This is a genomic window from Massilia psychrophila (assembly GCF_002760665.1).
Taxonomy (GTDB): domain Bacteria; phylum Pseudomonadota; class Gammaproteobacteria; order Burkholderiales; family Burkholderiaceae_D; genus JAFCUW01.
The window spans coordinates 1-101329 of record NZ_PDOB01000016.1 but is presented as its reverse complement, the minus strand read 5'-3'; the positions used below and the strand labels follow the sequence as shown (position 1 = coordinate 101329).

At 63.6% G+C, this 101329-nt stretch carries 92 protein-coding genes, 1 tRNA gene and 2 riboswitches; of the genes, 34 read left to right on the top strand and 59 right to left on the bottom strand.

Features of this window, described 5'->3' with window-relative positions; all coding sequences use genetic code 11:
- Positions 1 to 148 precede the first annotated feature (148 nt).
- Positions 149 to 1513, top strand: coding sequence for a putative bifunctional diguanylate cyclase/phosphodiesterase (locus tag CR103_RS12065; protein ID WP_099916223.1), 1365 nt, complete (start codon positions 149 to 151; stop codon positions 1511 to 1513).
- A 176-nt stretch (positions 1514 to 1689) separates the two neighbouring features.
- Here CR103_RS12065 and guaA read toward each other — a convergent pair whose 3' ends face one another.
- The gene (guaA, locus tag CR103_RS12060; RefSeq protein ID WP_099916222.1) at positions 1690 to 3300 is read right to left on the bottom strand and encodes a glutamine-hydrolyzing GMP synthase; all 1611 of its coding nucleotides are present in this window, start codon (positions 3298 to 3300) and stop codon (positions 1690 to 1692) included.
- A gap of 89 nt (positions 3301 to 3389) precedes the next feature.
- Positions 3390 to 4850 (bottom strand): IMP dehydrogenase, encoded by a 1461-nt coding sequence (gene guaB / locus CR103_RS12055; RefSeq protein ID WP_099916221.1) that lies wholly within the window; start codon positions 4848 to 4850, stop codon positions 3390 to 3392.
- A gap of 165 nt (positions 4851 to 5015) precedes the next feature.
- Between guaB and CR103_RS12050 the strand changes: the two genes are divergently transcribed.
- Entirely contained in the window at positions 5016 to 5546 is a 531-nt protein-coding gene (locus CR103_RS12050) for a DUF4124 domain-containing protein (protein WP_099916220.1), read from the top strand.
- Between the two features lies 1 nt (position 5547).
- Here the strand turns inward: CR103_RS12050 and CR103_RS12045 are convergent, their stop codons facing one another.
- Positions 5548 to 5838: an RnfH family protein gene (locus CR103_RS12045; protein WP_099916219.1), complete on the bottom strand. Its 291-nt coding sequence runs from the start codon at positions 5836 to 5838 to the stop codon at positions 5548 to 5550.
- Positions 5828 to 6262: a type II toxin-antitoxin system RatA family toxin gene (locus CR103_RS12040; protein ID WP_099916218.1), complete on the bottom strand. Its 435-nt coding sequence runs from the start codon at positions 6260 to 6262 to the stop codon at positions 5828 to 5830. Before CR103_RS12040 ends, CR103_RS12045 begins: the two co-directional genes overlap by 11 nt.
- A 98-nt stretch (positions 6263 to 6360) precedes the next feature.
- On the opposite strand from CR103_RS12040, the gene smpB reads away from it, so the two are divergent.
- On the top strand, positions 6361 to 6810 hold the full coding sequence (smpB, locus tag CR103_RS12035; RefSeq protein WP_099916217.1) for an SsrA-binding protein SmpB: 450 nt from the start codon (positions 6361 to 6363) through the stop codon (positions 6808 to 6810).
- Between the two features lie 31 nt (positions 6811 to 6841).
- Here smpB and CR103_RS12030 read toward each other — a convergent pair whose 3' ends face one another.
- Positions 6842 to 8050 (bottom strand): multidrug effflux MFS transporter, encoded by a 1209-nt coding sequence (locus CR103_RS12030; protein WP_099916216.1) that lies wholly within the window; start codon positions 8048 to 8050, stop codon positions 6842 to 6844.
- Positions 8051 to 8302: 252 nt separating this feature from the next.
- On the opposite strand from CR103_RS12030, the gene CR103_RS12025 reads away from it, so the two are divergent.
- The gene (locus tag CR103_RS12025) at positions 8303 to 9475 is read left to right on the top strand and encodes a TIGR03118 family protein (protein ID WP_099916215.1); all 1173 of its coding nucleotides are present in this window, start codon (positions 8303 to 8305) and stop codon (positions 9473 to 9475) included.
- 104 nt (positions 9476 to 9579) lie between these two features.
- Here the strand turns inward: CR103_RS12025 and CR103_RS22065 are convergent, their stop codons facing one another.
- The 5 genes from CR103_RS22065 to CR103_RS12010 form a co-directional block, all read right to left on the bottom strand.
- Positions 9580 to 9843 (bottom strand): hypothetical protein, encoded by a 264-nt coding sequence (locus CR103_RS22065; RefSeq protein WP_143752584.1) that lies wholly within the window; start codon positions 9841 to 9843, stop codon positions 9580 to 9582.
- A complete protein-coding gene (locus tag CR103_RS12020) occupies positions 9840 to 10760 on the bottom strand; it encodes an SPFH domain-containing protein (protein ID WP_099916214.1) in 921 nt (306 codons plus the stop codon). The genes CR103_RS22065 and CR103_RS12020 overlap by 4 nt, the downstream gene beginning before the upstream one ends.
- Positions 10761 to 10796: 36 nt before the next feature.
- Positions 10797 to 11219 (bottom strand): NfeD family protein, encoded by a 423-nt coding sequence (locus CR103_RS12015; RefSeq protein ID WP_099916213.1) that lies wholly within the window; start codon positions 11217 to 11219, stop codon positions 10797 to 10799.
- A 160-nt stretch (positions 11220 to 11379) separates the two neighbouring features.
- Positions 11380 to 11550, bottom strand: coding sequence for a hypothetical protein (locus tag CR103_RS22670; RefSeq protein ID WP_180279362.1), 171 nt, complete (start codon positions 11548 to 11550; stop codon positions 11380 to 11382).
- Complete coding sequence (locus CR103_RS12010; RefSeq protein WP_099916239.1) at positions 11547 to 12680, bottom strand: PepSY-associated TM helix domain-containing protein; 1134 nt, start codon at positions 12678 to 12680, stop codon at positions 11547 to 11549. Before CR103_RS12010 ends, CR103_RS22670 begins: the two co-directional genes overlap by 4 nt.
- Before the next feature lie 104 nt (positions 12681 to 12784).
- Between CR103_RS12010 and CR103_RS12005 the strand changes: the two genes are divergently transcribed.
- Positions 12785 to 14962, top strand: coding sequence for a TonB-dependent receptor (locus CR103_RS12005; protein ID WP_099916212.1), 2178 nt, complete (start codon positions 12785 to 12787; stop codon positions 14960 to 14962).
- A 105-nt stretch (positions 14963 to 15067) separates the two neighbouring features.
- Here the strand turns inward: CR103_RS12005 and ppsA are convergent, their stop codons facing one another.
- Positions 15068 to 17494, bottom strand: a complete 2427-nt coding sequence (ppsA, locus tag CR103_RS12000; RefSeq protein ID WP_099916211.1) for a phosphoenolpyruvate synthase — start codon at positions 17492 to 17494, stop codon at positions 15068 to 15070.
- A gap of 209 nt (positions 17495 to 17703) precedes the next feature.
- On the opposite strand from ppsA, the gene ppsR reads away from it, so the two are divergent.
- From ppsR to CR103_RS11985, 3 genes are all read left to right on the top strand, one after another.
- A complete protein-coding gene (gene ppsR / locus CR103_RS11995; RefSeq protein ID WP_099916210.1) occupies positions 17704 to 18552 on the top strand; it encodes a posphoenolpyruvate synthetase regulatory kinase/phosphorylase PpsR in 849 nt (282 codons plus the stop codon).
- A gap of 521 nt (positions 18553 to 19073) precedes the next feature.
- Positions 19074 to 20246 (top strand): MFS transporter, encoded by a 1173-nt coding sequence (locus CR103_RS11990; protein WP_099916209.1) that lies wholly within the window; start codon positions 19074 to 19076, stop codon positions 20244 to 20246.
- A 54-nt stretch (positions 20247 to 20300) separates the two neighbouring features.
- Complete coding sequence (locus CR103_RS11985; RefSeq protein WP_099916208.1) at positions 20301 to 21134, top strand: metallophosphoesterase; 834 nt, start codon at positions 20301 to 20303, stop codon at positions 21132 to 21134.
- Positions 21135 to 21296: 162 nt separating this feature from the next.
- On the opposite strand, the gene CR103_RS11980 is transcribed toward CR103_RS11985, so the two are convergent.
- The 19 genes from CR103_RS11980 to rpsB form a co-directional block, all read right to left on the bottom strand.
- Positions 21297 to 22229, bottom strand: coding sequence for a cupin-like domain-containing protein (locus CR103_RS11980; protein ID WP_370659437.1), 933 nt, complete (start codon positions 22227 to 22229; stop codon positions 21297 to 21299).
- A 23-nt stretch (positions 22230 to 22252) separates the two neighbouring features.
- Positions 22253 to 23452 (bottom strand): EAL domain-containing response regulator, encoded by a 1200-nt coding sequence (locus CR103_RS11975; RefSeq protein ID WP_099916237.1) that lies wholly within the window; start codon positions 23450 to 23452, stop codon positions 22253 to 22255.
- A gap of 53 nt (positions 23453 to 23505) precedes the next feature.
- Complete coding sequence (locus tag CR103_RS11970) at positions 23506 to 24291, bottom strand: TrmH family RNA methyltransferase (RefSeq protein ID WP_099916207.1); 786 nt, start codon at positions 24289 to 24291, stop codon at positions 23506 to 23508.
- Complete coding sequence (gene rnhB, locus CR103_RS11965; RefSeq protein ID WP_099916206.1) at positions 24288 to 24968, bottom strand: ribonuclease HII; 681 nt, start codon at positions 24966 to 24968, stop codon at positions 24288 to 24290. Before rnhB ends, CR103_RS11970 begins: the two co-directional genes overlap by 4 nt.
- Positions 24965 to 26167, bottom strand: coding sequence for a lipid-A-disaccharide synthase (gene lpxB / locus CR103_RS11960; protein ID WP_267873992.1), 1203 nt, complete (start codon positions 26165 to 26167; stop codon positions 24965 to 24967). Before lpxB ends, rnhB begins: the two co-directional genes overlap by 4 nt.
- Positions 26151 to 26948 (bottom strand): acyl-ACP--UDP-N-acetylglucosamine O-acyltransferase, encoded by a 798-nt coding sequence (gene lpxA, locus CR103_RS11955; protein ID WP_099916204.1) that lies wholly within the window; start codon positions 26946 to 26948, stop codon positions 26151 to 26153. The genes lpxB and lpxA overlap by 17 nt, the downstream gene beginning before the upstream one ends.
- 1 nt (position 26949) lies before the next feature.
- On the bottom strand, positions 26950 to 27435 hold the full coding sequence (fabZ, locus tag CR103_RS11950) for a 3-hydroxyacyl-ACP dehydratase FabZ (protein ID WP_099916203.1): 486 nt from the start codon (positions 27433 to 27435) through the stop codon (positions 26950 to 26952).
- Positions 27432 to 28499, bottom strand: a complete 1068-nt coding sequence (lpxD, locus tag CR103_RS11945; RefSeq protein WP_099916202.1) for a UDP-3-O-(3-hydroxymyristoyl)glucosamine N-acyltransferase — start codon at positions 28497 to 28499, stop codon at positions 27432 to 27434. The genes fabZ and lpxD overlap by 4 nt, the downstream gene beginning before the upstream one ends.
- A 28-nt stretch (positions 28500 to 28527) precedes the next feature.
- Positions 28528 to 28992 carry an OmpH/Skp family outer membrane protein gene (locus CR103_RS11940; protein WP_229443025.1) on the bottom strand — a complete coding sequence of 155 codons (465 nt, stop codon included), beginning with the start codon at positions 28990 to 28992 and terminating at the stop codon, positions 28528 to 28530.
- Positions 28993 to 29089: 97 nt separating this feature from the next.
- A complete protein-coding gene (locus CR103_RS11935; RefSeq protein ID WP_099916201.1) occupies positions 29090 to 29626 on the bottom strand; it encodes an OmpH/Skp family outer membrane protein in 537 nt (178 codons plus the stop codon).
- Between the two features lie 38 nt (positions 29627 to 29664).
- Positions 29665 to 32001: an outer membrane protein assembly factor BamA gene (bamA, locus tag CR103_RS11930; protein ID WP_099916200.1), complete on the bottom strand. Its 2337-nt coding sequence runs from the start codon at positions 31999 to 32001 to the stop codon at positions 29665 to 29667.
- Positions 32002 to 32051: 50 nt separating this feature from the next.
- Positions 32052 to 33398 carry an RIP metalloprotease RseP gene (gene rseP, locus CR103_RS11925; protein WP_099916199.1) on the bottom strand — a complete coding sequence of 449 codons (1347 nt, stop codon included), beginning with the start codon at positions 33396 to 33398 and terminating at the stop codon, positions 32052 to 32054.
- A complete protein-coding gene (gene ispC / locus CR103_RS11920) occupies positions 33395 to 34576 on the bottom strand; it encodes a 1-deoxy-D-xylulose-5-phosphate reductoisomerase (RefSeq protein WP_099916198.1) in 1182 nt (393 codons plus the stop codon). The genes rseP and ispC overlap by 4 nt, the downstream gene beginning before the upstream one ends.
- Before the next feature lie 10 nt (positions 34577 to 34586).
- A complete protein-coding gene (locus tag CR103_RS11915; protein WP_099916197.1) occupies positions 34587 to 35414 on the bottom strand; it encodes a phosphatidate cytidylyltransferase in 828 nt (275 codons plus the stop codon).
- Complete coding sequence (gene uppS / locus CR103_RS11910) at positions 35414 to 36163, bottom strand: polyprenyl diphosphate synthase (RefSeq protein WP_099916196.1); 750 nt, start codon at positions 36161 to 36163, stop codon at positions 35414 to 35416. The genes CR103_RS11915 and uppS overlap by 1 nt, the downstream gene beginning before the upstream one ends.
- 23 nt (positions 36164 to 36186) lie before the next feature.
- Positions 36187 to 36747 (bottom strand): ribosome recycling factor, encoded by a 561-nt coding sequence (gene frr, locus CR103_RS11905; protein ID WP_099916195.1) that lies wholly within the window; start codon positions 36745 to 36747, stop codon positions 36187 to 36189.
- 79 nt (positions 36748 to 36826) lie between these two features.
- The gene (pyrH, locus tag CR103_RS11900) at positions 36827 to 37543 is read right to left on the bottom strand and encodes a UMP kinase (RefSeq protein ID WP_099916194.1); all 717 of its coding nucleotides are present in this window, start codon (positions 37541 to 37543) and stop codon (positions 36827 to 36829) included.
- 155 nt (positions 37544 to 37698) lie between these two features.
- Positions 37699 to 38607: a translation elongation factor Ts gene (gene tsf / locus CR103_RS11895; RefSeq protein ID WP_099916193.1), complete on the bottom strand. Its 909-nt coding sequence runs from the start codon at positions 38605 to 38607 to the stop codon at positions 37699 to 37701.
- A 149-nt stretch (positions 38608 to 38756) separates the two neighbouring features.
- Positions 38757 to 39509, bottom strand: a complete 753-nt coding sequence (gene rpsB / locus CR103_RS11890) for a 30S ribosomal protein S2 (RefSeq protein ID WP_099916192.1) — start codon at positions 39507 to 39509, stop codon at positions 38757 to 38759.
- Positions 39510 to 39909: 400 nt separating this feature from the next.
- On the opposite strand from rpsB, the gene CR103_RS11885 reads away from it, so the two are divergent.
- From CR103_RS11885 to CR103_RS11860, 6 genes are all read left to right on the top strand, one after another.
- Complete coding sequence (locus tag CR103_RS11885; protein WP_099916191.1) at positions 39910 to 40596, top strand: Bax inhibitor-1 family protein; 687 nt, start codon at positions 39910 to 39912, stop codon at positions 40594 to 40596.
- Positions 40597 to 40723: 127 nt separating this feature from the next.
- Positions 40724 to 41344 carry an exopolysaccharide biosynthesis protein gene (locus CR103_RS11880; protein WP_099916190.1) on the top strand — a complete coding sequence of 207 codons (621 nt, stop codon included), beginning with the start codon at positions 40724 to 40726 and terminating at the stop codon, positions 41342 to 41344.
- Between the two features lie 117 nt (positions 41345 to 41461).
- Entirely contained in the window at positions 41462 to 42304 is an 843-nt protein-coding gene (gene map / locus CR103_RS11875) for a type I methionyl aminopeptidase (RefSeq protein ID WP_099916189.1), read from the top strand.
- Position 42305: 1 nt separating this feature from the next.
- A complete protein-coding gene (locus CR103_RS11870) occupies positions 42306 to 44900 on the top strand; it encodes a [protein-PII] uridylyltransferase (protein WP_099916188.1) in 2595 nt (864 codons plus the stop codon).
- Between the two features lie 45 nt (positions 44901 to 44945).
- A complete protein-coding gene (locus tag CR103_RS11865) occupies positions 44946 to 45692 on the top strand; it encodes a pseudouridine synthase (RefSeq protein ID WP_180279361.1) in 747 nt (248 codons plus the stop codon).
- 64 nt (positions 45693 to 45756) lie between these two features.
- A complete protein-coding gene (locus CR103_RS11860; RefSeq protein ID WP_099916235.1) occupies positions 45757 to 47382 on the top strand; it encodes a M28 family peptidase in 1626 nt (541 codons plus the stop codon).
- Positions 47383 to 47480: 98 nt separating this feature from the next.
- Here CR103_RS11860 and CR103_RS11855 read toward each other — a convergent pair whose 3' ends face one another.
- Genes CR103_RS11855 through smc form a run of 6 tightly spaced genes read right to left on the bottom strand, consistent with a single transcriptional unit; the run spans position 47481 to position 56182 of the window.
- Complete coding sequence (locus tag CR103_RS11855) at positions 47481 to 47954, bottom strand: hypothetical protein (RefSeq protein ID WP_099916234.1); 474 nt, start codon at positions 47952 to 47954, stop codon at positions 47481 to 47483.
- 8 nt (positions 47955 to 47962) lie between these two features.
- Positions 47963 to 48499, bottom strand: coding sequence for a peptide deformylase (def, locus tag CR103_RS11850; RefSeq protein WP_099916186.1), 537 nt, complete (start codon positions 48497 to 48499; stop codon positions 47963 to 47965).
- On the bottom strand, positions 48486 to 49388 hold the full coding sequence (gene galU / locus CR103_RS11845) for a UTP--glucose-1-phosphate uridylyltransferase GalU (RefSeq protein ID WP_099916185.1): 903 nt from the start codon (positions 49386 to 49388) through the stop codon (positions 48486 to 48488). The genes def and galU overlap by 14 nt, the downstream gene beginning before the upstream one ends.
- The gene (gene ligA, locus CR103_RS11840; RefSeq protein ID WP_502510775.1) at positions 49385 to 51481 is read right to left on the bottom strand and encodes an NAD-dependent DNA ligase LigA; all 2097 of its coding nucleotides are present in this window, start codon (positions 51479 to 51481) and stop codon (positions 49385 to 49387) included. The genes galU and ligA overlap by 4 nt, the downstream gene beginning before the upstream one ends.
- Positions 51482 to 51530: 49 nt before the next feature.
- Entirely contained in the window at positions 51531 to 52652 is a 1122-nt protein-coding gene (locus CR103_RS11835; protein ID WP_099916184.1) for a cell division protein ZipA C-terminal FtsZ-binding domain-containing protein, read from the bottom strand.
- On the bottom strand, positions 52649 to 56182 hold the full coding sequence (gene smc, locus CR103_RS11830) for a chromosome segregation protein SMC (RefSeq protein ID WP_099916183.1): 3534 nt from the start codon (positions 56180 to 56182) through the stop codon (positions 52649 to 52651). The genes CR103_RS11835 and smc overlap by 4 nt, the downstream gene beginning before the upstream one ends.
- A gap of 369 nt (positions 56183 to 56551) precedes the next feature.
- Here smc and CR103_RS11825 point away from each other — a divergent pair, with 369 nt between their 5' ends.
- The 5 genes from CR103_RS11825 (at position 56552) to CR103_RS11805 (ending at position 61106) form a co-directional block, all read left to right on the top strand.
- Positions 56552 to 56965, top strand: coding sequence for a DUF2141 domain-containing protein (locus CR103_RS11825; protein ID WP_099916182.1), 414 nt, complete (start codon positions 56552 to 56554; stop codon positions 56963 to 56965).
- A 143-nt stretch (positions 56966 to 57108) separates the two neighbouring features.
- The gene (locus CR103_RS11820) at positions 57109 to 58266 is read left to right on the top strand and encodes a sensor histidine kinase (protein WP_099916181.1); all 1158 of its coding nucleotides are present in this window, start codon (positions 57109 to 57111) and stop codon (positions 58264 to 58266) included.
- Entirely contained in the window at positions 58239 to 59036 is a 798-nt protein-coding gene (locus tag CR103_RS11815; RefSeq protein WP_099916180.1) for a LytR/AlgR family response regulator transcription factor, read from the top strand. The genes CR103_RS11820 and CR103_RS11815 overlap by 28 nt, the downstream gene beginning before the upstream one ends.
- Positions 59037 to 59254: 218 nt before the next feature.
- Positions 59255 to 60595 carry a methyl-accepting chemotaxis protein gene (locus CR103_RS11810; protein ID WP_099916179.1) on the top strand — a complete coding sequence of 447 codons (1341 nt, stop codon included), beginning with the start codon at positions 59255 to 59257 and terminating at the stop codon, positions 60593 to 60595.
- A gap of 190 nt (positions 60596 to 60785) precedes the next feature.
- Positions 60786 to 61106 carry a hypothetical protein gene (locus CR103_RS11805; protein WP_099916178.1) on the top strand — a complete coding sequence of 107 codons (321 nt, stop codon included), beginning with the start codon at positions 60786 to 60788 and terminating at the stop codon, positions 61104 to 61106.
- A gap of 55 nt (positions 61107 to 61161) precedes the next feature.
- Here CR103_RS11805 and CR103_RS11800 read toward each other — a convergent pair whose 3' ends face one another.
- Complete coding sequence (locus tag CR103_RS11800) at positions 61162 to 61722, bottom strand: ATP-dependent Clp protease proteolytic subunit (RefSeq protein WP_099916177.1); 561 nt, start codon at positions 61720 to 61722, stop codon at positions 61162 to 61164.
- A gap of 163 nt (positions 61723 to 61885) precedes the next feature.
- Positions 61886 to 61972: riboswitch (glycine riboswitch) on the top strand.
- A 16-nt stretch (positions 61973 to 61988) separates the two neighbouring features.
- A riboswitch (glycine riboswitch) is annotated at positions 61989 to 62094 on the top strand.
- Positions 62095 to 62189: 95 nt separating this feature from the next.
- Here CR103_RS11800 and gcvT point away from each other — a divergent pair.
- The 3 genes from gcvT to gcvP all read left to right on the top strand — a co-directional run bounded on the left by gcvT (position 62190) and on the right by gcvP (position 66698).
- Entirely contained in the window at positions 62190 to 63308 is a 1119-nt protein-coding gene (gcvT, locus tag CR103_RS11795; protein ID WP_099916176.1) for a glycine cleavage system aminomethyltransferase GcvT, read from the top strand.
- Positions 63309 to 63354: 46 nt separating this feature from the next.
- Complete coding sequence (gcvH, locus tag CR103_RS11790; protein ID WP_099916175.1) at positions 63355 to 63735, top strand: glycine cleavage system protein GcvH; 381 nt, start codon at positions 63355 to 63357, stop codon at positions 63733 to 63735.
- 77 nt (positions 63736 to 63812) lie between these two features.
- The gene (gcvP, locus tag CR103_RS11785) at positions 63813 to 66698 is read left to right on the top strand and encodes an aminomethyl-transferring glycine dehydrogenase (RefSeq protein WP_099916174.1); all 2886 of its coding nucleotides are present in this window, start codon (positions 63813 to 63815) and stop codon (positions 66696 to 66698) included.
- A gap of 13 nt (positions 66699 to 66711) precedes the next feature.
- Here the strand turns inward: gcvP and CR103_RS11780 are convergent, their stop codons facing one another.
- Entirely contained in the window at positions 66712 to 68439 is a 1728-nt protein-coding gene (locus tag CR103_RS11780; RefSeq protein ID WP_229443023.1) for a methyl-accepting chemotaxis protein, read from the bottom strand.
- Positions 68440 to 68628: 189 nt separating this feature from the next.
- Between CR103_RS11780 and CR103_RS11775 the strand changes: the two genes are divergently transcribed.
- Positions 68629 to 68952 (top strand): DUF6677 family protein, encoded by a 324-nt coding sequence (locus CR103_RS11775; RefSeq protein ID WP_099916173.1) that lies wholly within the window; start codon positions 68629 to 68631, stop codon positions 68950 to 68952.
- 5 nt (positions 68953 to 68957) lie between these two features.
- Here CR103_RS11775 and CR103_RS11770 read toward each other — a convergent pair whose 3' ends face one another.
- Positions 68958 to 70631 carry a peptide chain release factor 3 gene (locus CR103_RS11770; protein WP_099916172.1) on the bottom strand — a complete coding sequence of 558 codons (1674 nt, stop codon included), beginning with the start codon at positions 70629 to 70631 and terminating at the stop codon, positions 68958 to 68960.
- A 220-nt stretch (positions 70632 to 70851) separates the two neighbouring features.
- Here CR103_RS11770 and CR103_RS23380 point away from each other — a divergent pair, with 220 nt between their 5' ends.
- Genes CR103_RS23380 through CR103_RS11740 form a run of 6 tightly spaced genes read left to right on the top strand, consistent with a single transcriptional unit; the run spans position 70852 to position 77971 of the window.
- Positions 70852 to 71268, top strand: coding sequence for a type IV pilin protein (locus CR103_RS23380; protein ID WP_307719702.1), 417 nt, complete (start codon positions 70852 to 70854; stop codon positions 71266 to 71268).
- On the top strand, positions 71262 to 71729 hold the full coding sequence (locus tag CR103_RS11760; RefSeq protein ID WP_099916171.1) for a GspH/FimT family pseudopilin: 468 nt from the start codon (positions 71262 to 71264) through the stop codon (positions 71727 to 71729). The genes CR103_RS23380 and CR103_RS11760 overlap by 7 nt, the downstream gene beginning before the upstream one ends.
- Entirely contained in the window at positions 71726 to 72301 is a 576-nt protein-coding gene (locus tag CR103_RS11755; RefSeq protein ID WP_099916230.1) for a type IV pilus modification PilV family protein, read from the top strand. The genes CR103_RS11760 and CR103_RS11755 overlap by 4 nt, the downstream gene beginning before the upstream one ends.
- 15 nt (positions 72302 to 72316) lie before the next feature.
- A complete protein-coding gene (locus CR103_RS11750) occupies positions 72317 to 73354 on the top strand; it encodes a PilW family protein (RefSeq protein ID WP_099916170.1) in 1038 nt (345 codons plus the stop codon).
- Complete coding sequence (locus CR103_RS11745; RefSeq protein WP_099916169.1) at positions 73351 to 73914, top strand: PilX N-terminal domain-containing pilus assembly protein; 564 nt, start codon at positions 73351 to 73353, stop codon at positions 73912 to 73914. Before CR103_RS11750 ends, CR103_RS11745 begins: the two co-directional genes overlap by 4 nt.
- 34 nt (positions 73915 to 73948) lie before the next feature.
- The gene (locus tag CR103_RS11740; RefSeq protein WP_143752583.1) at positions 73949 to 77971 is read left to right on the top strand and encodes a PilC/PilY family type IV pilus protein; all 4023 of its coding nucleotides are present in this window, start codon (positions 73949 to 73951) and stop codon (positions 77969 to 77971) included.
- A gap of 104 nt (positions 77972 to 78075) precedes the next feature.
- Here the strand turns inward: CR103_RS11740 and CR103_RS11735 are convergent, their stop codons facing one another.
- Positions 78076 to 79428, bottom strand: a complete 1353-nt coding sequence (locus CR103_RS11735; RefSeq protein ID WP_099916167.1) for a sensor histidine kinase — start codon at positions 79426 to 79428, stop codon at positions 78076 to 78078.
- 18 nt (positions 79429 to 79446) lie between these two features.
- A complete protein-coding gene (locus CR103_RS11730; protein ID WP_099916229.1) occupies positions 79447 to 80112 on the bottom strand; it encodes a response regulator transcription factor in 666 nt (221 codons plus the stop codon).
- 253 nt (positions 80113 to 80365) lie between these two features.
- Here CR103_RS11730 and CR103_RS11725 point away from each other — a divergent pair, with 253 nt between their 5' ends.
- Positions 80366 to 81172, top strand: a complete 807-nt coding sequence (locus CR103_RS11725) for a Crp/Fnr family transcriptional regulator (protein WP_099916166.1) — start codon at positions 80366 to 80368, stop codon at positions 81170 to 81172.
- Positions 81173 to 81339: 167 nt separating this feature from the next.
- Here CR103_RS11725 and CR103_RS11720 read toward each other — a convergent pair whose 3' ends face one another.
- The 10 genes from CR103_RS11720 to CR103_RS11675 form a co-directional block, all read right to left on the bottom strand.
- Complete coding sequence (locus CR103_RS11720; RefSeq protein ID WP_099787743.1) at positions 81340 to 81975, bottom strand: response regulator; 636 nt, start codon at positions 81973 to 81975, stop codon at positions 81340 to 81342.
- A gap of 177 nt (positions 81976 to 82152) precedes the next feature.
- The gene (locus tag CR103_RS11715) at positions 82153 to 82578 is read right to left on the bottom strand and encodes a MerR family transcriptional regulator (protein WP_099916165.1); all 426 of its coding nucleotides are present in this window, start codon (positions 82576 to 82578) and stop codon (positions 82153 to 82155) included.
- Positions 82579 to 82586: 8 nt separating this feature from the next.
- Positions 82587 to 82934 (bottom strand): integration host factor subunit alpha, encoded by a 348-nt coding sequence (locus CR103_RS11710; protein ID WP_099916228.1) that lies wholly within the window; start codon positions 82932 to 82934, stop codon positions 82587 to 82589.
- Positions 82935 to 83041: 107 nt separating this feature from the next.
- Positions 83042 to 85468: a phenylalanine--tRNA ligase subunit beta gene (gene pheT / locus CR103_RS11705; RefSeq protein ID WP_099916164.1), complete on the bottom strand. Its 2427-nt coding sequence runs from the start codon at positions 85466 to 85468 to the stop codon at positions 83042 to 83044.
- Positions 85469 to 85502: 34 nt separating this feature from the next.
- Positions 85503 to 86519 (bottom strand): phenylalanine--tRNA ligase subunit alpha, encoded by a 1017-nt coding sequence (gene pheS, locus CR103_RS11700; protein ID WP_099916163.1) that lies wholly within the window; start codon positions 86517 to 86519, stop codon positions 85503 to 85505.
- A gap of 127 nt (positions 86520 to 86646) precedes the next feature.
- Positions 86647 to 87006, bottom strand: a complete 360-nt coding sequence (rplT, locus tag CR103_RS11695) for a 50S ribosomal protein L20 (protein WP_038493023.1) — start codon at positions 87004 to 87006, stop codon at positions 86647 to 86649.
- A 27-nt stretch (positions 87007 to 87033) separates the two neighbouring features.
- Entirely contained in the window at positions 87034 to 87231 is a 198-nt protein-coding gene (gene rpmI / locus CR103_RS11690) for a 50S ribosomal protein L35 (RefSeq protein WP_099916162.1), read from the bottom strand.
- Positions 87232 to 87518: 287 nt separating this feature from the next.
- Entirely contained in the window at positions 87519 to 88043 is a 525-nt protein-coding gene (infC, locus tag CR103_RS11685; RefSeq protein WP_099916161.1) for a translation initiation factor IF-3, read from the bottom strand.
- Between the two features lie 37 nt (positions 88044 to 88080).
- On the bottom strand, positions 88081 to 89988 hold the full coding sequence (thrS, locus tag CR103_RS11680) for a threonine--tRNA ligase (RefSeq protein ID WP_099916227.1): 1908 nt from the start codon (positions 89986 to 89988) through the stop codon (positions 88081 to 88083).
- Between the two features lie 233 nt (positions 89989 to 90221).
- Positions 90222 to 90298 (bottom strand) — tRNA-Val (locus tag CR103_RS11675).
- A gap of 133 nt (positions 90299 to 90431) precedes the next feature.
- On the opposite strand from CR103_RS11675, the gene CR103_RS11670 reads away from it, so the two are divergent.
- Positions 90432 to 91373, top strand: a complete 942-nt coding sequence (locus CR103_RS11670; RefSeq protein WP_099916160.1) for a cation diffusion facilitator family transporter — start codon at positions 90432 to 90434, stop codon at positions 91371 to 91373.
- A 123-nt stretch (positions 91374 to 91496) separates the two neighbouring features.
- On the opposite strand, the gene CR103_RS11665 is transcribed toward CR103_RS11670, so the two are convergent.
- The 7 genes from CR103_RS11665 to CR103_RS11635 all read right to left on the bottom strand — a co-directional run bounded on the left by CR103_RS11665 (position 91497) and on the right by CR103_RS11635 (position 98107).
- Entirely contained in the window at positions 91497 to 91859 is a 363-nt protein-coding gene (locus CR103_RS11665) for a translation initiation factor Sui1 (RefSeq protein ID WP_099916226.1), read from the bottom strand.
- Between the two features lie 166 nt (positions 91860 to 92025).
- Positions 92026 to 92661 (bottom strand): hypothetical protein, encoded by a 636-nt coding sequence (locus CR103_RS11660; protein ID WP_099916159.1) that lies wholly within the window; start codon positions 92659 to 92661, stop codon positions 92026 to 92028.
- Positions 92658 to 93623, bottom strand: coding sequence for an MlaD family protein (locus CR103_RS11655; protein WP_229443021.1), 966 nt, complete (start codon positions 93621 to 93623; stop codon positions 92658 to 92660). Before CR103_RS11655 ends, CR103_RS11660 begins: the two co-directional genes overlap by 4 nt.
- Positions 93624 to 93636: 13 nt before the next feature.
- Positions 93637 to 94428: an MlaE family ABC transporter permease gene (locus CR103_RS11650; protein WP_229443020.1), complete on the bottom strand. Its 792-nt coding sequence runs from the start codon at positions 94426 to 94428 to the stop codon at positions 93637 to 93639.
- 155 nt (positions 94429 to 94583) lie between these two features.
- On the bottom strand, positions 94584 to 96833 hold the full coding sequence (locus CR103_RS11645) for a RelA/SpoT family protein (protein ID WP_099916158.1): 2250 nt from the start codon (positions 96831 to 96833) through the stop codon (positions 94584 to 94586).
- Between the two features lie 6 nt (positions 96834 to 96839).
- Positions 96840 to 97190: a RidA family protein gene (locus CR103_RS11640; protein WP_099916157.1), complete on the bottom strand. Its 351-nt coding sequence runs from the start codon at positions 97188 to 97190 to the stop codon at positions 96840 to 96842.
- A gap of 38 nt (positions 97191 to 97228) precedes the next feature.
- Entirely contained in the window at positions 97229 to 98107 is an 879-nt protein-coding gene (locus tag CR103_RS11635; RefSeq protein WP_099916156.1) for an alpha/beta fold hydrolase, read from the bottom strand.
- 149 nt (positions 98108 to 98256) lie between these two features.
- Between CR103_RS11635 and CR103_RS11630 the strand changes: the two genes are divergently transcribed.
- The 3 genes from CR103_RS11630 to CR103_RS11625 all read left to right on the top strand — a co-directional run bounded on the left by CR103_RS11630 (position 98257) and on the right by CR103_RS11625 (position 100012).
- On the top strand, positions 98257 to 99051 hold the full coding sequence (locus tag CR103_RS11630; RefSeq protein WP_099916155.1) for a 3-hydroxybutyrate dehydrogenase: 795 nt from the start codon (positions 98257 to 98259) through the stop codon (positions 99049 to 99051).
- Positions 99052 to 99269: 218 nt separating this feature from the next.
- Entirely contained in the window at positions 99270 to 99440 is a 171-nt protein-coding gene (locus tag CR103_RS22665; RefSeq protein WP_180279360.1) for a hypothetical protein, read from the top strand.
- Positions 99437 to 100012, top strand: coding sequence for an amidohydrolase family protein (locus tag CR103_RS11625; protein ID WP_099916154.1), 576 nt, complete (start codon positions 99437 to 99439; stop codon positions 100010 to 100012). Before CR103_RS22665 ends, CR103_RS11625 begins: the two co-directional genes overlap by 4 nt.
- A 299-nt stretch (positions 100013 to 100311) precedes the next feature.
- Here the strand turns inward: CR103_RS11625 and CR103_RS22660 are convergent.
- The coding region (locus CR103_RS22660) for a hypothetical protein (RefSeq protein ID WP_099916153.1) at positions 100312 to 101329 on the bottom strand (1018 nt) is incomplete at its 5' end.

Here is a 101329-nt window from a genome sequence, read left to right as displayed (position 1 = left end):
CGCACGCTTGATGGCGCCGAGTATTTCTGCGTCATTCGCTCCTGCCTCGACACCCTGCGCAAGCAAGGCCACAACATGCTTGCCGTGCTGCAGCAGGCCTTCGCCGGCACTCCTATTCAGTCAGCTGTATAGCGGCTGAATAGTTACGTTGGATTTAAGTATCGTTTTCGAGCACTCTATTGAAGGTATTATTGCATTTAGAAAGAATGGGATTATCCTGAACTGCAACCCGGCTGGCGCACAAATTTTCGGTGAGCCAGCGCAGGCAATTATCGGTCGCAATCTGGCAGACCTTGTCGCTTTCGCTGAAGGCCGCAATTCAGAGGTTCCATTTGCGATTGGTTTGTGGGAAACGCAAGCATTGCGCAATAACGGAACTGACTCTGCCGTCGAAATCACGGTGAGCGAGACGCGCTTGACGGGCGAAATGCAAATGATCGCAATTATCCGCGACATCACCGAGCGCAAGGAGACGCAGGACCGGCTGGCTTTCCTCGCCAACTACGACAGCCTGACAGGATTGCCCAACCGCGTTCTTTTCCGCGACCGCCTGGTACGGGCGATGGAACGCGCGCGGCGCGGCAATCAAGGAATGAGCTTGATGTTTCTCGACCTTGATCGATTCAAAGTCGTTAATGACAGCCTCGGCCATGAAGTCGGCGACCTGTTGCTGATCCATGTGGCAAAGCTTCTCACGTCCACACTGAGGAAGGTCGATACAGTCGCCCGCAGTGACGGTGAAGCATCCACGGTGTCGCGATTGGGCGGTGACGAGTTCACCATTATCGTCGAAGGGCTTAAACATGCGAGCGCGGCAGCCGAAATCGCCGAGCGAATTCTTAAGGAACTGGCGGAGCCCTTCGTTCATGCGGGTCAGGAAATTTACATCTCCACCAGCATTGGCATATCGCTTTACCCGGCAGACGACACCGACCTCGATGGCCTCATTCGCCATACTGACATGGCGATGTATCGCTCGAAGGACTTGGGCCGCAACACGTACAACTTTTACAGCGATGATATGAATGCCACCGTCGCGGCCCGACTTGCGCTCGAAGCCGACTTGCGGCATGCGCTCGAACGCGGCGAATTTGCCCTGCACTACCAACCCAAGATCAACATTCGAACAGGCGCTGTTTCCGGTGTTGAAGCGTTGATCCGGTGGAGCCGCCCAGGGATGGGCACGGTTGCACCGGGGTTTTTCATATCTGCATTGGAAGATACCGGAATGATCGTGCCGGTCGGCGCGTGGGTGATTCAGGCAGCGTGTGCTGAAATTGCATACTGGGACCAACTTGGTTTGCTCCCTCTATCCCTTGCTGTGAACCTGTCAGCGCGGCAATTCCGGCAACATGATCTGGCAGAGATGATTGGGGAAACATTGCGCTCGACGGGCCTACCTGCTAATCGACTTGAGCTTGAACTGACGGAAAGCCTCCGCGCGGGGCGTTTGATCTGCCGGATCAACGAGGCAGCGGCCGCTGGACCTCGTTCTTGCCAGCAGTTGCGCTAAGTACTCGTCGAGAAATAAATGTGAGGTTTTGGCAAACAGAACCGGATGCGATGCAAGGCGGTCGGTGAGCCGCAGTGCGAGCACTGCAAGCAGCGGCCAACACAGCAGCGCGGCGGTTATGGACGCCAAAATGCACATTTATTTTTTTGCGGGTACTTAGCTTGCCAGCGCGGACCTCACTCCCACTCGATCGTCGCCGGCGGCTTCCCCGAAATGTCGTACACCACCCGGTTGATCCCCCGCACCTCATTGATGATCCGGTTCGACACCTTGCCCAGCAACGCGTGCGGCAAATGGGCCCATTGCGCCGTCATGAAGTCGAGCGTCTGCACCGCGCGCAGCGCCACCACGTATTCGTAGGTGCGCCCGTCGCCCATCACGCCGACCGATTTCACCGGCAAAAACACGGCGAAGGCCTGGCTGGTAGCTTCGTACCAGTTGCGCGGCGGCTCGCCCGAATCGATGCCTTCGATCGGCGCGGCCTCGAACACGGTGTTGCGCAGCTCTTCAATGAAAATCGCATCGGCGCGCCGCAGCAGATCGGCAAAGTCCTTTTTGACTTCGCCGAGGATGCGCACGCCAAGGCCCGGGCCTGGGAACGGGTGGCGATACACCATGTCGTGCGGCAGGCCAAGGGCGACGCCGAGTTTGCGCACTTCGTCCTTGAACAGTTCGCGCAAGGGTTCCAGCAGTTTCAGGTTCAACGTTTCGGGCAGGCCACCGACGTTGTGGTGACTCTTGATGGTCTGGCCCTTCTTGCCCTTGCCCGCGCTTTCGATCACGTCCGGGTAGATCGTGCCTTGCGCCAGCCAGCGCGCGTTGGGCAGCTTGTCCGCTTCGACCTGGAAGACCTCGACGAATTCGCGGCCGATGATCTTGCGCTTCGCTTCCGGATCCGATACGCCGGCCAGGTGGCCGAGGAACTGCGCTTCGGCGTCGACCCGGATGACTTTGACGCCGAGGTTCTTGGCGAACATGTCCATCACCATCTTGCCTTCGTCCAGGCGCAGCAGGCCGTGGTCGACGAACACGCACGTCAGCTGGTTGCCGATGGCGCGGTGGATCAGCGCCGCGGCGACGCTCGAATCGACGCCGCCCGACAGGCCGAGAATCACTTCGTCGCTGCCGACCTGCTCGCGGATCTTGTCGATTGCTTCCGTAATGTAATCGGGCATGTTCCAGTCCGACTTGCAGCCGCAGATCTCGTGCACGAAGCGGCCCAGCATCGCCTTGCCCTGCACCGTGTGCGTCACTTCCGGGTGAAATTGCATGCCGTAGAAATGGCGCTCTTCGTCGGCCATGGCGGCGATCGGGCAGCTTGGCGTGTTGCCCATCAGCTTGAAGCCGGGCGGCATCTCCAGCACCTTGTCGCCGTGACTCATCCATACCCTCAGCATGCCGTGGCCTTCGTCGGTGACGAAGTCGTTGATGCCGTTCAGCAGAGCCGTATGACTGCGCGCGCGCACTTCGGCGTAGCCGAACTCGCGCACCATGCCGTTTTCGACCTTGCCGCCCAGCTGGGCGGCCATGGTCTGCATGCCGTAGCAGATGCCCAGCACCGGCACGCCCAGTTCAAACACCGCCTGCGGCGCGCGCGGCGATTCGCCCTCCAGGGTGGAGCTGTGGCTACCCGACAGAATCACCCCGGCGGCGCCGTAGTTGCGCACGAATTCGTCGCTGACGTCGTACGGGAACACTTCGGAAAACACACCGGAATCGCGCACGCGGCGGGCGATCAGCTGGGTGACCTGGGAACCGAAATCGAGAATGAGGATTTTTGAATGCATTGGGAGGAGATAGGTAATGACAAATGTAAGACTGAGGAGGCTGACAATGCAAACGCGGCGAACAAGTCGCCGCGTCGTCGCTGGATTTTTTACTCGGAACGGTAGTTCGGAGCTTCCTTCGTGATCTGCACGTCGTGGACGTGCGATTCGCGCATGCCGGCCGAGGTGATCTCGACAAACTCGGCTTTCTCGCGCAGTTCGTCGATCGTCGAGCAGCCGCAATAGCCCATCGACTGGCGCACGCCGCCGACCATCTGGTAGATGATCGCCAGCACGCTGCCCTTGTAGGCGACCCGCCCTTCGATACCTTCCGGTACGAATTTTTCGGCTTTGGCGTTGGCGTCCTGGAAGTAGCGGTCGGCCGAGCCGTCGGCCATCGCGCCCAAGCTGCCCATGCCGCGGTACGACTTGTAGCTGCGGCCCTGGTACAGGATCACTTCGCCCGGCGCCTCTTCAGTGCCGGCGAACATCGAGCCCATCATGACGGTCGATGCGCCCGCCGCCAGCGCCTTCGAGATGTCGCCCGAAAAGCGAATGCCGCCATCGGCAATGCACGGCACGCCAGAACCCTTGAGTGCATCGGCGACATTCGAAATCGCGGTTACTTGCGGCACGCCGACACCGGCGACGATGCGGGTGGTGCAGATCGAGCCGGGACCGATGCCGACCTTGACGGCGTCAGCGCCGTATTCGACCAGCGCCAATGCCGCCGCCGCAGTGGCGATGTTGCCGCCGATGACGTCGACCTGCGGATACTTGGTCTTGATCCAGCGCACCCGGTCGAGGATGCCCTGGGAGTGGCCGTGGGCGGTGTCGACCACGAGCACGTCGACACCGGCCGCAACCAGCAGGTCGATGCGCTCTTCGTCGCGTTCGCTGACACCCACCGCGGCGCCCACCAGCAGTTTTCCTTGCGCGTCTTTCGACGCGAACGGGTGCTCGTGCGACTTCTGGATGTCTTTTACCGTGATCAGGCCGCGCAGCTCGAACTCGTCGTTGACGACCAGCACGCGCTCGAGGCGGTGCTTGTTCATCAAGCGCTTCGCCTCGGTGGTGTCGGCCTGTTCGTTGACATACACCAGCTTTTCGCGCGGGGTCATCTTGGCGCGCGCCTCGGCATCGAGCTCTTCCTCGAAACGCAGGTCGCGGTTGGTGATGATGCCGACCACGGTCTTGCCTTCGACTACAGGAAAGCCGCTGATGCCGTACTGTTCGGTCAGCTTGATGACGTCGCGGATTTTCATGTCCGGCGGGATCGTGATCGGGTCGCGCAGCACGCCTGCCTCAAACCGCTTCACGCGCACCACTTCGCGCGCCTGCTCTTTCGGCGTCAGGTTCTTGTGGATGATGCCGATGCCGCCCTCTTGCGCCATTGCAATCGCCAGCCGTGCTTCCGTGACGGTATCCATCGCGGCCGACAGCAAGGGAATATTCAAGGAGATATTGCGGGTCAGGCGAGTCTTGAGGGAGGTGTCGGCGGGAAGAACGTTTGAGTAAGCCGGGACGAGCAGCACATCATCGAACGTGAGTGCTTTTTGAAGTAGACGCATAGCATTTTCCTATTGGCGCAAAAGTGAATTATACAGAAACTTCGCCCCCTCGTCCCAGCCGTGGCGCAAAATTGACCGGCAGCCGGGCCTTTGCGCGGCGGTGTGGATTGACAGCGGGCGAAAATCGTGGCGTAGTGACGTACGGCAACTGACCTGGAACCAGCAATGAACCGATTTCTTCGCGCGCGCCTGCTGGCCGCCGGCGCTTTGCTCGTGCTCTCGACGCTGGCACAGGGGCAATACATGTGGATCGACGAAAAAGGCATCAAACAATTTTCCGACCGCGCCCCGCCGGCCTCGGTGCCGCTGAAAAACATCCTGAAAGCGCCCCGCGGCGTGGCGAGCGCGGCAATGGGCCTGGCAACCGCGCCGGCCGGAACTATGGCGTCCGATGGCGGCGATGCGCCCGCGGACGCCAAGCCGAAGCAGGCAGCGCCGACCGTGGCCGAGCGCAACGCCGACTACCGCAAACGCGCCAGGGACAAGCGCGAAAGCGAACAAAAGGAAAGTGACGAGCGCATCGCCAAGGCCGGGCAGCTTGAAAATTGCGAACGGGCACGCTCGGCGAAACAGTCGATCGACTCGGGCGCGCGCATCGGCATCCGGGACAAGAGCGGCGAGCGCGGTTTCATGACGGATGAACAGCGGGTGGTGGAATCGACAATGATCGACACGCTGCTGGCCGGCTGCAAATAATTCAGCCGCCCTTTTTTACCGCGCGGCGGCGCCGGCTGTCCTTCGGGTCGGCCACCAGCGGGCGGTACAGCTCGATCCGGTCGTGTTCGCGCAGTACCGTGTCGAGCGGCCTTTGTTTGCCGAATATGCCGACCGGATGCGCCGCCAGGTCGAGCTGCGGCAACCCGGGCAGCGCACCCAAGGCGGCGATTGCCTGGCCGATCGTGGTGCCGGGCGGGACTGACAATTCGCGCAGGATTTCGATGTCCGGCGTGGCGTAGCACAAGCTGACGTGCACCAGGTCAGTTTCCATACACCGTCTCCGCCCGCTTGCAGAAAGAATCGACCATACTGTTGGCGATCATGCCGAACACCGGGCCGATCAGCTGCTCGAGGAACATGTTGGAAAACTCGTAGTGCAGGTCGAATTCGACCTTGCAGGCGTCGGCCCGGAGTGCCTTGAAAGTCCAGATGCCGTCCATCACCTTGAACGGGCCGTCCACCAGCTTCATCGTCATCCGGGTCGGACGGGTGTTGACGTTGGATGTCGTAAAGCTCTGCTTGACGCCATGGAAATTGATGCCCAGGCAGGCGACCAGCTTATCGCCGGCGTGTTCGAGTACCTTGACGCCGCCGCACCAGGGCAAAAATTTGGGATAATCATCGACCTTAACGACCAGATCGAACATCTGTTCAGCGCTGTAGCCGAGAAATACTGTCTTGTGCACTACTGCCATGAGTCTGCCATTTGCTATGATGTTGGATATGTTGCATCTGTACCGCGTGTCGCCCAGCGCGACACCCTAGTTTAACCGACCCGCGCATTTTATAATTCATGAGCATTGTAGACAACAGAAAAGCCTTTCACGACTATTTTATCGAGGACCGGTACGAAGCCGGCATCGTTCTCGAGGGATGGGAAGTGAAGGCAATCCGCGATTCGCGCGTGCAGATCAAGGAAGCTTACGTGGTCGTGCGCGGCGACGAGCTGTTCCTGTTCGGCGCCCACATCAGCGCGCTGTCCACCGCCTCGTCGTTTAGCCATCCCGACGCGGTGCGCACGCGCAAGTTGCTGCTGCACCGCGCCGAAGTGGACAAGCTGATCGGCAAAATCGAGCGTTCCGGCTTCACCCTGGTGCCGCTGAACCTGCACTTCAAGGGCGGCCGGGTGAAATGCGAGATCGGCCTGGCCAAGGGCAAGAAACAGCACGACAAGCGCGCTACCGAAAAAGAGCGCGACGGCAAGCGCGAAGTGGCCGCTGCCATGAAGACCCACACGCGCTAACGGCAGGTCGCCTTCGCTCGCGAGGACGACCTCAATTGCTCGCCGAAGTTGCCAACTCAACCGGCGCCGAGAACCGTTCCAGCGCACTCAGGCGCCAGCAGATAAAACTGAGCACCAGGCCGGCCAGCATGCCGCAGGCCAGCTTCAATGCGCTGCCGAACAGCATGGGCGCCACCAGGCCCGAGACGATCGCAAAACAGATCATTTGCACGAACGACATCATCGACGACGACAGCCCGCGGTTGTCTGGAAACAGCGCAAACGCGCTCAGCTGGACGGCGGGAATCGCCGCCGCCAGGCCAAACGTGAACACCATCAGCGGCAACACCGCCCACGGCACCGCGGCGGCGAACAGCGCGTTGTAGCCGACGCCAAGCCCGGCCCCGAGCGCCATGATGCCAAAGCCGATCCATTTCATCTTCTTCGGTGCGAGGCTTCCGGCAACCTTGCCGCCCCATGCCGAGCCGAGCACCATGCCGCTGATGAGCGGGATGAACAACCAGCCGAACGCCGTTTCCGGCAGTTGCAGGATTTCCATCACGAAGTTGGCGGCCGAGCCGATATACAGCGACAGGCCGCCGAAGGCCATGCCGACCGTCAATGACAGCAACACGAAGCGCGGGTTGCGCATCACCTTCAGATAATTGGCGGCGATCGCGACCGGATGGAAGGGGTGGCGGTCGGCCTTGGCCAGGCTTTCCGGCAAGGCACGCCAGGCCAGCAAAAACATCAGCGCGCCGAAGGCCGCGAGAAAATAGAACGTCGAGCGCCAACCGAAATGGACGTGCAGCCAGCCGCCCACCACCGGGGCAATGGCCGGCGCCAGGCCGAACACCATCATGATGTGCGACATCATCTTCTGCGCCTGCGCGCCGGAAAAGCGGTCCTGCACAATGGCCGCGCCGATCACCGAGCCGGAGCCTGCCGCCAGGCCTTGCAGCGCGCGAAACACCAGCAACCAGCCAAAGCTCGGCGCGAATGCAGCGCCCAGCGACGCCAGCGTATAGACGGCCAGCGCCACCATGATGACCGGGCGGCGCCCGAAGGAATCGGACAAGGTGCCGTAAAACAGCATCATGAAGGCAAACGCAAACAGGAAGACGCTCAGGGTCTGCTGGACCGCCAGCGGGCCGACGTTGAATTCGCGGCCGATCGCCGGAATCGACGGCAGGTAAGTGTCGATCGCCAGCGCGCCCACCATGCCGAGACAGGCGAGTATTACGGTCAACATTCGCTGCATGTTCAAGTGCCTTGTAAAAATAGTGGCGCCGCACAGTGCGAAACACCGGGCCGAATTCTACCGTCAATCGACGTTTGTTACTTCCTCCAAATATATCTTCACGCGGTCACCTAATTTCATGGCCGAGTCCGGTTTGTTTGGCCGTCCTCAAGGTCCGCCGCCCGGCAGCAGGCACGATTTGTGGTGATGTATTTGTCAATATTTTCGTTTTTTCCTTTCGCTTTTCCCTTTTTTATTGTGAGGATAATCGCCATGAACACGTTTCGCCATCATCACGCCGCCCGCCTCGCCTGCACGCTGGCGCTCGCCGCCACCGCCGCCACTACACCGGCATTGGCCGACACCGCCCGCTACCAGCAGCGCAACCTGGTCGCCAACACGGTTGTGCTGGATGCCCGGACGAGGGCAGAAAACGTCGACCCCAACCTGGTCGACCCATGGGGCCTCGCCTTCAATCCCTTCGGCTTCGCCTGGCTGTCGGAGCGCCATACCGGTGCATCGACCCAGTACAACGGCGACGGCCATCCGCAAGCCTTGGTGGTCACCATCCCGCCCGCCGTGGGGAGTACGGCCGCCAGCGGCAAGCCGACCGGCATCGTCTGGAACGGCGGCCCGGGATTCGTCGTGCGCCAGGGCAAGCAGTCGGCGCCAAGCCAGTTCATCTTCGCCTGCGCAGACGGCAGCATTGCCGCGTGGGCGCCGACGGTGGACGCAACACATGCCGTGCGCGTGTTCCCGCGGTTTTACTCGAGCAACGCGCTCTACACGGGCCTGGCGATCGGCGCCGACGGCGCCCGCCAACTGCTGTTCGCCGCCGACTTCCGTAACAACAGGGTCGATGTATTCGACACCAACTTCGCCTGGATCGTCCTGCCCGGCAGGCCCTTCGTCGACCCGCAACAGGCGCCCGGCTACGCGCCGTTCGGCATCCAGGCGATCAATGGCAACGTTTACGTGACGTACGCGAAACAGGAGGCCTTGGGCGATGGCCGCGTTGGCCCGGCTTCAGGCGGCGGCTTCGTCAGCGTGTTCGCGCCGGATGGCCGCTTCCTGCGCCGCCTCGTCTCGAACGGTCCGCTCGACAAGCCGTGGGGACTGGCGCTGGCACCGGCCGGCTTCGGGCGTTTCGGCAACCGCCTGCTGGTGGCCAATGCCGGCAACGGCGCCATCAATGCGTTTGACTCAGGCAGCGGCAAATTCGCCGGCCGCCTGCGCGGCGCCAACGGTCAGCCAATCGCCATCGACGGCCTGAAGGCCATTGGCTTCGGCCATGGCCTGACCAGACATCCGGTCGGCACGCTGTATTTCAGCGCCGGACCGGGCAACGGCAGGTACGGCTTGTACGGCCGGCTCGACGCCATGGCTTCCAAAGTGCACGAGCACGATGTCGACGTCGACGTCGACGCCGACGCCGACATCAAGTAGGCTGCATCTCGACCAAAAGCGAGACGGTTGACGAACACCACGTCGCCCTCGAACAGGTTGGGACGCATAAGATTCCGAACAGGACCAGGAACAACAGCAAGCTTTTATTGGCACGCCAGACGTTTTTCATTATTCGCGGCCGGCTGCGCCACAGGTAATACGGGACAGTAAGCATCGTGGCGACGATCATGCCGATGTTGAGCCAGCGCGAACGGATGCACGGCCATGAACAGCAGGGCGAACAGCGCCGGCCTGGTCGGTCGCGTTTGCAAGTGAATAAAATTAATTGGATTTAACATCGCAGGTAGCAGCCGGCCTTGCCCTTGAAGGTCATTACCGCAGCCAGCCTGCGCACCGTCTGAATTCACTTTTGTGCTTTCACGATCTGCATCGCGCTGGCGATCAGCCCGCTCATTTCGCCCAGGTTGGCCGGCACGATGATCGAGTTGTTGGTCTTGGCCAGGTTGGCAAAGGCATCGACGTATTTTTCGGCGACCCGCAGGTTGACCGCATCCTGGCCGCCCGGCTCGTTGATGGCGCTGCCGATCTGGCGCAGCGCGGTGGCGCTGGCCTCGGCCAGCGCGACGATCGCCGAGGCCTGGCCCTGGGCGCGGTTGATCTGGGCCTGCTTCTCGCCTTCCGAGCGGGCGATTGCCGCCGCCCGTTCGCCGTCGGCGATGTTGATCTGCTCCTGCTTACGCCCTTCGGAGGCGGCGATCAGGGCGCGCTTTTCGCGCTCGGCGGTGATCTGCGCCTGCATCGCGTGCAGGATTTCTTTTGGCGGCGTCAGGTCTTTGATCTCGTAGCGCAGCACCTTCACGCCCCAGTTGGCGGCCGACTCGTCGATCGCGTTGACGATCGTCGTGTTGATGTGGTCGCGCTCTTCGAACGTCTTGTCGAGCTCCATCTTGCCGATCACCGAACGCAGCGTGGTCTGCGCCAGCTGCGAAATGGCGGCGATATAGTTCGACGAACCGTACGAGGCGCGCATCGCATCGGTGACCTGGAAATAGAGGATGCCGTCGACCTGCAGCTGCGTGTTGTCCTTGGTGATGCAGACCTGCGGCGGCACGTCGAGCGGGATCTCCTTGAGGATGTGCTTGTAGGCGATGCGGTCGATGAACGGCACCACGATGTTCAGGCCCGGCGCCAAGGTCGCATGGTATTTGCCGAGCCGCTCGACCACCCACGCATGCTGCTGCGGCACCACGTTGATCGTCTTGAACACGAATACCATCGCCACCACGAACACCACCAGCGCCACCGTTCCGAAATTGAATTCCATTGTTTTCCTTTTTTTGGATTTTTTGATTTTCTTACATCAGGCGCCGGTGACGATCAGCCGGCTGCCCTGCACTTCGACGATCTTGAAAACGCCTGCCTGCGGCTGCGCGCCCTGCCCCAGTTCGACGTCCCACAAGGCGCCGCGGTACATCACCCGGGCCTGGCCACCCTGCCATTGTTCGACCCGCAGGTGCTGGCCGATGTCGAGGTTGACGTTCGGGTCGCGCGCCGGATTGCCGCGCGCCGGCCGGCCGAAGCGGCTGCGGTGCAAGAGGCCCGTGGCAAGCACGCCGACCAGCGCGGCGGCGACGGTTTGCGCCGCCCCGCTCAAGCCGGCCAAAGCGGCGAGCGCGCCGAAGCCGAGCCCGATCGCGATCATCAACAGGTAAAAAGTGCCGATGAACAGTTCGAGCGCCACCAGCACGCCGGCCGCCACCAGCCAATTGATCCAGTCCGCCATGTCAGTTCCCTTCGATTGAAATCGTGGCCGGTAATTCAGAAGACAAAAACCCCCGTGACCGGCAAGAGGCGACGAGGGTTCTTGTTGCAGTGTGAAGAGTTTCGATGGCTATTTTTTCCAATATTCCAATAGCTTCAGTCTAGCCTGTTTTGCCAGGGAGTCAATCTTTCGTTCCGGAAAGCCGTCGCAGCGCGTGCCATGCGCCCACCGCGACCGGTACCGCCAGCGCCAGCGCGGCGAGGTCGTCCCACCCGCCCTCGCCGACCAGGGCACCGGCCAGGCCGGCCGCGGTCAGCAGCCCCAGCAGGATTGGCATGCCCCATAGCTTCATGCCGCCTCCAGGCTGGCGCCGGCCTGCGCCGCGGCCTTGGCAGCCCTGGCGCGCCTGGCCCACAGGTACAAGCCGCTGCCCAGCATGATCATGGTGGCGACATCGAACAGCGCCCACAGAAACTGCATCGGGGCGCCGCCGTAGTCGCCAAAATGCAGCGGCTGCGACATCAGCAGCGCCACCAGATACCATGGCAGACTGCGGCGATCGGTCACCTGTCCGCTCTGGGCGTCGACCAGCACCGGTTTGTACAGGCGCGCGGTCAGCGCTGTGTCGCCGCGCATGAAGACGCCGTAATGGTGGGTGCTGCTGAACGGCGTGCCGGGAAAGGCGACGAACGCGACCTTCATGCCCGGCTCGGCCGCTTCGGCGCGCGCCACCGCCAGCTGGACCGACGCGGTGGCCGGCGCCGGCGCCATGCCCTGGTACGGCCGCAGCATCTCTGCCACCTCGGTGGTTTGCCAAACGTTCAGCAGCAGCTCGGCCCAGGTGTTGATCATGCCGGTCGCCCCCACCACCAGCGCCCACACCAGGGTGACGATGCCGAGCAGGTTATGCAGGTCGAGCCACTTCAGGCGCCTGGTGCGGTCGCGGCGCACGGTGCCGAAATCGAGCTTGCGCATGAACGGCGCATACAGCACCACACCGGAGACGATGGCCACCAGCAGCAGCAGGCCCATCAGCCCGAGAAACAGCTTGCCCGGCACGCCCGCGTACAGGTCCACATGCAGGTGAAACATCAGCGACATGAAGGCGCCGCCCTCGAAGGCCGGCTCGGCCAGCACGCGGGCGCTGCGCGCATCCACCGCGATCGGCTTGTAGTTCGGATCGGTCGGATTATCGCCCAGGGTCAGGTTCCATATGTCGGGTTCGTCCACTTCCTGCGACATGTACATCATGATCTTGTCGGGATACATCGCCCGGCCGGCGGCAATCACCTCGTCGACGCCGGCCCGCGGCGTACCGGGCGCCATGCGCGGCGCGGCGGCATCGTTGCCGAGCAGGTGCACGATGTCGTGGTGGTAGATCAGCGGCAACCCGGTGATGCAAAGCAGCAGCATGAACAGGGTGCATACCAGGCTGCTCCATTTATGGATCCAGGCCCAGCGGCGCACGGTGGAAGAAGTCATCGGGATTGGCGGCGTGAAGGAATGTAAATAATAATCGTTCTCATTTACAAACACAAGCGTGGTGGGCATAATGAGAACAATTATCATTCACAGGATGGCACGCCATGCATACGCCGCACTTTCCGCTTTCCCCAATAGCGCTCGCCGCCCTGTTGCTCGCCGGCGCCGGCGCGCACGCCCAGCCCCCCGTCGATGCTGAAGCGCTGCCCACGGTCATCATCAGCGCCTCGGCCGACGCTTCGGCACAGGGTTTGCCGCGTGCCTACGCTGGCGGCCAGGTGGCCCGCGGCGGGCGCCTGGGCTTGCTTGGCAACGTCGACATGATGGATACGCCTTTTAACACGACCAATTACACCCAGGCGCTGATCCAGGACCAGCAGGCGCGCAGCGTCGCCGACGTATTGCAGAACGATCCATCGGTGCGGGTCGCGCGCGGCTTCGGCAACTATCAGGAGCTGTACGTGATCCGCGGCTTTGCCGTCAACTCGGACGACCTTGCCTACAACGGACTGTACGGCCTGCTGCCGCGCCAGTTCGTCGCCTCCGAATTGCTCGAACGGGTCGAAGTGCTGCGCGGCGCCAGCAGCTTTCTGAACGGCGCCGCGCCGGGCGGCGGCGGCGTCGGCGGCGCCATCAACCTGCTGCCCAAGCGCGCCGCCAATACGCCGCTGACCCAGCTCACCGTCGGCGTCGACGGCGCCGGCCAGGCCTACGCCGCCGTTGATGTCGGCCGCCGCTTCGGCCCTGGCAACAGCAGCGGGCTGCGCGTCAACGCGGTGCGCCGCAGCGGCGACACCCCGGTGGCGCGCGAGGGGCGCGACCTGAGTGTGCTGGCGTTCGGGTTCGACCACCGGGGCCGCAACTTGCGCGTCTCGGCCGACATCGGCTACCAGGACCACCAGCTCGAGGCGCCGCGTCCCAGCGTGACCGTCGGCGCCGGCCTCGACGTCTTGGCCGCACCAGGCGCGCGCAGCAACTGGGCGCAGCGCTGGACCCGCTCAAGCGAGCGCGACACCTTCGCCACCCTGCGCGGCGAAGTCGACCTGGCCAAGGATGCGGTGGCCTGGGCCGCGCTGGGCGCGCGCTCCGGCGACGAGGCGAACATCCTGGCCGCGCCGACCATCACGCGCGCCAACGGCGACGCGTTCATGGTCCGCTTCGACAACGCGCGCTTTGACAAGGTGCGCACCGGCGAAGTGGGCGTGCGCGCCAGTTTCGCCACCGGCCAGGTCAAGCATACGGTCAGCGCCACGCTTTCCGACTTCGCGCAAAAATCGCGCAACGCCTATGCGATGAGCGATTTTTTCAGCGGCTTCGCCACCAACCTGTACCGCCCGGTCGACGTCGCCGCCCCAGCCGCCGACTTCTACACCGGCGGCAGCCTGGCCAATCCGCTGCTTACCCACAAGAGTATTTTGTCGAGCTACGCGCTGGCCGACACGCTCTCGTTCGCCGCCGGCAAGCTGCGCGTCACCGTGGGCGCGCGCCATCAGCGCATCAAGGACTTCGGCTACGACTACACCAGCGGCGCCGAAAACGCGCGCTACGACCAGAGCGCGCTCACCCCGGTTCTTGGCGTGGTGGTCAAACCGGCCCCTGGCGTGTCGCTCTACGCGAACTACATCGAAGCCCTGCAGCAAGGCCCGGTCGCCGCCGGCACCAACATCGACAACGCCGGCGCGACGTTCGCGCCGTTCACGTCGCGCCAGAAGGAAATCGGCGTCAAATACGACGCCGGCAAACTGGGCATGAGCGCCGCCCTGTTTGCCACCGCGCAGCCGTCCGCTTACATAGTGAACCGCCATTTCGGCGTCTTCGGCGAGCAGCGCAACCGCGGCCTGGAACTGTCCGCCTTCGGCTCGCCGCTGCGCGGCGTGCGCGTGCTAGGCGGCCTGACCTTGCTCGACGCCGAGCAGCGCGTCACCGCCGGCGCCGTCAACCAGGGCAACGATGCCATCGGCGTACCCCGCACCCAGTTCAATGTCGGCGCCGAGTGGGACCCGGCCGGCGTTCCCGGCCTGACCCTGAATGCGCGCACCGTCTACACATCAAGCCAGTTCGCCGACGGCGCCAACCTGCAGAAGCTGCCGTCCTGGGGGCGCCTCGACCTCGGCGCCAGCTACGCCACCCGCTTCGCCGATCGCGCAGTGACGTTGCGCGCGCGGATCGACAACGCCACCGGCAAGGACCACTGGGCCTCGGCCGGCGGTTACCCGGGCGCCGGCTACCTGGTGCTGGGCGCACCGCGCAGCGTGGTGCTGTCGGCGTCGATCGACTTGTAGAGAAAATGGGGTCCTTGCGAAGGCGCGGACCCCATTTCGCTTTAACGTAAAAAAACCCCGCTGCCAGTGAAGGCAACGGGGTTTTTATTTATTCCGCTGTGCCGATTACTTCTTCAGCGACGCCAGCTTTTGCCACGTATCGATTACCGAGTCGGGATTGAGCGACATCGACTCGATGCCTTCTTCGACCAGCCAGGCGGCGAAGTCGGGATGGTCCGATGGTCCCTGGCCGCAAATGCCGACGTACTTGCCGGCCGCGCGGCACGCCTTGATGGCGCGCGACAGCAGCGCTTTGACGGCCGGGTCGCGCTCGTCGAAGTCGGCCGCCAGCAGCGCAATGCCGGAGTCGCGGTCCAGGCCCAGCGTGAGCTGGGTCAGGTCGTTCGAGCCGATCGAAAAGCCGTCGAAAAACTCGAGGAACTCTTCCGCCAGGATCGCGTTGGACGGCACTTCGCACATCATGATGATGCGCAAGCCGTCCTTGCCGCGCTCGAGACCGTGGGCCTTCAGCAAATTGATGACCTTCTCGGCCTGGCCGAGAGTGCGCACGAACGGCACCATGATCTCGACGTTGGTTAGGCCCATGTCGTTGCGCACCCGTTTCATGGCGGCGCATTCCATCTCGAAGGCGCCGGCGAAGTCGGCCGCCAGGTAGCGCGCCGCGCCGCGGAAACCCAGCATCGGATTCTCTTCGTCCGGCTCGTAGCGCGAACCGCCGATCAGTTTCTTGTACTCGTTCGACTTGAAGTCGGACAGGCGCACGATGACCGGCTTCGGCCAGAATGCCGCGCCGATGGTGGCGATGCCTTCGGCCAGCTTGTCGACATAGAAAGCGCGCGGCGAAGCGTGGCCGCGGGCGACCGACTCGACCGCTTTTTTCAGGTCCGCGTCGATGTTCGGATACTCGAGGATCGCCTTCGGATGCACGCCGATGTTGTTGTTGATGATGAACTCGAGACGGGCCAGGCCGACGCCGTGATTCGGGATCGACTGGAAATCGAACGCCATCTGCGGATTACCGATGTTCATGGTGATCTTGACGTCGATCGGCGGCAGTTCGCCGCGCGCCACTTCCGACACTTCGGTTTCCAGCAGGCCGTCGTAGATCATGCCCTCGTCGCCCTCGGCGCACGACACCGTGACAAATGCGCCATCCTTGAGCAGTTCGGTGGCGTTGCCGCAACCGACAACGGCCGGCACGCCCAGTTCGCGCGCGATGATCGCCGCGTGGCAGGTACGCCCGCCGCGGTTGGTGACGATCGCCGACGCGCGCTTCATCACCGGCTCCCAGTTCGGGTCGGTCATGTCGGCCACCAGCACGTCGCCGGGCTGGACGCGGTCCATCTCCGACGGGTCGCTGATGACGCGTACGGGACCGGCGCCGATCTTCTGGCCGATGGCGCGGCCGGATGTCAGCACCGTGCCCTTGCCCTTGAGCTTGAAGCGCTGCTGCGCGTCGGTGGTCTTCTGCTGCGATTTGACGGTTTCAGGGCGCGCCTGCAGGATGTAGATCTTGCCGTCGCGGCCGTCCTTGCCCCACTCGATGTCCATCGGACGGCCGTAGTGATCTTCGATGATGACGGCGTACTTGGCCAGTTCCACCACTTCGGTGTCGGTCAACGAATAGCGGTTGCGCATCTCGATCGGCACGTCGACGGTTTTTACCGAGCGGCCGGCTTTCGCCTCGCTGGTAAATTCCATTTTGATCAGTTTGGAGCCGATGTTGCGGCGGATGACGGGCGACTTGCCCAGTTTGAGCATTGGCTTGTGGACGTAGAACTCGTCCGGATTGACCGCGCCTTGCACCACTGTCTCGCCCAGGCCGTAGCTCGAGGTAACGAACACCACGTCCTTGAAGCCGGACTCGGTGTCGATGGTGAACATCACGCCGGCGGCGCCCAGGTCGGAGCGGACCATGCGCTGCACGCCCGCCGACAACGCCACTTCGGCGTGGGTAAAACCCTTGTGGACACGGTACGAGATGGCGCGGTCGTTGTACAGCGACGCGAACACGTGCTTCATCGCTTCCAGCACGTTGTCGATGCCGACGACGTTCAGGAACGACTCCTGCTGGCCGGCAAACGACGCATCCGGCAAATCTTCGGCGGTGGCCGACGAGCGCACGGCGAACGACATCTCGGTGCTCGAATCGGCGACCAGGCGATCGTAGAATTCTGCGATTTCTTTTTGCAGGCGCGCCTGGAACGGGGTCTCGACGATCCACTTGCGGATCTCGGCGCCGGCGACGGCGAGCGAGCGCACGTCGTCGATGTTCAGGCCTTCGAGGCGGCTAGCGATACGGTCGCCGAGCGAAGCGCCGCCATTGACGGCGTGATCGAGAAAGTCGCGAAACGCCTGAGCCGTGGTGGCAAAGCCGCCCGGCACGCGCACGCCGGCGCCGGCCAATTGGCTGATCATCTCGCCGAGCGAGGCGTTCTTGCCGCCGACCGATTCCACATCGGTCATGCGCAAGGTGTCGAACGAGGCGACATAGACTGCCTCCCCGCCGGTTGCCCCGATGGGGTCCTGCATTGCTGCGTTAGACAAGCTTGTCATAATAAACATCCTTACTGATGATAGAAATCTTCACGTGAGGCTGGCGACCATGTTTTCTTGTTATTCTGGGGCTCGTGCAGCACAATTGAATCTGTTACAGAACATTTTACAGCGTGCGCCGGCAATTTACAGCCCACAATCTTGAAACTATTACAGCACTTAACAAACTCCCATCACATACAACCATGTCTATTGAATCCCGCCCTCCCATGCCGGCGTCGTCCCACACCGTGTTTTTCGTCTCGGACGGCACCGGTATCACGGCGGAAACCTTCGGCCACGCCGTCCTTTCGCAGTTCGACATGCGGTTTCGCCAAATACGTTTGCCGTTCATCGACACCATCGACAAGGCGCACGACGCCGCCCGCAAGATCAACGAGGCGTTTGCCGCCGACGGCCAGCGCCCGATCGTGTTCTCGACCCTGGTCAAGCCCGATTTGTCGGCGGTGATCCGCACCGCCAGCGGCATGCACATGGACCTGATCCAGACGTTCGTGGCGCCGCTCGAGCAGGAACTGGGGGTCAAGTCGACCCACACCATCGGCCGCTCGCACAATATCGTCGACAGCCAGGAGTACAAGGCGCGCATCGAGGCGATCAATTTTTCGCTGGCCCACGACGACGGCCAGTCGCACAAGAACCTGGCGTCGGCCGACATCATCCTGGTCGGCGTATCGCGCTCCGGCAAGACGCCGACCAGCCTGTACCTGGCAATGCAGTACGGCATCAAGGCCGCCAACTATCCGCTGATCCCCGACGATTTCGAGCGCGGCAAGCTGCCGTCGTCGCTGCAGGTGTTCCGCGACAAGATCTTCGGCCTGTCCATCACGCCGGAGCGCCTGTCGGAAATCCGCCACGAGCGCCGCGCCGGCAGCAAGTACGCATCGATCGAGAACTGCCGGTACGAAGTCAACGAAGCGGAACTGATGATGAAGCGCGAGGGCATCCGCTGGCTGTCGTCGACGACGAAATCGATCGAGGAAATCGCCACCACTGTCTTGCAGGAGATCAAACCGAACCGCCGGGATTACTAGTCAGAAACACGCGGGGGCCGGGTCGCCCTTGCGAATGCGGGTGTCGCAAAAGGGCGAATGGCCACAACTGACACGTCGTCCTCGCGAATGCGGGGACCCAATTTTTCGAGAGTATCGACAATGCCTGGCTTCGTCCGTTAAAAAGATGGCCAACTAATCGGGCAAATTGGGTCCCCGCATCCGAGGGGTGTTGCAAAAAGACGAATGGCCACAACTAACACGTCGTCCTCGCGAATGCGGGGACCCAATTTTTCACGAATCTCGACAATGCCTGGCCTCGTCCGTTAAAAAGATGGTCAACTAATCGGGCAAATTGGGTCCCCGCGTGTGCGAGGACGACATCATAATTACGGCCATTTGACGTTTTGCGACACCCTCGCACGCGGCGACCCTTTGCGCTATCAGGCCAGCGAATACCCGACATCACCACTTGAAAGCGGACTGTCCGCCAATCACCGTCTATAGTGGCGGTCCCTCGCGCCGGCGCTTCCGGCATCCGCTTCTATCGTCCCGAGTCCACCTTGATAAAAAAAAGCCTGGTTCCGCTGGCCCTTGGCGGCTTTGGTATCGGTATGACCGAATTTGTGATGATGGGCATCCTGCCCGACATCGCCCACGGCCTGGCTATTACCATTCCCCAGGCCGGCTATCTCATTTCCGCCTACGCGCTCGGCGTTGTCGTCGGCGCGCCGACCTTGGTGGCCCTGCTCGCCAAGCGGGCGCCGCGCAGTGTGCTGATCTGGCTGATGCTCATCTTTACGGTGTTCAACGCGCTGTCGGCGTTCGCCCCCAACTTCCACCTGATGATGCTGTCGCGCTTCATGGCGGGCTTGCCGCACGGCGCCTTCTTTGGTGTCGGCGCAGTCGTCGCCAGCCGGCTGGCCGACGAAGGCAGGAGTGCGGCGGCGGTAGCGACGATGTTAGCCGGCCTGACCCTGGCCAACGTGCTCGGCGTGCCGTTCGGCACCTGGCTAGGCCACAACCTCAGCTGGCGCGCAGTGTTCCTCATCGTTGCCGGTATCGGGCTGCTCACCGCCATCAGCCTGAAAAAGCTGGTGCCGTGGTTCCCGCCCAACCCTGGCGGCAGCTTGCGCCAGGATCTGCGCATCTTCCGCAAGCCCAGCCTCTGGCTGGCCATCGCCATCACCGCGATCGGCACCGGCGGCTTCTTCGCCTGGTTCAGCTACATCGCGCCGCTGCTGAGCGATGTGACCCGCTTCGGAGCGGGCACGATCCCGATCATCATGACCGTTGTCGGCGTGGGAATGACGACCGGGGTCCTGTTTGGCGGCAAGCTGGCCGACAAGTTCGCGCCCCTGCCCGCCATCCTGATCCTCCTGGTGACGATGGCGACGCTGTTGTTCCTGAACGGCGTGCTGGCCGCCTCGCAACCGGCGATGCTGGTACTGGCCTTCGCGACCGGCGCCAACGCATTGGCGCTGGGGCCGCCGATCCAGATGCTGCTGATGGAGCATTCGAAGGGAGCCGAAATGCTCGGTTCCTCGCTGGGCCAATCCGGCTTTAACATCGGCAACGCCACCGGCGCCTTCCTGGGGGGCATTCCCTTGAGCCTCGGCTACTCCTACGTATCGGCGCAATGGGTGGCCACCGGCCTGGCCCTGCTAGGGGTCGCGCTGGCGCTGCTGATGCTCGCGCTTACCGGGAAAGCCCAAGCCGTCAGCGCCGCCGCCTGAACGTCCAAAACAAGACGCCGGCGCGGCTGAGCGTCGGAGCTATATACTACTGCCATGCGCATACAGCTCTTTTCCGACCTTCACCTCGAACGTGATCCCCATTTTCGTCCCTACATCGCGGCCGACACCGACGTCGTCGTCCTGGCCGGGGACATCGGCTCCTATCAGCCGGGCTCGCGCCTCGGCTCCGAAGATTTTGGACTGGAGCGGTTTTCGCCGCTTGGCCCGGGCTCGCAGTGCGCCAACGTCCTCTATGTGCCGGGCAACCACGAGTTCGATGCGCTTGAATTCGACGACACGTATGCTCGCCTGCGCGCCACGTGCGAGCGTCTCGGCATCACCTGGCTCGAGCGCGAAACCGTCACGATCGGGCGCGTTCGGTTTGTCGGCACGACCTTGTGGAGCGACTTCGACGCGCTGGTCGGCAAGGAGCACGATGCGACGAAGCAGATGCAGCAGCGCGAAAAGGCGTACCGGGCCGCCAACTACTATTTAAAAAAGAACACGACGTTGACATCCGGCGAACCGGTGCTGGCCGAGCAACTGCGCGTGATGGCCCTGGAATGCCAGGCCTGGCTTCGCGCCGCGCTGGCCCTGCCCTTCGACGGCGTCACTGTCGCGGTGACGCACTTTGCGCCGAGTCTGCAAAGCGCCGACCCGCGTTACGGTCTGACGTCGAGCACGTCCGGCTTTTGCAACAGCCTCGATGCGCTGTTCCCGCTGGTCGACGTCTGGATGCACGGCCACCTGCATTGCGCCAACGACTACCTTGTTCAGGGCCGCGAAAACAATCAAGCCTGGTCATGCCGGGTGGTCGCCAATCCGCTCGGTTACTTGAGCAAGGGCGAGCAGGCGGCGTTTCGCCAGCATCTCGTCATCGAGGTGTAATCGACACGGTTCAGCGTGACGGTGCTGCCGCGCGCGGCGCGGGCATTACGGCGCCGTCCGGAAAAAATACAGCAGACATCGCTTTGGCACTGGATGCGCTGTTCGACCAGCGAGCCGAAAATTTAAGAAGCCGGGACACCGGCTTGTTGCTGGAACTTTTGACTATTCCGCCACCCGCCGCAGCGATGAATCGCCCTGCAACGCAAACGGCACAGCCCTCGCCCAGCGGTTGGCGGAAAGCGAAAACGTCAGCGCGCGCACCTGGTGGTACCACCCCGCCGGCACATACAGCATCTCCCCAGGATCGACGAGGCATTCGATCATCGATGCCTGGCACGCCAGAGGGAATTTCTCGAAATCCGGCGCCTCCGGATCGAACGGGGAGCCGAACAGGATTGCGTTCGCCTCTCTCGTGTACAGAAATTCGCCGTGGTGCGGCGGCGACAGGAAAATGCGTTTACTGCCCCATATCTGCGCGAAGATATTATCGTCATAGTCGCAGTGCAGCGGCGTCACCGTTCGCGCGGGGCCGATCCAGAAGCGCGGCGGGCCCATCTTGTCGAAATATGCGGGCCAATGGCACATGCTGTTCAATTCGCGCAATTCCAGGTTGCCCAGGTAGGGTGGCGGATATTCGGATCCGTCCGAAACAAGGTCCAGATACTCGCGCATCGACATGTCGCGCATCGCCCGGTCGACGGCGAACGCGGTGTTGATGTAGTCGCCCACCCGCGCGCGCACCGGCAGGTGGCCGAAGCGCTCGTGGAGCAGCTGCGGCGTGAACTGGGACAACGGCCAGCGCCCGACCAGGCCGGTGATCAGGAAAGGCAGGCCGAGCGCGGCGCGCGCGCGAAAGGCCGCGGCATCGAGCTTGCCGACGCGCGGCACTACGGAGATAGCCGGCAGACCGCGGGCGGCACGCCGGATCGCCTCGCGCATTGCGTCGATCGAGGCAACGCCGCGTACCTGCGCATCCTTGCGCTCGCGCGCCTGCTTTCTGGCGATCGCGTCGTCAAGCGACCCGGTATCAAGCGCCAGCGTCGGCGGCAACCGCGACAAGGCGCGATCGGGCGTCGGTTCTTCTTTGTTACCCACGGGATGTCTCTGGTCCGTCACATCTAAAAAAACAAACGCCAGTCTTCCAGCCAGCCTGGAAACGCATCGGCCTCCATCGGCCGCGCGATATGGTAGCCCTGGGCGTAGGTGCAGCCCAACCCCTGCAAAAAATCCCAGTCCTGCTTGGTCTCGACGCCGACCGCCACCGACATCCGGTCCAGGCTGCGCGCCAGTCCCAGGCAGGAACTGAGCACCGTGCCCAGCGCGCGTTTTTTCGAGGCGCCGTCGACGAAGCTGCGGTCGATCTTCAGTTCCGAGAAGGGAATGCGCGCCAGCAGCTGCAGGTTGGAGCGGCCGGTGCCGTAGTCGTCGATCGCCAGGCCGTAGCCGGCCATCCGCAGCCGCACCAGCCGCTCGACGAAACTCGGGTCGGTGGTCAGTACCGACGATTCGGGCATCTCGAAGGTGATGTAGTCGGGCAGCAGGCGGTGGCGGTTGACGCAGGCGCCGATCTGCTGCATGAAGGCCGGATGGGCCAGCGTCTCCGGCGCCAGGTTGATCGAGATCGAGATCGGGATGCCCTGGTCGTGGAACTGGCGGCAGCGCTCGACCGACTTTTCGATCATGCTCCAGTCGAGGAAGTCGATGCGGTTGTTCTGTTCGAGCGCGTCGATGAAAGCCGACGGCCCCAGCACGCCGTGCTCCGGATGGCGCCAGCGCGCGAACGCCTCCAAGCCCTTGACCTGGCCGGTTTGCAGTTCGATCTTGGGCTGGAAAAACGGCTCGAATTGGCGCGCCTGCAGGCCGATCCCGACTTCGGAGAACGTGAAGCTGGGGCCTTTCGGCGTACGGTTGGCCGCCAGCACCGGCGGCGTGTAATTGTCCAGCAGCGAAGCGAGCCTGGCGTTCGACACCGGTTTGGTCATGGTGCCAAGCAGGTCGAAGCCGTAAGCCTGCGCCATCGTCTCAACCGAAAACATCAGGTTGCCGGTCTGCGCGCCGACCACGATCAGGCGCGCGCGGCAGTTCATCGCCGCCAGCGTGCGGATCAGTTCCAGGCCATCCATGCCGGGCAGCGCAAGGTCAATGATCGCCACGTTCACCGTCGGCGTGAACGCGTCCTGGAAACAACGCAAGGCGGTATGACCGTCGTGCACTTCGGTGACCTGTCTGGCGCCGAGCCGGCCCAGCATGTCGACCATGGCCAGCCGCTGCGCCGGATCGGCTTCCGCCACCAAAAAATGCAAATGCGCGATGTCCATCATTACTCCACTATGCTCCAGACGAAAGATTAACCTGTAGCAACCAGCCGCGTCTACGCCTGATTTTGCCGCAACTGCTCAAAAAAACACACTGCGGCGCATGCCGCCACGTTGAGCGACTCGATTTGGCCCAGGTGCGGAATCACCACCTGGTGAGTGGCCAGGGCCAGCAGGTCGTCGGCCACGCCCTGCCCTTCATGCCCCAGCAGCCAGGCGACCGGCTGGCGCAGGTCGACGTCGTACAGGCGCCGTGTGGCGTAGCCGCTGGTGGCCAGCACCATCACCGTGGCGCTTGACACCAGCGCGGCCAGGTCGACGTTCTCATAAATCTCGAGCACGAAATGGGCGCCCATCGCCGCCCGCAGCACTTTCGGCGACCAGCAGAAGGCGGTGCCGGCGCTGCAGTAAACCTGCGTAATGCCGGCCGCCGCGGCGCTGCGCAGGATCGAGCCGACGTTGCCGGGGTCTTGCAGGTTGTCGAGCAAGACCGCCGACTGCGTCAACGGGCCGGCAATCGCACGCACCGGGGCGTCGACCAGGAACATCAGGCCGATGCCATTGTCGACCTGGCTCACCGCGTTGTAGAGCGGGTCCGGCAGCGCCGTCACATGGGCGTGGAGGTCCTCGCAGCGCCGGACGACATCGAGCACTTCCGGATTCGCCAGCGCGCTGTCGGCGACGATGCAATGCACGGGCGCGCCGCGCAGCGTCAGGTAGCCCTGGCATAGGTGTACGCCGTCGAGCAGGGTGCGGCCAGCCTTGCGCCGCGCCTGCGAGCTGGCGGCCAGTTGTTTGAGTTCCTTGTAGAGCGGGTTGTCGCGCGAGGTGATGGTTTTCATCGTGATTCCTCCAGGCCAAAGTCGAGCGGCAGCGACCGGGTAATCAGCTGGCCGGCCAGGGCCCGGCGCACCGGGGCGAACGAGCGCCGGTGCGCCGGACAGGCGCCGTGTTCGGCCAGGCGTTCCATGTGCAGGCGGGTGCCGTAGCCCTTGTGCTGGTCGAAACCGTATTGCGGATACAGTTCGTGCAGCGACACCAAGGCGCAATCGCGCGCCGTTTTCGCCAGGATCGACGCGGCAGAAATCGCGTGTACCTTGTCGTCGCCTTCGACGATCGGATGGCAGCGCACCTGCATCACGGGGCTGCGGTTGCCGTCGATCAGGGCGATGGTCGGCAGTATGGCAAGCGCTTCGACCGCGCGCTTCATCGCCAGCATGGTCGCCTGCAAGATGTTGATGGCGTCGATTTCTTCATGCGAGCATTCGGCGACGGCCCACGCCAGCGCGTACTGCCTGATTTGCGGCGCCAGTTCGTCGCGCCGCGCGGCGCTCAGTTTTTTCGAATCGCGCAGGCCGTCGATCGGGCGGCACGGGTCGAGAATCACGGCGGCGGCGAACACGCCGCCGGCCAGCGGCCCGCGGCCGGCCTCGTCGACGCCGCAGACGACGTCCAGTTCGGTGAACGGATACTGCGAACTTTTAAGGCCCGGGTAGAAATTGATTTTCTTTTTCGTCATAGTGAGGCGCGTGATGAAGATGATGCTTGAATGACGCGCAGGACGGCGGCGGCGCTTTCCTCAGCGCTGTTGCGCAGCAAACTGTGATGCATGTCGGTGAAACGCTGCACCAGGCGCAGGCGGTTCGGCGCGTCGTTCAGCTGGATCCAGACGGCGTCGGCCAGCGCCTGCGGCGTGGCGGCGTGTTGCAGCAGTTCGGGCACGACGAATTCGCGCGCCAGGATGTTCGGTAAACCAATCCACGGCTGGTAGCCCATGTGGCGCATGACGTGCCATGACGCCGCCATTACCTTGTAGGCGATCACCATCGGCTTCTTGAACAACGCCACCTCCAGGGTGGCAGTACCAGAGGCCACCAGCACCGCGTCGGCGGCGCAGATCGCCTCGTGCGAGCGCCCTTCGACCAGCAGGATGCCGACGTCGCCCAAGCCTGCCCGCGCCACCAGTTCATTAAAATGGGCGCGCTGCTTTTCGCCGGCCATCGGCACGATGAAGCGCAGGCCGGGATCGCGCGCGGCGAGCAGCTTGACGGCACCCACAAACGGCGCGGCCAGGTACTTCAGTTCGGCCATGCGGCTGCCCGGCATCACGGTGACGACGCGCGCATCGACGGCGATGCCGAGCGCGCGGCGCGCCGCGTCCTGGTCAGGTTGAAGCGGGATCATCTCGGCCAGCGGGTGGCCGATGTAGGTGACCGGCACGCCGGCCGCTTTATAAATCTCTTCTTCGAACGGGAAGATCACCAGCATGTGCGACACGGCCTTGCGGATTTTGTTGATGCGCCCGCCGCGCCAGGCCCAGATCTGCGGGCTGACGAAGTGCACCGTCGGGATGCCGGCCGCTTTCAGCGCCATTTCCAGCCCGAGGTTAAAGAGCGGGTAATCGGCGCCGATGAACACCGCCGGCCGTTCGGCCAGCAGGCGCTCGCGCAGCGCTGTCTGGATTGCCTTGATGGCGCGGTAACGGGGGATGATCTCGAACATCCGGCCGACCGCCAGCGCCTCGATCGGCAGCTCCGACACCATGCCCTGCTCGATCATGCGCGGCCCGCCGATGCCGCGAAAGCGCGCCCCCGGAAGGCGCGCCCGCAGGCCTGCCAGCAGGCGCCCGGCAAGCATGTCGCCCGACACTTCGCCGGCCACCAGCGCGACCGTGGCGTTGGCCGGGACGTTGGCCAAAGCGTCAGCGGACGATGCCACGGCTGGCCGTTTCCAGAAAGTCGCAAAAAGCGCGCACGTGCGCCGCACCATCGGCGTCGAGCTCTTCGCTTGCCGCCTGCCCGGCCAGCGCCGCTTTCGCTTCTTCCAGCGTCAGGCCGGAGCGGTACACGGTTTTATAGGCGGTGCGGATGGCGTCGATCTGCGGCCGGGTAAAGCCGCGCCGCTTGATGCCTTCGATGTTGACGCCGCGCGCGCCGGCCGGGTTGCCCGACACCAGCACGAACGGCGGCACGTCCTGGGTCAGGCTGGTATACATGCCGACAAACGCATGTTCACCAATTTTGCAGAACTGGTGGACGCCGGCGTAGCCCGACAGGATCGCCCAGTCGCCGACGACGACGTGTCCGGCCAGCTGCGCGTTGTTCGAAAAAATTGTGTTGCTGCCGACCTGGCAATCGTGCGCGAGGTGAACGTAGGCCGAGATCCAGTTGTCGTTGCCGAGCCGGGTCACGCCGGCGTCCTGCACGGTGCCGGTATTGAAGGTGCAAAATTCGCGCACCGTGTTGCGGTCGCCAACTTCGAGCCGGGTCGCCTCGCCCGCCCACTTCTTGTCCTGGGGCGCGGCGCCGATCGACGAGAACTGGAAGAACTTGTTGTCTTCGCCGATCGTCGTGTGGCCTTCGATGACGACGTGCGGGCCGATCACGCTGCGCGCGCCGATTCTCACGTGCGGACCGATGATCGAAAAGGCGCCGACTTCGACCGAGCTGTCGAGCTGCGCTTTTGGATCGACGATGGCGCTTGGATGAATCAGGGCCATGTTACTGCACCGCCGGCTTGCTCGCGTCGCTAGTTCCGCGGATGGTGCACATCAATTCCGCTTCCAGCGCAATGGCGCCGTCGACGGTGCCGACCGCCTTGTATTTCCAGATGCCGCGCGATACGCGCAGGATCTCGACGTCCATCTTGAGCTGGTCGCCGGGGCCCACCGGGCGCTTGAAGCGGGCGTTGTCGATGCCGACGAAATACACGATCGAATTCTCGTCGGGCGAGACGCCCATCGTCAGGAACGACAGCAGCGCGGCGGTTTGCGCCAGCGCTTCGATCATCAACACGCCCGGCATCACCGGCTTGTGCGGGAAGTGGCCGTTGAAGAACTCCTCGTTCGCCGTAACGTTCTTGATGGCAGTGATCGACTTGTTGGCTTCCCACGTCAGCACGCGGTCCACCAGCAGCATCGGGTAACGGTGCGGCAGCAGCGCCTTGATCTGGCAGATGTCGAGGGTCTTGTTGTCAGTTGTGTTCATATCTTCTCTGTAGGCTTTGTAGGTTCGGTCAGGGTCTTGATAGTTTTTTCCAGCGCGCGGATTTTCTCGCGCATGGCGGCCAGGTTGCGCACGATCGCCGCGGTTTTTTCCCACTCGGCGTTTTTCGCCAGCGGATAAAATCCCGTGTACTGGCCAGGTTCGAGGATCGAGCGCGACACCATGCTGCCCGACGAGATATGCACCTTGTCGGCGATCGTCAGGTGGCCCAGCACCATGGCGGCACCGCCAAAGGTACAGTATTTGCCGATCGTCGCGCTGCCGGCCACGCCGACGCAGCCGGCCATTGCCGTATGGGCGCCGATACGGCAGTTGTGGCCGATCTGGATCTGGTTATCCAGCTTGACGCCATCTTCGATGATGGTGTCGGCCAGCGCGCCGCGGTCGATGCAGGTGTTGGCGCCGATGTCGACGTCGTCGCCGATCATCACACGCCCGGTCTGCGGGATCTTGATGTAGACGCCGCCCTCGTTGGCGAAACCAAAGCCGTCGGTGCCGATCACGGCGCCCGAATGGATGATGCCGCGCTTGCCGATCTGGCAGCGCGCATGGAAGGTCGCGTTGGCGAACAGGTGGGTAAGCTCGCCGATGACCGCGCCGCGGCCGATGAAGCAGCCGGCGTCGATCACCGCCCCGGCGCCAATCACGGCGCCGTCCTCGATCGTCACGTGCGCGCCGACGTGAGCGCTCGGGTCGACCCGGGCGTTGGCGGCGACGCTGGCCGACGGGTCGATGCCGGGCGCGGGCGCCACTTCGTCCAGCGCGGCGAAGAACTGCGCGGCGCGGGCGAAATACACGTAAGGGTTGTTGCTGACGATGCGCGCGCCGCGGTACGTCTCGGCGACGAAGGCGTCGTCAAGCGGCGAGACGATCATCGCCGCCGCCCCGCTGGCGCCCGCTTGCGCACGCAGTTTGCTATTGCTCAGAAAGCTGATGTCGGAAACGCCGGCGTCGGCCAGTGGTGCGATCCCGGTCACTTCCAGGTTAGGATCTCCCACCAGCTGGCCACCCAAGCGTTCGACCAATTGACCCAGTCGCGTGCCCATCCGGTTGTCCGTTCGATGTGTTCAGGTGCTACTGATCGAGCAGCCTGATGATTTTGTCGGTGATATCGACGCCCGGTCGCGTCCATAGAACGTCCCGGAACAGCACGATGTCGATTTTTTCCTGCTCGGCGACCTTGCCGATCAGGGCCGCCGCCTTCTGGGCGATCAGTGCGCGCTCCTCGTCCTTGCGGTGCTCGAGATCGTCGCGAAAGCCGGTCTGCTTGCGCTGCACTTCCTTGTCGAGGTCGAGCACTTCGCGCGCGCGCCGGGTGCGTTCCGCTTCGCCCAGGGCCTCTGTGTCGCTGTCGAATTTCTCGCTCAGGCGCTTGAGGCGGGCGAACAGCTCCTGGTTCGATTTGTCGCGCTTGGCAAAATCGGCGGTGATGCGGGCCTCGATCGACTTCGCCAGTTTCGAATCGGCGTACAGCCGTTCGGTGGCGACGAAGCCGACCCGGCCCGGCCCGCCTTGCGCGCAGGCCTTAGTTGCCAGCAAGCTTAGCCCAACGCTCAGTCCAAGGGCGACGATGGCGGTTCTGAAATGAATGGTCACGAAGTTGGCCAGAAAGTTGGTCACGAAGCCGGTCACGTCGTTACTTGTCGAGCAGCTTGATGATCTTGTCGGTGATGTCGATCCGCGGGCTCGACCAAGCCGACTCCTGCAGCACGACGTCGAGCTTTTCCTGTTCGGCGATCAGTTCGATCAACTTGTACGCCTTTTGCGCGATATTGGCGCGCTCTTCGCTCTTACGCTGCAGTAAGTCCTCGTTGAATTCGCGCTGGGTGCGCTGGACGTCTTTTTCCAGCTCGGCCAACTCGCGGTAACGCTTGGTGCGCTCCGGCTCGACGAGACCGGCGTTGTCGGCGTCGAATTTCTCTGACATCGTCTTCAGGCGCGCCAGCATGTCCTTGATCGCCTTCTGGCGCTTGGAAAACTCGGCCTCGATCCTGGCGTCCGCCGTTTTCGCCAGTTTCGACTCGGTCATCAGGCGCTCGGTGAACACGAAGCCGATCCGGCTCGGCGCGCTGGTTTGCACCTGAGCTTGCGCCTGAGCCTGCGCCATCGGGCAGGCGCAGAAGGCCGCCAGGACAAGCGCCCTGGGCAGCAAGGCAGTCAGATTTTTCAACATAATTCTCCGCAATCTGGAAAGTCGACAGGCGTTTTGGATCAGAAACCGGTGCCCATCTGGAACTGGAAGCGCTCCAGGCGGTCGCCCGGCTTCGGGTTCAAGGGTTTAGCATAACTCAACTTGAGCGGGCCAACCGGGGAAATCCAGCTGACCCCAAGGCCGGCCGAGAAGCGCAGCTCGGAAGCGCGTATCTTCTGGCGTTCCTGGTAGACCTGGCCGCCATCGACGAAGCCGAACCAGCGCAGGCTGCGATCGAGTCCGCCGCCGGGGAACGGCATCTGCAGCTCGGCATTGCCGATCACCCGCTTGGCGCCGCCGAGTGCGTCGAAGTTGACCGGGTCGACGACGCCGAGCGACGAGCTTTGGTAACCGCGCACCGAACCGATACCGCCGCCGTAGAAGTTCTTGAAAACCGGGTAGTTGGTGCCGCGCAGGCCGCGGCCGTAATCGAGCTCGCCCTTCAGGGCCAGGGTGATCGAGCGCGTCAAGGGACGGTACCACTGCTGCTCGTAGACCGCGCGGTAGTATTTTGAATTGCCGACCAGGTCGAGCTCGAGGTTGGCGCGCTGGTAGCGGCCTAGCGTCGGCGTGATCGCACTGTCGCGGCTGTCGCGCTGCCAGGCTGCCGTCAGCGGCAGCGAATTGGTATTGGCGCTACCGACCCCACTCGCAATGCCGGTGAACTGGCGCACGTAATTCTTGTACACGGTCGGACTGCTGATATCGGTATCGATGGTGGTGCGCTCGAGGCCGGCGCCGAAGAAGACGGTGTCGTATTCCGAGAACGGCACACCGAAACTCATGCGCGTGCCGGTCTGCTTGACGGTAAAGCTGCCGACGTTGAGCGCCGGCGGTCGCTGGGTACGCAGGTACACCTCGAACGAGCGCGAGACGCCATCGTCGGTGAAATACGGGTTGGTCTGCGAGAACGCAATGGTGCGGCTGTAACGGCTGGTATTGAGTTCGATGCCGACCGTGTTGCCGCTGCCGGCGAAGTTGGCCTGTTGGATCGACGCCGTAAAAGTGAATTTTTCGGACTGCGAAAAGGCGCCGCCGATCAGGAAGTTACCGGTCGGTTTTTCGGTCACGGTCAGGTTGACGTCGACCTGGTCAAGCGTGCCCTGTGCTTCCGGCGTGTCGATCGTGACGTCCTTGAAGAAGCCGAGGCGGTCGACGCGGTCGCGCGAAGCCTTGATCTTGTTACCGTCGTACCAGGAGCCCTCGAACTGGCGGAATTCGCGCCGGATCACTTCGTCGCGGGTGGTGGTGTTGCCGGCGATGTTCATGTGACGCACGTAGGCGCGCTTGCCTGGATCGATGAAGAAAGTGAATGCAACCTGGCGTTTATCGCGGTCGATTTCAGGGTTTGCGTTGACGTTGGCGAAAGCGTAGCCGAAGGTGCCGAGGCGGTCCGAGATGCGCTTGTTGCTCTCGGTGAGCAGCTCGCCCGAATACGTCTCGCCGGCGCGCAGCAGCAGCAACGACTTCAGTTCGTCCTCGCGGCCGAACATCTCGCCATCGAGCTTGACGTTCGATACGGTGTACTTCTCGCCTTCGGAGATGTTGACCGTCAGGTAGATGTCCTTCTTGTCCGGCGTGATCGCCACCTGGGTCGACTCGATGTTCGCCTCCAGGTAGCCGCGGTTCAGGTAGAACGACTTGAGCGCCTCGATGTCGCCGGTCAGCTTGGTCTTCGAATACTGATCGGCCTTCGAATACCAGGTGAACCAGCCGCTGGTATTAAGGGCCATTATTTCGCGCAGTTCCTTGTCGCTAAAGCGCTTGTTGCCGACGATGTTGATACGTTTGATGCGGGCGATCTCGCCTTCATCGACGTTGAACATGACGGTGACGCGGTTACGCTCGATGGGCGTGACGGTGGTGGTGATCTTGACGCCATACAGGCCGTGCGACAGGTACTGGCGCTTGAGTTCCTGCTCGGCGCGGTCGACCGACGCCTTGTCGAAAATCTTGGTTTCGCCGACGCCGATTTCCCTGAGCGCCTTGACCAGCACGTCCTTTTCGAATTCCTTGGTGCCGGTGAAATCGACCGTGGAGATGGCGGGCCGCTCTTCGACCAGCACCACCAGCACGCCGTTTTCCTCTTCCAGGCGAACGTCCTTGAAGAAGGTCGTCGCGTACAGCGCCTTGATGGCGGCGATACTTTTTTCATCATCGAACGTTTCGCCGACCCGCACCGGCAAGTAGCTGAACACGGTGCCAGCTTCGGTGCGCTGGATGCCTTCGACGCGGATGTCCTTGACGACGAACGGGGTGATTGCGAGAGCCTGGCCGGAGCACATGGCGAGGACGGCGGCGCCAATCAAGCTATGGCGAAAAGATGGCAGTGCAAAACGATCTGAATGTAATTTCATTGGCTAAATCAATGTTCAATCATGATTAATGCATGTTCGGGGAAACCTGACTACAGGAGCCGGGAGACGTCGTTGAAAACAGCGAGCGCCATCAACATGACCAGCAAGCCCACGCCGGCGCGTTGTGCTATTGCTCCAATCCGCTCCGGCAAGGGGCGGCCGGTCAAAACTTCCAGCGAATAATACAGCAAAAGCCCCCCATCCAGCATCGGAATTGGTAACAGATTCATCACGCCTAGACTGATGCTGATGAACGCGATAAAGCCCAAAAACACCGAGGGACCCAGGCGCGCGGTCTGTCCTGCGTAGTCGGCAATCGTGATCGGGCCGGTGACGTTTTTCAGCGAGACTTCGCCGCTGATCATGCGGCCGATCATTTTGATGCTCAATACACTGGTGTCCCAGGTCTTGCGGACTGCCTTGCCAAATGACTCCAGCGGGCCGGCGACGACGGTGACCAGCTGCGGCGCCATGCTGGTGGCGACCTTCACCACCCATGCCTTGCGGGCGGCATCGAATTCGGGCCGCACCACGATCGGCTCGACCAGGGCGGCGCCCTCGCGCAGGATCGACAGCGCCAGCGGCCGCCCGGCGCTGGCGCGCACGGCGTCGATCACGTCGATGCCGTCAGCTACCTGCCGGCCGTCGATGGCGGTAATCAGGTCGCCTGTTTTCAGCCCGGCGCGTTCGCCAGGCCCGTCCGCCATCACCTTCTCGATGACCGGTTTCGGACGCGCCATGTCCAGCCCGAGGGTGGTGAGCACGTCGCTCTCGACGTTCAGGCCGGCCAGCTTCGAGGCCGGCACCACGGCAACGAACTGGCCGCCACCCGGCTGCGTGACGTCGAAGCGCGCCTCGCGCTTGTCGACGATGGCCTGCGTGATTTCCCAGCGCAGTTCGGTCCAGCCGGCGACCGCCTTGCCGTTCACCGCGGTGACGGTTTCGCCGCCGCGCAGGCCGGCCTGGAACGCCGCCGAATTGGCGGCGGTGGCGCGCAGCCTGGTCGAAGGTTCGGTCGTGCCGGCCATCGACAACCCGGTAAATATGGCGATCGCCAGCAGGAAGTTGGCAAGCGGGCCGGCGGCGACGATGGCGATGCGGCGCCAGACGCTTTGGCGGGTGAATTCGCGCCCCAGGTCGGCCTGACCAATCGCCGGGGCGTCGGGGTCGCGCGCGTCAAGCATCTTGACGTAGCCGCCCAGCGGCAAGGCCGACACCGCCCATTCGGTCTGGTCGGGGCCGAAACGGCGCGACCAGACGACCTTGCCCATGCCGACGGAAAAGCGCAGCACTTTCACGCCGCACAGCCGCGCTACCGTGTAGTGGCCAAGTTCGTGGAAGATGATCAAAGGCCCGAGCGCGAGCAGGAAGGCCAGGACGGTGGTGATCAGCGTCATCTCGTAACTCCTGCGACGATTTTTTCGGCGGCGCCGCGCGCGCGCGCGTCCTGCGCCATCACCGCCTCGATGCTGCTGGCGGCGCCGTGTTCGAGGTCGAACATGACGCGGGAAATCACGCGGTCGATGTCGCGAAAACCGATGCGACCGTCCAGGAAGGCCTGCACCGCCACTTCATTGGCCGCGTTCAGCAGGGCCGGCGCGGTGCCGCCGGCCGCCAGCGCCTCGAACGCCAGCGCCAGGCAGGGAAAGCGGGCGAAGTCCGGTTTGTCGAACTGCAGCGTGCCGATGGCGGTCAGGTCGAGCTGGGCGACGCCCGATTCGATCCGCTCGGGGAATGCCAGCGCGTGGGCGATCGGGGTGCGCATGTCGGGGTTGCCCAGTTGCGCCAGCACCGAGCCGTCGACGTACGAGACCATCGAGTGGATCACGCTTTGCGGGTGGATCACGACTTCGATCTGGGCGGCGGAAGCGCCGAACAGCCAGTGCGCCTCGATCACTTCGAGGCCTTTGTTCATCATCGTGGCCGAGTCGACCGAGATCTTGCGGCCCATGACCCAGTTCGGGTGCTTGCACGCTTCGTCGGGGGTGACGTGTTCGAGCGTCTCGACCGCGCGCGCCAAAAACGGCCCGCCGGACGCGGTCAGCAGGATCTTGGCGACACCGCAGCCTTGCGGCGAACGGGCGTACGACTGCGGCAGCGACTGAAAAATGGCATTGTGTTCGCTGTCGATCGGCAGCAAGGTAGCGCCATGCTGCTGCACCGCGTCCATGAACAGCTGGCCGGACATCACCAGCGCTTCCTTGTTGGCCAACAGGATTTTCTTGCCGGCGCGGGCGGCGGCCAGCGCCGGCGCCAGGCCGGCGGCGCCGACGATGGCGGCCATCACGCTGTCGGTTTCGGCAGCGGCTGCGACCTCGCACAGTGCCGCTTCGCCGTAGTCGACGTCGCAGCACACGCCGCGCTCTTTCAACAGGGCGGACAGCAGCCGCGCGGCCGCGGCGCTGCCGACTACCGCGCGCGCCGGGCGAAACCGCGCGCACTGCTCGGCCAGCGCCTCGACCCGGCTGTGGGCCGTCAGCGCGAAGACCTTGTATTTATCGGGATGACGGGCGAGCACGTCGAGGGTCGACGCACCGATCGAACCGGTGGCGCCTAGTATGGTTATGGATTGCATGAAACTCTCTCTAGAGCCAGGTGTCGATCAGCGCAGCCAGCGGCAGTACGGGGATCAGGGCGTCAATGCGGTCGAGCACGCCGCCGTGGCCAGGCAGCAGCTTGCTGCTGTCTTTGACACCGGCGCGGCGTTTGAGTTGGGATTCGAACAGGTCGCCGACCACGCTGGCGGCGGTAATGACAATCAAAATGGCGAACAGCGCGGCCCAGCCGAGGCGCTTCTGCACGTTCGCGGCAAAGGTGTCAGCAAACAAGGTGCCCGACAGCACCGACAGCGTGGCCAGCAGCAGCACGGCGACGCCGCCGCCGATCGCGCCTTCCCACGACTTGCCCGGTGAAATCATTGGCGCCAGCTTGCGCTTGCCGAAAGCCTTGCCGGCGCAGTAGGCGCCGATGTCGGCGATCCACACCAGCGCCATCACCGACAGCAGGTACAGCGGCGAATGGCGAAACAGCGCCACGATGGCGGCGAAACAGGCGACGATGGCGGCCGCATACGTCAGGCTGAGCAAGGTATTGCCGCCGGACGCGAGCGGCGGCAGGCCGATTTTCAGCGACGGCGCCAGGCGCAGCAGCCAGACCAGGACGCTGATGGCGAACCAGAACAAGGACTGCGCCTGGACGGCGAAGAAAAAGGCGTACGCGAATGCCGCGGTCCAGGCCAGGCTGATCAGCAAGGCCATGGGCGATCCCGGATTGAACAGGCGAAAACCCTCCCAGATCGCGGCGCCGAAAAACAGCGTGACAACGACGGCGAAAGCGGTCGGATTGGCCCAGTACAGCACCGGCAGCAGTACCGCCAGCAGGACAATTGCGGTGATGATCCGGGTTTTCAGCATCAGGTTTTCTTGGCCAGTTGGGCGCCGGTGCGGCCGAAACGCCGCTCGCGCTTGTGGTACGAGGCGATTGCATCGTCGAGCGACGCGCATGAAAAATCCGGCCAGAAGGTATCGGTGAAATACAGTTCCGCGTAAGCGAGCTGCCACAGCAGGAAATTCGAGATGCGCTCTTCGCCGCCGGTGCGGATGAACAGGTCCGGCTCGGGCGCGTACGCCATCGCCAGGTGCCCGGACAACTGCTCTTCGGTGAAGTCGACCGTGCCGGGGTTGGCCGCGACCATCTTGCCGGTGGCCTGCATGATGTCCCAGCGGCCGCCGTAATTGGCGCAGACGGTCAGCGTCAGGCGCGTGTTGTTGGCGGTGCGCCGCTCGGCGTTGGCGATCATCTCGCGCAGCTTGGCGTCGAAGCGCGACAGGTCGCCGACCACTTTCAGGCGGATGCTGTTGGCGTGCATCTTCGCCACTTCCCGTTCCAGCGCGGTGACGAACAGGCGCATCAGCAGCGACACTTCCTCTTCGGGCCGGCGCCAATTTTCCGACGAAAACGCGAAGATCGTCAGGTACTCGATGCCGCGATCGACGCAGGCTTCGACGCAGACACGTACCGCCTCGACACCCTTGACGTGGCCGGCCACGCGCGGCAACAGGCGTTTGGTAGCCCAGCGGCCGTTGCCGTCCATGATGATGGCGACATGGCGCGGTACCGCGTCAACCTCGGGCACTGCTGTCGTCGAGCTTTTAAAAATCATAAATCCAGACTGTAGTTGCGCATTTATACCGTCAGCACTTCTTTTTCCTTGTCGACCACCATGCGGTCGACGTCGGCGATGAACTTGTCGGTCAGCTTCTGAATTTCGTCGGTTGCACGGCGCTCGTCGTCTTCCGACGCCAGCTTGTCCTTGACCAGTTTCTTGACCTGCTCGTTGGCGTCGCGGCGGATGTTGCGGATCGCGATCTTGGCGTCTTCCGCCTCGTTCTTGACCAGCTTGACCATTTCCTTGCGACGCTCTTCGGTCAGCATCGGCGTCGGCACGCGGATCTGCTCGCCCTGCGACGACGGGTTCAGGCCGAGGTCGGAATCGCGGATGGCGCGCTCGATCGCGGCCGCCATCTTCTTTTCGAACGGCGCCACGCCGATGGTGCGGGCGTCGATCAGGGTCACGTTGGCCACTTGCGTCAGCGCCGTCGGCTGGCCGTAATATTCGACCGTGATATGGTCGAGGATGCCGGTGTGGGCGCGGCCGGTACGTACCTTGGCCAGGTCGGCCCGCAGCGTTTCAATGGATTTGGTCATGCGCTCTTGCGCGTTTTTCTTGATGTCAGCGATGGTCATGCTGCTCTCCTCTGGCTTATAAAATTGCTATTTGTTAGCTGCTGTTTGTTGGGTTGCTGTTTATTAACAATTATTTATCTTACACGTGAACCAGGGTACCTTCGTCTTCGCCCATGATGACGCGCATCAGTGCGCCTGGCTTGACGATGGAAAACACCTTGATCGGCAGTTTCTGGTCGCGGCACAGCGAAAACGCGGTCGCGTCCATCACCTGCAGGCGCTTCGAGATGGCTTCGTCGAACGTGATCGACTCGTAGCGCGTCGCGTGCGGGTCCTTCTGCGGATCGGCAGTATATACCCCATCGACCTTTGTTGCCTTCAAAACAATCTCGGCGCTGATTTCGGCACCGCGCAGCGCGGCGGCGGTGTCGGTGGTGAAGAACGGGTTACCGGTGCCGGCGGCGAACACGACAACCTTGCCCTCTTCCAGGTACTGCAGCGCTTTCGGGCGCACGTAAGGCTCGACCACCTGCTCGATGGCGATCGCCGACATAACGCGCGCGACGATGCCGACGTGGCGCATGGCGTCGGCCAGCGCCAGCGCGTTCATCACGGTGGCCAGCATGCCCATGTAGTCGGCGGTGGCGCGGTCCATGCCCTGGGCGCCGGGGGCGACGCCGCGGAAGATGTTGCCCCCGCCAATCACCACGGCCAGTTCCACGCCCGCCTTCGCCACTTCGGCGACGTCGGCAACCATGCGCTCGATGGTGGCGCGGTTGATGCCGTAAGGATCATCCCCCATCAGCGCTTCGCCAGACAATTTGAGAAGAACGCGTTTATAGGCTGGTTTGGTCATAGAGGCTCCTGGAATGACGGTTGTTCGGTATTAATCGCGGTGTTGATCGCGGTATCGACTGGGGTGCTCACTGCTGTTGACTGTGCTAAATACTGAGTGCTAAATTATCAAGGTAAAAAAACGGGCCTTCCGGCCCGCTTTGCTACTTGCTGCTATTACTGCTTCGAGGCAGCCATCTGTGCAGCAACTTCCGCGGCAAAGTCGTCCTGCTTCTTTTCGATCCCTTCGCCGACCACGTACATCGTGAACGACTTGACGGTGGTGTTTGCCGCCTTGAGCATCTGTTCGATCGACTGCTTGTCGTTCTTGACGAACGGCTGGTTCAGCAACGACACTTCTTTCAGGTACTTCTGGACCGAGCCTTCGAGACGCTTGGCCAGGATTTCCGGCGACTGCGCCGGCTTGCCGGCGGCAACTGCCGCGTCAGCGTCTTCCTGTGCTTTCAGGGCGGCGACCGAGCGCTCTTTTTCGATCATTTCGACAGGCACCTGGTCGGACGACAGCGACACCGGCTTCATCGCAGCGATGTGCATCGCGATGTCCTTGCCGACTTGCTCGTCCGCGCCATCGAAGTCGACCATCACGCCGATGCGGTCGTTGTGCAGGTACGACGCCAGCTTGGCGGTGGTGTCGAAACGCTGGAAGCGGCGGATCGACATATTCTCGCCGATTTTGCCGATCAGTGCGGCACGCACGTCATCGAGCGTCTTGCCGTCGAGCGGCAGCGCCAGCAAGGCAGCCACATCGGCCGGGTTGTTTTCGGCGACCAGGCGGGCGGCATTGTTGGCCAACGCGAGGAAGTCGTCGTTCTTGGCAACGAAATCGGTTTCGCTGTTGATTTCCAACAGCGCGCCGACGCCGCCGGCGATGTACGCCACGACCACGCCTTCGGCGGTGATGCGCGACGACGCCTTCGATGCCTTGCCGCCCAGCTTGACGCGCAGGATCTCTTCAGCACGGGCCATGTCGCCTTCGGCTTCAGTCAGTGCCTTCTTGCATTCCATCATCGGTGCGTCGGTCTTGCCGCGCAGTTCGCCTACCATCGCTGCTGTAATCGCTGCCATGTGTTTCTCCTAAATGTTCGATTGGTGCGACGCCGCACGCGGACGCCGCTGTCGTTTTCGGGGGTGAAAAACAGTATTCTGCTTAAAAAAAAGGGTGAGCTCGATGCCACCCTTTTTGATGCTGCGGCAGGGCTTACCCCGCCGCTACATTATGCCTGCTCGGAAACTTCGACGAACTCGTCGGCGCCCGATTGCTTGGCGAAGTCAGCCACTTCGTTGGTCGCGCTGGCGCGGCCTTCGATGATGGCGTCGGCCACACCGCGGGCGTACAGCATGATCGCCTTGGACGAGTCATCGTTGCCTGGAATGATGTGGGTGACGCCTTCCGGGGAGTGGTTGGTATCGACGATGCCGATGACCGGGATGCCCAGCTTGCCGGCTTCGGTGATCGCGCCCTTGTGGTAGCCGACGTCGACGACGAAGATTGCGTCAGGAACGCCGCCCATGTCCTTGATGCCGCCGATCGATTTTTGCAGCTTGGTCATTTCGCGTTCGAACATCAAGCCTTCTTTTTTCGACAGCTTCTCGACCGAACCGTCTTCGATCTGGGCTTCCATGTCCTTCAGGCGCTTGATCGAGGTCTTGATGGTCTTGAAGTTGGTCAGCATGCCGCCCAACCAGCGCTGGTCGACGTAAGGCACACCGGCGCGCTGGGCTTCGGCGGCGATGATGTCACGCGCCTGGCGCTTGGTGCCGACCATCAGGATGGTGCCGCGCGAAGCTGCAACCTGCTTGACCGTTTTCATCGCTTCCTGATACATCCCCATCGTCTTTTCGAGGTTGATGATGTGGATCTTGTTGCGGTGGCCGAAGATGAACGGCGCCATTTTTGGATTCCAAAAACGGGTTTGGTGACCGAAGTGGACACCGGCTTCCAGCATTTCACGCATTGTTACGGACATTTAATTCTCCAGGGTTGGGTCTGGAATCCGGTCAGTCACCATTGAGGCACCCTTTGCGACCGGACTCGCGATTTAACATTAATTTTGCTACTGCTCTACAAATTACTCGAAAACCAAACCAAGCAACCCGGTATTTTAACTGATTTGGGCCGGCATTTCAAGCAGCCCGCAGAGAAACCTGCAGAGGCGCCCGTGTCGCTGATGACCTGGTGCGGTTTTGCCTGCCGGCACTACGCGCGGCGCGCGCCTCGAAACCGATGGCATGATACCCCCGGCAAGCCACGCCGGACGCGCGCGCCACTTCGGCCCGTATTAAGAGAAGCTTAAGAATCGTGATGCACTATGACGAGTGCGGGCAGTCATGCTGCGCCGCGACACTCACCACGCAAGGAGCTCCACCATGAATTCGAATCTTCAGTCAACCTACGAACAATCAGGCAGCCTGCCGTCAGTACGGCACCGGGTCCTGCGCAACACCTACTGGCTGCTCGCGCTGTCGATGATCCCGACCGTATTTGGGGCGTTCGTTGGCGTGCAGTTGCAACTTCCCATGCCTAGCGGCTTTTTAGGCATGGCGATGTTTCTGGCAGTTGCGTTCGGGTTCATTTTTGCCATCGAAAAAACCAAGAACTCCGGTCTCGGCGTTGCCTTCCTGATGGGGTTCACCTTCTTCATGGGCTTGATGCTGACGCCGATTTTGACCAGAACGCTGGGCTTTTCGAATGGCGGCACGCTGATCATGACCGCCTTTGGCGGCACCGCCACGATCCTGGCGGTGATGGCGAGCGTGGCGACGGTTTCCAAGCGCGATTTTTCCGGAATGGGGAAGTGGCTGCTGGCCGGCGTGGTCGTGCTGCTTCTCGCTTCCGTTGCGAACATCTTTCTTGGCATGTCGGCGCTGTCGATCGTTATTTCCGTCATGGCCATCGCCATTTTTTCAGCGTTCATCCTGTACGACGTCCAGCGCATCATCAATGGCGGTGAGACCAACTACATTACCGCAACACTGAGCATCTATCTAAGCGTGTACAATATTTTTGCAAATCTGCTGGCGCTGCTGGGTATCGGCGGAGGTAGCCGCGACTGACCGGCTATTTGCCGGCGCACCTGTGGTGGCGCGTTGCTGCGCCACCCTTCCCGTTTTTCCCATTCGCAGAGCGGTACGCTGAAAGGCGCATCGCTCTCTTTTTGTACCGAACAATGAAAACTGAAAAATGAGCTGCACCGGCGACGGTTTGACGCTATCCAAACTCTTGCAAGAACTGGCAAACGACACAACAAGAGACCGCGTGGCAGTCGGCGATCTGCTACAAGCCCTCGGCGACCGTGCAATCGGTGCCTTGCTTTTTATTTTTGCTTTTCCAAACATCTTCCCGGTCCCGCCCGGGACATCGGCAATACTCGGCGCGCCGCTGGTTTTTCTTGCGGCGCAACTGACGTTTGGCATGCGGCCATGGCTCCCCGGGCTGATCAGCCGAAGGTCCATGACGCGCACAGATTTCCATGGGGTGGTCAAACGGGTCGCTCCCTGGCTCGAGCGCGCGGAAAAATTGCTGCGTCCACGTGTGAGCGTGCTGACACTACCGCCTCTGGAATACGCCGTCGGGCTGATTTGCCTGCTGCTTGCGACCGTCCTGGTGCTGCCTATCCCCTTCGGCAATATGCTTCCCGCGCTGTCGATCAGTCTTCTTGCGCTCGGCCTTCTCGAGCGCGATGGCTACGCTGTCGTCACCGGGCTGATTGCGGCGGTCCTCTCGGCGGTATTGGTGTCGGGAGTCATCTGGGGAATTGTCAAAGGTATCATTTACATGCTGTCAGACGTGTGGGTATTTTGAAGCTGATGGAGGCGACCGTCTTCGCCAAATATCGACATCCCTTATAATGATGGTATCCGCGCGCGCGCCGAAGGTCGGCTTGAAGCGCACATACCTCATTTGTCGATTGTGATACCCATGTCCTCCATCTCCATCAAGACCTCCGAAGAAATTGCCGGCATGCGTATCGCCGGCCGGCTTGGCGCCGAAGTGCTCGATTACATCACGCCCTTCGTCAAGCCCGGCGTTACAACCGGCGAGCTCGACCGGTTGTGCCACGAGTATATGACCAACGTGCAAGGTTCCATTCCGGCGCCGCTGAACTATTGCCCGCCGGGTTACACGCCGTATCCGAAAGCGATCTGCACCTCGGTCAACGACGTCATCTGCCACGGAATCCCGGGCGACAAGGTGTTGAAAACCGGCGACGTGGTCAACCTCGACATCACCGTCATCAAGAACGGTTTTCACGGCGATAACAGCCGCATGTTTTTCATCGGCGAGCCGTCGATCTTGGCCAGGCGCCTGTCTGACGTCACCTATGAATGCATGTGGCTAGGCATCTCGAAAGTCAAGCCGGGCGCCTACCTGGGCGACATCGGCCACGCGATCCAGCAGCACGCCGAGAAAAACGGCTACAGCGTGGTGCGCGAATTTTGCGGCCACGGCATCGGCACCGTGTTCCACGAAGAGCCGCAAGTCCTGCATTACGGCAAACCGGGCACCCTGGAGCGTCTCGAAGCCGGCATGATTTTCACGATCGAGCCGATGATCAACGCCGGCCGGCGCGAGATCCGCGAAATGGGCGACGGCTGGACCATCAAGACCAAGGACCGCAGCCTGTCGGCGCAGTGGGAACACACGGTGCTGGTGACGGAAACCGGCTACGAAGTGCTGACCGATTCGGCCGGCACGCCGCCGCCGCCGGCCGTCGTGCAAAAGCAAGTGGCACAAGGCGAGGCCCCGGCGGCGGCGGCCTGAGATGGACGCCGCAGTCGACAAAGCGCGGGATAAAGCGCAAACCCGTGACCTGCTCAAGGGCCGGCTGAAAGCCGAACGCCAGCTCCTGACGGACGCCTTCCACGGCGACGGCAAGCCGGAAAAACTGTTGCGCGGGCTGCGGCAAAGCGTCGATGCGGTGCTGGCCGAAGCGTGGAACGGCGCCGGCCTGCCGCCCGCCTGCGCGCTGGTCGGCGTTGGCGGCTACGGGCGCGGCGAGCTTTTCCCCCACTCCGACCTCGACCTGCTCATTTTACTGTCGCAGCCGGCCGACGCCATCACCCGCGGCAAGCTCGAGGAACTGGTGCAACTGCTGTGGGACCTGGGACTGGAAATCGGCAGCAGCATCCGCACCGTCGACGAGTGCATGAGCGAGTCGCGCGCCGACATCACGGTGCAAACCAGCCTGCTCGAAGCACGCCTGGTGACGGGCGACGTGCCGCTGTTCGAACAGCTGCAGCGGCGCTACCAGGAAGAGCTCGATCCGCAGGCTTTTTTCCAGGCCAAGACCGTCGAGATGCGGCTGCGCCATGCCAAATACGAAGACACCGCATTCTCGCTCGAGCCGAACTGCAAGGAGAGCCCCGGCGGCCTGCGCGACCTGCAGGTAATCCTGTGGGTGGCGAAAGCCGCCGCTCTGGCCAATTCCTGGGGGCAGCTGGCGGCGCGTGGCCTGATCACCCAGGTCGAGGCGCGCGCGCTGATGGAAAAGGAAAGCGCGTTCAAGGATATCCGCGTGCGCCTGCACTTGCATGCCGGGCGGCGCGAAGACCGGCTGGTGTTCGACGTCCAGGGCGCGATCGCCGAAACGTTCGGCCTGCAAACCACCGGCGAGGGAGTCAACGCGCGCCGCGCCAGCGAATACCTGATGCAGCGCTATTACTGGGCCGCCAAGACGGTCACCCAGCTCAATACCATCCTGCTGCAAAATATCGAGGCGCAGCTGTTCCCGCAACCGGCCGAAGTCGTCGCCGTCAACGACCGCTTCAACCAGGTCAACGGCTTCATCGACGTCAAAGCCGACGACACGTTCGAATCGGAGCCGTCGACCTTGCTGGAGATTTTCGTCGTCATGACCGAACGTCCCGACATCAAGGGCATGACCGCGCGCACCACCCGCGCGCTGTGGCACGCGCGCTCGAGGATCGACGAGGTTTTCCGTGCCGATCCGGTCAACCGCGCGCTGTTCGTGCGCATCCTGCAAGCTCCGGTGGGCCTGGTGCACGCGCTGCGGCGCATGAACGACATGGGCATCCTCGGCCGCTACCTGCCGGCGTTTCGCCACATCGTCGGCATGATGCAGCACGACCTGTTCCACGTCTACACGGTCGACCAGCACATCTTGATGGTGGTGCGTAACATGCGCCGCTTCACGATGAGCGAGCACGCGCACGAATATCCGTTCTGCAGCCAGCTGATCGCCAACTTCCGTTCATCGTGGCTGTTGTACGTGGCGGCGCTGTTCCACGACATCGCCAAGGGCCGCGGCGGCGACCATTCCCGGTTAGGGGTGGCCGACGCCACCGGATTCTGTCTCGACCACGGCGTCACGCCTGACGACACCGCGCTGGTGATGTTCCTGGTCGAGCAGCACCTGACGATGTCGCAGGTGGCGCAGAAACAGGACCTGTCCGACCCCGACGTGATCCAGGCGTTCGCGGCGCTTGTCGGCGACGAGCGCCATTTGACGGCGCTGTACTTGCTGACGGTGGCCGACATCCGCGGCACCAGCCCGAAGGTGTGGAATGCCTGGAAGGCCAAGCTGCTCGAAGACCTGTACCGCGTGACCTTGCGGGTGCTGGGCGGCGAGCCGCATTCGGCCGACCGCGAACTGATGAACCGCCAGAGCGAGGCGCGCGCCACCTTGCGCCTGTACGGCCTGCCCGAACACGCGCACGAGGCGCTGTGGAACCAGCTCGACGTCGCCTGGTTCCTGCGCCACGACGCCGCCGACATTGCCTGGCAAACGCGCTCGCTGTACGATCGGCTCGACTCGACCAAACCGGTCGTCAAGTGCCGTCTGGCGCCGATCGGCGAAGGTTTGCAGGTGGCGGTCTACATCAAAGACCAGCCGGATTTGTTCGCGCGCATCTGCAGCTATTTCGACCGCAAGAATTTTTCCATCCTCGACGCCAAGATCCACACCACCCGACACGGCTACGCGCTCGACACCTTCCTGGTGACGGAGGACAATTTTGCCAACAGCTACCGCGACATCATCAACCTGATCGAACACGAGATCGGCGAACTGCTGACAAAGCAGGCGCCGCTGCCGGCGCCGGCCCGTGGGCGCCTGTCGCGCCTGTCGCGTACCTTTCCGATTCAGCCGACAGTGGACCTGCGTCCCGACGAGCGCGGACAGTACCACCTGCTGTCGATTTCCGCCAGCGACCGCACCGGATTGCTGTATTCGATCGCCAACGTGCTCACGCGCTACCGCATCAACGTCCACACCGCCAAGATCATGACGCTCGGCGAACGGGTCGAAGACGTGTTCCTCGTCGACGGCGCCGTGCTGTCCAGTTCACGCAACCAGATCCAGCTCGAGACCGACCTGCTGGACGTCCTTAAAGTTTAATGAAATATATTCTATGACTGCCATATCCCATGAGTGCTGTGTTCCATGACTGACTTGTTACGCCTATCCAAACGCATGTCCGAACTCGGGCTGTGCTCGCGCCGCGAAGCCGATGAATGGATTGCCCGCGGCTGGGTGCGGGTCGACGGCCAGGTGGTGTCCGAACTGGGCAGCAAGGTCACGCCGGACCAGAAGGTGACGGTCGAACGCCAGGCCGCCGCCGAGCAGTCCAAGCGCGTCACGGTGCTGATCAACAAGCCGATGGGCTATGTCAGCGGCCAGGCCGAGGACGGCTACACACCGGCGATCGCGCTGATCAAGGCCGAGAACCGCTGGCCCGACGATCCGTCGCCGGAGCAGTTCCATCCCACCCAGTTGCGCAGCCTGGTGCCGGCCGGCCGGCTCGACATCGACTCGGTCGGCCTGTTGATCCTGACCCAGGACGGCCGCGTCGCCAAGACGCTGATCGGCCAGGACACGGCCATCGAGAAGGAATACCTGGTGCGGGTGCAGTACACCAAGCCGGGCACCCTGCCCGAGTCGGAACTGAAAAAGCTGTGTTTCGGGCTGTGGATGGATGGCAAGGCGCTGCTGCCGGCGAAGGTGCGCTGGCAGAACGAGGACCAGCTCAGCTTCACCTTGCGCGAGGGGAAAAAGCGCCAGATCCGCCGCATGTGCGACATGGTGGGGCTGAAAGTGCTGGGCTTGAAGCGGGTTCGCATCGGCAAGGTCAAGCTGGGTGACCTGCCGGTCGGGCAGTGGCGGTATTTAAGGCCGGACGAACAGTTCTGATCGCGCCGGGGCTGGCCCGCCTCGCCCCTGCAGTGCCAACTTGACTTTTTGCGGAGCTTCCATGATGCGTCTTTCCCTCCTCGCCGCCGGCCTCGCGTTTGCCAGCCACACTGCCTTAGCCCAAGCGCAACCGGTGGTCGCCGAAGCACCGCTGCGCGCCCACCTGGCGTTCCTGGCCGACGACCTTCTGGAAGGACGCGGCACGGGCCAGCGCGGCGGCGACCTCACGGTGCGTTACCTCGAGACGCAGGCAGCGGCGATCGGCCTCAAGCCGGCTGCCGGCAAGCTCTACCGGCAATCGGTAAAGATGGTCGGCACCACGACGCTGCCGGGCAGTTCGGCGCGCTTCGACGTCGGCGGCAAGACGCTGGCGCCGACGCTTGGCAGCGACATCCTGTTTGCCAACGCGAACGGCCAGGCGCAGGTGCGCATCGACGCGCCGGTGGTGTTTGCCGGCTATGGCATCGACAGCCATGAGGAGCGCTGGAACGACTTCGCCGGCGTCGACGTCAAGGGCAAACTGCTGATCGTGATGGTCAACGATCCAAAGCCGACCGCGGCCGAGCCGAGACGCTTCGGCGGCAAATCGCTGACCTGGCACGGCCGCTGGATGTACAAATACGAGGAAGCGCTGCGCCAGGGCGCAGCCGGCATCCTGCTGATCCACACCCTTGAATCGGCTTCGTATCCATGGAGCGTTCCGGCCACCAGCTTCGGCCACGAACGCTTCGAACTGGCCGGGGCCGGCAACGCGCTGCAGGGATGGATCCACGAAGACACCGCGCGCACGCTGTTCGCCGCCGCCGGCCAGGACCTCGACCTCCTGCGCGCCCAGGCGGAGGTGCGCGGCTTCAAGCCGGTCGAGCTCGGGATCGTGATGCACGCCGCACTCGACAGCAAAATCCGCCAGGTCGAGCAGTTCAACGTCGCCGGCATCGTGCCAGGCACCGATCCGGTACTCAAGGAACAGGCCGTAATTTACTCGGCGCACTGGGACCACCTCGGCATCGGCGCCGCCAACGACGGGTCGGGCCACGTCGCGGACCATATCTGGAACGGCGCCATCGACAACGCCTCGGGAGCGGCGGCCTTGCTGGCGATGGCGCAGGCGGCGCTGGCCCATCCGGCGCGCCGCACCCAGATCTTCCTGTGGCCATGCGCGGAGGAGCAAGGTTTGATCGGCAGCCTGGCGTATGTACGCAATCCACTGTGGCCGCTGGCAAAGACCGCCGTCGACCTGAACCTCGACAGCATGAATTTTGTCGGCACCACGCGCGACATCGGCGTCGCCGGCAGCGAGCGCAGCAGCCTTCACGCCAGCGCCGAGCGTGTCGCCAAGCGGATGGGCCTGCGCCTGGCGCCGGCGGTGCCCGACCTGGGCGGCGCCTACTTCCGCGCCGACCATTTCATGTTCGCGAAAGCGGGCGTGCCGGCGTTTAACGTCGGCTCGGCGGTATTCTCCGGCGACGGTTCGTTCGAGTTTGCCGACCACCCGGCCGACGCCAGCGCGCGGATGGTCGCCTTCAAGAATCACTATCACCAGGTCAGCGATCAATACAATCCCGCCTGGGACTTATCGGGCATGCTGCAGCAGGCCCAGTTCACGCTGAACCTGGGGTATGCGATTGCGAATGCGGCGTCGATGCCGGTCTGGAACCGCGATGACCCGCTGGGGAAAGTGAAGCGCTGACGCAGGCTTGGTGAGTTTGAGACAGGGATAGATGTCGATCCCCGGATATATTTCACCCCGATTATTAATGGCGATATGCGGGCATCATCCGCGCCCGGCTAATCGCTCAGTTTGAATTTCAGTTGTACGGAAATGCCGCCGTACAAGCGGTCCTTGTACGACGGCACGAAGCCGATATTGACGCCGAAGCGCCGGTACTCGATGGTCGCCATCGGGATCAGGGCGGGGAACCAGCCGCCGCCTTTCATCTGCGGATAGCCGTTGAAGCCGGCGATGACGGCGCCGAGGCGCACCGGCCCGATGGCGTACGGCTGCCAGATCGCACCGACATAGTTCGAATACTGCCGGTCGCTGTTGTAGAAGCGCCCTGCGGTGGCCGCCAGGTCGCCGCGGAACCGGTACTCCGCCCCCAGCCCGCCATTGCCACCGTTGAGGTCCTTGTCGCGGTCGAAGTGGTATGTCGCGAAACCGCTGTCGACCCAGAACTCTTTCAGTGGCGCCGGCTCGACGCGGGTGAACACCTCGCCGGCGTGCGCCAGCGGGGCTACAGCGGCCAGCGCCAGGGTGAGCATCGTCGCCCTCATTGGTCGTCGTCCGGATCGAGGTCGGGGAACATTACGCTGGTGTAGCCGAACTGCGAAAAGTCGGTAATGCGCATCGGGTACAGGATGCCGAGCAGGTGATCGACTTCGTGCTGCACCACGCGCGCATGAAAACCTTCGGCGTCGCGCACGATAGGGCGGCCGTCCTGGTCGACGCCTTCGTAATGCAGCTGCGTGTAGCGCGGCACCACGCCGCGCAGGCCGGGCACCGACAGGCAGCCTTCGAACTGCTCGTCCATGTCGTTCGACAAGGGCGTCAGCACGGGATTGATCAGCACCGTCTCGGGCACTGCCGGCGCGTCCGGGTAACGCTGGTTTTCCTTGAAGCCGTAGATCACCAGCTGCAAGTTGACGCCGATCTGCGGCGCGGCCAGCCCGGCGCCGTTGGCGGCGTGCATGGTATCGAACATGTCGGCGATCAGCGCCTTCATTTCGGGCGTGCCGAATTCGCGCACCGGCTCGGCCACGCGCAGCAGGCGCGGATCGCCCATTTTCAAGATGTCACGTACCGTCATGTTGACCTTGCTCCTTGTGCATTTGATCGAGGAAGGCGCGGAAGCCTTCGCCAGTTTCAGGATGTTTCAGGCCCATTGCCGTCATCGCCTTCAGATAACCGAGCTTGGAACCGCAATCATAGCGCTGTCCGGCATAACGGTAGGCGAGCACCCGTTCGGACACCATCAGCGCGGCAATGCCGTCGGTCAGCTGGATCTCGCCGCCGGTACCGGTGCCGAGGTGTTCCAGATAGTCGAAGATCCTCGGCGAGAGGACGTAGCGGCCCACCACCGCCAGGGTCGACGGCGCATCTTCCGGCCGCGGCTTTTCAACGATGGCCGACACCAATTCAAGGTCCGGGCGGTAAGGCGAGGCGCTGACGATGCCGTACTGGCGGGTATGGGCGCGCGGTACATCCTGCACCGCCAGGATGCTGCATTTTTCGTAGCCGTACAGGTCCGTCATCTGCGCCAGCACCGGCTTCTGGCCGGGCGCGGTATCCATGAAGTCGTCGGCCAGCAGCACCGCGAACGGCTGGTCGCCGACCACCGGACGGGCGCACAGCACCGCGTGGCCCAGGCCCAGCGGCGCCGACTGGCGGATGTAGATGCAGGTGATGCTCTTCGGGATGACGTTGCGGACAAACTCGAGCAGCTCGGCCTTGCCGGCCGCTTCCAGTTCGCTCTCCAACTCGTAGGCTTTGTCGAAATGGTCCTCGATGGCGCGCTTGTTGCGGCCGGTAATAAAAATCATTTCGGTGATGCCGGCCGCGACCGCCTCCTCGACCGCGTACTGGATCAGCGGCTTGTCGACGATCGGCAGCATCTCCTTCGGCTGCGCCTTGGTGGCGGGAAGGAAGCGGCTGCCCAGGCCGGCGACCGGGAAAACGGCTTTGGTGATCTTTTTCATGGCGCTTGTTGCGCTTGTTCGGCTTGTTCGGAATGTTCGGAATGTTCTATTGATGATGACGGCGATGAAGCGGCCAGCAGTTCCAGCAGCGATGCTTCGTCGAGGATGGCGAGACCGAGCTCCTGCGCCTTGGCTAGTTTACTACCGGCGTCCGCGCCGGCCACCACGTAGGCGGTTTTCTTCGACACCGAGCCGGACACCTTGCCGCCGGCCGCCTCGATCATGGCGCCGGCGTCGTCGCGGCCCAGCGTTGGCAGGGTGCCGGTCAGCACAAACGTCTTGCCGGCCAGCGCACCGGCCGGCTTCATGACATGAACGCCCTCTTTCCAGCGCAGGTGGAGGCGCAGCTGCGTCACCAGTTGGGCGTTCTGCGGGTCGGTGAGAAATTCGGCGATCGAGCGCGCCACCACTGGGCCGACGTCGGCCACTTCCAGCAGCTGCAGGCCGCCCTCCCAGCCGGCCGCGTGCAGCAACGCGTCGAGGTTGCCGAAGTGCCCGGCCAGCGCCTTGGCAGTCGATTCGCCGACGTTGCGAATGCCCAGCGCGTAGATAAAGCGCGCCAGGGTCGTCTCTTTTGACTTTTCCAGCGCGGCGAGCACGTTCTGCGCCGATTTGGTGGCCATGCGATCGAGCGCGCACAGTCTGGTTTGGTCGAGCGTGTACAGGTCGGCCGCGGTGTGGATCAGGCCCTTGTCGACCAGCTGCTCGATGAGCTGGTCGCCCAGTCCTTCGACGTCGATCGCGCGGCGCGACACGAAGTGCATCAGGCCGCCCTTCTTTTGCGCACTGCAATGGGTCCAGCCGCCGGAACAGCGCGCAATCGCTTCGTCCTCGAGGCGCACGATGGGCGAGCCGCACACGGGGCAGCCAAGCGGCATGACGAATTCGCGGGCGTCAAGCGGCCGGCGTTCCGGCACGAAGCTGACCACTTCGGGAATCACGTCGCCGGCGCGCCGCACGATGACGGTGTCGCCGATGCGGATGTCCTTGCGCCGCACCTCGCCCTCGTTGTGCAGGGTGGCGTTTTCGACCGTCACGCCGCCGACGAACACAGGCGCCAGGCGCGCCACCGGGGTGATGGCGCCGGTGCGTCCGACCTGCACGCTGATGTCCTGCACCTGCGTCAGCGCTTCTTCGGCCGGGAACTTGTGGGCCAACGCAAAACGCGGCGCGCGCGAGACGAAGCCGAGCTGGCGCTGGTGCTCGAGCCGGTTGACCTTGTAGACGACGCCGTCGATTTCATACGCGAGGCCTGCGCGCCGGTTGCCGATGTCGGTATAAAACGCCAGCATGCCGGCGGCGCCGGTGACCACCGCGCGCTCGTTCGACACCGGCAGGCCGAGCTGGCCGAGCCAGTCGAGCAGCTTTGAATGCGACTCGGGCATGTCGGCCCCTTCCAGCGCGCCGACGCCGTAGCTGAAGAAGCGCAGGTTGCGCGCGGCGGTGATGCGCGAGTCGAGCTGGCGCAGGCTGCCGGCGGCGGCGTTGCGCGGATTGGCAAATTCCTTCAGGCCGGCGTCGCGCTGGCGCATGTTCAGTTTGGCGAAGTCAAGCTTGTACATCAGCACCTCGCCGCGCACTTCCAGCACCCGCGGGATGATTGCGCCGTGCAATCGCAGCGGGATCGCGCGCACCGTGCGAATGTTGACGGTGACGTCTTCGCCGGTGGCGCCGTCGCCGCGCGTGGCGGCCCGCACGAACACGCCGTCCTCGTAACGCAGGCTGATCGCCAGGCCGTCGAATTTCAGTTCACTGGCGTACTCGGTCTGCTCGGCAATCAAGCCTTTGCGCACGGCACGGTCGAAGCTGTCGACGTCTTCCGGCGAAAAGCCGTTATTGAGCGACAGCATCGGCAGCGTGTGAATGACCTGCTTGAACTCGGAAATCGGCGTCGCGCCGACGCGAAAAGTGGGCGAATCCTGGGTGGCGCTGTCGGGATGCGCCGCTTCCAGGTCCTGCAGCTCGCGGAACATGCGGTCGTACTCGGCGTCGGGAATCGTCGGCGCATCAAGCACGTGGTAGGCGTAGATGTGGCGATTCAGTTCGGTCGTCAGCCACGCCATGCGGTCGCGCTGTGCGGGTTCGGTCGTCACGGGGTTCACGGTTGTCACGGTTGTCACGATTGTCACGATAGGACTACCTTCAGCTGAACAGGCGCAGCGCTCGGATCGAGCCGGCCGGGATGTCTGCCGTCGCCATCTCTTCGTAAAATTCCAGCACCTGGCCGTTGATTTCGGCGATCGCCTGGTCCGTCAAGGGCGCGTTGCTGTCGTCGACGATGGTGGCGTCCAGGCGGCCCACCAGTGTGCGCGCGCAGGCGACCATGCTGCCGAAGCCGTCGCGCGCGGGCGCAACCACCGGCACGTCGAGCAGCAACGTCAGGTGCGAGGTGGTGTCGGCGCCCATTGTGACGTTGGTCGAGAGCGAAAACAGCACGCCGCCGTCGCCATCAGGCATGGCGTAGCGGCCGCTCGGACCGACGTCGAAGCCCTGTTTTTCGAGCGCGCCGATGAGGGTCGATATGGCCCACGGGGCGCCGTTCGACGTCAGGTTCACGCCCAGCTGGGCGTCGTGGCCGGCGACGAAACGGTGCAACGTTTTCGCGTCCTTCATCACGTCGATCATGTCCGGGATTTCCGGCTCGGCGCCGATGTCGTCGGCCAGCGTGCGCAGGCGCGTCACCAGCTCCGAGTATTCGAGTTCGTTCAATGCGGTGGTACGGCTGGCCATCTGCACGCCGGCCTGCAGCTGGGTGTAGACGCCGCCGCGCGCAATCGGCTCCCAGTCGCCGGAGACGGCCAGGCCAATGTAATGGATCGGCTTGTTGCCGACGTGGCGCAGGGTGTGCAGCGCGGGCAGCAGCTTGTCGCCACGCGTGGCCGCTTCCAGCGCCAGCGGGATCAGGCAGTCGATCAGCGGGTCGACCAGGCTGGTGGCCAGTTCGCCCGCCCCGGCCTGGCGTTGGTCGTCGCTGTCGTCGCCCATCACCGTGTCGGCCACGGCCGGCTCGAAGCGGTCGACGCCCTCGCCGTTGTCGGCGGCGCCGCCTTTGCCTGCCACGCCGCCCGCACCGGCGAGGTCGAACTTCGGTTCCTGGCGCGGCACAGCGGGCGCGTCGCTGCGCATCAGCACGTCGTCGTGCTCGGACGAAAAGGCGCGTTCGACGCTCTTGCGCGCCTGGTGCTCCTGCCATTTGTTATAGGCGAATACGGCACCGACGAATACCACGGCGCCGCCGATCAGGCTCATTTGAAGTTCTGTCATGCTGCTTGTGCCTCAGTAGCGAAATTTGCGGCGGACTCCATGTCCACCGCCACAATGCGCGATACACCCTGCTCCTGCATCGTCACACCGATCAGTTGATTGGCCATTTCCATCGCAATTTTATTATGCGAGATGAAAAGGAATTGCGTATGCTCCGACATCCGCTTCACCATGCGGCAAAAGCGTTCGGTATTTGAATCGTCCAGCGGCGCGTCGACCTCGTCCAGCAGGCAGAACGGCGCCGGGTTCAGGCGGAACATTGAAAACACCAGCGCGGTGGCGGTCAGCGCTTTTTCGCCGCCCGACAGCAGGTGGATGGTGGCGTTTTTCTTGCCCGGCGGCTGCGCCATCACCTGCACGCCGGAGTCGAGGATTTCGTCGCCCGTCATCACCAGGCGCGCGTTGCCGCCACCGAACAGGATCGGGAACAGTTCGGAAAAATGCAGGTTGACCTGGTCGAAGGTGTCCTGCAGCAGGTCGCGCGTTTCCTTGTCGATCTTGTGGATCGCGTCTTCCAGCGTGGTGATCGCTTCCAGCAGGTCGGCGTTCTGGGCGTCCAAAAAATTCTTGCGCTCGGACGCCTGCGCCAGTTCGTCGAGGGCGGCCAGGTTGACCGCGCCGAGCGCCGCGATGGCGTTCGCCAGGCGCGTCACTTCGCCCGCAAGCCATGACGGTTTCATGTCGGGATGGAGTTTTTGCGACAGCACCGCCTCTTCCTCGCCAACCGCGCCGACCGCCTTCAACGCTTCGGCGAACTGTTCCTGGTTCAGGCGCGCCGCCTGCTCCTTGAGCTGCACTTCCGAGATCCTGTCGCGCTGTGGCTGCAGGCTGCGCTCGGCAAGCATGCGCGACTCCTCGGCATGGCGCAGCTGCAAGGTGATCTGGTCGAGTTCATGGCGGGCGTCGGCCAGCGCCCGCTCCTGCGTGGTGCGGCGCTCGAGCAGGTCTTGCAGGCCGTCGTCGGCGGCGCCGCTCTCGAGCGACTCGAGCTCTTGCTGGCTCAATTCGAGCCGCTCGCCCACTTGCGCCGCCTGGCTGGTCGCGGTGGCGATATTGCGCTGCAGTTCGTCGATCTTGCTGCGCTGCGATTTTTCGGCGAATGACGCTTCCTGGGCGGCGCGTTCGAGTTCGCGCAGCTGCTCACGCGCGTCGGCCAGCGCCGCCTCGCGCTGCAAGAACAAGGTCTGGCCGTCTTCGTGCGCGCCCTGCAGTTCGGCCAGTTCGATGTCGAGCTGTTCGAATTTTTCTTCCGACTCCATGCGCACCTGCTGCTGTTCCTCTTCCTGCATCGCGATTTCAAGCAGGTCGGCGTGGATCTGGGTGCTGCGCTGGTTGAAGCGGGCCTCGACCTCGGACTGCCTGACGACGTCGATCTGCAGCGCGTGCACCGACTGCGTCAGGGAAGCGATGCGCTGGCGGGCGTCCTGCAGGCGGCGCGCAAGGTCCGACACGGCGGCGTCGGCGCGCACCAGGCGCGAACGCGCCTGTTCGGCCAGCAAGGCCTGGGCGCGCAGCTGCTTGCCGAGGTTGTCGATTTCCTGCTGCCGCGCCAGCACGCCGTCCTGCTCGGCGTCGGCGGCGTAGAAGCGCACGCTCGAGGCGCCGACGACGTGGCCCTGGCGGGTAATGAAGGCGCCGCCCGCCGGCAGCGCGCCGCGCGCGGAAAATGCGCTGGCGGCGTCTTCGGCGATGTAGACGTTGTGCAGCCAGCCCTGCAGCACGCCGCGCAGGCCGCCGTCGTTAATTTTCAGCAGGCTGGAAAACGGCGTCAGGCCCGGCACCTCGGTGCTGGCGGCGTTGGCATGCGAAGGTGCATACAGCGCCAGCTTGGCCGGCGGCGCGTCGCCGAAAAAGGCCTTGGCCCATTCGATGTTCGACATCTCCAACGCGGCGGTGCGCTCGCGCAGCACCGATTCCAGCGCGGTTTCCCAGCCCGCTTCGACGTGCAGCTTTTGCCACAGCCGCGGCAGCGATTCGAGTTCGTGCTTTTGCAGCCAAGGCTGCACCTTGCCCTGGCTTTGCACGCGCTCCTGCAACTGCTTCAACGCCGCCAGGCGCGCTTCGAGCTGCGCGTTGGCGCTCGATTCAAGGTTGACCTGCGCTTGCGCTTCGGCGCGCTCCCGCTCGAAGCGTTGCTGCTGCTCGAGTGCTTCTTCGAGCACCATTGCCTGCTCTTCCAGCGCCTGCTGTTTTTCTTCCAGCTGCAAGCGCAGGTTGGCCAACTGCCCGCTGTCGGGCAAATTCAGTCCGTTTTTTTCCTGCTGCAGCCGCTCGCGCCGGGTCGCCAGACCGGCGAGGATGTTCGAAGCGTTGCGCTGGTGGGCCGACGCCAGCTCGATCTGCTGCTGCGCGCTTGCTATCTTCGCGCGCGACTCGGTCGTCTTGTGCCGGGCCTCGCGCCATGCGCCATCCAACGCCGGCAGGTTGTCGGACTGCTGCTCGGCCGCCATCTGCGATTGTTCGACCCGTCCGCCAAGTTCTTCCAGCAGGTAGCCGGCTTCCTCGACCTGCTGCTGGACCTCCCGGGCCTGGGACTGCCACTGGCCGCGCTGGGCGCCGAGGGCGGCCAGCTGGTTCTGCAGCCGGCTGCGCGACTCGATGACGAACTTGATCTGCGCTTCCAGGCTGCCGATCTCGGAATTGGTCTGGTACAGCAGGCCCTGGGCCGCGTGCAGGCGGTCGCCCACCGCAAAGTGGGCCTGGCGCATGTGCTCGAGCTCGAGCTCGACGTAACGCAATTTCGCGGTCTGCTCCTCGAGGTCGGTCTGGCCCTGCGCCATCTCGCGGAAATACCTGGCCTGCTCGGTGTGCGCTTCGTTCCTGCGCAGCAGCCAGAGCAGCTTCTGCTTTTCTTCCTGGTCGGCCTGCAAGGCATGGAAGCGGGTCGCCACCACTGCCTGCGCGTCGAGTTTTTCGAGGTTGGCGTTCAGTTCGCGCAGGATGTCGTCGACCCGCAACAGGTTTTCGCGCGTGTCGCCCAATCGGTTCGCCGTTTCGCGACGGCGCTCCTTGTACTTCGACACGCCGGCCGCCTCTTCGAGGAACACGCGCAGCTCTTCCGGGCGCGACTCGATGATGCGCGAGATCATGCCCTGGCCGATGATGGCGTAGGCGCGCGGGCCCAGGCCTGTGCCCAGAAAAATGTCCTGGATGTCGCGCCGGCGCACCGGCTGGCTGTTGATGTAATAGGTCGAGGTGCCGTCGCGCGTGAGAGTGCGCTTGACGGCGATTTCGGCGTACTGGCCCCACTGGCCGGCCGCCTTGCCGTCGTGGTTGTCGAACACCAGTTCGACCGAGGCGCGCCCGGCCGGCTTGCGATGGGTCGAGCCGTTGAAGATGACATCTTGCATCGATTCGCCGCGCAGCTCCGACGCTTTCGATTCGCCCAGCACCCATCGTACGGCGTCGATGATGTTCGACTTGCCGCAGCCGTTGGGACCGACCACGCCGACCAGTTGACCCGGCACCTGGAAATTGGTGGGATCGACGAATGACTTAAATCCCGACAATTTGATGGAAGAGAGACGCACGTTGCTTGACTTACCTTATAGCCAGGTCGAAAGGGGAATGCCGCCGTCGAACTCGGAAAGACCGGATCATACCATTTGTTGCTTGCATTTCGGCCAAGTGCGGCGGCCACGCCGCGCGATACATCTGCCTGGGCCAGATTGGCCGTTGAACCACTTGAACTTGGGCGGCGTGGGTGCACCAAACAGCTTTTATCCATGTTCTTTCACCCTGATCCGCCGACGGACCCCGGCGGGGATAAGCGGCCCAACGAGCCCGCATTTCGCGCCATCCCGGCGCACCTCGCGCCGTCTGGCGCCATTTCGTCGCATGGCCGCGCGGCACAGCCTGGTTGTGGTTACAGTTCTCGCGTGAACTCACCGGAGACTTCCATGACACTGATTCAGACTCTCTGCTGCGCCGCCTTGCTGGCGGCCGTCCAGGCGCACGCCGCCGACCTGACCATCCATATTGGCGACGTCAAGGAGGCCGGCGGCACGATCCAGGTGTCGCTCTACAATTCGGCCGGCACTTTCATGAAAACGGCAGTTGCCACGGCCGCCATCGCGGCAATCAACGCCGCCAACACGGTGGTGCTGAAAGACTTGCCGGCTGGCGAATACGCGTTCGCAGTGTTCCACGACGCCAATGCGAACGCCAAACTGGACAAGAACATGTTTGGCATCCCGACCGAAGGCTATGGGTTCAGCAATAACGCAATGGGCGCCATGGGGCCGCCCAGTTTCGGACAGGCCAGCTTTACCCTCCCCGGCGCCGGCGCCGCCCTGCGCGTCAGCCTGCGCTAGAGAACAGGGCGCCGAGCGTGAACCGCCGCCGATTACTCGCTTGTAGCGCCGTCCTTGGCCTGGCGCTGGCGCGGCTGCCATATTGAGCGCCAATTTGTTTTCATGGTAACTTCTTGTCGGCCTGACACTTCTAAACTGCGCATATGACCTTCCCTGCCGCCGCGCCCTCCCACCCGCTCGATTTGATTCCGCTGTTTCGGCACTGGCCGTGCTCAACCGCGCGCAACATCGTCTATACCGGCCTGTGGAATACGATGATCGCAGTATTGCTGACCAGCGCGGCCCTGATGCTGGATCGCCGCGCACTGCGGTTCCTGACGCTGCTGCTGCCGGTGTGGCTCATTTCGAACCTGGTCGGTTACCTGATCCATGGCAGTTTTGCCGGCCTGCGGCGGGTGCTGCGCGGCTGGCCATCGCGCGCGCGCGGCATGCCGCGCCTATTGTATCACGTCGGCGTCACCGCGCTGTGCGTCACGCTCGGCGTCGGCACCGGCAACGCCCTGCTGAGCGGCCGCCATCCCTTGCACTACGTCGAGAGCGGCGCGGTGCTGTCGCAGCTGGTCCCTTTCGCCTTGCTGATGGCGGGATTGATGTTCCTGGTATTGATGGCGGGCGAACGGCGCATTCAGAGGGAGACCCTGGCCGCGCGCCAGAGCGGGCAGATCGCCGCCACCGCGCAGTTGCTGGCCGAAGCGCGGCTGCGCGCGCTGCAGGCGCAGATCGAACCTCACTTCTTGTACAACACACTTGCCAACGTGCTCAGCCTGATCGACACCCAGCCGGCCCAGGCCCGCCACATGTTAGAGCGTTTCATCGACTACCTGCGCGCCAGCCTGACCGCCAGCCGCGCCGAGCACGCTACCCTGGGCGCCGAACTGGACTTGGCGGCGGCCTACCTCGACGTGCTGGCGGTGCGCATGGGAGCGCGGCTGCGCTACCGGATCGAGTTCGATGACGCCGCGCGCGCAATCCGCATCGCGCCGATGCTGCTGCAGCCAATTGTCGAGAACGCCGTCATGCACGGGCTCGAGCCGAAGGTCGACGGCGGAGAAATTGTACTGCGCGCGCGCTTCGATGCTCACGCCGTGTGCATCGAAGTGGCCGACAGCGGCGCCGGATTGAGCGCCAAACCGGCCCGGTCAGGGGGCGGCGTCGGACTGGCCAACCTGCGCGCGCGGCTGCGCAGCCTGTATGGCCACGGCGCCGAGGTACGATTGCTCGAAAATCTTCCCTGCGGCATGCTTGTGCGCGTGCTGCTGCCTCTTGATACGGTATCGCCATCGACTATCCCACAGCCCTGATCGCGGACGACGAGCCGCACCTGCGCGATTACCTCGCGGCGCAGCTGGCGCATGTCTGGCCCGAGCTGCGCATCGTCGCCAGCGCCGCCAACGGCCTCGATGCGCTGCGCCTGGCCGACGAACTGGCACCAAGCATCGTGTTCCTCGACATCCAGATGCCCGGCATGACCGGGCTCGACGTGGCGGCGCGGCTGGCAGCCGGCGCGCACGGCCCGTACATCGTTTTTATCACCGCGCACGACCATTACGCGGTCGAAGCGTTCGAGCATTGCGCCCGAGACTATCTGCTCAAACCGGCCAGCGCCGAGCGCCTGGCGCGCACCGTTGCCAGGTTAAAGGCGGTGCTGCGCGACAAGCCCGCCTTTGATGCCGAAGCGCTGCGCGCGCTGCTGCAGCAACTGGGCGCAAAACTGGACGCAAGCCCGGCAACAGCGCCGGTGGCCCAGCCGCTGCAATGGATCCGCGCCGCCCATGGCGGCGAAACCAGGCTGATATCGATCGACGAAGTGGTGTATTTCCAGAGTAACGACAAGTACACCAGCGTCTATCTGCAGGAAGGCGAAAGCCTGATCCGCACGCCGATGCGCCAGTTGCGCGACGGGCTCGACGCGGCGCGGTTCTGGCAAATCCACCGCAGCATCATCGTCGCTGCGAAGTTCATCGAAGCGACCCACACCGATTTTCGAGGACGCCTGATGGTCAAGCTGAGGGGGCGGCCGGAACAGCTGGTGGTGAGCCGTAATTATGTCGAGTTGTTTCGGCAGATGTAGGCAGCGCCGGCCAGGTTGCTGTCGTTGACCGCCTGCCCCATCGCATCCGCCAAGGCGCCCGCCTGGGAAAAAAATGAACAGCGTGGGCGCCGCCGGGGTGGCGAGTGCGAGGGCGGCGGTCCGGGAGCCTGCCCCAAAAGTTGATACGACGCAATAGTTTGCGCCAACACATTGCTTACCATAAGCGATTGCCGATTGCCTCTTGAAGGAACCTCGCCATGAAATCGATTCGCCAGCTGGAAACCAGCACCAAGCTGTTTGCCTGTTTTGCCATCGTGCTCTGCTTGGGCGTGCTGGCGTCGGCGTGGCTGCTGGGGCAGCTTGCCCACATGAGTGAGCTGGCGCTGCAGGCCGGCCAGAAGGCGAACAGCGCGGCCGGCCAGCTGGCGCTGGCCGAATTCGGCGCCGCATGCAACTGGAGCCTGGGGTTCCTGGCACTCGGCCTGGCCGTCGCCACGCTGCTGTGCCGGTGGCTGGCGGCCGAGGTGGCGCGTCCGATGCACGAGGCAGTGGTGGTGGCGCGGCGCGTTGCCGACGGCGACCTGAGCAACAAGATCGATACCAGCGCCGACACCGGCGCGCGCGGCGCGGCCGGCTTGCTGCTGGGCGCCATGCAGCAGATGAACGACAAGCTGGTCGGCATGATCGTTGAAGTGCGCGCGGGCACCGAATCGATCACGGCCGGCGCCGCCGAGATTTCGAGCGGCAGTATCGACCTGTCGGCGCGCACCGCGCAGCAGGCCGCTTCGCTGGAAGAGACCGCCTCTTCGATGGAACAACTCACTTCCACCGTCAAGCAGAACGCCGAGCACGCTCACCAGGCCAGCAAGCTGGCGGTGTCGGCCTCGGAAGTGGCGGTCAAGGGCGGCGAGGTGGTGGCCGAAGTGGTCGGTACGATGGCGTCGATCAACGCTTCGTCGAAGCGGATTGCCGAGATCATCGGCGTCATCGACGGCATTGCATTCCAGACCAACATCCTGGCGTTGAACGCGGCCGTCGAGGCGGCGCGCGCCGGCGAACAAGGGCGCGGCTTCGCCGTGGTGGCATCGGAAGTGCGCAATCTGGCGCAGCGCTCGGCCGCCGCCGCCAAGGAAATCAAGGCGCTGATCGACGACTCTGTCGAAAAAGTCAACGCCGGCACGCTGCTGGCCGACAAGGCCGGCAACACGATGAACGAGGTCGTCACCAGCGTCAAACGGGTCACCGGCATCATCGGCGAAATCGCCGATGCCAGCGCCGAGCAGAGTACCGGCATCGAGCAGGTCAACTTGGCCATCGCGGCAATGGACCAGGCAACGCACCAAAATGCCGCGCTGGTCGAAGAAGCGGCGGCGGCGGCGGCGGCGATGCGCAAGAGCGCCGCCAGCCTGAACCGGGTGATCGGCGCTTTCGTGCTGGGCGCGCAACACAGCCGTCCGGCGGCGCAGATTCAGCGGATCGGCGCCAATTCCAACAATGCCAACAATCTTGGCAAACCGGCACCGCGCAAGGTGCCAATGGCCGCCGCCGGGGGCAAGCGCAGTGCGACCAAACCGGGCGTCGATTGGGAAGAATTTTAAGCAGCTGACCGCGAAAAAATACAAAAATATTCCAATAATGTAGGTGCACCTCCTACATGAGTTCAAGTGATTTTCCTATACACGTCCAATAGTGCAAATTGCATGATCGTGTCACCGAAACGCTACCGAAAAAAACTTTTCCATGGCAACGGCGAACACGACATTTTTACACTTTCGTAAAGGAACGAATATGAACTCGAATCAAAAAAACGGTCAGGGTAACAAACAGGGCGGCAGCCCGGAGCAGCACGCCGAAGCCGGTCGCCAGAGTCACAAGAACGACAACAAAAACGACAACAACAGCGACAGCAACAGCGGTTCGAACAAGCAGTCCGGCCAGGGGTCGTCAGGTTCCGGATTCGGCTCTTCGGGCTCAGGCTCGGGCTCGCGCTCTTCGTCCGGCAGCACACAATCGGCATCAGGCTCGGGCCGCACGCGTGGCGGCACGCCCGAGCAGCACGCGGCAGCCGGACGCCAGAGCCACAAGAATGACGACAAGGACGAGAGTTAAGTACTCGTCGAGAAATTAACCGCGCGTTGTGGAACCGCTGCAGGCAACGCCGACCTCAAACGTTGCGCAGGTGCGCGCCCTTTGGCGGCACGAAGTCGGCGATGTCGGTGATCAAGCCGGCAACCCGGGCGTCGCGCGCAGTCAGGTGCAGGTCGGAATACTGGTGAGTGGCCCACTGTTCCGGCGTGAGCACGACATGCCGGCGCAGGATCGCCTCGGTGCGCGCGTCGTCGGCCCGCAGGCCCTCGACGATGATGTTGAGCGCATCGGGCCGTGCGCCCGGCGACGCTGTCGCGTGCGACTTGTGCACCATGAAGCGCGCGGTCTCGCTGGCGTAACGCGGGCCGCCGGACAGGAACAGGATCACCGCGATCGAGGCCACTGCCCCGCCGTTGTACATGACGAACTCGATCGGTGAGCGCGCCATGAAGTTATACAAGCACAGGCCGTCGCTGACATAGCCGCCGTTCGACTGCACCAGGATGTGCGCGGTGTCGACGCCTTCTTCGGTCATGCACGACACCGCTTCAAACACCCGGTGCACCATATCGCTGTTGACGTCTCCCGATAACGTGAACCAGGCTTGCTTCTGATGTTTCGCTTTTTCTTCACCCATCATGGTCTACCCGCAAAGTGGTTGTTCATTCTAACAAATAGCGGTGGAGAAAGCCCCGCATCGGCGTCAGTCGTGCGCACCCGTGCAGCGTGGCATCGATGGGCGCGCGGGGCGCCGCCGATGCCGACAAGTTGACACCCGGGCTGCGCTGGCATATCCTGCACACTCTTGATCGGGAGAGGACAGCCACGCGCTGCCGCCGAAGGGGCATCACCCAAAAACTCTCAGGCAAAAGGACCGGTCAAGGGTCGGGCGCGCAAGCGGCCGGATCACACTCTGGAGAGCGGCCGCGGCGCACAGCCGGCGGCCCACCGAAGGGGCAGGCGGATGTCAATCCGCTATCTCTCAGGTATCAAGGACAGAGGGGCGCAATCATCGATCGGACTGGCAGCAACGCCAAGTTCGGCGCTGGCTGACGACCCTTGTATTTTTACCTTGCTACCTTTGTTACCTTGCCCGAGGATTCCATGACGCTTAAAGCGACTCCGCTCAATTTTGCACACCGCGCCGCCGGCGCCAAGATGGTCGACTTCGGCGGCTGGGACATGCCCGTCAATTACGGTTCGCAGATCGAGGAACACCACGCGGTGCGCGTTGACGCCGGCATGTTCGACGTCTCCCACATGTGCGTCATCGACATCGACGGCGCCAACGCCCGCTCTTTCCTGCGCGGCCTGCTGGCCAATAACGTCGACAAGCTGCAGGTGGCGGGCAAAGCCCTGTACTCATGCATGCTGGGCGCTGACGGCTTCGTGATCGACGACCTGATCGTCTACTTTTTCAGCGAAGACCGGTTTCGCCTGGTAGTCAACGCCGGCACCGCCGCCAAGGACATCGACTGGATCAACGCGCAGAACGCCGCCACCGGCAGCGCCGTCACGGTGACGCAGCGCCGCGACGGCATCGGGGCGATGGCGCTGATCGCGGTGCAGGGCCCGAACGCCCGCGCCAAGGTGTGGCAGGTGCTGCCGGGTGCGCAAGCGGCATCCGAACCGCTCAAACCGTTCAACGCAACCATCGTCGCGAACACCGCCTTCGGCGAAGTGATGGTGGCGCGCACCGGCTACACCGGCGAAGACGGTTTTGAGCTGGCTTTCCCGGCGCAGCAGGCCGAAGCACTGTGGAACGCCTTGCTCAGCGCCGGCGTCAAGCCGGCTGGTCTCGGCGCGCGCGACACGCTGCGCCTCGAGGCAGGCATGAACCTGTATGGCCAGGACATGGACGACACCGTCAACCCGCTCGACGCCGGCCTGGCATGGACAGTCGACCTGCTGTCCGAACGCGACTTCATCGGCAAGGCTGCCCTCATTGCGATGGGCCAGCGCTACCAATTCCTCGGCCTGATCCTGATCGACAAAGGCGGCGTGCTGCGGGCCCACCAGAAAGTGGTCGGTGCCACCGGCTCGATTGGCGAAACCACCAGCGGCACCTTCAGCCCGACCATGCAGCAGGCAATCGCGCTGGCACGCTTGCCGATGGACGTCGCCATCGGCGACACGGTCAAGGTCGAGATTCGCGACAAGCAGCTCGCCGCCACCGTCGTCAAACTACCGTTCGTGCGAAACGGTAAAATCCTGGTTGCCTGATGTTTACCGAACACCTGATTTGAACCCACCTACCTTGGAGCCATACATGAACATCCCAGCCGACCTGAAATATACCGAGTCCCACGAATGGGTGCGCCTGGAGCTTGATGGCACCCTGACCGTCGGCATCACCGAGTACGCCCAGGATGCGCTCGGCGATATCGTGTTTGTCGAACTGCCGAAAGTCGGCAAATCGTACACCGCCGGCGACGACGCTGCCGTGGTCGAGTCGGTGAAGGCGGCCAGCGACATCTATGCGCCGGTGTCGGGCCTTGTCGTCGCCGTCAACGACGCGGTTGCCGCCTCGCCCGAATCGATCAACTCCGACGCTTTCTCGGTGTGGCTGTTCAAGATGAAGCCAAACGACCCGAATGCGATCAACGGCCTGCTCGACGCCAACGCCTACGGCAAGGCCACTGCCGACTAAACTCGCCCCTCATTTTATGAAACCGGCTGACCGCGCTCCCGAGCGCCGTCAGCCAGCAACTTTTTGGCACCTACCTCATGACCCGCACCAGCCTGACCCAACTTGAACAGCGCGATTCTTTCATCCCGCGCCACATCGGCCCTACCGACACCGAACAGGCGGCGATGCTGTCGACCCTCGGCTACGCTTCGCGCGCGGCGCTGATCGACGCGATCGTACCGCCGAACATCCGCAACAAGAGCCGGCTGGAACTCGGCCAGTTTTACGAGCCGATGACGGAGCAGGCGGCGCTGGCCAAATTGCGCGCGCTGGCAGGCAAGAACAAGATCATGAAGTCGATGATCGGCCAGGGCTATGCGAACACCATCACGCCGCCTGTCGTGCTGCGCAATATCTTCGAGAACCCGGCCTGGTACACCGCGTACACGCCGTACCAGCCTGAGATTTCACAAGGCCGCCTCGAGGCGATCCTGAACTTCCAGCAAATGATCACCGACCTGACCGGCATGGGCATCGCCAACTCGTCGATGCTCGACGAGGGCACCGCCGCGGCCGAAGCGATGACGCTGATCCAGCGCGTCGGCAAGTCCGCCTCGAACGTGTTCTACATCGCCGACGACGTGCTGCCGCAGACACGCGAAGTGATCGAGACGCGCGCCAAACCCATCGGCGTTGAAGTGCGCACCATTGCCGCCGCCGACGTCGAATCGCTCGACGCTGCATGCTTCGGCGTGCTGCTGCAGTACCCCGGCGTGAACGGCGACGTGCGCGACTACCGCGCCGCCTGCGAGAAACTGCATGCGGCCGGCGCCATGGTCGTCGTCGCCGCCGACCTGCTGGCGCTGACGGTGCTGGCGCCGCCGGGCGAATGGGGCGCCGATGTCGTCGTCGGCAACAGCCAGCGCTTCGGCGTACCGCTCGGTTTCGGCGGACCGCACGCCGGCTACCTCGCCACCCGCGACGAGTTCAAGCGCAGCATGGCCGGCCGCCTCGTCGGCGTCACCATCGATGCCCAGGGCAACCAGGCCTACCGCCTGGCGCTGCAGACGCGCGAGCAGCACATCCGGCGCGAAAAAGCGACCTCCAACATCTGCACCGCCCAGGTGCTGCTGGCGGTGATGGCGTCGATGTACGCCGTCTACCACGGACCGCTCGGCCTGGCGCGTATCGCCAACCGCACCCACCGTTTTACCGTCATCCTGGCCAGCGCATTGAAGCAGGCCGGCTTCACGCTGGCCAACCAGACCTTCTTCGACACGCTGACGATCGCCACCGACCGCGCAACCGGGCTGCACGCGAGGGCCGTCGAATACGGCGTTAACCTGCGCCGCGTCGATGACGGCCACGTCGGCGTGTCGCTGGATGAAACCACCAGCCGCGAAGACATCGCGCTGCTGTGCACGATTTTTGGCGCCGCCACGGTCGATTTCGACGCCTTTGACTCCGGCGACGGCGACGACGACGCTTTCCCACCGCAGCTGGCGCGCACCAGCACCTACCTGACCCACCCGACCTTCCAGCGCTACCATGCCGAGCACGAAATGCTGCGCTACCTGCGCCGCCTGGCGGACAAGGACCTGGCGTTGGATCGCACCATGATCCCGCTCGGCTCATGCACCATGAAGCTGAACGCGACGTCGGAAATGATCCCGGTGACCTGGCCGGAGTTTTCCAACATCCACCCGTTCGCGCCGGATGCGCAGACCGTCGGCTACCGCGAAATGATCGGCCAGTTGGAAGACATGCTGTGCGCGCTGACGGGCTATGCCGCCGTGTCGCTGCAGCCGAACGCCGGCTCGCAGGGCGAATACGCGGGTCTGCTCGTCATCAAGGCTTACCACGAGTCGCGCGGCGAAGGCCACCGTAACATCTGCCTGATTCCCTCGTCGGCGCACGGCACCAACCCGGCCTCGGCCAACATGGTCGGCATGCAGGTCGTCGTCACGGCGTGCGATGCGCGCGGTAACGTCGACCTGGCCGACCTCAGGGCCAAGGCCGAACAACACAGCGCCAACCTGGCGTGCGTGATGGTGACCTACCCGTCGACCCACGGCGTGTTCGAGGAGGGCATCGACGAACTGTGCGCCATCATCCATTCGCACGGCGGCCAGGTCTACATCGACGGCGCCAACATGAACGCGCTGGTCGGCGTCGCGGCGCCGGGCAGTTTTGGCGGCGACGTCAGCCACCTGAACCTGCACAAGACATTTTGCATTCCGCACGGCGGCGGCGGCCCCGGCGTCGGCCCGATCGGCGTCGGCGCGCACCTGGCAAAGTTCCTGCCGAACCAGCGCTCGAGCGGCTACATGCGCGACGACGCCGGCATCGGCGCGGTCAGCGCGGCGCCGTTCGGCTCGGCCTCGATTCTGCCGATTTCGTGGATGTACATCGCGATGATGGGCGGCGCCGGCCTCACCGCGGCGACCGAAGTGGCGATCCTGAACGCCAACTACGTCGCACACCGGCTGGCGCCGCACTATCCGGTGCTGTACTCGGGCCACGACGGCCTGGTCGCGCACGAGTGCATCCTCGACCTGCGCGCGCTGACCGACGCCACCGGCATCAGCAACGAAGACGTTGCCAAGCGCCTGATGGACTTCGGCTTCCACGCGCCGACCATGAGCTTCCCGGTGCCCGGCACCTTGATGATCGAGCCGACCGAAAGCGAATCGAAAATCGAGATCGACCGCTTCATCGATGCGATGATCGCCATCCACGCCGAGATCGTCAAGGTCGGGCGCGGCGAATACGACCGTATGGACAACCCGCTCAAAGGGGCACCGCACACGGCAGAGGTGGTGATGGCCGACGACTGGCAGCACAAGTACAGCCGTGAAGTGGCGGCCTTCCCGGTCGCCTCGCTCAGGCGCCAGAAGTACTGGCCGCCGGTCGGGCGCGCCGACAACGTCTATGGCGATCGCAACCTGTTCTGCGGCTGCGCGCCGATCAGCGACTACGAGTGAATTTGGCCGGTGGCTAGGCCCGCCTCGACGCCAGCCGCAAGTGGTTCTTGCGTCCGCTGGCGCGGTGGCGCAGCGGCGCCAGCGGCAGCAGTGCCGCTTCGTCCAGGTTGAAGCCGGCCACCGCGCGCGCCAGGCCGGCGGCTTGCCGCTGGAGCCTTTCGGCGGCGGCCGCCGCGTCCGTCACCAGCGCCGAATTTTTTTGCGTCATCTGGTCCATCTGGACAATCGCCTGGCTGACCTCGAAGATCCCGCTGGCCTGCTCGGCGCTGGCGTAACTGATCGCGCTGATGATGTCGCCCACCTTTTGCACCGAGGTGGCCAGGTCGGTCATGCTGTGGCCGGCTTCGAGCACCGACGCGCTGCCGCCGTCGATGTCGGCAACCGCCTGGGCGATCAACTCGCGGATCGCGCGCGCGGCCGTGGCCGTTTGCCGCGCCAGCATCCGCACTTGCGACGCCGCCACCGCAAAGCCGGCCCCGTGCTGGCCGGCGTGCGCCGCTTCGACCGCGGCATTGAGCGCCAGCACGCCGGTCTGGCTGGCGATGCTGTCGATCAGGGTGGTGATGTCGACCACTTTGCTTGAACTGCTGCGGATCGACGTCATCAATGCCACCAGGCGTTCGACCGTACCGCTGCCGCGCAGCGCCACGCTCGACGCGTTCTCGGCTAGCCGGTTGGCCGCTTGCGCGTTGCTGGCGGTCTGGCTGATCACCGTCGTCATCTGCTCCATCGTGCAGGCGGCCTGCAGCAGCGAACTGGCCTGCGCCTCGGTGCGCGACGACAGGTCGGCGTTCCCGATCGCCATCTCGCGCGAGGCGGTGTCGATCGAGCGGGCCGACGCCAGGATGCCCTTGAGGGTGGCATTCAGGTTGCGAATGCTGGTGTCGAGCACGCGCGAGGTGTCGGCAATTTCATCGTTGCCGTATTTGCGGGCGCCGACCATCAGGTTGCCGTTGGCCAGGCCGACGGCGGCCTCGCCGATGCCGGTTATTTCGCGCAGCAGCGCCCGCCGCACCGCCATCGTGACTGCCAGCGACAGCACGATCGACAGCGCGATCACCAGCGGCATCAGGATAGAGATGGCGTGGAAGTCGGCGGCGGCGGCGTTTGACGCCTGCTCGCTCAGTTCCTGCTCGAGGCGCGACAGCTGGCCCAGGCGCGCCGACACCACCTCGAATTCCCGCTCGGCTTTCGACATCGCGCTGGCGCTGGTGGAATGGTCGGCCTGCGACAGCTCGATCACGTCGAGAATGGCCTTGACGTAGGTGGCATGCGCGCTCGCGGCCTGCGCGATGAAACGCCGCTCTGCGCTGCCGGCAGCGCTCAGCCCGGCCAGGCTGGCGAAGCGCTGCTTGATGGCGGCGTGGCGTTGATGAATGTCGGCCGCCAGCGCATCGACCCGCGCCCTTGAAAAACTGGCACTGATCCAGGTCAGCAGCTGGTACATCTCGGTGTGTGCCTGATGGGCCGAGGCGACCAGCGCGGCGGTGTCGCGCAAGTGCGCCGCGCGCTGCTGCACGATGACTTCGAGCGACTGGTTCTGGCGCACCATGGCATAGTAGGCGCCACAGGAAAGCACGATCAGCAGCAACAGCACGATTGCGGGCGCGAGCAGAAGTTTGGGGCCGATGCGCAGTCGCGCAAGCATGGTGGAGAGCCGGTTTGCGAGCTTGGAAACGCTGGCATCGAGGGCGCTCTCGCCGGTCCGCAGCAGGTGGGTGATTTTCGACAGGACTGTCACGGAGCTTCCTCACGAATCGATGATCGTTCGCGCCGGCGGGTATGATTGAAACCGCGCTGCCAGCCGGGGTGCGCCTATTACACATCTATTGCGAATTTATTGCCTAAGCGCATGGGAGAATTTACCCCGACGGTGCTGCCGCGACTTGCGCCCGCGCAAACTGCAGGTCCATACAAAAAAAGGAGTCGAATGAATCGTTCGGTCAAAGCGGCATTGATTTCGGCACTGGTATTCCCCGGTGCCGGCCACCTCTATCTCAAGCGCGGCGCGCGCGCCTGCCTGTTCCTGGTGCCTACCCTGGTGTTGGTGGTGGTGTTCCTGAACGACGCGATGGAGCAGGCCACCGAGATTGCCGGACAGATCATGGCCGGCACGATGAGCGCCGACCCGGTGGCGATGGCGGCCCGCCTCGAGCAGCAAGGCGGATCGACGCTGGCGACGGTGGCCGCAACGGTGATAATTGCGTGTTGGATCGGCGCCACGGTGGACGCCTACCTGCTAGGTCGGACCTAGTCGAATTACCCCAGCTTGGCGGCGTGCTCGCGGGTGGCGTGGAATGTCAGCTTCGGCCAGCGCTCTTCGGTCAGGCGCAGGTTGACGTTGGAGGTGGCGAGGTAGGCTAGGTTGCCGGCCGCGTCGTAGGCGACGTTGTGGCCGAGCGCCGCTTCGAAATCGGCCAGCACCCGCTTGTCGTCGCCGCTGACCCAGCGCGCGCTGCTGATGCTCGCACCCTCAAATACGGCGTCGACGCCGTATTCGTTCAGCAACCGGCTGGCGACGACTTCGAACTGCAGCACGCCGACCGCGCCCAGGATCAGTTCGCCGCCCTGCACCGGCTTGAACACCTGCACCGCGCCTTCTTCGCCGAGCTGTTGCAGGCCTTTGTGGAGCTGCTTGATTTTCAGCGGGTTACGGATCCGCACCGAGCGGAAGAAGTCTGGCGCAAAATACGGAATGCCGGTAAACGTCAGCATCTCGCCTTCCGAGAAGCTGTCGCCGATCTGCATGTTGCCGTGGTTCGGCAGGCCGATGATGTCGCCGGCGAAGGCTTCCTCGACCTGCTCGCGCGACGACGCCATGAACGTCACCACCGATGACACCTTGATTTCGCGCCCGAGGCGCAGGTGCTTGACCTTCATGCCGCGCTCGAAGCGCCCCGAGCACACGCGCAGAAAAGCGATGCGGTCGCGGTGGGCCGGGTCCATATTGGCCTGGATCTTGAAGACGAAGCCGGTGAACGGCTGCTCGTTCGGCGCCACCACGCGCACCGTGGCGTCGCGCTCGCGCGGGGCCGGCGCCCAGTCGACCAGCGCGGACAGGATTTCGCGCACGCCGAAGTTGTTGATCGCCGAGCCGAAAAACACCGGGGTCTGGATGCCGGCCAGGAAGCGTTCGAGGTCGAACGGATGCGAGGCGCCGTGCACCAGCTCCACTTCGTTTTTCAGCTGCTCGATCTCGAGCGGGAACATCGCGGCCAGGCGCGGGTTGTCGATGCCCTTGACGATCTCGAAGGCGCCGTCGGCCTTTTCCTCGCCTGCCTTGAACAGCATGATCTCGTCGCGCAGCAGATGGTACACGCCGCGAAAATTTTTGCCCATGCCGATCGGCCAGGTCACCGGCGCGCACTCGATTTTCAGCACCGATTCTAGTTCGTCGAGCAGTTCGAGCGGATCGCGCGTTTCGCGGTCCATCTTGTTCATGAAGGTGACGATCGGCGTGTTGCGCATGCGGCAAACGGCCAGCAGCTTGATGGTCTGCGCCTCGACGCCCTTGGCCGCGTCGATCACCATCAGCGCCGAGTCGACCGCGGTCAGGACCCGGTAGGTGTCTTCCGAAAAGTCCTGGTGGCCCGGCGTGTCGAGCAGGTTGATGACGTGGTCGCGGTGTTCGAACTGCATCACCGAGCTGGCCACGGAAATGCCGCGCTGCTTCTCGATTTCCATCCAGTCGGACGTCGCGTGACGCCCGCTCTTCCTGGCCTTGACGGTGCCAGCCATCTGGATCGCGCCCGAAAACAGCAACAACTTTTCGGTCAGCGTGGTCTTGCCCGCATCCGGGTGGGAAATGATGCCGAAAGTGCGGCGGCGCGCCACTTCACGGGCAATCACGGCAGGCAGCTTGCCGGCGGCGACTTCGCCGCTATCGCTGCTGTCAAGGTGGTCGGAAGTCGGTAACGCTTGTTCGATGGACATAGTCTAGGCCGTAGGGTGGCAGATTGCGAAAAACCCTCGATTTTACCGAGTGTTGCGTCGATTGTGTGAACTGATTGGACAAAGCGGACTGGGCTTTGATGCCGGAATTTGCATTTGGAACGACTTTGTCAGCGGTTTGTCAGCATTTCTTCAGGGAAATGAAAGCATATTCATTTATACTGGGCAACATTCCCGCAGTGCATCCAACCGAGAGGCTCTCATGATCCGCACCAGCATGCCGTATGCCGCAGCGCGCCGGGCCGCTGGCTTCAGCCTGATCGAACTCATGGTGACGGTGGCCATTGTCGGCATCCTGGCCGCAGTCGCCTATCCGGCGTACGGGAACTACCTGGCCAGGGGTCACCGCGCCGCTGCCCAGGCCCAGATGCTGGCAATGGCGCTGGCCCAGAGCCAGTACCTGGCCGACAGCCGTGGCTATGCAGCCACCCCGACGACGCTGGGCATGGTGCCGCCTGCCGAAGTGTCGGCCAGGTACACCATCAGCATCGCCGTCGTCGATGGCCCGCCGCCAACCTACACCATCACCGCCACGCCTGTCGCAGGCACCAGCCAGGCCGCCGACGGCGTGCTTTCCATCGACAGCGCCGGCACCAAATTGCCGACTTCGACATGGTAAGCGCGCGCCGCGCCGCCGGTTTTACGCTGCCCGAGTTGATGGCGGTGCTGGCCATTATCGCTGTGCTCAGTGCGATGGCGGCGCCGTCGTTCGGCAGCATGATCGCCGCGCAACGCACCAAGGGCGCCGCCAGCGACTTGTTTACCGCGCTGACGCGGACGCGCAGCGAAGCTATCAAGCGCAACACGGAAGTGTCGCTGACCCCGGCCAGTACCGGCTGGCAGGGCGGCTGGCACATCCCGAATCCGGCCGATACCGGCAACCTGCTGGACGACCATGGGCCGCTGACAGCGCTCACCGTGAGCGGCCCGGCCAGCGTGGTGTACCTGGCCAACGGCCGCCTCAAGGGCGCCACCCTGCCTTCTTTTGAGCTTGCCGCCGGCGACACGACGGCGCGCTGCATCAAGATCGACCTGAGCGGGCGGCCGTTCCAGACCGCGACAGCTTGCGCGGCACCATGACCATCCTCACCCTCCCCCGCCAGCGCGGCACTTCGCTGCTCGAAGTGCTGATCACCATGGTGCTGGTGGCCTTCGGCCTGCTCGGCATCGCCGCTTTCCAGGCCAAGGCCCAGGTTGGGTCGATCGAAGCGTATCAGCGCGCCCAGGCCGTGCTGCTGCTGGAAGACCTGCAGTCGCGCATCAGTGGCAATTCCGGCCAGGCCAACGCCTACCTTACGACCACCGCGCTTGGCACCGGCGACGCGCTGCCGCTTGACTGCGGCAGCGTCGCCGCCGGCAGCACGCGCGACTTGTGCGAGTGGAGCGCCGCCCTGAAGGGCGCGTCGGAGGTAAAGGCGGGCGCCATGATCGGCGCCATGATCGGCGCGCGCGGCTGCGTGTCGCAGGTCCAGGCCAAGGACGACAGCCCCGGCGTCTGCCGCCACGCCATCTACCTGGTGACAGTGGCCTGGCAAGGCATGCATCCGACCATCGCGCCGGCCTTCGCCTGCGGGCGCGACGCCTACGGCGCCGATACCAACCGCCGCGCCATTTCGGTGCGCGTCGCGGTCGGCCTGCCCAACTGCATCTAACCGAGCTGCCGCCCCATGCACATTCACCGACTCCGGCCGCGCGCCTGGCGTACCCAGCGCGGCTTCACGCTGGCCGAACTGATGATCTCCGTCACCCTTGGGCTGATGATCCTGGCCGGCATGACCACCCTGTTCGTCAACAACACCCGCGCCCAGGGCGAAATCGAGAAGGCCAACCGCCAGGTCGAGAACGGCCGCTTCGCCGTCTCGTTAATGACGGGCGACCTGCGCAACGCCGGCTTCTATGGCGAGTTCGATCCGCAGGCGATTGACACGCCGGCGGCGCTGCCAGATCCCTGCGCGCTGACGGTAGCGGCACTGAAGGGAGCGCTGCCACTGCACGTGCAAGGGGTCGACAACGTTGGCACCGCCAACGTGCCGGGCTGCATCGACGACGTGCGGGCCGGCACCGACGTGCTGGTGGTGCGCCATACCCGCACCTGCGTTGTGGGCGAGGGCAATTGCGAGCCGGCCAGCGCCGGCGGCCCGTTCTTCCAGGCGTCGTTGTGTAACAACCCCAACGAGCTCGATTCGGGCGACGTCAACGACCATTACGCGCTCGCCCTGACGACCGGGGGGATGACGCGCCACAGGCGCGACTGCACCCAGACCGCCGGCAGCGGCACACCGGCGCCGACGAGGGTCTACGAGACACATATTTATTTCGTCGCCAACAACGGCAATCCCGGCGACGGCATCCCGACCCTCAAACGCGCCGAGCTGGGCACTGTCGCCGGCGCGCTCGGCATGACCGTCGTGCCGCTGGTCGAAGGGATCGAGAACCTGCAGATCGACTATGGCATCGACACCGGCAGCGACGGTGTCCCCGACGTCTACGGGGCCGCCCCCGAGACGCCCGGCAACTGGCGCAACACGGTGGCGGTCAAGCTTTACCTCCTGGCGCGCAACCACACGCCGAGCCAGGGCTATACCGACACCAAGTCTTATCAGCTGGGCGCCAACACGGTGGCGGCAGCCGGTGACCATTACAAGCGGCACGTGTTCCAGGCAGTCGTCAACCTGCCCAATCCGGCCGGAAGAAAGCTGCCATGAAGATGCTGCACCGCCAACAAGGCGTCACGCTGGTCGTTGCGCTGATCATGCTGGTGCTGCTGACCCTGCTCGCGTTGACCAGCTTCAACGTCAGCAAATCGAACCTTCAAGTGGTCAGCAACATGCAGCAGCGCGATGAAGCGATCGCCGCGGCGCGCGAAGTGATCGAGGAAACCATCAGCAGCACGCGATTTTTTGAAACCCCGAACAATGTGCTGGCCGATTCATGCGGCGCCCCCAACCAGCGCTGCATCGACACCAACGGCGACGGCAGGTCCGATGTGACGGTGGCGTTGACCCCGCCCCCAAGCTGCGTCAAGGCGCAGTCGATCAAGAGCACCGAACTGGATGTCACCATCGACGATGACGCCGGCTGCACCATCGGCACCCCGCAGATCTTTGGCGTCGCCGGCGCCGTGACGGGCAATTCGGAGTGCGCCAACAGCATCTGGGAGGTGACGGCCGTGGCCACCGACCCCACCACCCAGGCAGCGGTCACCGTCACCCAGGGCATCGCGGTACGCGTGGCGAAAGACGACGTCGCCACCAATTGCCATTGATTTTTCCGTGAAAATGTCCGTGAAAGAGAACGCCATGAAACGCAGCACCGGCTCGAAACTGATGGCGCTGTCGCTGTGCGCCAGCCTGGGGGGCACGCCAATCATGGCAGCGGCCGACGACATCGACATCTTCACCGGCGCTTCGGCCGGCGCGGCGATCAACCCGCGCATCCTGATCGTGCTCGACAACACGTCGAACTGGTCGCGCCAGAGCCAGAAATGGCCGAACGGCGACTCCCAGGGGCAATCCGAGGCGCACGCCATCAAGACCGTACTGCAGGACCTCGACAGCACCGTCAACCTCGGCCTGATGGAGTTCGTCACCGGCGGCAACGCCAACCAGGACGGCGGGTTCATCCGCTCGGCGGTGAAACCGATGGCGGCGGCCAACAAGACCGCGTTCAACAACCAGCTCACGACCATTTACAACAACGTCAACAGCCCGGACGAGAAGCGCAACTCGAATACGCCGTACGGCAACCTGATGTACGACGCCTACAATTATTTTGCCGGTGAAAATTCGCTCAATCCCAGCGCGGTCGTCGCCAGCAAGGCCGACCCCGCCGGCTACACCAGCGCCTTTGCCCGCTTTGCCAGCCCGTTGACGGCCGACAATACGTGCGGGCGCAGCTTCGTCATTTTCATCGGCAACCCGAATTCCAGCGGTCCCTCCGCCGACAGCGCGGCCAACACCGCCGCGCTAACCGCGCTGACCAACAACCGCTCGGCCACAGGGGCGCTGCTGCCGGTCACCCAGCTCGGTCTGCCCAACTTCAGCAGCCAGAGCGTGGCCACCGACAGCACCGTCGGCGTTACCGGCGCCTGTTACGCCACCCCGGCCGCCGCCAGCGCCGGCATCACCCCGTTCGCCGCCGACTGCGCCACCTATACCGATGGCTGCAAGATCGGCCCGGCGGCGGTCAACGGTGGCCCGATTGCCTGCCCGGCCGGCACCCGCACCTATTCCGTGGTGCAGTCGGCGTTCACGCCGGCCAGCGGCGGCACCAGCAGCACCGGCACTGCAGTCATCACCAGCGCCCCGAGCACCGGCTATTACAACGCCGCCACCGAGGTGCCGGCAAGCGACCACGGCAGCTTGAACTGCCCGGCCAGCAGCGGCAACACGACCTATGCCTGTACGTATACGGTCGGCGCCGCGATCGGCAGCAACAGCCCGGTCAGCTCTAGCGCCCCGACCAACGCCTGCTACAGCGGGGTCGGCACCGGCAACAACAACTGGACCCCAGGCACCTCCACTGACCGCGGCGGCCTGACCTGCCCAGCCAATAACAGCTGCACCTATGCCGGCGTGTTGAGCACCGACGCCACCGGCTGCAACGGGCAGCGCAAAAAAGTCACCGTCACCCAGACCTCTACACCGAAGCGCCAGTTCACCATCAACCAGCGCGCAGTGCCGACCACCGTCACCACTGGCAGCGGTGGCACGCCGGCCTCCACCGCCACCAACCTGCTCGGCAAGACGGAACAATGCTATGCATCGCCGCCGGCCAGCACCACCGATTTTGCCGCGTCGTGCACCGGTACCAATATCAGCTGCAGCTACGGCAATGCGCCGACCGCCACGTCGATGGATAGCTGCCCGGCCGACACCAGCGTCTACAACGTGATCGGCACCAACACCGTGCTGACCAACGTGCCGACCGGCACCAGCAGCACCGACACCGCGCCGCGCAACGCCGACGAGTGGGCGCGCCTGATGCATGACAAGGGTATCCCGGTGCCCGGCACCACCATCCGGCCACCGGTGACGACCTATACCATCGACGTCTACAACGCCCAGCCGGACGCGACCCAGACGTCGCTCCTGATGAGCATGGCCAAGGCCGGCGGCGGCAAGTACTTCGCCGCCAAGAACGAACAGGCGATTGTCGACGCGATCAAGCAGATCATTGTAGAGATCCAGGCGGTCAACACCAGCTTTGCCTCGACCAGCCTGCCGGTCAACGCAACGAACCGCTCGCAGAACGAAAACCAGGTGTTCATCGGCATGTTCCGGCCCGACGCCGATGCCAAACCGCGCTGGTTCGGCAACCTCAAGCGTTATCAACTGGTTTCCGCCGGCGCCAACATCGAACTCGGCGACGTCGAAGGCAAAATCGCGGTCAACACGCTGACCGGCTTCGTCACCCCGTGCGCCCAGAGTTACTGGAGCGGCGACAGCGGCAGCTACTGGGGCGGGATGGGACTCAATCCCGATCCGGCCGGCACTTGTACGCTAGGCGTGATTACCAATCCAGCCAACCCGACCGGCCCTAAGGTTGCCGTCAGCAGGTATTCGGATGCGCCGGACGGCCCGCTGGTGGAAAAAGGCGCCGCCGCCCAGGTGCTGCGCCAAGGTAACGTCGGCGGCGCCAGCGGCGCCAGCATTAGCCACGCGGTCAATCGCAACATGATCACGCTGAGCGGCACCAGCTTCACCAGCTTCGACACCGCCAGTTCGGGACTCGACGCCAGCGTGGTCAAGTTCATCCGCGGCGAAGACGTCAACAACGAGAAAGGCACGGGCGATCTCACCTCGGCCCGGCCATCGATCCACGGCGACGTGATCCACTCGCGCCCGCTCCCGGTCAACTACGGCGGCACACGTGGGGTGACGGTGTATTACGGCGCCAACGACGGCACATTGCACGCGGTGAATGCCGAAACCGGGGTCGAACGCTGGTCGTTCGTCGCCCCCGAGTTTTTCGGGCGGCTCGCGCGGCTCAAAACCAACAGCCCGCTGGTGAACTACCCGGGACTGTCCGACGCGATTTCGCCGCCGCCGGCTCCAAAAGACTATTTTTTCGACGGCTCGACCGGTCTCTACCAGAACGCCGACAGTTCGCAGGTGTGGATCTATCCGAGCATGCGGCGCGGCGGGCGCATGATCTACGGCATCGACGCCACCAATCCGGCGCTGCCGCGTTTCATGTGGAAAGCCGGCTGCCCCAATCTCGGTAACGATACCGGCTGCACCACCGGCATGAGCGACATCGGCCAGACCTGGTCGACCCCCAACGTCGCCTTCCTGCGCGGCTACCCGGGCAAGCCGGTGGTGGTGGTCGGCGGCGGCTACGATGCCTGCGAGGATGCCAACAGCAGTACGCCTGCCTGCAGCGGCCGCAAGGGCGGCATGATTTATGTGCTCGACGGTGAAACCGGCGCCGTACTGCGCAGCTTCGCCACCGATCGCGCCGTCGCCGCCGACGTCGCGCTGGTCGACATCGACAATGACGGCAAGCCCGACTACGCCTATGCGGCCGACACCGGCGGCGGCGTATACCGGATCAGTTTTATCAAGAGCGCACTCACCAAGGAAGCAGGCACAGCTGCGGAATGGAGTTTCCGCAAGATTGCCTACACCACCGGCGGCGGACGCAAGTTCCTGTTCGCGCCGGCGCTGCTGGCGGCCCAGGGCAAGGTCTACGTCGCCCTCGGCAGCGGCGACCGCGAACATCCTTTGCAGTCGCAATACCCGTATGCCGACGTGGTCAACCGCTTCTATGTCTACAAAGACGACCTGTCGGCGCCCGCGCTGACGCTGGCGACGGACATGGACACGATGGAAAACTACACCGCCGCAAGCAGTTGCACCACCACGCCGGTGCTGCCGGCTTCGAACCTGTCCGGCTGGTTCATGGACCTGAACCAGTACGGCCAGGGCGAACAGGTGGTCACTTCGGCGCTGATCGCCAGCGGCATGGTGACCTTCAGCACCAACCGGCCGATTGCCCCAAGCGCCGGCACCTGTTCCAGCTCGCTCGGCCAGGCCCGCGGCTACTGGGTCAACCTGTTCAACGCTTCGGGTGCGATCAATGTCGCCGGCGCCTGTGGTGGCGGGCGCTCGTCGGTCTTTGTCGGTGGCGGTCTGCCCCCTTCGCCGGTGTTGGCGTCAGGCGTACCGATCGACGGCAAGTCGGTGTCGGTGGTGATCGGCGCGGTGCAAAAAGGCGGCGCCTCGGCAGCCGGCACCAGCGTGGCGATCAGCCCGCAGCGGATCCGCCCAACCAACCAGCCCAAGCGCAAACGGGCCTACACGTACGTGTCGGGGGAATGAACGGGTCACGCTGACCGGGTCATGTTCGAAACAACGGCTCCCGGACTGTCCAAAAAACCATGCCGGCACTGCCGCGCATGGTTTTTTGGTTGCCGCGGCCGCGCTCAGGCCAGAAAGCGCACCCGGAACAGCGCGCCGCTGCCATCCTTGCCGGCATCGACCGTGATGCGGGCACGGTGCGCCAGCGCGATGTCGCGCACGATCGCCAGCCCGAGTCCGCTGCCGGTGGTCTTGTCGTCGAGCCGCACAAAGCGGTTGAAAACCCGTTCGCGCTCGGCGCTGGCGATGCCGGGACCGGAATCCTCAACCTCGAGTACGCCGAACTGGCCGTCGTGCAGGCAGCGCACCGTCACCGCGCCACCGGCCGCCGTGTAGCGCAGCGCGTTGTCGACCAGGTTGTCGATCAGGTCGCGCAGCAGGAAACGGTCGCCGGCGATGGCAAGCGGCGCCAGCTCGAAACCGAGGTCGATGCCTTTCCTGAGGGCCTGGTCGACGAAATGCTGGATCGACTCGGCCACCAGCGCCCCCAGGTCGAGCGTTTCAAGGCGGGTTTTTTCAAAGTGGCTGGGCTCGGCGCGCGCCAGTGCCAGCAGCTGGTTGGTCTGGCGGATCATCCGTTCGTTCGATTGCAGCATCAGGCCGATCGAGTGGCCGCTGCCGGCGTCGCCCGGATGGCGCGCCGCCAGCCATTCGAGTTGCAGCTTGATACCGGCCAGCGGCGTGCGCAGCTGGTGCGCGACATTGGCGAGAAAGTCATGCCGGGCTTGCCCGCCGGCCTGCAGCTTGACCAGCAGGTCGTCGAACGCGCGCACCACCGGCGCCAGTTCGTACGGCACGTCGTGCTCGCCGATAGGCGCCAGGTCGTCGCCGTCGCGCGCGTTCAGGTTAGCGCGCAGCCGCGCCAAAGGCTGCAGGGCGCCGGTCACCGAAAACCACACCAGGCCGGCCAATATCAAGGTAAACAGGGCTTCGAGCAGCAGCATCGCGCGCACCGTGTCGCCACCCACCTGGCGCCGCTTGCGCAGCGTCTTGGCGACACCGGCGACGGCGCCGCCAGGGGTGCTGTCGACTTTTAGCGCCATCACCCGCACCGGCTCGCCCCGCATGAGCGCGTCGTAGGCGCCGGCGCCGGGGCGCAGCGGCGGGAAGTCGGCGTCGCCGGCCAGCAAGCGGGTGCCCGCGCTGCCATCGCGCACTGCAAAATAGACGGCGTCGACCGGATCGGCGCGCAGCGCCCGCTCGGCCTGCGGCGGCAAATCGATGCCGGTCCGGCCACCCGGTCCGGCCGCGCCGTGCAGCCGCGCCAACAGGCTGGCCGCGGCGTCGCCGAGGCTTTGGTCGAAGGCCAGCTGGACCGGACTCCACGCCAGCAAATAAATCAGGCTGGCGCCGGCCAGGTTGACCAGCAGGATCGGTCCGATCAGCCATTTCAGCAGGCGTACACGGATACTGGTCATGAAGTGATCATTTACCGGTCACGCTGCCCGTTCGAGCATGTAGCCGAAGCCGCGGATGGTGCGGATGGCGACGCCGGCGTCGTCGATCTTCAGGCGCAGGCGCGACACGTAGACTTCCACCGCGTTTTGCGTCAGGTCGTCGCCCCACGGCAGGATGGCGTCGATGATCTGCTGCTTCGACACCACCCGCCCGCCGTTGGCGAGCAGGTATTCGAGCACCGCCCATTCGCGCACCGACAGCTCGATCACGCGCTCCCTGATGCGGGCGCGCTTGGACGCGCTGTCGAGTGTCAGGTCGCCCAGGCTGAGAACGGTCGGTTTGGGGGTGTTGCGGCGCGCGAGCGCCCGAACGCGCGCCACCAGCTCGGCGGTAGCAAACGGCTTGACCAGGTAGTCGTCAGCGCCGATCTCGAGCCCGCGCACACGGTCTTCAACGGCATCGCGCGCCGTCAGCAGCAGCACTGGCATGGCGCTGCCACGCGCGCGCAGGCGGCGCACCACTTCGAAGCCGTCGATGCCGGGCAGGCCGATATCGATCACGGCGACTGCCGCCTCGGAATGCTGCAGCACCTGGTCGGCCACGCTGCCATTGCCGAGCACTTCGACACGCATGCCGTGGCCTTCCAGAATTCGGCAGAGACCGTCTACCAGGACGGCATCGTCTTCGACCAGTAATACATGCATGTGGGTGAACCCCGGTTGCAAGAAATTGTCCATTATGCGGTGTTTTGGTTCGAGTCGAGGAAAACCCTTGGAAATTGGGCAAATGCTCCCAGTAGGACTAGACCTACAAATCTCTATGCATCGGGCCTACACGGGGGCGACTGCTAATCTTATGTTCGCCAACAGACGAAACCATTAATCTTCACACATCGCGAATCGGCACCCGTACAACAAGCCGCCACGCTCCTGATGCATAGAGATAATGAGGATAAATATGAATAGCACTCAACTTGTTACCACGCAAAAAGCGCAAACGGTAAATCAAATTCCTGGCAACGCACGGGAATTAAAAGTTGCGTCCAAACCCATCGTCAGTTACAGCGGTACTCAGCAGAATGAATTGCTGGCCGCCTTGCCGCGCCACGACCTGGAGACGCTGTTCGAACACCTCGAACTGGTTCCCCTGCCGTTTGGCAAGGAATTGTTCGAATACGGTAGCAAGCTCGAGAACGTGTACTTCCCAACCACCGCCATTGTTTCCTTGTTATATGTGATGGAAGATGGTGCCACCACAGAAATCGCGGTAATCGGCCATGAAGGCGTCGTCGGCATGTCGCTGTTTATGGGCGAGCGCGCCATGTGCAGTGCCGTCGTGCAGAGCGCTGGTTACGGCTACCGTCTCAAGACCCAGTTTTTGCGTGATGCCTTCAACCAGGGCGGCGCCCTGCCCCAGTTACTGATGCGCTATACCAACGCGCTGTTCGCCCAGATGGCGCAAAACGCGGTCGGCGGACGCCACAGCTCGATCGAGCAGAAACTGTGCCGCTGGCTGCTCGACCGCCTCGACCGTTCGCCATCGAACGAATTGAAGGTGACCCAGGAACTGATTTCGATCATGCTGGGCGTGCGGCGCGAATCGATCACCGCGGCAGCCGGCAAGCTGCAGGACGATGGCTTGATCCAATACCGCCGCGGCAATATCACCGTCATCGACCGTCAAGGTCTCGAGCAGTACGCGGGGGAGTGCTACAAGGTGGCAAAGACGGAATATGACCGCCTGCTGGAAGACGTGGCACGGTAGTTGTAACAACTAAGTGATAACGCGGCGTCGATAACGGCGCCGTTTCACCCGCAGCGGCGATTTTCCTGTTTCATCAGGGTAGTCGCCGCCTTGTTGTATATACCGCCAATATGTGCGCGGGGGCGCACTGGCAGGCGCCTGTGCCGCCATACTGGCCTGCCATAACGCTAATCGAGCAAATTGTTCTTCATCGCATAATAGGTCAGGTCGCTATTCGACTGCAGGCCCATCTTTTCCATGATGCGGGTGCGGTAGGTCGACACCGTCTTGATCGACAGCGACAAGGCGACGCCGATGTCGGATACGGTAGCCCCTTTTGCCAGCCGCAGGAAAACCTGGAACTCGCGGTCTGACAATTCTGTGTGCAAGGCGGTATTCGGATCGCGGTCGAAACTTTGCGCCAGCAGTTCGCCGACGGTCGAGGACACGTAACGGCGGCCTTGGAACACGGTGCGCACGGCGGTTTTGAGTTCGTCCGCTTCGCATTCCTTGTTCAGGTAGCCGTTGGCACCCATCTTGAACAAATTCAGCGCGTACTGCTGCGCGGGATAGCCGGACAGGATCAGCACCGGCAGGTTTGGCTGACCCTGGCGGATGGTACGCAGGATATCGATGCCGCTTTGATCCGGCATGGCGATATCGAGCAGCAGCACGTCGCAGATTTCGCGGCGTGCGATGTCGAGGGCTTCGCGTCCTGTTGCGCCTTCGGCGACGACCGTGAAGTCATCGCCAGACGTCGAAAAAATCTGCTTGAAACCTGCTCGTACAATTTGGTGATCGTCACAAATGGCAACGCGTATCATTGTCTTTCCTTAATTTTTCCTGGCACAGGAAAGAGCCGAAGCGAACCCCACGCCCGGTACTGCGCATGCGTTGGTCGGCTACACTACCATAATAATATTCTATCACCCCGAGGGCCAATCCAACAGGTGCCACAAACGGCCGCGGTGGATTGAACCCTGTCGGCGCGTGGCGTCGGACTAGGCGCCCTGCTGCAACAACGTCAGGATAGCCATCAGTTCGCTGCGAAGCATCGCGTTGCCGGGGTACTCGCCGCTGGCGCCAGTGCCTTCGCCAGCCGGTTGGACGTCCCCGCCGCCAACGCCCTGGGCCGGCATGGCTTCGCCGCTACGGCTGTCGAGCTTGTTACGCGCGCCGCTGATGGTAAAGCCCTGCTCGTACAACAGCTCGCGGATTCGGCGGATCAGCAACACTTCGTGGTGCTGGTAGTAGCGCCGGTTCCCACGTCGTTTGACCGGCTTAAGTTGCGTAAATTCCTGCTCCCAGTAGCGCAACACGTGCGGCTTGACCCCGCACAATTCACTGACTTCACCGATGGTGAAGTAGCGCTTGGCAGGAATCGGCGGCAGCACGATCAAATCGGTCTTGCTCGGGCGATCGTTCATGATGTATTTCAGGCCGCTTTTGCCAGCGGACTGGTCGCCTCGACCATGGCTTTAAGCTTCTGGCTTGCATGGAACGTCACCACGCGGCGCGCGGTGATGGGAATTTCTTCGCCGGTCTTTGGATTGCGGCCCGGGCGCTGCGGCTTGTCGCGCAGCTGGAAATTGCCGAAGCCGGACAGCTTGACCGCTTCGCCGCGTTCGAGCGCATTGCGGATTTCGTCGAAAAAAGTTTCGACCATGTCCTTCGCTTCGCGCTTGTTCAGCCCGACCTGCTCGAACAAAAGTTCGGCCAGCTCGGCCTTGGTGAGGGTCGGCAAGTCTTTCTCGGCCTGCTGGCGCACCTTGGCAACCAGCATGGCGCGATGCAGGTCGGCCGCCAATGCCGATTGGAGTACGGCCGAATCAACGTCGTTGTTATTAATTTTGCTGCCCTGCCTTATCAATCAAACGTTTTTAAACAAGCTTACTTACGCATGGTTGCGTGGTGTTTTTGCCCGGCGGCGGCGGCCATCGCCATCATCAGCGCATCGACCGCATCGTCCTGCAAGGTGGTTTGAGTATCTTGCAAGCTAAAGCGGAATGCAAGGCTTTTTTCATCTGCCTCCACCCCTTTGCCGCGATATTCATCAAATAAAACAATGGCTTGCACGATGTTTCCCGCAGGATTTGAATGCTTCTCAGCAATGAAAGCGTCCATCACGTCTTGCGCGGCAACGTCTTGCTTGACTACCAGCGCGAGATCGCGGGTGGCGCCCGGGAACTTCGAGATGTCGTCGTATTTCGGCGTCAAGCGTTGCTGCAGTGCCAGCACGTCGATCTCGAACAGGACCGGCGCCTGTGCCAGCTCGTATTTTTGCAACCAGCGCGGATGCAGTTCGCCAATGAAGCCGACCGGCTTGCCATCGAGTTCGATGGCGGCCGAACGTCCCGGATGCAGCGCCGGGTGATCGATTTTCACGAAGCGCGGCAGCATCGGGGCGAACATCGCCTCCAGGTCGGCCTTGACGTCGAAGTAGTCGATGACGCGGGACGGCACGCCCCACTGCTCGTCAAGCGCCGGGCCGTAGGCCATCGCCGCGAGCCGCTTCGGCTGGTCGAAGCCGGCGATCGACAGCGCGCCGTCGAGCGCGAATGGATTACGCTGGAAAATGGCGCCGATCTCGAACACGCGCACCCGGCCCGCCTTGCGGTTCAGGTTGTAGCGCACATTGGCCACCAAGCTGCCGATCAGCGACGAGCGCATCACGTTCATCTGGCTGGCGATCGGGTTCTGCAATTTGATCGGGTCGCGGTTAGCAGAAAAGTCAGTTTCCCAAGCCGCGTCGACGAAGCTCATGTTGACCACTTCCTGGTAGCCGAGGTCGGCCATGCGATGGCGCATCGCGAACAGCGAGCGGATGTGCTCGGGCGCGGCGATCATGGCGCTGGCCGCTACCGGCGGGCGCGCCGGGATGTTTTCAAAGCCGTACACGCGCGCTACTTCCTCGATCAGGTCTTCCTCGATCTCGATGTCGAAGCGGTACGACGGCGCCGTCACCGCGAACTGGCCCGGCTGCTGCGTGAACGGCAGGCCCAGGCGGGTGAAGATGTCGGCGACGACCTCGTCGGTGAGCGGCACGCCGATCACTTTTTGCGCGCGCGCCGTGCGCAGCATGACCGGCGAGCGTTGCGGCAGGTTGACCGACTGGTCGTCGACCGGGCCAACCACCGTGTCGGCGGTGCCGCAGATTTCGACGATCAATGCGGTGATGCGCTCGATGTGCTCTACGGTGGTGGCGAAATCGACGCCACGCTCGAAGCGGTGGGCCGCATCGGTCGAGAAATTGAAGCGGCGGGCGCGGCCCTGGATCGCGTTCGGCCACCAGAATGCCGCTTCCAGGTAGATGTTGTCGGTGTCGAGCGAGACGGCAGTGGCGTCGCCGCCCATGATGCCGGCCAGCGACTCGATCTGGCGCTCGTCGGCGATGACGCCGACCCAGTCGTCCACCGCGACCGTGTTGCCGTTCAGGAGTTTGAGCGACTCGCCCTTGATGCCCCAGCGGATGTCGAGGCCGCCGTGGATTTTATCCAGGTCGAACACGTGCGACGGCCGGCCCAGTTCGAGCATGACGTAGTTCGAGATGTCGACCAGCGCCGACACCGAACGCTGGCCACTGCGCTCGAGGCGCTGGACCATCCACGCCGGCGTTTGCGCCTTGGCGTTCAGGCCGCGGATGACACGCCCGGTAAAGCGCCCACACAGGTCCGGCGCGCTGATTTTCACCGGCAGCACTTCGCTGCCGTTGACCGCCACGCTGCGGCTGCTTGGGGCCACCAGCGCCGCCCCGGTCAGCGCCGACACTTCACGCGCCACGCCTAGCACCGACAGGCAATCGGCCTTGTTCGGGGTCAGCTTGATGGTAAATTTCAAATCGTTGAGCGCCAGGTAGTCGCGAATGTTCTGGCCCACCGGCGCATCGGCCGGCAGCTCCATCAGGCCGCCGGCGTCATCCGACAATTTCAGCTCTTTCGCCGAGCACATCATGCCCTGCGACTCGACCCCGCGCAGCTGGCCGACCTTGATCTCGAACGGCTTGCCGTCGGCGCCGGGCGGCAACAGCGCACCGGCCATCGCGCAGACCGCCTTCATGCCGGCGCGCACGTTCGGCGCCCCGCAGACGATGTTGAGCAAGCTGCCGGTGCCGACGTTGACGGTGCACACGTTGAGACGGTCGGCGTTCGGATGGCGCACCACTTCCAGCACTTCGGCGACGACCACGTTCGAAAACGGCGGCGCCACCGCCTCCACTTCTTCGACCTCGAGGCCGGACATGGTGAGCAAGTGCGACAGCTCATCCGACGTCATCGAAGGGTTGACCATGGTGCGGAGCCAGTTTTCTGAAAATTGCATATGCGTGCCTTGCTGCGAATAGTTTGCGGAAAATTTAATTAAACTGCTTCAGGAAACGTAAATCGCCCTCATAGAACAGGCGCAAGTCGTTAATCCCGTAGCGCAGCATCGTCAGGCGCTCGAGGCCGGAGCCAAACGCGAAGCCGATGTATTTTTCCGGATCGAGGCCGAAGTTGCGCACCACCGTCGGGTGCACCTGGCCGGCACCCGACACCTCCAGCCAGCGCCCCTTGAGCGGCCCGCTGCCAAAGGCGATGTCGATCTCGGCCGACGGTTCGGTGAACGGGAAGTACGACGGCCGGAACCGCACCTGCAAATCGTCGGTCTCAAAAAAGGCCTTGACGAAATTGAGGTACACGCCCTTCAGGTCGGCAAAGCTGATGTCCTCGGCAATCCACAGGCCTTCGACCTGGTGGAACATCGGCGAGTGGGTGGCGTCGCTGTCGACGCGGTAGGTGCGGCCCGGGGCGATTACCTTGATCGGCGGCGTATGCGTGCGCGCATAGCGCACCTGCATCGGGCTGGTATGGGTGCGCAGCAGCAAAGGCTTGCCGGTGCTGTCGTTGCCCTCGATATAAAAGGTGTCCTGCATCGAGCGGGCCGGATGGTTTTCCGGGCTGTTGAGGGCGGTGAAATTGGTCCAGTCGTTTTCGATTTCGGGGCCGTCGGCGACGTCGAAGCCGATCGAGCGGAAGATTTCCTCGACCCGCTCCCAGCTGCGCATCACCGGATGGATGCCGCCGATTGAACGGCCGCGTCCCGGCAGGGTGACGTCGATCGCCTCCGCGTTCAGGCGCGCTTCGAGCTGGGCGTTGGCGAGCGCGTCGCGGCGCGCGCTCAAGGCGGCCTCGACCTGCACCTTGGCGGCGTTGATCAGCGCGCCCTGGATTTTTTTCTGGTCCGGGTCCAGCTTGCCCAGGCCCTTCATCTGTTCGGTAATCTGGCCGCTCTTGCCAAGATACCTGGCCTTGGCGTTTTCGAGTGCGGCAGCGTCTTCGGCGGCGAGAAAATCAGCCTGCGCGGTGACGACGAGTTGTTCCAGGGAGTTCATGCTGTGTGGTTTCCTGTCGGGGTGCGACGCGTCGGCGGCGCCACAATCAAAAACGGGGCACAGGTTTGAACCTCTGCCCCGCTCTTTTTACGCCACCCGCAGGCGGCGCTTGACAATCGATCGCTGCTTACGCGGCGATCTTTGCCTTGACGGCGTTGACAATCGCGGCAAAAGCCGGCTTGTCCATCACTGCCATATCGGCCAGGACTTTACGGTCCAGTTCGATAGAGGCTTTCTTCAAGCCGTTCATGAACACGCTGTACGTTACGCCATGCTCACGGGAAGCGGCGTTGATACGGGCGATCCACAGGCGGCGGAATACGCGCTTCTTGTTGCGGCGATCGCGGTAAGCGTATTGGCCAGCGCGCATGACTGCTTGCTTGGCAACACGGTACACCTTGCTGCGGCGACCACGGTAGCCTTTAGCTTGGACAAGAATTTTCTTATGACGGGCACGAGCTGTAACCCCACGTTTTACTCTAGGCATAGTAACTCCTTAAATTGAGTGGTGAGATTAAGCGGTTGGCATCATGCGCATGACGGAACGTACATCCGCAGCGTCGACGTTCGTGATTCCGCGCAATTGGCGCTTGCTCTTGGTCGTTTTCTTGGTCAGGATGTGACGCTTGAAAGCGTGGCCCGCTTTAACGGTTCCACCTGGACGCACGCGAAAACGTTTTTTCGCAGAGCTTTTGGTCTTCATTTTAGGCATAGCAGTTCTGTCCTGTAGACAGCTCCATTATAGGATTGCAGGTGGCAACAACTCGCTGCGCTTAGATGCCTGCTTTCACATTATTTCCATTCCCCTGAAGGAAGGAAGCCGCGGATTATAGCACGGCACCCGGACTGGGGTCGGACCGTTTTTTCTTTCTGGGCCTGACACCGGCTTTGTTGGCTGAAAGCCACCAAAAAAAACAAAGCGGATGAGATGACTCACCCGCTTGCGGTCCTGAACCGGGCTCAGGCCCCTTAAAAGCAAAACCGGGCCTGACCCTGGCGTTATGCCTTCTTCTTTTTCGGCGACAGGATCATGATCATCTGGCGGCCTTCCATCTTCGGGAATTGCTCGACCTGGCCGAACGGCTCAAGATCTCCCTTCAGGCGTTCGAGCATGCGAAAACCGATGTCCTGGTGGGCCATTTCGCGGCCGCGGAAGCGCAGCGTGATCTTGGTTTTGTCGCCCTCATCGAGGAACTTGATCAGGTTGCGCAACTTGATGTTGTAGTCGCCATCATCGGTACCCGGACGGAATTTGACTTCCTTGACCAAGATGATTTTCTGCTTCAATTTCGCTTCGTGAGCCTTCTTCTGCTCCGAATATTTGAACTTGCCGTAGTCCATCAGGCGGCATACCGGCGGCTGCGCGGTTGGCGCAATCTCTACCAGGTCGACGTTGGCCTCTTCAGCCAGACGAAATGCTTCGGCGAGGCTCACAATGCCGAGCGGCTCGTTTTCGACCCCGGATAAACGCATTTCGGGGGCCGTGATTTCGCCATTGATGCGATGCGACTTGTCAGTAGCTATGGTGTTTCCTTATAAAGTCTGGTAATTCGGCCATGCTTTACGCTTTGGATGCGATCTCTTGCTTGAGACGCTCCACGAGGGCATCGACGGACATCACACCCAGATCGATATTGCCACGTGCTCGCACGGCCACAGTGTTTGCATCCCGCTCTTTATCGCCTATCACGAGGATATACGGCAATTTTTGGACAGAATGTTCACGTATTTTATAGGTTATTTTCTCGTTCCGCAAATCAGCGTGAACCCGGAACCCGCTTTTTCGTAACTGATCAGCAACACCTTGCGCAAACTCAGACTGCGCGTCGGAAATATTGAGCACCGCGACCTGCACCGGCGCCAGCCACAGCGGCAGGGCGCCGGCGTGGTTTTCGATCAGGATGCCAATAAAGCGCTCCATGGAACCGACGATCGCCCGGTGCAGCATCACCGGCACCTTGCGTGTGTTGTCGACCGCGACGTATTCGGCGCCAAGCCGGCCCGGCATCGAGAAATCGACTTGCATGGTACCGACCTGCCAAGGGCGGCCGAGACAATCCTTCAGGTGGTATTCGATTTTCGGGCCGTAAAACGCGCCCTCGCCCGGCAATTCGGTCCACTTGACGTCACAGGCGCCGAGCGCCGAACGCAACGCGGCCTCAGCTTCGTCCCACACGTCGTCCGAGCCGATCCGGTTATCGGGGCGCAACGCGATCTTGATGTCGATGCTGTCGAAGCCAAAATCCTTGTACACCTCCATCGCCTGCGCATGGAAGGCGATCACTTCCGGCGCGATCTGCTCTTCGGTGCAGAAAATGTGGCCGTCGTCCTGGGTAAAACCGCGCACGCGCATGATGCCGTGCAGCGCGCCGGACGGCTCGTTGCGGTGGCACTGGCCGAATTCGCCAAAGCGCAGCGGCAGGTCGCGGTAACTCTTCATGCCGGCGTTGTAAATTTGCACATGACCGGGGCAGTTCATCGGCTTCAGCGCATACGAGCGGTTTTCCGACTCGGTCGAAAACATGTTCTCGCGATAGTTCTCCCAGTGGCCGGTCTTTTCCCACAGCGTGCGGTCGAGGATCTGCGGCGCCTTTACTTCCTGGTAGCCGTTGACCTGGTATTTGTGGCGCATGTACTGCTCCACCTGCTGCCAGATAGTCCAGCCTTTCGGGTGCCAGAACACCAGGCCTGGTGCCTCGTCCTGGAAGTGGAACAGGTCGAGCTGCTTGCCCAGCTTGCGGTGGTCGCGCTTTTCCGCTTCTTCCAGGTTGTGCAGGTACAGTTCCTGGTCTTCCTTTTTCGCCCAGGCGGTGCCGTAGATCCGCTGCAGCATTTCGTTCTTCGAGTCGCCGCGCCAGTAAGCGCCGGCCAGCTTCATCAGCTTGAACACCTTGATCTTGCCGGTCGACGGCACGTGCGGGCCGCGGCACAGGTCGGTGAAGTCACCCTCCGCATACAGCGACACGTCTTCGCCGGCCGGGATCGAGGCGATGATCTCGGCCTTGTAGGCTTCGCCGATTGACTTGAAGTAGGCCACCGCCTCATCGCGCGGCATGACGGTGCGCGTCACCGGCTCGTCTTTCTTGGCCAGCTCGGTCATCTTCTTTTCGATCGCCGCCAGGTCGTCCGGGGTGAACGGGCGCTTGTAGGCGAAGTCATAATAAAAGCCGTTTTCGATGACAGGACCGATCGTCACCTGCGCGTCCGGGTACAGCGACTTGACGGCATAGGCCAGCAGGTGGGCGGCGGAGTGGCGAATCACGTCGAGGCCTTCGGGGTCCTTGTCGGTAATGATGGACAGGTCGGCGTCGGCATCGATCAGGTGCGACGTATCGACCACCTTGCCGTCGACCTTGCCGGCCAGCGCCGCCTTGGCAAGGCCGGTGCCGATGCTGGCGGCAACCTGGGCTACGGTGACCGGGCCGTCATACTCGCGGGCGGAACCATCGGGAAGGCGGACTGAGATCATGCTGTTCTCCATCTGGCGCAAGGCGCCGAATAATTGGTAATGATTGGTAATAATTGGCAATAAGAGGAAAATCGAAAATGCGAACGAAAAAAAGCGCGGGCTAGCCGCGCTTGATCTTTTCGTTGAGCGAAAGAATCCACCTCGACTAGCGTCGCTGGAACAACTCCGTCGTAGTTCGCGGTGTCATAACCATGGTGCCTTTCTCACTCTTATATTGCTATGCTGCCAAATTCTGGTGGGCGGTGAGGAATTCGAATCCCCGACCCCTTGGATGTCGACCAAGTATTCTAACCAGCTGAACTAACCGCCCGAAGACCAGCATTATAGAGAGGCGATTCGGGAATGACAAGGGCTATTTTTGGGATGGGCGCAAAGTCCAAGACAAGCGTGGGCATATCAGAAATCCATTACACTTCGCCTCTATCGATCGTCATCGCCGCCATATGCAACCACCCGCTCCCGCCCCCTCTTCCGCCCACCTGCACGCCCACCGCGCTGGCGACGCCAAAAATGCCCACTTCGCCCCCGCGCGCAGCCAGAAAGCGCTGGCCTGCGCGCTGGTGCTGACGTTGCTGTTTGCCGTCGTCGAAGTGGTCACCGGGTTCATCTCGAACTCGCTGGCCCTCATTTCCGACGCCGGCCACATGGTCACCGACGCCGCCGCGCTGGGTCTCGCGCTGCTGGCGCAGCTGATCGCCAAGCGCCCGCCGTCGGCCCGTCACTCGTTCGGCTTCGGCCGCGCCGAAGCGCTGGCCGCCTTCGTCAACAGCCTGGCGATGCTGGCCCTGGTATGCTGGATCGTGTTCGAAGCGGCGCGCCGCTTCGCCCATCCGGAAGCGGTGCAAGGGGCGGTGGTCATGACGGTGGCAACGGTCGGCATCGCCATCAACCTGCTGGTGGCCTGGATGCTGTCGCGCGACCACCAGAACATGAACACGCGCGCAGCGATGGTCAACGTGATGGGCGATCTGCTCGGCTCGGTCGCCGCGGTGGTGGCCGGCGCCGTCATCTATTACACCGGCTGGATGCAGATCGACCCGCTGCTGTCGGTATTCGTTTCGCTGCTGATCTTGAAATCGACCGTCGCCGTGCTGCGCGAGTCGTACCACTTCCTGATGAAGGGCGTGCCCGAGCAGATCGATTACCTCCAGGTGGGCGCCGACCTGGCCGCGCTGGACGGTGTCAGGTCGGTGCACGACCTGCACATCTGGGAGATGACGCCAGGCGAACCGGCCTTGACCGGCCACCTTGAAATTGCCGACCTGGCGTCCTGGCCGCAGGTGCTCGAAGCGGTGCAGGCCATGCTGCTCGAAAAGCACGGCATCGACCACGTTACCTTGCAACCGGAGCCGCCCGACGCGCCCCCCTCCTCCCTGTCAATGTAAGCGCGCCTTGTAAGCCTCGATACCGTCAACGGCCAGTGCCACGAGTTCGACGTGATATACGCGATGCCGGGCGAAGAGGCGCGCTCCGCACTGGTGATATCGCCGTCGACGCGCACCAGGCCATCAGCCGCCTGCCCGCTTCGGGCTATGGCCGTAGCTTTTCAACGTCGCCATCACCAGGTCGCAATGGTCGCCCTGCACTTCGATAACGCCATCCTTGACGGTCCCGCCGCAACCGCAGGCCGTGCGCAATTGCTTGCCCAGCACAGCCAGCGCGAGCGGATCGAGGGCCAGCCCTTTGACAACGGTCACGCTCTTGCCGCCGCGCCCCTTGGTCTGGCGCGACACTTGTACGACGCCATCGCCACCAGGGACGGCCTTGGCCCGCGTCTTGCAGGCGCACTGCGCGAGCGCCTGGCGGCAATCGGGACAAACCCGCCCGAGTTCGGTGGAATACACAAGGCCGCCTTGGGAACCGCTTTTCATCATTTGCTTGCCCGAAAAAGTTTAAAAAATAGGTCGCGCGGCACGACTTTGCAGACCGCAAGAAGGTGTTCGAAGGTCTCCAAGGAAAAAAGGCAGCATCGGGACCAAGGTTGTGTAGCCCTTGCAATCACCGCGGCGAGACTGGCAATTTGGCCATCCAAGCTGGTCAGCGCGACGACGCCAGTGCGATGCGCCGTTCGATCCGTGCCAGTTCGACCATATCGCCGATGGCTTTCGCGCGCTGCGCCGCTATCCCCAGCCACGCCAGCAAGGGCCGGCGCCAGCCCTGGGTCGAGGCGGTGTCGGTGGCGGTGACGATATCGATTGGCCCGATGCGTCCGGCCTGCAGCATGGCACCGGCCGCGACCAGCCGCGACAACGGGTCGGCCACGCCGGCCAGACTGCCGGTACCGCTGGCGATCGGGCGATGCTGCTCGGGAAGCAGCGCCGCATCGAGCCCTTGCCACTGTCCCGCCAGAAAAGCCGCGTAGGCCCGGTGTGCCGCACCGGCATCGCGCGCCAGCGGCGCAAATCCTTCGCACTCGCCGCCATCGATGCTGGCCGTTTTCACCGCGCAGCGCACCAGTTCGGCGTGCGCGACCAGGTCGGCGCGTCCGGTGCCCGTCATCTCGCGGCGCGCGCGCGCAAAATCGACCGCGGCGATCGCGCTGTCGCCTTTTAAATAAGCGTCGCTGAAACTGTCGAGCGCGCCGGTGGCGTTCGGCCGCCACGACGGCTCGACCTGTTTGGCGGCGCAGGCGGCCAGCATCGCAGCGAGCAAGCAAGTGGCGATCGTCTTCATGGCAGTTTTAACTCCGATTTGTGGGCAAATGGCCATTTCCGATTGATCTCGTCGACCAGCCGCGAGGCCTTGCGCAGGCTGCTGTCGACTTCGGCGCGCAGCACCCCCAGATCGTCCGTGGCGACGCGCGCATTCTTGCCGACCGCCTGGGCCTCGGCCAGCACGGCGTCGAGTTTTTTCAGGCTGGCGCTGGCGCCTTGCAACACGGCGTTCAGCTGGACGACAGCCGCTTGCGTGTCGTCGGCGATACCTGCTTTGCCGAACACGCGGCGGTCGGCGCTGGCCAGCAGCGCGTTGACCCGGTCCAGCGCCAGCATTGCCTTGCGCGCCTGCTCGTCGCCGCCCAGCGCACCGCCCAGCAGCCCGTATTTGCCGCCCATCCGGTTGGTTGCGGCCTGCACATTGGCCAGGCTGGCGTTCAGGCTCGAGTCCAGGCGCGTCATCGCCTCCAGATTTTCAAGCAATGTGCGGGCGCTGGCCACCAGCTTGGGAATCTCGGCGCCGGTGTCGCCGCGCAGTACCGTGCGGGTGGCGCCGTCCGGCAGCGGCGGGTCGGTCAGGATCCCGGTGTAGGCCTTGATCTTCGGATCGCCAACCAGCCCGCGCTCGAGCGTAAACACGCTCGACACGCGCAGCCAGTTGGCGTCCTTGCGCGGCACGTCGACCAGGATACGGGCCTTGCCGTCCGGCGCCAGCTCGACCCGGCGCACGCGGCCGACCGCAAAACCGGCGAACGTCATGTCCATGCCGGGGATGATGCCTTCCGAATCGTCCGACACCAGCACCAGGCGCTGGGTGACTTCGAACACGCCGCGCGCGTACATCACATACAGCAGGAAAGCGGCAATGAGCGACGTCATCAGGACCAGCAGGATAACCGCCTTGATTTCGATATGCGGCGGCGCGGCCATGGCCACGTCGGTTTGTGCGTCAGTTGTTGCATGGATGGCCGGATCGGTCATGGCGGGTCTTCCTTCAAAAGTATTTGACGGCCAGCGACGCCGCCTCGATCACCGTCAGCACGAACAGCAGGCGCACCGCGCCGGGCTGCGTGGTCGACTCCCCATTTCTGCCAAAGCGCTGGATTTCCATCATGGCGGCGGCGGGAATCACCGCCACGGCCAGGCCGAACAGCAGCGTCTTGATGCCGAAGCCGATCGCGACCGTGGGCTCGAATACGCGCCCGACCGTGCGGGTGTAGTCGTCCAGCCCCCACGGCGAGAGGCCGTACACATTCAGGTAAGCGAGCACCAGCACCAGCACGCTGCTGACAATGGCCAGGCTGAGCACCGCGAACGCGTTGCCGGACACTTCCGCCACCAGGTTACGCCGCAGCCGCCATGCCGCTTGCTCGGACCGGTCCGAAGCGAGCGGATCGAGGACGGCGGCATTGAAGGCCATCCCCGCGCGCAGCGCCACGAACATCGCCGCGGCCAGCGGAATGAGTTCGAGCACCAGCACCCGCACCACCATTTCGAGGCCGAAGCGCGACAGGCCGTAACTGAGCGCGGTCACCAGCACGATGCGGATGATTACCAGGCTGATCAGCGCCGACAGCGCCGTGAACCAGGGCAAAACCTGCCAGGCGCCGAGGTAGATCTGGCGCGCGGTGGCGCGGCGATGCTCGCGCGTATAGGTCGACGGCGAAAACGCCAGCACCAGCGCGATGGCGCCGAGCAGCAGCATGCGCCACCAGCTGGCGGCGTAATGCGCCAGCTGGTGGCGCCACTGCTGCGGTTTTGAATAGAGGAAGGAATTGTTCGGCATGCGTGGATGATAACTCGGCCTCGCAAAGGCGGGCTCGCCGTTTGTCGCCGTTTGTCGCCGATTGCAGCAGGAACCAGCGCTGCGCTGTGAGCGCGCAATTGCCCCCCGCCTTGGCGAGGACAAGGGCAAGGGCGCTTGTGCCAACCACTGTTCTCTCAATGGCGCCGCGCTTGCTGCACCCCGCCCACCTCCATGATCGCCAGCAAGGCTTTCTGCAACTGGGCGGTCGAGCCGATTTCGGCGGTGAACGTCATGCGCGCCTGGCCTTTCGTACTTTGGGTATTGACGCCGATAACATTGATTTTCTCGCGCGAAAACACTTCGGAGATATCGCGCAGCAAACCCTGGCGGTCGCCCGCGAGGATGAACAGATCGATCGGGTAGACCGTGTCCTGCCCGGCGCGTCCCCAGTCGGTGTGGATCACGCGCTCGGGCGCCTTGCGCCGCATTTCGGCAAAATTCTTGCACGTGGCGCGGTGGATCGACACGCCCTGGCCGCGCGTGACGAAGCCGACGATGCCGTCCGGCGGCGCCGGCTTGCAGCACCTGGCCAACTGCGTCATCAGCCCTTCGGTGCCGACCACCAGCACCCCCGATTTGGCGCCCTGTTCGACGCTCGACGCGCGGCTCTTGTTCAGCACCACCGCGTCTTCGGGTTCGGCCGCCTCGCCGTTGTCGTGCAGCGCCTGCTCGACGTGGCGCAGGCTGAATTCTTCCTTGCCAACCGCGACGAACAGGTCGTCGACCTTGGAAAAGCCGAGTTTATGCGCCAGCGCTTCGAGGTTGACGGCGGTCTTGCCTTCGCGCTGCAGCGACTTTTCCACCAGCGCGCGGCCGTGGGCCAGCGTTTCCTGCAAGTCGATGGCGTGGAACCAGGCGCGTACCTTGGCGCGGGTGCGGGTGCTGGCGGTGTACTCGGCATTGAGCCAGTCGCGCGACGGGCCGGCGGTGCCGGGCGCGCCCTTGGCGGTGATGATCTCGCAGGTCTGGCCGTTGCGCAGCGCCGTATTGAGCGGCACTATCACGCCGTCGACGCGCGCGCCCCGGCAGCGGTGGCCGACCTCGCTGTGCAGGTAGTAGGCGAAGTCGATCGGCGTGGCGCCGACCGGCAACTCGAGCACGCGCGCCTGCGGTGTCAGCACGAAAATACGGTCGTCGAGGGTGGTCGACTTGAGTTTTTCGACCCATTCGCGTTGGGTGTCTTCCTGCACGACGACGGCGTCGGCGACGTCGCTCTTCCACGCCAGTAGTTGGCGCAGCCAGGCGATTTTCTCGTCGTACTTTTGGCCCTTGAAGTCGGAGCCGCCCTCTTCCTTGTAACGCCAGTGGGCGGCGACGCCGTACTCGGCAAAGCTGTGCATTTCTTTTGTGCGGATCTGGACTTCGAGCGGGCGGCCGTCGTCGGCGGTGACGACCGTGTGCAGCGACTGGTAGCCGTTCGACTTGGGCCGCGAGATATAGTCGTCGAACTCGTTGGGGATCGGTGTCCAGATATTGTGCACCAGGCTCAGCACCGCGTAGCATGCCTTGTCGTCGGCGACGATGACGCGGAAGGCGCGCACGTCGTAGAGGTCGGTAAAATCGAGCTCCTTGCCGCGCATCTTGCTCCAGATGCTGTAGATGTGCTTGGGCCGGCCGAACACCTCGGCCGCGATGCCGGCCGCCGCCAGTTCGTTTTGCAGCCGCGTGATGGCCGACTGCACGAAGCCTTCGCGCATCATGCGTTTTTCTTCGAGCATCTTGGCGATGCGCTTGTAGGTTTCCGGCTCAAGAAAGCGGAATGACAAGTCCTCGAGCTCCCACTTCAGCTGCCAGATGCCGAGCCGGTTGGCGAGCGGCGCGTACAGGTCCATCGTCTCGCGGCCGTAATCGCGCGTCATGTCGTTGAACAGGCGCTGGTCGGCAAAATAGCGCAGCGTCGTCACGCACGAAGCCAGGCGCACCAGCACCACCCGCATGTCGCTGGCCATCGCCAGCAGCATCTTGCGCAAGGTTTCGACCTGGGCCACCGCCTGCTGGGCGGCGCCCTTGCCGCGTCCGACCGGCTGCTGGCCGCCCTGGCCGACGGTCATGTCGCGCAGCCGGATCAGCTGGCGCACGCCCGTCACCAGGTCGGTCACTTCACGGCCGAAGCGCGTCTCCAGCCCGGCCGCCGCGGCCGGTTCGATTACCGTCATCTCGAACATCAACCCGGCGATGCGGGTTTCGGCATCGCTGCGCAGGAAGGCCAGCGTACTGGCCACGCCAACTGAAAACTCCAGCGCGCCCTGGCCGGAAGTACACAGCTTGTCCTGGTAGGTCTCGGTCGCATGCGCCAGCGCCGCTTCGACCCGTGCGCTGTCCTCCGGCCCCAGGCCCTGCACCAGTTCAGCCGTTGCGCTACCGAGCGCAGCAATGGCGACCACGCCGCCCTAGCGCAGGGCCGCGGTGACGACGATCTCGACCAGGCAGGCCGGATCGGCCAGCTTCGCCTCGACCGTCGCGCGCGGCGGTGAGTGACCGCCCGTCACCCATTCGTCCCACACCTCGTTCATGCCGGCAAAATTGGCCATGTCGGTAATAAAAATCTGGCACATCAAGATGCAGCTCTTGTCGCTGCCGGCCTCCATCAGCAAGCGGTCGACGTGATCGAGCACCTCGCGCGTCTGGCCAACGATGTCGGCCGCCGTGTCGACGGCGACCTGGCCGGCCAGATAGACGGTGCCATTGTGGATCGCGGCTTCGGACAAGCGTTTGCCAACGTGCAGTCGGGTAATTTCCATGGTATTCAATTGCCTTTTGTAGTAGTGGTAAGAGGGTATCAGCCGACCAGGAACTTGCGAGCGATCGCGATCTGGTCGGCATGGATGAAAGTCGGCGCGTGGCCGGTGTTGGCAATCTCGACCAGCTGCGGCTTCGGGCCGCGCGTCAACATCTGCTGCGCCGTCGCATGCGATAGCAGGTCGGAATTGGCGCCGCGCACCAGCAAGGTCGGGCAGCGGATCGCATCGTAGGCGGCCCACAGCATTGCCTCGTCAGCCTTGGCTTTTTCCGCCGTGGCGCCGCGCAGCGGTTCGGCCAGGCCCATGTCGTAGTGGCGCACCCACTGGCCGTCGTCGCCTTCGCGCAGCACGTCGGCCGCCAGCTTGTGCCATTGTTCGTCGGTATGCTCGCCGAACGACGCCGACACTTCGCGCACGAACGCGGCGCCCTCGGCGAAGCTGGCAAAACGCAGGTCCTGGGCAATATAGTCGCCGATGCGCCGCAGCGCCACCGGGTCGAGCGTCGGGCCGATGTCGTTGAGTACCAGTTTGCCGATCGGATTATCCGGCAGCGATGCCAGCGCCATGCCGATCAGGCCGCCCATCGACGTGCCGAACCAGTCGACCTTGCCGCTGGCTGAGTTGGCGGTGACGCGGGCGACCAGCGTCACCATGTCGCTGACGTATTGCGCGATCTGGTACAGCTGCGAATTGCCCAGTTGCCCGGAGCGCCCGCGCCCGACCACGTCTGGACATATCACGCGGTAATGGTCGGACAGCGCACGCGCCAGTGCGTCGAAATCGTCGCCGACGCGGGTGACGCCGTGCACGCACACCAGCACGTTCGGGTTGTCGGCCTCGCCCCATTGCTTGTACGCCATGCGGTGCAAGCCCGCCGGCGAGATGCATTGCACTGATTTAAATGTTGTTGCGGTCATGCCGGCTCCCAGGTTCGACGCGGTGCTTCAATTTTTTCCAGAACCGACATTTTACCGGGCGTTGCGATTAAAATCCTATTCACGTGGTGCCTGTCGCGCTGCAACCTTCTGTTATCTCCTATCCAGCCCCCTTTTTTTTCGAGGAAACAATGAAAAGCAGCATGTTAAGCGGCAAGACGGCACTCGTGACCGGTTCGACTTCCGGCATCGGCCTGGGCATCGCCCGCTCGCTGGCCGAGCAAGGCGCCAACATCATCTTCAACGGTTTCGGCGACGCCCAGATGATCGACAAGCTCTACAACGACATCGGCGTCGAGTTCGGCGTTGGCACCGCGTATCATAATGCGGACATGTCCAAGCCGGCTGACATCGAAGCGATGATGGGGTTTGCCTTCGAGAAGTTCGGCGGCGTCGACGTGCTCGTCAACAACGCCGGTATCCAGCATGTCGCCAACATCGAAGACTTCCCGGCCGACAAGTGGGACGCGATCATCGCCATCAACCTGACTTCGGCCTTCCACACCTCGCGCCTGGCGCTACCCGGCATGAAGCGGAACAACTGGGGCCGCATCATCAACCTGGCATCGGTCCACGGCCTGGTTGGATCGGCCCAAAAGTCGGCCTATGTGGCGGCCAAGCACGGCCTGGTCGGCTTCACCAAGGTCACCGCGCTCGAAACCGCCCACACCGGCGTCACCTGCAATGCGATCTGCCCGGGCTGGGTCCTGACCCCGTTGGTGCAAAAACAGGTCGACGACCGCGCCGCCAGGGAAGGCATCAGCAATGAGGCGGCCAAGAAGGCGCTGCTGGCCGAAAAACAGCCGTCGGGCGAATTCGTGACGCCTGAGGAACTGGGCGCGCTGGCAGTGTTTTTCTGCAGCCCGGCCGGCGACCAGGTGCGCGGCGTGGCGTGGAACATGGATGGCGGCTGGGCCGCGCAGTAACGCTTCAATGGCCGTCCTCGCGCACGGGAAACGCATGCCCCCCAGTTTGCGCGATAAGCTGAGCAACTTTTAACGGACCAAGCCGGGCGTTGTCGCTGCGCCCGGGAAATTGGGTCCCCGCATCCGCGAGGACGACGGTCTTTAAGTCAGCGCAGAAACTGCATTTGTCTTCAGCTATGATTGCCCCTTCCCCATTCGGAAGGACCACGACGCGCTTATTGCTGATTTCCCTCTCGCTGCTTGCATCGCTGGCCCATGCGGCCGAACCGCGCCCCGTATTGCTCACCGCCGAGCGCGTCTGGACCGGCGAGGGCGAAGCACACATGGGCTGGGCGGTGCTGGTCGCGCAGGGCCGCATCCAGGCGGTCGGCCCTGCCGCCGGCAAATGAAGGCGATGGTGCAGGCGGCCCGCGTCACCGGCCGCAAGGTCGCGGTCCACGCCAGCACCGACGAGCCGACGCGCATGGCGGTGCTGGCCGGCGCCGACACGATCGAACACGGCTATGGCATCACGGAACCCACTTTCCGCCTGATGGCCGAGCGCGGCACTGCGCATATCCCGACCTTGACCGCGCCGGAAGCGATCGGCGAATATTTTCAAAAGCATGTGCGCGGCGGCGCGCCGACCACCGCCATGCAGCAGGCGGCGCAGGCGTTCCGGCTGGCGCGCAAAGTCGGCGTAATCATCGGCAACGGCAGCGACGTCGGCGTGTTCGCCCACGGCAGCAACGCGCGCGAACTTGAATGGATGGTCCGGCTCGGCATGACGCCGCTTGAGGCGCTGCGCGCCGCCACCACGGTGGCCGCCGCGATCCTCGGCAAATCGAACGAGCTCGGCCAGCTCAAGCCATCGATGCTGGCCGACGTCGTCGCGGTCGATGGCGACCCGACTCTTGACGTCAACGCGCTGCGCAACGTCGGATTTGTCATGAAGGGCGGCGTCATTTATCGTCGGCCGTAGCGCTGCGGCAAATCAGGGATGCGTCAATACGGCGCCTGACATTCGACCATGTCAATGCCGGCACGGCGCGCCTGCCGGTGCGCACGACCGCGCAGCCATTGAATCGGCTCAATCGTATATTGGCGGATTGCGCCCTGACGTGGTCCGATCACCGCCATCGACTAGGAGCGGCCATCAACCACGCCATTGTGAGAATTTCGACTTCCACGACCACGACCACGTCCACGACGTGGCGGTGGCCGCCGGCGACGACGAAACCGCGGCGCGCAGCAAGGGCCTGGGGCCAGACCTGACCCGTGTCAGCCGCAGGCCTTGCGTAGCGCCTGCACCTGGCCCTGGCGCAGCTTGTCGATGGCATTCTGCCGTTGCGACGTTTCGAATTGCGCATACCGTTGCGCCGCCAGCGCAAGGTAACCGCAGGCGGCGGCGATCTGGTTGGCGCGCAGGCCGATTTCACCGGTCTGCTGCCACGCCAGCGCGCTTTCGCGCAGTTGATGGGCGTCGGCCGGATCCTTCTCGGTCTGCGCCAGCAGTTGCCCCAGGGCCTGCTCGGCCGCGGCGTAGGCCTTGGCCGGCGTGCCACGCGGCTGGATGTGCGCGTCGAGCAAGGCGATGCGCGCGCCGACATGGGAATCGATTGGTGTGCCCGCGCCGCGCGCCAGCGCATGCAGCGCGGCCAGCGAGGTAACGGCGTCGCGTCCGTGGCGCTGCAGGTTCTGCACCGCAGCGCGCGCCATCTGCAGCTCGATCAGGCCGGCACGCACGCCGGCATCAGCCGGGCGGGCGCGCAGTTGCGCCGCGTAGGTGGCATGCGCCGGCGCCAGTTCCTGCTCGGCAGCGGGGTAGTCGCCGGTCGCCATCAGCGCCCAGGCCAGCGCCGAGTGCGCATCGGCGACGTCGCGCTCGGCGACGTCGCTGCCCGCCTGTTTCGCCGCCAGTTCTTCGCGCAGCGCCAGCGCCTTGCGCATTTCGGCCAGCCCGTCGGCGCTGCGGCCCTGTTCGACCAGGACGGCGCCGAGCTGGCCGCGCGCGACGCCGAACTCGCGCCGCGAGCGCACATCGTCGGCGTTCTGCATTAGCTGTTTTTCGGCCAGGCCGAGTGCCATTGCCGCCGCCTGGTGCGCAGCCGGCAGGTCGCCGGCGCCGCGCCGCGCCGCGGCCAGCTGCAAGTAGGTCGCGGCGCTGGCCACCGGCTTGGCGGTGGTGGCGGTGGCGGCGGTGGCGGCCGGGGCGGCGCGCTGTTCGGCCGCAGCTCGCGCCTGGTCGGCCTCGCGCGCATGCCACAGCGCGGCGACCGTGACGGCCACCAACGAACCG

What these genes read in the sequence shown, in the direction of transcription:
- guaA (WP_099916222.1), bottom strand. Translation starts at nt 3,300, where the DNA reads ATGCATTCAAAAATCCTCATTCTCGATTTCGGTTCCCAGGTCACCCAG.
- guaB (WP_099916221.1), bottom strand. Translation starts at nt 4,850, where the DNA reads ATGCGTCTACTTCAAAAAGCACTCACGTTCGATGATGTGCTGCTCGTC.
- CR103_RS12050 (WP_099916220.1), top strand. Translation starts at nt 5,016, where the DNA reads ATGAACCGATTTCTTCGCGCGCGCCTGCTGGCCGCCGGCGCTTTGCTC.
- CR103_RS12045 (WP_099916219.1), bottom strand. Translation starts at nt 5,838, where the DNA reads ATGGAAACTGACCTGGTGCACGTCAGCTTGTGCTACGCCACGCCGGAC.
- CR103_RS12040 (WP_099916218.1), bottom strand. Translation starts at nt 6,262, where the DNA reads ATGGCAGTAGTGCACAAGACAGTATTTCTCGGCTACAGCGCTGAACAG.
- smpB (WP_099916217.1), top strand. Translation starts at nt 6,361, where the DNA reads ATGAGCATTGTAGACAACAGAAAAGCCTTTCACGACTATTTTATCGAG.
- CR103_RS12030 (WP_099916216.1), bottom strand. Translation starts at nt 8,050, where the DNA reads ATGCAGCGAATGTTGACCGTAATACTCGCCTGTCTCGGCATGGTGGGC.
- CR103_RS12025 (WP_099916215.1), top strand. Translation starts at nt 8,303, where the DNA reads ATGAACACGTTTCGCCATCATCACGCCGCCCGCCTCGCCTGCACGCTG.
- CR103_RS12020 (WP_099916214.1), bottom strand. Translation starts at nt 10,760, where the DNA reads ATGGAATTCAATTTCGGAACGGTGGCGCTGGTGGTGTTCGTGGTGGCG.
- CR103_RS12015 (WP_099916213.1), bottom strand. Translation starts at nt 11,219, where the DNA reads ATGGCGGACTGGATCAATTGGCTGGTGGCGGCCGGCGTGCTGGTGGCG.
- CR103_RS22670 (WP_180279362.1), bottom strand. Translation starts at nt 11,550, where the DNA reads ATGAAGCTATGGGGCATGCCAATCCTGCTGGGGCTGCTGACCGCGGCC.
- CR103_RS12010 (WP_099916239.1), bottom strand. Translation starts at nt 12,680, where the DNA reads ATGACTTCTTCCACCGTGCGCCGCTGGGCCTGGATCCATAAATGGAGC.
- CR103_RS12005 (WP_099916212.1), top strand. Translation starts at nt 12,785, where the DNA reads ATGCATACGCCGCACTTTCCGCTTTCCCCAATAGCGCTCGCCGCCCTG.
- ppsA (WP_099916211.1), bottom strand. Translation starts at nt 17,494, where the DNA reads ATGCAGGACCCCATCGGGGCAACCGGCGGGGAGGCAGTCTATGTCGCC.
- ppsR (WP_099916210.1), top strand. Translation starts at nt 17,704, where the DNA reads ATGTCTATTGAATCCCGCCCTCCCATGCCGGCGTCGTCCCACACCGTG.
- CR103_RS11985 (WP_099916208.1), top strand. Translation starts at nt 20,301, where the DNA reads ATGCGCATACAGCTCTTTTCCGACCTTCACCTCGAACGTGATCCCCAT.
- CR103_RS11975 (WP_099916237.1), bottom strand. Translation starts at nt 23,452, where the DNA reads ATGGACATCGCGCATTTGCATTTTTTGGTGGCGGAAGCCGATCCGGCG.
- CR103_RS11970 (WP_099916207.1), bottom strand. Translation starts at nt 24,291, where the DNA reads ATGAAAACCATCACCTCGCGCGACAACCCGCTCTACAAGGAACTCAAA.
- rnhB (WP_099916206.1), bottom strand. Translation starts at nt 24,968, where the DNA reads ATGACGAAAAAGAAAATCAATTTCTACCCGGGCCTTAAAAGTTCGCAG.
- lpxA (WP_099916204.1), bottom strand. Translation starts at nt 26,948, where the DNA reads ATGGCCCTGATTCATCCAAGCGCCATCGTCGATCCAAAAGCGCAGCTC.
- fabZ (WP_099916203.1), bottom strand. Translation starts at nt 27,435, where the DNA reads ATGAACACAACTGACAACAAGACCCTCGACATCTGCCAGATCAAGGCG.
- lpxD (WP_099916202.1), bottom strand. Translation starts at nt 28,499, where the DNA reads ATGGGCACGCGACTGGGTCAATTGGTCGAACGCTTGGGTGGCCAGCTG.
- CR103_RS11935 (WP_099916201.1), bottom strand. Translation starts at nt 29,626, where the DNA reads ATGTTGAAAAATCTGACTGCCTTGCTGCCCAGGGCGCTTGTCCTGGCG.
- bamA (WP_099916200.1), bottom strand. Translation starts at nt 32,001, where the DNA reads ATGAAATTACATTCAGATCGTTTTGCACTGCCATCTTTTCGCCATAGC.
- rseP (WP_099916199.1), bottom strand. Translation starts at nt 33,398, where the DNA reads ATGACGCTGATCACCACCGTCCTGGCCTTCCTGCTCGCGCTCGGGCCT.
- ispC (WP_099916198.1), bottom strand. Translation starts at nt 34,576, where the DNA reads ATGCAATCCATAACCATACTAGGCGCCACCGGTTCGATCGGTGCGTCG.
- CR103_RS11915 (WP_099916197.1), bottom strand. Translation starts at nt 35,414, where the DNA reads ATGCTGAAAACCCGGATCATCACCGCAATTGTCCTGCTGGCGGTACTG.
- uppS (WP_099916196.1), bottom strand. Translation starts at nt 36,163, where the DNA reads ATGATTTTTAAAAGCTCGACGACAGCAGTGCCCGAGGTTGACGCGGTA.
- frr (WP_099916195.1), bottom strand. Translation starts at nt 36,747, where the DNA reads ATGACCATCGCTGACATCAAGAAAAACGCGCAAGAGCGCATGACCAAA.
- pyrH (WP_099916194.1), bottom strand. Translation starts at nt 37,543, where the DNA reads ATGACCAAACCAGCCTATAAACGCGTTCTTCTCAAATTGTCTGGCGAA.
- tsf (WP_099916193.1), bottom strand. Translation starts at nt 38,607, where the DNA reads ATGGCAGCGATTACAGCAGCGATGGTAGGCGAACTGCGCGGCAAGACC.
- rpsB (WP_099916192.1), bottom strand. Translation starts at nt 39,509, where the DNA reads ATGTCCGTAACAATGCGTGAAATGCTGGAAGCCGGTGTCCACTTCGGT.
- CR103_RS11885 (WP_099916191.1), top strand. Translation starts at nt 39,910, where the DNA reads ATGAATTCGAATCTTCAGTCAACCTACGAACAATCAGGCAGCCTGCCG.
- CR103_RS11880 (WP_099916190.1), top strand. Translation starts at nt 40,724, where the DNA reads ATGAGCTGCACCGGCGACGGTTTGACGCTATCCAAACTCTTGCAAGAA.
- map (WP_099916189.1), top strand. Translation starts at nt 41,462, where the DNA reads ATGTCCTCCATCTCCATCAAGACCTCCGAAGAAATTGCCGGCATGCGT.
- CR103_RS11870 (WP_099916188.1), top strand. Translation starts at nt 42,306, where the DNA reads ATGGACGCCGCAGTCGACAAAGCGCGGGATAAAGCGCAAACCCGTGAC.
- CR103_RS11865 (WP_180279361.1), top strand. Translation starts at nt 44,946, where the DNA reads ATGACTGACTTGTTACGCCTATCCAAACGCATGTCCGAACTCGGGCTG.
- CR103_RS11860 (WP_099916235.1), top strand. Translation starts at nt 45,757, where the DNA reads ATGCGTCTTTCCCTCCTCGCCGCCGGCCTCGCGTTTGCCAGCCACACT.
- CR103_RS11855 (WP_099916234.1), bottom strand. Translation starts at nt 47,954, where the DNA reads ATGCTCACCCTGGCGCTGGCCGCTGTAGCCCCGCTGGCGCACGCCGGC.
- def (WP_099916186.1), bottom strand. Translation starts at nt 48,499, where the DNA reads ATGACGGTACGTGACATCTTGAAAATGGGCGATCCGCGCCTGCTGCGC.
- galU (WP_099916185.1), bottom strand. Translation starts at nt 49,388, where the DNA reads ATGAAAAAGATCACCAAAGCCGTTTTCCCGGTCGCCGGCCTGGGCAGC.
- CR103_RS11835 (WP_099916184.1), bottom strand. Translation starts at nt 52,652, where the DNA reads ATGACAGAACTTCAAATGAGCCTGATCGGCGGCGCCGTGGTATTCGTC.
- CR103_RS11825 (WP_099916182.1), top strand. Translation starts at nt 56,552, where the DNA reads ATGACACTGATTCAGACTCTCTGCTGCGCCGCCTTGCTGGCGGCCGTC.
- CR103_RS11820 (WP_099916181.1), top strand. Translation starts at nt 57,109, where the DNA reads ATGACCTTCCCTGCCGCCGCGCCCTCCCACCCGCTCGATTTGATTCCG.
- CR103_RS11810 (WP_099916179.1), top strand. Translation starts at nt 59,255, where the DNA reads ATGAAATCGATTCGCCAGCTGGAAACCAGCACCAAGCTGTTTGCCTGT.
- CR103_RS11805 (WP_099916178.1), top strand. Translation starts at nt 60,786, where the DNA reads ATGAACTCGAATCAAAAAAACGGTCAGGGTAACAAACAGGGCGGCAGC.
- CR103_RS11800 (WP_099916177.1), bottom strand. Translation starts at nt 61,722, where the DNA reads ATGGGTGAAGAAAAAGCGAAACATCAGAAGCAAGCCTGGTTCACGTTA.
- gcvT (WP_099916176.1), top strand. Translation starts at nt 62,190, where the DNA reads ATGACGCTTAAAGCGACTCCGCTCAATTTTGCACACCGCGCCGCCGGC.
- gcvH (WP_099916175.1), top strand. Translation starts at nt 63,355, where the DNA reads ATGAACATCCCAGCCGACCTGAAATATACCGAGTCCCACGAATGGGTG.
- gcvP (WP_099916174.1), top strand. Translation starts at nt 63,813, where the DNA reads ATGACCCGCACCAGCCTGACCCAACTTGAACAGCGCGATTCTTTCATC.
- CR103_RS11775 (WP_099916173.1), top strand. Translation starts at nt 68,629, where the DNA reads ATGAATCGTTCGGTCAAAGCGGCATTGATTTCGGCACTGGTATTCCCC.
- CR103_RS11770 (WP_099916172.1), bottom strand. Translation starts at nt 70,631, where the DNA reads ATGTCCATCGAACAAGCGTTACCGACTTCCGACCACCTTGACAGCAGC.
- CR103_RS23380 (WP_307719702.1), top strand. Translation starts at nt 70,852, where the DNA reads ATGATCCGCACCAGCATGCCGTATGCCGCAGCGCGCCGGGCCGCTGGC.
- CR103_RS11760 (WP_099916171.1), top strand. Translation starts at nt 71,262, where the DNA reads ATGGTAAGCGCGCGCCGCGCCGCCGGTTTTACGCTGCCCGAGTTGATG.
- CR103_RS11755 (WP_099916230.1), top strand. Translation starts at nt 71,726, where the DNA reads ATGACCATCCTCACCCTCCCCCGCCAGCGCGGCACTTCGCTGCTCGAA.
- CR103_RS11750 (WP_099916170.1), top strand. Translation starts at nt 72,317, where the DNA reads ATGCACATTCACCGACTCCGGCCGCGCGCCTGGCGTACCCAGCGCGGC.
- CR103_RS11745 (WP_099916169.1), top strand. Translation starts at nt 73,351, where the DNA reads ATGAAGATGCTGCACCGCCAACAAGGCGTCACGCTGGTCGTTGCGCTG.
- CR103_RS11740 (WP_143752583.1), top strand. Translation starts at nt 73,949, where the DNA reads ATGAAACGCAGCACCGGCTCGAAACTGATGGCGCTGTCGCTGTGCGCC.
- CR103_RS11735 (WP_099916167.1), bottom strand. Translation starts at nt 79,428, where the DNA reads ATGACCAGTATCCGTGTACGCCTGCTGAAATGGCTGATCGGACCGATC.
- CR103_RS11730 (WP_099916229.1), bottom strand. Translation starts at nt 80,112, where the DNA reads ATGCATGTATTACTGGTCGAAGACGATGCCGTCCTGGTAGACGGTCTC.
- CR103_RS11725 (WP_099916166.1), top strand. Translation starts at nt 80,366, where the DNA reads ATGAATAGCACTCAACTTGTTACCACGCAAAAAGCGCAAACGGTAAAT.
- CR103_RS11720 (WP_099787743.1), bottom strand. Translation starts at nt 81,975, where the DNA reads ATGATACGCGTTGCCATTTGTGACGATCACCAAATTGTACGAGCAGGT.
- CR103_RS11715 (WP_099916165.1), bottom strand. Translation starts at nt 82,578, where the DNA reads ATGAACGATCGCCCGAGCAAGACCGATTTGATCGTGCTGCCGCCGATT.
- CR103_RS11710 (WP_099916228.1), bottom strand. Translation starts at nt 82,934, where the DNA reads ATGCTGGTTGCCAAGGTGCGCCAGCAGGCCGAGAAAGACTTGCCGACC.
- pheT (WP_099916164.1), bottom strand. Translation starts at nt 85,468, where the DNA reads ATGCAATTTTCAGAAAACTGGCTCCGCACCATGGTCAACCCTTCGATG.
- pheS (WP_099916163.1), bottom strand. Translation starts at nt 86,519, where the DNA reads ATGAACTCCCTGGAACAACTCGTCGTCACCGCGCAGGCTGATTTTCTC.
- rplT (WP_038493023.1), bottom strand. Translation starts at nt 87,006, where the DNA reads ATGCCTAGAGTAAAACGTGGGGTTACAGCTCGTGCCCGTCATAAGAAA.
- rpmI (WP_099916162.1), bottom strand. Translation starts at nt 87,231, where the DNA reads ATGCCTAAAATGAAGACCAAAAGCTCTGCGAAAAAACGTTTTCGCGTG.
- thrS (WP_099916227.1), bottom strand. Translation starts at nt 89,988, where the DNA reads ATGATCTCAGTCCGCCTTCCCGATGGTTCCGCCCGCGAGTATGACGGC.
- CR103_RS11670 (WP_099916160.1), top strand. Translation starts at nt 90,432, where the DNA reads ATGCAACCACCCGCTCCCGCCCCCTCTTCCGCCCACCTGCACGCCCAC.
- CR103_RS11665 (WP_099916226.1), bottom strand. Translation starts at nt 91,859, where the DNA reads ATGAAAAGCGGTTCCCAAGGCGGCCTTGTGTATTCCACCGAACTCGGG.
- CR103_RS11660 (WP_099916159.1), bottom strand. Translation starts at nt 92,661, where the DNA reads ATGAAGACGATCGCCACTTGCTTGCTCGCTGCGATGCTGGCCGCCTGC.
- CR103_RS11655 (WP_229443021.1), bottom strand. Translation starts at nt 93,623, where the DNA reads ATGACCGATCCGGCCATCCATGCAACAACTGACGCACAAACCGACGTG.
- CR103_RS11650 (WP_229443020.1), bottom strand. Translation starts at nt 94,428, where the DNA reads ATGCCGAACAATTCCTTCCTCTATTCAAAACCGCAGCAGTGGCGCCAC.
- CR103_RS11640 (WP_099916157.1), bottom strand. Translation starts at nt 97,190, where the DNA reads ATGGAAATTACCCGACTGCACGTTGGCAAACGCTTGTCCGAAGCCGCG.
- CR103_RS11635 (WP_099916156.1), bottom strand. Translation starts at nt 98,107, where the DNA reads ATGACCGCAACAACATTTAAATCAGTGCAATGCATCTCGCCGGCGGGC.
- CR103_RS11630 (WP_099916155.1), top strand. Translation starts at nt 98,257, where the DNA reads ATGAAAAGCAGCATGTTAAGCGGCAAGACGGCACTCGTGACCGGTTCG.
- CR103_RS11625 (WP_099916154.1), top strand. Translation starts at nt 99,437, where the DNA reads ATGAAGGCGATGGTGCAGGCGGCCCGCGTCACCGGCCGCAAGGTCGCG.